Annotated in this window: 104 protein-coding genes, 1 tRNA gene and 1 riboswitch (2 of these 106 running past the window's edge); of the genes, 87 read left to right on the plus strand and 18 right to left on the minus strand. The window is 70.2% G+C overall.

Annotated features, from left to right (window positions below; translation table 11 throughout):
* The 4 genes from pyrG to HNR15_RS07070 form a co-directional block, all read left to right on the plus strand.
* Nucleotides 1–339, plus strand: the 3' end of a protein-coding gene (pyrG, locus tag HNR15_RS07055) for a CTP synthase (RefSeq protein ID WP_343048453.1). It extends 1347 nt beyond the left edge of the window; only the last 339 of its 1686 coding nucleotides appear in the window; its start codon lies off the left edge, out of view; its stop codon occupies nt 337–339.
* Nucleotides 336–968, plus strand: coding sequence for an NUDIX domain-containing protein (locus HNR15_RS07060; RefSeq protein WP_179480306.1), 633 nt, complete (start codon nt 336–338; stop codon nt 966–968). The genes pyrG and HNR15_RS07060 overlap by 4 nt, the downstream gene beginning before the upstream one ends.
* A gap of 62 nt (nt 969–1030) precedes the next feature.
* Entirely contained in the window at nt 1031–2134 is a 1104-nt protein-coding gene (locus HNR15_RS07065) for a pyridoxal phosphate-dependent aminotransferase (protein WP_179480308.1), read from the plus strand.
* Between the two features lie 83 nt (nt 2135–2217).
* Nucleotides 2218–2598, plus strand: coding sequence for a DUF1304 family protein (locus tag HNR15_RS07070; protein WP_179480310.1), 381 nt, complete (start codon nt 2218–2220; stop codon nt 2596–2598).
* 81 nt (nt 2599–2679) lie between these two features.
* Here the strand turns inward: HNR15_RS07070 and argG are convergent, their stop codons facing one another.
* Together argG and HNR15_RS07080 are read right to left on the minus strand one after the other, a co-directional pair.
* Nucleotides 2680–4092, minus strand: coding sequence for an argininosuccinate synthase (argG, locus tag HNR15_RS07075; protein ID WP_179480312.1), 1413 nt, complete (start codon nt 4090–4092; stop codon nt 2680–2682).
* Between the two features lie 42 nt (nt 4093–4134).
* Nucleotides 4135–5052, minus strand: coding sequence for a GNAT family N-acetyltransferase (locus HNR15_RS07080; RefSeq protein WP_179480314.1), 918 nt, complete (start codon nt 5050–5052; stop codon nt 4135–4137).
* Between the two features lie 58 nt (nt 5053–5110).
* Between HNR15_RS07080 and HNR15_RS07085 the strand changes: the two genes are divergently transcribed.
* On the plus strand, nt 5111–5476 hold the full coding sequence (locus HNR15_RS07085; protein WP_179480316.1) for a YchJ family protein: 366 nt from the start codon (nt 5111–5113) through the stop codon (nt 5474–5476).
* Nucleotides 5477–5643: 167 nt separating this feature from the next.
* On the plus strand, nt 5644–7470 hold the full coding sequence (aspS, locus tag HNR15_RS07090; RefSeq protein ID WP_179480318.1) for an aspartate--tRNA ligase: 1827 nt from the start codon (nt 5644–5646) through the stop codon (nt 7468–7470).
* 199 nt (nt 7471–7669) lie between these two features.
* Here aspS and HNR15_RS07095 read toward each other — a convergent pair whose 3' ends face one another.
* Nucleotides 7670–8500 carry a thioesterase family protein gene (locus tag HNR15_RS07095; protein ID WP_179480320.1) on the minus strand — a complete coding sequence of 277 codons (831 nt, stop codon included), beginning with the start codon at nt 8498–8500 and terminating at the stop codon, nt 7670–7672.
* Between the two features lie 76 nt (nt 8501–8576).
* Here HNR15_RS07095 and HNR15_RS07100 point away from each other — a divergent pair, with 76 nt between their 5' ends.
* The 33 genes from HNR15_RS07100 to HNR15_RS07260 all read left to right on the plus strand — a co-directional run bounded on the left by HNR15_RS07100 (nt 8577) and on the right by HNR15_RS07260 (nt 50701).
* Nucleotides 8577–9944, plus strand: coding sequence for a replication-associated recombination protein A (locus HNR15_RS07100; RefSeq protein WP_425484523.1), 1368 nt, complete (start codon nt 8577–8579; stop codon nt 9942–9944).
* Nucleotides 9945–10137: 193 nt separating this feature from the next.
* On the plus strand, nt 10138–10752 hold the full coding sequence (locus tag HNR15_RS07105) for a PH domain-containing protein (RefSeq protein WP_179480324.1): 615 nt from the start codon (nt 10138–10140) through the stop codon (nt 10750–10752).
* A 166-nt stretch (nt 10753–10918) separates the two neighbouring features.
* The gene (locus tag HNR15_RS07110; RefSeq protein ID WP_179480326.1) at nt 10919–11899 is read left to right on the plus strand and encodes an ABC transporter permease; all 981 of its coding nucleotides are present in this window, start codon (nt 10919–10921) and stop codon (nt 11897–11899) included.
* Entirely contained in the window at nt 11899–12834 is a 936-nt protein-coding gene (locus HNR15_RS07115; RefSeq protein WP_179480328.1) for an ABC transporter permease, read from the plus strand. Before HNR15_RS07110 ends, HNR15_RS07115 begins: the two co-directional genes overlap by 1 nt.
* A complete protein-coding gene (locus tag HNR15_RS07120) occupies nt 12827–14935 on the plus strand; it encodes a dipeptide ABC transporter ATP-binding protein (protein ID WP_179480330.1) in 2109 nt (702 codons plus the stop codon). The genes HNR15_RS07115 and HNR15_RS07120 overlap by 8 nt, the downstream gene beginning before the upstream one ends.
* Nucleotides 14932–16653 (plus strand): ABC transporter family substrate-binding protein, encoded by a 1722-nt coding sequence (locus tag HNR15_RS07125; RefSeq protein WP_179480332.1) that lies wholly within the window; start codon nt 14932–14934, stop codon nt 16651–16653. The genes HNR15_RS07120 and HNR15_RS07125 overlap by 4 nt, the downstream gene beginning before the upstream one ends.
* Nucleotides 16654–16902: 249 nt before the next feature.
* On the plus strand, nt 16903–17895 hold the full coding sequence (locus tag HNR15_RS07130; RefSeq protein WP_218883585.1) for an ABC transporter permease subunit: 993 nt from the start codon (nt 16903–16905) through the stop codon (nt 17893–17895).
* Nucleotides 17896–17966: 71 nt separating this feature from the next.
* Nucleotides 17967–19667, plus strand: coding sequence for an ABC transporter substrate-binding protein (locus HNR15_RS07135; RefSeq protein ID WP_179480334.1), 1701 nt, complete (start codon nt 17967–17969; stop codon nt 19665–19667).
* Nucleotides 19668–19765: 98 nt separating this feature from the next.
* Entirely contained in the window at nt 19766–20776 is a 1011-nt protein-coding gene (locus HNR15_RS07140; protein ID WP_179480336.1) for an ABC transporter permease, read from the plus strand.
* A gap of 13 nt (nt 20777–20789) precedes the next feature.
* Complete coding sequence (locus HNR15_RS07145) at nt 20790–21887, plus strand: ABC transporter ATP-binding protein (protein WP_179480339.1); 1098 nt, start codon at nt 20790–20792, stop codon at nt 21885–21887.
* Entirely contained in the window at nt 21884–23095 is a 1212-nt protein-coding gene (locus HNR15_RS07150; RefSeq protein WP_179480341.1) for an ABC transporter ATP-binding protein, read from the plus strand. The genes HNR15_RS07145 and HNR15_RS07150 overlap by 4 nt, the downstream gene beginning before the upstream one ends.
* A gap of 127 nt (nt 23096–23222) precedes the next feature.
* A complete protein-coding gene (gene alaS, locus HNR15_RS07155; protein WP_179480343.1) occupies nt 23223–25919 on the plus strand; it encodes an alanine--tRNA ligase in 2697 nt (898 codons plus the stop codon).
* A 28-nt stretch (nt 25920–25947) separates the two neighbouring features.
* Complete coding sequence (gene ruvX, locus HNR15_RS07160; RefSeq protein ID WP_179480345.1) at nt 25948–26463, plus strand: Holliday junction resolvase RuvX; 516 nt, start codon at nt 25948–25950, stop codon at nt 26461–26463.
* Nucleotides 26460–27770, plus strand: a complete 1311-nt coding sequence (gene mltG, locus HNR15_RS07165) for an endolytic transglycosylase MltG (RefSeq protein ID WP_179480347.1) — start codon at nt 26460–26462, stop codon at nt 27768–27770. Before ruvX ends, mltG begins: the two co-directional genes overlap by 4 nt.
* Nucleotides 27764–28606: a shikimate dehydrogenase gene (locus HNR15_RS07170; protein ID WP_343048454.1), complete on the plus strand. Its 843-nt coding sequence runs from the start codon at nt 27764–27766 to the stop codon at nt 28604–28606. Before mltG ends, HNR15_RS07170 begins: the two co-directional genes overlap by 7 nt.
* A 13-nt stretch (nt 28607–28619) precedes the next feature.
* Nucleotides 28620–29840, plus strand: coding sequence for a chorismate synthase (aroC, locus tag HNR15_RS07175; protein ID WP_179480349.1), 1221 nt, complete (start codon nt 28620–28622; stop codon nt 29838–29840).
* Nucleotides 29837–30355, plus strand: coding sequence for a shikimate kinase (locus HNR15_RS07180; RefSeq protein ID WP_179480351.1), 519 nt, complete (start codon nt 29837–29839; stop codon nt 30353–30355). The genes aroC and HNR15_RS07180 overlap by 4 nt, the downstream gene beginning before the upstream one ends.
* Entirely contained in the window at nt 30352–31428 is a 1077-nt protein-coding gene (gene aroB / locus HNR15_RS07185; RefSeq protein WP_179480353.1) for a 3-dehydroquinate synthase, read from the plus strand. The genes HNR15_RS07180 and aroB overlap by 4 nt, the downstream gene beginning before the upstream one ends.
* A 174-nt stretch (nt 31429–31602) precedes the next feature.
* Nucleotides 31603–32163 (plus strand): elongation factor P, encoded by a 561-nt coding sequence (efp, locus tag HNR15_RS07190; RefSeq protein WP_179480355.1) that lies wholly within the window; start codon nt 31603–31605, stop codon nt 32161–32163.
* 7 nt (nt 32164–32170) lie between these two features.
* Nucleotides 32171–32581, plus strand: a complete 411-nt coding sequence (nusB, locus tag HNR15_RS07195; RefSeq protein WP_179480357.1) for a transcription antitermination factor NusB — start codon at nt 32171–32173, stop codon at nt 32579–32581.
* A gap of 219 nt (nt 32582–32800) precedes the next feature.
* A complete protein-coding gene (locus HNR15_RS07200) occupies nt 32801–36001 on the plus strand; it encodes a glycoside hydrolase domain-containing protein (RefSeq protein WP_179480359.1) in 3201 nt (1066 codons plus the stop codon).
* 198 nt (nt 36002–36199) lie between these two features.
* On the plus strand, nt 36200–36799 hold the full coding sequence (gene pyrR / locus HNR15_RS07205) for a bifunctional pyr operon transcriptional regulator/uracil phosphoribosyltransferase PyrR (RefSeq protein ID WP_179480361.1): 600 nt from the start codon (nt 36200–36202) through the stop codon (nt 36797–36799).
* A complete protein-coding gene (locus HNR15_RS07210; protein WP_179480363.1) occupies nt 36796–37719 on the plus strand; it encodes an aspartate carbamoyltransferase catalytic subunit in 924 nt (307 codons plus the stop codon). Before pyrR ends, HNR15_RS07210 begins: the two co-directional genes overlap by 4 nt.
* Complete coding sequence (locus HNR15_RS07215) at nt 37716–39014, plus strand: dihydroorotase (RefSeq protein WP_343048455.1); 1299 nt, start codon at nt 37716–37718, stop codon at nt 39012–39014. Before HNR15_RS07210 ends, HNR15_RS07215 begins: the two co-directional genes overlap by 4 nt.
* Complete coding sequence (carA, locus tag HNR15_RS07220; protein WP_343048456.1) at nt 39011–40177, plus strand: glutamine-hydrolyzing carbamoyl-phosphate synthase small subunit; 1167 nt, start codon at nt 39011–39013, stop codon at nt 40175–40177. The genes HNR15_RS07215 and carA overlap by 4 nt, the downstream gene beginning before the upstream one ends.
* Nucleotides 40177–43479, plus strand: a complete 3303-nt coding sequence (gene carB, locus HNR15_RS07225; protein ID WP_179480367.1) for a carbamoyl-phosphate synthase large subunit — start codon at nt 40177–40179, stop codon at nt 43477–43479. Before carA ends, carB begins: the two co-directional genes overlap by 1 nt.
* Nucleotides 43476–44357, plus strand: coding sequence for an orotidine-5'-phosphate decarboxylase (pyrF, locus tag HNR15_RS07230; RefSeq protein WP_179480370.1), 882 nt, complete (start codon nt 43476–43478; stop codon nt 44355–44357). The genes carB and pyrF overlap by 4 nt, the downstream gene beginning before the upstream one ends.
* Before the next feature lie 237 nt (nt 44358–44594).
* Nucleotides 44595–44909, plus strand: a complete 315-nt coding sequence (mihF, locus tag HNR15_RS07235) for an integration host factor, actinobacterial type (protein ID WP_179480372.1) — start codon at nt 44595–44597, stop codon at nt 44907–44909.
* A gap of 3 nt (nt 44910–44912) precedes the next feature.
* Nucleotides 44913–45464 carry a guanylate kinase gene (gmk, locus tag HNR15_RS07240; protein ID WP_179480374.1) on the plus strand — a complete coding sequence of 184 codons (552 nt, stop codon included), beginning with the start codon at nt 44913–44915 and terminating at the stop codon, nt 45462–45464.
* A 101-nt stretch (nt 45465–45565) separates the two neighbouring features.
* Nucleotides 45566–45829 (plus strand): DNA-directed RNA polymerase subunit omega, encoded by a 264-nt coding sequence (gene rpoZ, locus HNR15_RS07245; RefSeq protein WP_179480376.1) that lies wholly within the window; start codon nt 45566–45568, stop codon nt 45827–45829.
* 26 nt (nt 45830–45855) lie between these two features.
* Nucleotides 45856–47085: a bifunctional phosphopantothenoylcysteine decarboxylase/phosphopantothenate--cysteine ligase CoaBC gene (gene coaBC, locus HNR15_RS07250; protein ID WP_179480378.1), complete on the plus strand. Its 1230-nt coding sequence runs from the start codon at nt 45856–45858 to the stop codon at nt 47083–47085.
* A 97-nt stretch (nt 47086–47182) separates the two neighbouring features.
* Entirely contained in the window at nt 47183–48403 is a 1221-nt protein-coding gene (gene metK, locus HNR15_RS07255; RefSeq protein WP_179480380.1) for a methionine adenosyltransferase, read from the plus strand.
* A gap of 177 nt (nt 48404–48580) precedes the next feature.
* On the plus strand, nt 48581–50701 hold the full coding sequence (locus HNR15_RS07260; protein WP_343048457.1) for a primosomal protein N': 2121 nt from the start codon (nt 48581–48583) through the stop codon (nt 50699–50701).
* A gap of 73 nt (nt 50702–50774) precedes the next feature.
* Here HNR15_RS07260 and HNR15_RS07265 read toward each other — a convergent pair whose 3' ends face one another.
* On the minus strand, nt 50775–51386 hold the full coding sequence (locus HNR15_RS07265; RefSeq protein ID WP_179480382.1) for a DJ-1/PfpI family protein: 612 nt from the start codon (nt 51384–51386) through the stop codon (nt 50775–50777).
* Between the two features lie 44 nt (nt 51387–51430).
* On the opposite strand from HNR15_RS07265, the gene HNR15_RS07270 reads away from it, so the two are divergent.
* From HNR15_RS07270 to HNR15_RS07330, 13 genes are all read left to right on the plus strand, one after another.
* On the plus strand, nt 51431–52135 hold the full coding sequence (locus HNR15_RS07270) for an HAD family hydrolase (protein ID WP_179480384.1): 705 nt from the start codon (nt 51431–51433) through the stop codon (nt 52133–52135).
* Between the two features lies 1 nt (nt 52136).
* A complete protein-coding gene (gene def / locus HNR15_RS07275) occupies nt 52137–52682 on the plus strand; it encodes a peptide deformylase (RefSeq protein WP_179480386.1) in 546 nt (181 codons plus the stop codon).
* Entirely contained in the window at nt 52679–53605 is a 927-nt protein-coding gene (gene fmt / locus HNR15_RS07280; RefSeq protein ID WP_179480388.1) for a methionyl-tRNA formyltransferase, read from the plus strand. The genes def and fmt overlap by 4 nt, the downstream gene beginning before the upstream one ends.
* The gene (locus HNR15_RS07285) at nt 53602–55113 is read left to right on the plus strand and encodes an RsmB/NOP family class I SAM-dependent RNA methyltransferase (protein ID WP_179480390.1); all 1512 of its coding nucleotides are present in this window, start codon (nt 53602–53604) and stop codon (nt 55111–55113) included. Before fmt ends, HNR15_RS07285 begins: the two co-directional genes overlap by 4 nt.
* Nucleotides 55114–55124: 11 nt before the next feature.
* On the plus strand, nt 55125–55778 hold the full coding sequence (gene rpe, locus HNR15_RS07290; protein WP_179480392.1) for a ribulose-phosphate 3-epimerase: 654 nt from the start codon (nt 55125–55127) through the stop codon (nt 55776–55778).
* A gap of 108 nt (nt 55779–55886) precedes the next feature.
* Nucleotides 55887–56023, plus strand: a riboswitch (FMN riboswitch).
* A gap of 140 nt (nt 56024–56163) precedes the next feature.
* Nucleotides 56164–57180, plus strand: a complete 1017-nt coding sequence (gene ribD, locus HNR15_RS07295; RefSeq protein WP_179480393.1) for a bifunctional diaminohydroxyphosphoribosylaminopyrimidine deaminase/5-amino-6-(5-phosphoribosylamino)uracil reductase RibD — start codon at nt 56164–56166, stop codon at nt 57178–57180.
* Entirely contained in the window at nt 57181–57804 is a 624-nt protein-coding gene (locus tag HNR15_RS07300) for a riboflavin synthase (RefSeq protein ID WP_179480395.1), read from the plus strand.
* Nucleotides 57801–58496, plus strand: coding sequence for a nicotinamide mononucleotide transporter family protein (locus tag HNR15_RS07305; RefSeq protein WP_179480396.1), 696 nt, complete (start codon nt 57801–57803; stop codon nt 58494–58496). The genes HNR15_RS07300 and HNR15_RS07305 overlap by 4 nt, the downstream gene beginning before the upstream one ends.
* 1 nt (nt 58497) lies before the next feature.
* On the plus strand, nt 58498–59745 hold the full coding sequence (gene ribA, locus HNR15_RS07310) for a GTP cyclohydrolase II (RefSeq protein ID WP_179480398.1): 1248 nt from the start codon (nt 58498–58500) through the stop codon (nt 59743–59745).
* Nucleotides 59742–60236: a 6,7-dimethyl-8-ribityllumazine synthase gene (gene ribH, locus HNR15_RS07315; RefSeq protein ID WP_179480400.1), complete on the plus strand. Its 495-nt coding sequence runs from the start codon at nt 59742–59744 to the stop codon at nt 60234–60236. Before ribA ends, ribH begins: the two co-directional genes overlap by 4 nt.
* A gap of 11 nt (nt 60237–60247) precedes the next feature.
* Nucleotides 60248–60511, plus strand: a complete 264-nt coding sequence (locus tag HNR15_RS07320; RefSeq protein ID WP_179480402.1) for a phosphoribosyl-ATP diphosphatase — start codon at nt 60248–60250, stop codon at nt 60509–60511.
* Between the two features lie 30 nt (nt 60512–60541).
* Complete coding sequence (gene hisG, locus HNR15_RS07325; RefSeq protein WP_179480404.1) at nt 60542–61387, plus strand: ATP phosphoribosyltransferase; 846 nt, start codon at nt 60542–60544, stop codon at nt 61385–61387.
* A 7-nt stretch (nt 61388–61394) separates the two neighbouring features.
* A complete protein-coding gene (locus HNR15_RS07330) occupies nt 61395–61850 on the plus strand; it encodes a PH domain-containing protein (protein ID WP_179480407.1) in 456 nt (151 codons plus the stop codon).
* Nucleotides 61851–61877: 27 nt separating this feature from the next.
* Here the strand turns inward: HNR15_RS07330 and HNR15_RS07335 are convergent, their stop codons facing one another.
* On the minus strand, nt 61878–62483 hold the full coding sequence (locus HNR15_RS07335; protein ID WP_246305899.1) for a nucleoside/nucleotide kinase family protein: 606 nt from the start codon (nt 62481–62483) through the stop codon (nt 61878–61880).
* A gap of 23 nt (nt 62484–62506) precedes the next feature.
* Here HNR15_RS07335 and hisF point away from each other — a divergent pair, with 23 nt between their 5' ends.
* Nucleotides 62507–63262, plus strand: coding sequence for an imidazole glycerol phosphate synthase subunit HisF (gene hisF / locus HNR15_RS07340; protein WP_179480408.1), 756 nt, complete (start codon nt 62507–62509; stop codon nt 63260–63262).
* A gap of 48 nt (nt 63263–63310) precedes the next feature.
* Here the strand turns inward: hisF and HNR15_RS07345 are convergent, their stop codons facing one another.
* Nucleotides 63311–63952, minus strand: coding sequence for a TIGR03085 family metal-binding protein (locus tag HNR15_RS07345; RefSeq protein ID WP_179480410.1), 642 nt, complete (start codon nt 63950–63952; stop codon nt 63311–63313).
* 18 nt (nt 63953–63970) lie between these two features.
* On the opposite strand from HNR15_RS07345, the gene HNR15_RS07350 reads away from it, so the two are divergent.
* Together HNR15_RS07350 and HNR15_RS07355 are read left to right on the plus strand one after the other, a co-directional pair.
* Nucleotides 63971–65860 carry an ABC transporter ATP-binding protein gene (locus tag HNR15_RS07350; RefSeq protein WP_179480412.1) on the plus strand — a complete coding sequence of 630 codons (1890 nt, stop codon included), beginning with the start codon at nt 63971–63973 and terminating at the stop codon, nt 65858–65860.
* Nucleotides 65857–67671, plus strand: a complete 1815-nt coding sequence (locus tag HNR15_RS07355) for an ABC transporter ATP-binding protein (protein ID WP_179480414.1) — start codon at nt 65857–65859, stop codon at nt 67669–67671. The genes HNR15_RS07350 and HNR15_RS07355 overlap by 4 nt, the downstream gene beginning before the upstream one ends.
* A gap of 82 nt (nt 67672–67753) precedes the next feature.
* Here the strand turns inward: HNR15_RS07355 and HNR15_RS07360 are convergent, their stop codons facing one another.
* A complete protein-coding gene (locus tag HNR15_RS07360) occupies nt 67754–68128 on the minus strand; it encodes a ClpX C4-type zinc finger protein (protein ID WP_179480416.1) in 375 nt (124 codons plus the stop codon).
* A 96-nt stretch (nt 68129–68224) separates the two neighbouring features.
* Between HNR15_RS07360 and HNR15_RS07365 the strand changes: the two genes are divergently transcribed.
* The 7 genes from HNR15_RS07365 to HNR15_RS07395 all read left to right on the plus strand — a co-directional run bounded on the left by HNR15_RS07365 (nt 68225) and on the right by HNR15_RS07395 (nt 77274).
* Nucleotides 68225–69607: a serine hydrolase domain-containing protein gene (locus tag HNR15_RS07365; protein WP_179480418.1), complete on the plus strand. Its 1383-nt coding sequence runs from the start codon at nt 68225–68227 to the stop codon at nt 69605–69607.
* 75 nt (nt 69608–69682) lie between these two features.
* A complete protein-coding gene (gene kdpF, locus HNR15_RS07370) occupies nt 69683–69781 on the plus strand; it encodes a K(+)-transporting ATPase subunit F (RefSeq protein ID WP_208051778.1) in 99 nt (32 codons plus the stop codon).
* Nucleotides 69781–71427, plus strand: coding sequence for a potassium-transporting ATPase subunit KdpA (gene kdpA / locus HNR15_RS07375; protein WP_179480420.1), 1647 nt, complete (start codon nt 69781–69783; stop codon nt 71425–71427). The genes kdpF and kdpA overlap by 1 nt, the downstream gene beginning before the upstream one ends.
* Nucleotides 71424–73451 carry a potassium-transporting ATPase subunit KdpB gene (kdpB, locus tag HNR15_RS07380; protein WP_179480422.1) on the plus strand — a complete coding sequence of 676 codons (2028 nt, stop codon included), beginning with the start codon at nt 71424–71426 and terminating at the stop codon, nt 73449–73451. The genes kdpA and kdpB overlap by 4 nt, the downstream gene beginning before the upstream one ends.
* Before the next feature lie 6 nt (nt 73452–73457).
* Complete coding sequence (kdpC, locus tag HNR15_RS07385; RefSeq protein WP_179480424.1) at nt 73458–74042, plus strand: potassium-transporting ATPase subunit KdpC; 585 nt, start codon at nt 73458–73460, stop codon at nt 74040–74042.
* A 65-nt stretch (nt 74043–74107) separates the two neighbouring features.
* Nucleotides 74108–76600, plus strand: coding sequence for an ATP-binding protein (locus HNR15_RS07390; RefSeq protein WP_179480426.1), 2493 nt, complete (start codon nt 74108–74110; stop codon nt 76598–76600).
* Nucleotides 76597–77274 carry a response regulator gene (locus HNR15_RS07395; RefSeq protein ID WP_179480429.1) on the plus strand — a complete coding sequence of 226 codons (678 nt, stop codon included), beginning with the start codon at nt 76597–76599 and terminating at the stop codon, nt 77272–77274. The genes HNR15_RS07390 and HNR15_RS07395 overlap by 4 nt, the downstream gene beginning before the upstream one ends.
* A gap of 12 nt (nt 77275–77286) precedes the next feature.
* Here HNR15_RS07395 and arr read toward each other — a convergent pair whose 3' ends face one another.
* Complete coding sequence (arr, locus tag HNR15_RS07400) at nt 77287–77712, minus strand: NAD(+)--rifampin ADP-ribosyltransferase (RefSeq protein WP_179480431.1); 426 nt, start codon at nt 77710–77712, stop codon at nt 77287–77289.
* 79 nt (nt 77713–77791) lie between these two features.
* Nucleotides 77792–78613: a family 16 glycosylhydrolase gene (locus tag HNR15_RS18600; protein ID WP_179480433.1), complete on the minus strand. Its 822-nt coding sequence runs from the start codon at nt 78611–78613 to the stop codon at nt 77792–77794.
* A 277-nt stretch (nt 78614–78890) separates the two neighbouring features.
* On the opposite strand from HNR15_RS18600, the gene hisI reads away from it, so the two are divergent.
* The 12 genes from hisI to HNR15_RS07460 all read left to right on the plus strand — a co-directional run bounded on the left by hisI (nt 78891) and on the right by HNR15_RS07460 (nt 93464).
* On the plus strand, nt 78891–79244 hold the full coding sequence (hisI, locus tag HNR15_RS07410; protein ID WP_179480435.1) for a phosphoribosyl-AMP cyclohydrolase: 354 nt from the start codon (nt 78891–78893) through the stop codon (nt 79242–79244).
* A gap of 5 nt (nt 79245–79249) precedes the next feature.
* Nucleotides 79250–80794, plus strand: coding sequence for an anthranilate synthase component I (locus HNR15_RS07415; protein ID WP_179483642.1), 1545 nt, complete (start codon nt 79250–79252; stop codon nt 80792–80794).
* A complete protein-coding gene (locus tag HNR15_RS07420; protein WP_179480437.1) occupies nt 80791–81372 on the plus strand; it encodes a Trp biosynthesis-associated membrane protein in 582 nt (193 codons plus the stop codon). The genes HNR15_RS07415 and HNR15_RS07420 overlap by 4 nt, the downstream gene beginning before the upstream one ends.
* Nucleotides 81373–81443: 71 nt before the next feature.
* Nucleotides 81444–81707: an HGxxPAAW family protein gene (locus tag HNR15_RS18195; RefSeq protein ID WP_246305900.1), complete on the plus strand. Its 264-nt coding sequence runs from the start codon at nt 81444–81446 to the stop codon at nt 81705–81707.
* A 5-nt stretch (nt 81708–81712) separates the two neighbouring features.
* Entirely contained in the window at nt 81713–82513 is an 801-nt protein-coding gene (trpC, locus tag HNR15_RS18200) for an indole-3-glycerol phosphate synthase TrpC (RefSeq protein ID WP_343048458.1), read from the plus strand.
* Entirely contained in the window at nt 82510–83793 is a 1284-nt protein-coding gene (gene trpB / locus HNR15_RS07430; protein ID WP_179480442.1) for a tryptophan synthase subunit beta, read from the plus strand. The genes trpC and trpB overlap by 4 nt, the downstream gene beginning before the upstream one ends.
* Complete coding sequence (trpA, locus tag HNR15_RS07435; protein WP_179480444.1) at nt 83790–84587, plus strand: tryptophan synthase subunit alpha; 798 nt, start codon at nt 83790–83792, stop codon at nt 84585–84587. The genes trpB and trpA overlap by 4 nt, the downstream gene beginning before the upstream one ends.
* Nucleotides 84584–85525, plus strand: a complete 942-nt coding sequence (gene lgt / locus HNR15_RS07440) for a prolipoprotein diacylglyceryl transferase (protein WP_179480446.1) — start codon at nt 84584–84586, stop codon at nt 85523–85525. The genes trpA and lgt overlap by 4 nt, the downstream gene beginning before the upstream one ends.
* Nucleotides 85526–85701: 176 nt before the next feature.
* Nucleotides 85702–90249 carry a glutamate synthase large subunit gene (gene gltB / locus HNR15_RS07445; protein WP_179480448.1) on the plus strand — a complete coding sequence of 1516 codons (4548 nt, stop codon included), beginning with the start codon at nt 85702–85704 and terminating at the stop codon, nt 90247–90249.
* On the plus strand, nt 90242–91699 hold the full coding sequence (locus tag HNR15_RS07450) for a glutamate synthase small subunit (RefSeq protein ID WP_179480450.1): 1458 nt from the start codon (nt 90242–90244) through the stop codon (nt 91697–91699). The genes gltB and HNR15_RS07450 overlap by 8 nt, the downstream gene beginning before the upstream one ends.
* A gap of 71 nt (nt 91700–91770) precedes the next feature.
* A complete protein-coding gene (gene pyk / locus HNR15_RS07455) occupies nt 91771–93243 on the plus strand; it encodes a pyruvate kinase (protein WP_179480452.1) in 1473 nt (490 codons plus the stop codon).
* A 135-nt stretch (nt 93244–93378) separates the two neighbouring features.
* Nucleotides 93379–93464: transfer RNA gene (locus HNR15_RS07460), tRNA-Leu, on the plus strand.
* A gap of 73 nt (nt 93465–93537) precedes the next feature.
* Here HNR15_RS07460 and HNR15_RS07465 read toward each other — a convergent pair.
* Both HNR15_RS07465 and HNR15_RS07470 read right to left on the minus strand, forming a co-directional pair.
* Entirely contained in the window at nt 93538–93831 is a 294-nt protein-coding gene (locus tag HNR15_RS07465; protein WP_179480455.1) for a hypothetical protein, read from the minus strand.
* Nucleotides 93832–93840: 9 nt separating this feature from the next.
* Nucleotides 93841–95499 carry a sodium:solute symporter family protein gene (locus HNR15_RS07470; protein WP_343048460.1) on the minus strand — a complete coding sequence of 553 codons (1659 nt, stop codon included), beginning with the start codon at nt 95497–95499 and terminating at the stop codon, nt 93841–93843.
* Nucleotides 95500–95878: 379 nt separating this feature from the next.
* Between HNR15_RS07470 and HNR15_RS07475 the strand changes: the two genes are divergently transcribed.
* The 3 genes from HNR15_RS07475 to galK are packed head-to-tail and all read left to right on the plus strand — an operon-like array spanning nt 95879 to nt 98908.
* Nucleotides 95879–96682 (plus strand): DeoR/GlpR family DNA-binding transcription regulator, encoded by an 804-nt coding sequence (locus HNR15_RS07475; RefSeq protein ID WP_179480457.1) that lies wholly within the window; start codon nt 95879–95881, stop codon nt 96680–96682.
* Nucleotides 96669–97769, plus strand: coding sequence for a galactose-1-phosphate uridylyltransferase (gene galT, locus HNR15_RS07480; protein WP_179480459.1), 1101 nt, complete (start codon nt 96669–96671; stop codon nt 97767–97769). Before HNR15_RS07475 ends, galT begins: the two co-directional genes overlap by 14 nt.
* Entirely contained in the window at nt 97766–98908 is a 1143-nt protein-coding gene (gene galK / locus HNR15_RS07485; protein ID WP_179480461.1) for a galactokinase, read from the plus strand. The genes galT and galK overlap by 4 nt, the downstream gene beginning before the upstream one ends.
* A gap of 12 nt (nt 98909–98920) precedes the next feature.
* Here galK and HNR15_RS07490 read toward each other — a convergent pair whose 3' ends face one another.
* Complete coding sequence (locus HNR15_RS07490) at nt 98921–99568, minus strand: cupin domain-containing protein (protein WP_179480463.1); 648 nt, start codon at nt 99566–99568, stop codon at nt 98921–98923.
* 116 nt (nt 99569–99684) lie between these two features.
* Here HNR15_RS07490 and HNR15_RS07495 point away from each other — a divergent pair, with 116 nt between their 5' ends.
* The 8 genes from HNR15_RS07495 (at nt 99685) to HNR15_RS07530 (ending at nt 107408) form a co-directional block, all read left to right on the plus strand.
* Nucleotides 99685–100392 carry a TetR/AcrR family transcriptional regulator gene (locus HNR15_RS07495; RefSeq protein ID WP_179480465.1) on the plus strand — a complete coding sequence of 236 codons (708 nt, stop codon included), beginning with the start codon at nt 99685–99687 and terminating at the stop codon, nt 100390–100392.
* Between the two features lie 19 nt (nt 100393–100411).
* A complete protein-coding gene (locus tag HNR15_RS07500) occupies nt 100412–101137 on the plus strand; it encodes an ANTAR domain-containing response regulator (RefSeq protein WP_179483644.1) in 726 nt (241 codons plus the stop codon).
* A gap of 130 nt (nt 101138–101267) precedes the next feature.
* Entirely contained in the window at nt 101268–102467 is a 1200-nt protein-coding gene (locus tag HNR15_RS07505; protein WP_343048461.1) for a branched-chain amino acid ABC transporter substrate-binding protein, read from the plus strand.
* 75 nt (nt 102468–102542) lie between these two features.
* A complete protein-coding gene (locus HNR15_RS07510; RefSeq protein ID WP_179480467.1) occupies nt 102543–103466 on the plus strand; it encodes a branched-chain amino acid ABC transporter permease in 924 nt (307 codons plus the stop codon).
* On the plus strand, nt 103463–105151 hold the full coding sequence (locus tag HNR15_RS07515) for a branched-chain amino acid ABC transporter permease (protein WP_179480469.1): 1689 nt from the start codon (nt 103463–103465) through the stop codon (nt 105149–105151). Before HNR15_RS07510 ends, HNR15_RS07515 begins: the two co-directional genes overlap by 4 nt.
* Nucleotides 105148–106002: an ABC transporter ATP-binding protein gene (locus tag HNR15_RS07520; protein WP_179480471.1), complete on the plus strand. Its 855-nt coding sequence runs from the start codon at nt 105148–105150 to the stop codon at nt 106000–106002. Before HNR15_RS07515 ends, HNR15_RS07520 begins: the two co-directional genes overlap by 4 nt.
* A gap of 5 nt (nt 106003–106007) precedes the next feature.
* Complete coding sequence (locus tag HNR15_RS07525) at nt 106008–106715, plus strand: ABC transporter ATP-binding protein (RefSeq protein WP_218884105.1); 708 nt, start codon at nt 106008–106010, stop codon at nt 106713–106715.
* Between the two features lie 114 nt (nt 106716–106829).
* Complete coding sequence (locus HNR15_RS07530; protein WP_179480475.1) at nt 106830–107408, plus strand: GNAT family N-acetyltransferase; 579 nt, start codon at nt 106830–106832, stop codon at nt 107406–107408.
* A gap of 116 nt (nt 107409–107524) precedes the next feature.
* Here HNR15_RS07530 and HNR15_RS07535 read toward each other — a convergent pair whose 3' ends face one another.
* Nucleotides 107525–108025, minus strand: a complete 501-nt coding sequence (locus HNR15_RS07535; RefSeq protein WP_218883589.1) for a PaaI family thioesterase — start codon at nt 108023–108025, stop codon at nt 107525–107527.
* Nucleotides 108026–108044: 19 nt separating this feature from the next.
* Between HNR15_RS07535 and polA the strand changes: the two genes are divergently transcribed.
* Complete coding sequence (gene polA / locus HNR15_RS07540; RefSeq protein ID WP_179480477.1) at nt 108045–110726, plus strand: DNA polymerase I; 2682 nt, start codon at nt 108045–108047, stop codon at nt 110724–110726.
* Nucleotides 110727–110867: 141 nt separating this feature from the next.
* On the opposite strand, the gene HNR15_RS07545 is transcribed toward polA, so the two are convergent.
* From HNR15_RS07545 to HNR15_RS07565, 5 genes are read right to left on the minus strand one after another with little or no spacing between them, the layout of a single operon-like run.
* On the minus strand, nt 110868–111614 hold the full coding sequence (locus HNR15_RS07545) for an AAA family ATPase (protein WP_179480479.1): 747 nt from the start codon (nt 111612–111614) through the stop codon (nt 110868–110870).
* Nucleotides 111615–111623: 9 nt separating this feature from the next.
* Nucleotides 111624–112169 carry a GNAT family N-acetyltransferase gene (locus HNR15_RS07550; RefSeq protein ID WP_179480481.1) on the minus strand — a complete coding sequence of 182 codons (546 nt, stop codon included), beginning with the start codon at nt 112167–112169 and terminating at the stop codon, nt 111624–111626.
* Between the two features lie 4 nt (nt 112170–112173).
* Nucleotides 112174–113040 (minus strand): metal ABC transporter permease, encoded by an 867-nt coding sequence (locus HNR15_RS07555; RefSeq protein WP_179480483.1) that lies wholly within the window; start codon nt 113038–113040, stop codon nt 112174–112176.
* The gene (locus tag HNR15_RS07560) at nt 113033–113848 is read right to left on the minus strand and encodes a metal ABC transporter ATP-binding protein (protein WP_343048462.1); all 816 of its coding nucleotides are present in this window, start codon (nt 113846–113848) and stop codon (nt 113033–113035) included. The genes HNR15_RS07555 and HNR15_RS07560 overlap by 8 nt, the downstream gene beginning before the upstream one ends.
* On the minus strand, nt 113845–114738 hold the full coding sequence (locus tag HNR15_RS07565; RefSeq protein ID WP_179480486.1) for a metal ABC transporter solute-binding protein, Zn/Mn family: 894 nt from the start codon (nt 114736–114738) through the stop codon (nt 113845–113847). Before HNR15_RS07565 ends, HNR15_RS07560 begins: the two co-directional genes overlap by 4 nt.
* 135 nt (nt 114739–114873) lie before the next feature.
* Between HNR15_RS07565 and HNR15_RS07570 the strand changes: the two genes are divergently transcribed.
* Nucleotides 114874–115343 carry the 5' end (the start) of a sigma 54-interacting transcriptional regulator gene (locus HNR15_RS07570; protein WP_179480488.1) on the plus strand. Its footprint extends 931 nt past the window's final position, so only the first 470 of its 1401 coding nucleotides appear in the window; the start codon lies at nt 114874–114876; its stop codon lies beyond the right edge, outside the window.

Here is a 115343-nt window from a genome sequence, read left to right on the forward strand (position 1 = left end):
GGTTCGGTGATCGCCGATGCCTACGGCACGACTCGCGTGTCCGAGCGACACCGCCACCGCTACGAGGTCAACAACGCCTACCGCGAGCAGCTCGCGGAGGCCGGCCTGGTCTTCAGCGGCACCTCACCGGACGGCACGCTGGTGGAGTTCGTCGAGCTGCCGCGCGACGTGCACCCGTACTACGTCTCGACGCAGGCGCACCCGGAGTTCCTGTCGCGTCCGCACCGCGCGCACCCGCTCTTCGCCGGGCTGATCGGCGCCGCGATCGACGAGCAGCGCGCCAGCCGGCTGGTCGACGTGCCCAGCACCCGACCCGCCGAGACCGCCGTCGCGCCGTGACGTTCGCTGACCGGTACGACCCCCGGCCGGTCGTCTCCTCCGAGCACCCCTTCCACGGGCACGTCTGGGACGTGCGCACCGACGTCGTCGATCTCGGCGACGCGGGTGAGGTGACGCGCGACTACATCGAGCACACCGGAGCCGTCGCGGTCGTCGCGCTGCGCGGCGAGCCGGGCGCCGAGGAGGTGGCGATGATCCAGCAGTACCGCCACCCGGTGCGCACCTATGACTGGGAGATCCCCGCCGGCCTGCTCGACCAGCCCGGTGAGGACCCCCGCGACGCGGCCGCCCGCGAGCTGCGTGAGGAGGCCGACCTCGATGCTCACCGGTGGGACGTGCTGATCGACCTGTTCACCTCACCGGGGGCGTTGTCGGAGAACATCCGCGTCTTCCTCGCGCGTGACGTGTTCGATGCCACCGCAGAGGGTTTCGAGCGCGAGGGCGAGGAAGCCGGTATGACGACGACCTGGGTCCGCCTCGACGACGCGGTCGACGCCGTGCTCGACGGGCGGATGCACAACGGCCCCGGCTCGGCCGCGGTCATGGCGGCGTACATCGCCCGGCAGCGGGACTGGTCCAGGTTGCGCGCCTCCGACGCGCCGTGGCCGTTCCACCCGGCCTACCGGTAGGCACTGGCGTCACCGTGAGCCGCACCCCGTCGTCCCGTAGCGCGGTCGCACCCTTTCAGGTGATGCAGCTGGTGCGCGCCGCGGCGGCTCGGCAGCGCAGCCACGGCGACGCGATCCTGCTGTGCGTGGGGCAGCCGTCGACGCCGGCGCCGCGAGCTGTGCTCGACGCGGTGCACGGCGCGATCGACACCCAGGTGCTCGGCTACACCGAATCCGACGGTATCCCCGCCCTGCGTGTGGCAATCGCCGAGCACTACCAGGCGGCGTACGGCGTGCCGGTCACTGCGCAGGATGTGCTGGCGACCAACGGATCCTCCGGCGGTTTCAGCACGCTGCTGCTGGCCGCGTTCGAGCCGGGCGCACGGATCGCGATGACCCGTCCCGGCTACCCGGCCTACCGCAACACGGTGCAGGCCCTCGGGTGCGTGCCGGTGGATCTGGTCTGCGGTCCGGAGACCAGGTTCCAGCCGACCGTCGAGCTGCTTGAGGAGCTTCCGCAGCGACCGGACGGGGTCATCATCGCGAGCCCGGCCAACCCCACCGGCACGATCATCGACGCCCGCGAGTTGGAGCGGATCGCGCACTGGTGCGAGGCGAACGACGTGCTGCTGATCTCCGACGAGATCTACCACGGCATCTCCTACGGCCGCGAGTGCGCCAGCGCGTGGGAGTTCTCCCGGGCCGGTGCGGTGATGGGGTCGATCAGCAAGTACCACTCGATGACCGGATGGCGGCTGGGCTGGGCGTTGCTGCCGCCGGAGCTGCGTACGTCGGTCGACCGGCTCCAGGGCAACCTGGCGATCTGCGCGCCGGCCGTGTCGCAGGTCGGGGCTGTGGCGGCGTTCTCCTCGGGCGCTCAAGCCGAACTGCGTTCGCACGTCGAGCGATACGCGCGTAACCGGGATGTCCTGCTGCGTCGGCTCCCAGAGCTCGGGATCACGTCGTTCGCTCCGCCGGACGGTGCGTTCTACGCGTACTGCGACATCGGTCACCTGACGACCGACTCCCTGACCTGGTGCCACGACGTCCTGGGGAAGACCGGGGTGGCGCTCGCGCCGGGGATCGACTTCGACCCGATCGACGGGCACCACTACATGCGGTTGTCGTTCTGCGGCGACACGGCCGACCTGAATGAGGCTCTCGATCGCCTCGCGGCGGTCTGCTGACCGCCTGCCCGCCTCGCTTGTCCGCACTTTCGTGCAGACGGTCGCACGGATCTGCGGACACCCGGCACCGCTAGATTGCCGGTGTGGTCTACCTCGCGTACGTGCTGCTCGGCCTGGCCGCGCTCGTGCACGTCTACATCTTCCGGCTCGAGTCGTTCGCCTGGACGGCGCCGCGCACTCGCGCCGCGTTCGGCACCAGCCCCGAGGAGGCGGAGGTCACGCGGGCCCTGGCCTACAACCAGGGGTTCTACAACCTGTTCCTCGCGGTGGTGCTCGCGGCGTCGATCGTGCTTCGGATCACGGGCCAGACCCAGGCGTCGGTGGCGCTGGCGATCGCGGGCGCCGGGTCGATGGTCGCCGCAGCGCTGGTCCTGGCGACCAGCGATCACTCCAAGCTGCGCGCCGCCGCCATCCAGGGTGCCGCGCCGGCACTGGGCCTGATCGCCCTGGCGCTCACCGCCTGAGCTTGGCGCCGGCCTCGCCGTCGGTGTCCGCATTTTCGTGTAGACGGGGTCACGAATCTGCGGACAACCGGGAGGCTGCCGTCAGTCGGTGCCGGCGTCGAACGCCGCACGGTCGAGCAGGTCGTCGTCGCCGTCCGCCGCCGGGTTCGCGGAGATCTGCGCCGCACCGCCGGGCTCCATCTCGCCGATGAGCTGGGTCTGCGCGCCGAGCTGACCCTGCGCCGCGTACAGCTCGAGCTTGGCGCGGGTGTCGGCGATGTCCAGGTTGCGCATCGTCAGCTGACCGATCCGGTCGACCGGGCCGAACGCCGCGTCCTGGGTGCGCTCCATCGAGAGCTTGTCCGGGTGGTAGGAGAACGCGGGGCCGTCGGTCGCGAGGATCGAGTAGTCCTCGCCGCGGCGCAGCCGGAGCGTCACCTCGCCGGTGACCGCGGAGGCGACCCACCGCAGCAGACCCTCGCGGATCATCAGGGCCTGCGGGTCGAACCAGCGCCCTTCGTAGAGCAGCCGACCGAGGCGGCGGCCCTCCTGGTGGTAGGACGCCAGGGTGTCCTCGTTGTGGATCGCGGCGACCAGGCGCTCATACGCGATGAAGAGCAGCGCCATCCCCGGCGCCTCGTAGATGCCGCGCGACTTGGCCTCGATGATCCGGTTCTCGATCTGGTCGGACATACCGAGGCCGTGGCGGCCGCCGATCGAGTTGGCCTCCAGCATCAGATCGACGGAGTCCTCGAATGCGTTGCCGTTGATGGCGATCGGGCGGCCGCGCTCGAAGGAGATGGTGATGTCCTCGGTCGGGATCGACACCGACTCATCCCAGAAGGGCACGCCCATGATCGGCTGCACGATCTCCAGGCTGGTGTCCAGGTGCTCCAGCGATTTCGCCTCGTGGGTGGCGCCGAGGATGTTCGCGTCGGTGGAGTAGGCCTTCTCCGCGCTGTCCCGGTAGGGCAGGTCGCGCGAGATCAGCCACTGCGACATCTCGTGCCGACCGCCGAGCTCGCCCACGAAATCGGCGTCGAGCCACGGCTTGTAGATGCGCAGCGCGGGGTTGGCGAGCAGGCCGTAGCGGTAGAACCGCTCGATGTCGTTGCCCTTGTACGTCGATCCGTCACCCCAGATGGACACGCCGTCGTCCTGCATGGCGCGCACCAGCAGGGTGCCGGTGACGGCGCGACCGAGCGGCGTGGTGTTGAAGTAGGTGCGTCCGCCGGAGCGGATGTGGAAGGCGCCGCACGCGATCGCGGCCAGGCCCTCCTCGACCAGCGGACGGCGGCAGTCCACGAGCCGGGCGAGCTCCGCGCCGTACTGGCCGGCACGACCGGGCACCGAGGCGATGTCGGACTCGTCGTACTGACCGAGGTCGGCCGTGTAGGTGCACGGCACCGCACCGCCCTCGCGCATCCAGGCGACGGCGCACGACGTGTCGAGACCACCGGAGAAGGCAATGCCGACGCGCTCGCCGACGGGCAGGGAGTTCAGAACCTTGGACACGCGCACAGGCTAACGGCGCGATGCCACCCTCCGCCGAGCGCGTCAGATGCCGGGCGGCACCGGCGACAGCTCGATGGCCCGGTTGACCCAGGTCGAGACGATCCGCATCCCCAGATGCTCGTAGACGGGGAGTGCGCCCGTGCGGCTGTCCGTCGCCAGAGTGGAGCGGGCCGCGCCCTGCTCCCGCAACGTCGCGAAGGTGTCGGCGAGCAGCGCACGTGCCAGCCCGCGCCGGCGGTGGGTCGCGCGGACGGCGAGGCGCTCGACGTTGCCGGTGCCCTCCTCGAGGATGGCGTACGCCGCGCCGACCACCGTCCCCTCGGCGTCGGCGATGACCCGCAGGTGCGACGGCTCGAACCCCGGCCGCTGCACGGTGCGCGCCAGGAAGTCCTCCCGCGAGGCCCTCGCGCGGTCCGACCACTCAAGGAAGGCGTCCTCCATCACCTGCCAGACGTCGTCGTAGTCGTCGGGGGCCGCCTCGCGGACGTGGAATCCGGCGGGGACCGATGCGGCGTCCAGCTGCGCCGAGGCGGGCAGTTCCAGATCCCACGCGGTCCAGCGCAGCCGGTACCCGTGCCGTTCCATGAACCGGTCGGCCGCGCTGCCTTGCGGCACCTGCATGCCCACCCGCACGGCGCCGTCCGCCCGCGCCCGCTCCTGGCACCACCGCGCGAGCGCCGTGCCGATGCCCTGCCCGTGCCGGCCGGGGTCGACGGCAACGTCGCAGTTGCCGGATCCCGTGTACGCGGCGTACCCGACGAGCCGCCGCTCCTCGAACACCCCGACGGTGCCGGTGGCGGGGTCGAAGCTCGGGCGCTGCCAGTCGGCGACCAGATCGGCGGTCGTGATCTCCGGGTAGCCCAGCGCGGCGGCCTTCTCCGCGCCGATCAGCGCGGCGACCTCGGGAGCGTCCGCGAGGCTGAGCGGGCGGGTCGTGAGACCGGCGGGCAGATCGTCCACGCCGCCCAGTTATGCCGCACCGGCCGTCGGGCTGTCCATCGGTTTCTATCCTGACGACATGTCCGACCCCTGCCCGTGCGGCTCCGGCCTGCCGTACGACGACTGCTGCGGCCCCCTGCTCACCACGACCCGGCTCCCCGGGACCGCGCTCGAGCTGATGCGCTCGCGCTACACCGCGTACTACTACGGCAACGCCGAACACCTCTGGCGCACCTGGCATCCCGCGTCGCGTCCGGCGGAGGTCACGCTCGACCGCGACCTGACGTGGACGGGTCTGCGAATCCTCGCCGTGGTCGACGGAGAGCCCGGGGACGACACCGGTGTCGTGGAGTTCGTCGCGTCGTACGACGGCGGGTCGTTGCGCGAGCGCAGCCTCTTCGAACGACGCGGCGGGCGGTGGCTCTACCGGGGCGAGCAGCCTTGATCGTCAGCGGATTCCTGGCGCCGACGCCAGGAATCCGCTGACAACCGTGGCGCGAGCGGCGGATACCGAGATGCCGTACGCCGCGGGCTTCCGTACGATGGCGGGCGGCCCGCTTCGCCGCGTGCGCCCGTCCGAACGATCCTCGAACCCCCCGCAAAGGAACCCCTGTGCTTCGCACCCAGGAGGCCGGCACGCTACGTGCCGAGCACGCCGACCAGATCGTCACGCTCGCCGGGTGGGTCGCCCGGCGTCGGGATCACGGCGGGGTCGCGTTCCTAGATCTGCGCGACGCCAGCGGCGTGGCCCAGGTCGTCGTCCGCGACGAGGTGCTGGAGGAGGGCGGCGCGCACGACCTGCGCAACGAGTACTGCGTGCAGGTGACCGGCCTGGTGCGGGTGCGTCCCGACGGCAACTTCAACACCGAGCTGCCGACCGGTGAGATCGAGGTCGTCGCCTCCGACATCGAGGTGCTGAGCGCCTCGGCCACCCTGCCGTTCCAGTTGGACGAGAGGGTGACCGTCGGTGAGGAGACCCGCCTGAAGTACCGCTACCTCGACCTGCGCCGCCCGGAAGCCGGTGGCGCGATCCGGTTGCGCAGCAGACTCACTCGTGCGGCACGGGGCGTCCTCGACGACCGCGACTTCGTCGAGATCGAGACCCCGACGCTCACCCGGTCGACCCCTGAGGGCGCGCGCGACTTCCTGGTGCCCGCACGGCTGTCCCCGGGCAGCTGGTACGCGCTGCCGCAGAGCCCGCAGCTGTTCAAGCAGCTGCTGATGGTGGCGGGGATGGAGCGGTACTACCAGATCGCCCGCTGCTACCGCGACGAGGACTTCCGGGCCGACCGGCAGCCGGAGTTCACCCAGCTCGACATCGAGATGAGCTTCGTCGAGCAGGCCGACATCATCGAGCTGGGGGAGTCGATCGCGAAGGCCGTCTGGGCCGTCGCCGGCGTCGACCTGCCCACGCCGTTCCCGCAGATGACCTATGGCGACGCGATGGACCGCTTCGGCTCCGACAAGCCCGACCTGCGCTTCGGGAACGAGCTCGTCGAGTGCACGCAGCTGTTCGCCGACACCGGCTTCCGGGTCTTCCAGGCGCCGTACGTCGGTGCCGTCGTCATGCCGGGCGGCGCCTCCCAGCCCCGCCGTCAGCTCGACGCCTGGCAGGACTGGGCCAAGCAGCGGGGAGCCCGCGGACTCGCGTACGTGCTGGTCCAGGAGGACGGCACGCTCAGTGGCCCGGTCGCCAAGAACCTGAGCGAGGCCGAGACGTCCGCGCTCCCGGCGCACGTCGGCGCGAAGCCCGGCGACTGCATCTTCTTCGCCGCCGGTCCGGGCAAGAGCGAACGCGCCCTGCTCGGCGCCGCCCGCCTGGAGATCGGCCGCCGCTGCGGGCTGATCGACGAGTCGGCCTGGTCCTTCCTGTGGGTACTCGACGCGCCGCTCTTCGAGCCCGCGTCCGACGCGGTCGCGTCCGGTGACGTGGCGGTCGGCTCCGGTGCCTGGACGGCGGTGCACCACGCGTTCACCAGCCCCAAGGAGGAGTTCCTCGACACCTTCGACACCGACCCCGGCGGTGCCCTCGCGTACGCCTACGACATGGTCTGCAACGGCAACGAGATCGGCGGCGGCTCGATCCGTATCCACCGCCGGGACATCCAGGAGCGCGTCTTCAAGGTGATGGGTCTGTCCGACGAGGACGCCCAGGAGAAGTTCGGCTTCCTGCTCGACGCGTTCGCGTTCGGCGCGCCGCCGCACGGCGGGATCGCGTTCGGCTGGGACCGCATCTGCGCGCTGCTCGCCGGGACCGACTCGATCCGCGAGGTCATCGCGTTCCCGAAGTCCGGTGGCGGCTTCGACCCGCTGACCGCGGCGCCCGCGCCGATCACGCCCGAACAGCGCAAGGAGGCCGGGGTCGACGCGAAACCGGCCGCGGTTGTGCGCGACGTGCCCGCGCAGGGTGCACCCGAGGTCAACCCCAAGCAGAGCTGACCCGCACAGCGCTCGACCGAACCGACCACCGGACGACCCGGTGGTCGGTTTGCGTTTGCGGCCAGGACTGCCGCCCTGGCCGACAACGCAAACCGTCACCCTCGACGCAAACGGTCACCCTCGACGCAAACGGTCACCCTCGACGCAAACCGTCACCCTCGACGCAACCGGCGCCGCTGACGGACGCGGGTCACCCGGCTCAGGTCGCGGGGAAGCGAGCCGCGCCGAGCTGGCGGGACTGGGCGACCAGAGCGCCCGTGCTGTCCCAGACGGTGCAGTCCTCGTTGAAGAGTCCGCCGGCCACGTGGTCGGTGTGGGTGCGCACCTGTAGCCATCCGGGAGCGGGCCGGGCGCGCACATAGCCGGTGAACTCGATGGTCGGCGCCCAGCCCTGGCTCCCGAGGTCGAAGACCACGGGAGGGAACGCGTCGAGCGCGAGCAGCAACGACAGCGCGTCCGGTTCCCGGTCGTCCTGCAGGCGCAGCCAGCCGCGCAGCTCGCCGTGACCGCTCGGCGCGCCGACCGCCCACCCGACCGTGGCCGGGTCCAGGCGCAGATCGAGGCGCTTCAGCAGACCCGACTGCGACAGGCTCGGCGGTGCGTCACCCGCACTCATGCATTCGGAGAGCGGCGCGGTCGGCGACGGGATGACGCTCTTTCGGGGCGTGTCGGTGTAGCGGTCCAGGTCGCCCAGGGTGAGCAGCGCGCGGAAGCGTTCGACGTCGACCCCGTCGACAGGTTGGGTCACGACGACCTCGGCGCTGCTCATCGAGCGACCCGTACGCAGGACGGTCGGGCGGGCGTGGATCTGCCCCGGTGAACTCGGTGACAGGAAGATCCCGCTGAAGCTCAGCGTGTCCGTGTGGCCTCCCGCCCGCTGTGAGGCGTCACCCGTGGCGCGGGCCGCCAGCGCCATCAGCAGGCCGCCGTTGACCGCCTCACCGATTCCCCACTCGTCGGTGAGGGCGCCGACGTAGGCGCCGTCGTCGCCGGGTCCGGTGGTCGTGATGGCCTCGTCGAACTCGCTCATCGGGCCATCATGTCGGGCAGGGCTCGCACCCCGGACTCGGGTCCGGGATGTCGTGGCCGGCGGATACGGTGACGGCGTGGCAGACCTGTTCTCCGACCCGGGACGCCCGCGGGGCACGGACCCCTCCGATGTGGCGGGGCTGCCGCCGCTCGCGGTGCGGATGCGCCCCCGGTCGCTTGACGAGGTACGAGGGCAGACGGACGTGCTGCGTCCGGGAAGCCCCCTGCGACGGCTGGTCGAGGGTGCCAGCGGGGCAGCGGGAGCGGTGTCGGCGATCCTGTGGGGACCGCCCGGCACCGGAAAGACCACGCTGGCACACCTGGTGGCCGATGCCGCTGAGCGCACCTTCGTGCAGCTCTCGGCGATCAACGCGGGCGTGAAGGACGTGCGCGCGGTCATGGACCAGGCCGCGCGCGAGCGTGACCTCTACGGCCGCCAGACCGTGCTCTTCCTCGATGAGATCCACCGGTTCAGCAAGGCGCAACAGGATGCGTTGCTGCCCGGCGTCGAGAACCGGCTCATCGTGCTCGTGGCCGCTACGACGGAGAACCCGTCGTTCAGCGTCATCGCACCGCTGCTGTCCCGGTCGGTGCTGGTGCGCCTGACCTCGCTGTCGGACGACGACATCGCCTCGCTCCTGCGCCACGCCGTCCAGGACGAGCGCGGCTTCTCGGGGGCGTTCACCCTCGAGGACGACGCCCGCGCGCATCTGGTCCGGATGGCCGGCGGAGACGCGCGCCGGTCGCTGACCGCGCTCGAGGCGGCCGCCGGCGTCGCGCAGGACCGGGCCTCGACACGGATCGAGTTGGCCGACGTCGAGCAGGCCATGGACCAGGCGGCCGTGCGCTACGACCGCGCCGGCGATCAGCACTACGACGTGGCGAGCGCCCTCATCAAGTCCATGCGCGGCAGCGACGTCGACGCCGCGCTGCACTACCTGGCGCGGATGCTCGAGGCGGGGGAGGACCCGCGCTTCATCGCCCGGCGCATCGTGATCGCCGCGAGCGAGGACGTCGGCATGGCGGACCCCACCGCGCTGCAGACCGCGGTGGCAGCGCTGCACGCCGTCGCGCAGATCGGCATGCCGGAAGCGCGGATCATCCTGGCGCAGGCCGTGGTCCACAACGCGATCGCGCCGAAGTCGAACGCGTCGTACAACGGCATCAACGCCGCCATCGCCGACGTACGCGGCGGATTCGGGGGAGCGGTGCCCGCGCACCTGCGGGGCAGCGGGTACGCCGGCGCGGCCGATCTTGGCCACGGCGCGGGGTACCGCTACAGCCACGACGAGCCGAACGGCGTGGGACCGCAGCAGTTCCTGCCCGACGATCTGTTGGGGAAGGCCGACTACTACCACCCGACGGGGCGTGGCTGGGAAACGAGTCTGGGGGCTCGCTGGGAGGCGCTGCGCGCGGTGATCCGAGGCGAGGACTCGGCACAGTAACGGTTTGGTCACCGTCACGTCTCGGCCGGAAGCGATCGGCTCGCCGTGTGGCATGTTTCATCCCAAGGCGGCCCACCACCCCGCAGGCGGCCTCGTGTTCTGCTCGACGCATCCCTGTCGTGACTGCTCAGGAGGATCTGGCTTCGTGTTCGCGGTCCGTCAACGTCCTGACCCGTCATTCCAGATGAGCGCAGTGGCGGATCCCGTGGTCGGTTCGGTCTCCCGCGGACAAACGTTCCGCAGCACCTCTGCCTGGGGCTACACCATCGTCGTCTGGGCGTTCTGTGCGCTGTGCGCGGTACTGGCGATCCTGCAGGAGCCGGCACCGACCGCCGTGCGGGTGGTCCTGTCCTGCGCGACGGCGGCGCTGCTCGCATGGGCGATCCTGCTGCGCCCCCACCTGCGGGTGGGCGAGACCAGCGTCGTGGTCTCCAACGTCTGGCGCACGCACGTCATCCCCTTCGCCGCGATCGCCTACGTGCGGACCCGGGGTCTGGTCGAGGTCGTCGTGCAGCAGGGGGATCGCGAACGGGTCTACCGGTCGTGGAACGCGCCCGGCAACACCTCCCGGGCGCCGCGCGCGAGCGACCCGCAGGCCCGCAATCACCTGCGCGGTATGGGTATCGCCGTGCAGGGTCACACCCACGCGCTCAAAGCCGGCAGCGGTGCGGCTGGGCGACTCATCGAGGAGCGGATCGATGCCGCGGCGCCCGGCGCGCCCGCTGGCGTCCGCTCCACCTGGAACGTCGCCGTCGTCGCCGCGGTGCTGACGGCGATCGTCGTGACGGCGGGCTCGTGGGCGCTGTGACGGTCATGCGCGACACGCGGACTCACCGCACCCGGAGACCCACATCGGACCTCCGCCTCGTACATAGTCGCCCTGTGGAACGTCGTCTCGTCAGAAGGAGCGCTCCCCCCGTGCATCCAGCTGTGCCCCCGTTCTGCCCCGACGGTGATCTCCCGGGGGCTCGCCCATGAGCCTCTTCCTGCTGCGTCGGTTCATCAACTACGTGATCCTCACGCTGGTGGCGACCACCTTCAGCTACATCCTGGCGAGCACCTTCGAGAACCCCGCGGCGCGCTACCTGGGCAAGAACCCCCGCCCGAGCAACGCGGCCATCGCGCACACCCTCGATCGCTATGGCACCAACCCGAACACCCCGGTGCTGGAGCGCACGTGGCACTGGTTCACCCAGCTGATCTTCCACGGCAACCTCGGCCAGGAGTACGACGGCACGAGCGTGCTGCACGACATGGTCGTGCGGTCCGGCGTCAGCCTGCAGCTCCTGCTCATCGGTTCCATCCTCGGAGCGGTGCTGGGCGTCGCGCTCGGCGTGTGGGGCGCCGTGCGCCAGTACAAGGCGAGCGACCAGACGGTGACCTATCTGTCGTATCTGATCCTGTCGATCCCGGTCTACGTGCTCGGTGTGCTGCTGATGATCGTCGCCACGGAGTTCAACGGCCTCATCGGCACCAATGCCATTGTCTTCACCGGGCAGTACACCCCGGGCACGTCCGGCTTCTGGTCGATCCTGCTGGACCGCCTGAGCCACCTGCTGCTGCCGACGATCGCGCTGATGCTCACGAGTGCCGCGTCGTACTCCCGCTATCAGCGCAACGCGATGCTCGACGTGCTGAGCGCCGACTACATCCGCACCGCCCGCTCCAAGGGCCGGCCACGCAACGCCGCGATGATCAGGCACGGCGTGCGGGTGGCGCTCATCCCGATGTCGACGTTCTTCGCCTACAGCTTCGGCCTGCTGGTCGCCGGGTCGATCTTCCTGGAGAAGATCTTCAGCTGGCACGGCATGGGCGAGTTGGCGTTGGACTCGGTCAACCAGAACGACATCAACGCCACGACGGGCTCGATCTTCTACGTGGCCATCCTGATCCTGATCAGCTCCACGCTGTCGCAGATCCTGTACGCCGCGCTCGACCCGAGAGTGAGAATCTGATGACCCTCACCAACCTGGAGATCCTGGAGGAGCCGGAGCCGTCGGCCGCACCTCTCAGCAGTTCGGCCAAGAGCGCGGGCAGCGCCAGTCGCGGGAAGCTCATCTGGCTACGGCTGCGCTCGACCTCCCGCTTCTGGATCGGCAGCACGATCGTGGTTCTGCTGATCCTGTGGGCGATCTTCGGCCCCATCTTCAGCCATCTCGGCGCCGGCGACACCGACCTGCTCAACACCGGTGTCGGGCCCAGCGGTTCGCACTGGTTCGGCACGGACGGGATCGGCCACGACCTCTACGTCGAGACGGCGCTCGGGTTGCGCATCTCGCTGGTCATCGGCCTGGTGGGCGGTCCGCTCGGCACGATCATCGCTGCGATCGTGGGGGCCTTCGCGGGCTACATCGGCGGCGTCTTCGACAAGGTCGTCTCGTGGTTCATCGACCTCATGCTGGTGCTTCCCTCGTTCTTCATCCTGCTGCTGATCAGCCCGGCGCTGAAGAAGCTCTCGTGGGTGGCCCTGGTCTTCTTCATCCCGGCGTTCGGCTGGATGATCATGGCGCAGGTGGTGCGGTCCTCGACCCGATCGCTGACCGACCGCGACTTCGTGAAGGCCGCGAGGTTCATGGGAGTGAAGACCGGCACGATCATCTTCCGGCACATCATCCCGAACGTCGCCTCGCTGCTGATCATCGACGCCACGCTCGGCGTCGTCTACGCCATCAGCTCCGAGACGGCGCTGTCCTACTTCGGTTACGGCATCCAGGCACCGCAGATCTCCCTCGGCACGCTCATCGCCGACGGCACGCCGGGTGCCACCACGCAGAGCTGGCTCTTCCTCTTCCCCACCATCGCCCTGGTCCTGCTCCTCTTCGCCGTCGGTCTCGTCGGCGACGCGTTGCGCGACGCCGTCGACCCGACCTCCGGAGTCACCCGTGACTGATGCCCCCCTGCTCGAGGTCGACAACCTGTCGGTCGAGTTCCAGCAACGCGGAGCACCCACCGTCAACGCGGTCCGCGGCATCTCCTACCACGTCAACCGAGGCGAGTTCCTCGGCATCGTGGGGGAGTCCGGGTCGGGCAAGTCGGTCTCCTCGATGGCCGTGATGGGCCTGCTGCCGAGCACAGCCCGGGTCACCGGCGACATCCGTTACCGCGGTGAGTCGTTGCTGGAGCGAGACGACAAGGCGCTGTCGCGGCTGCGCGGCAAAGAGATCGCGATGGTCTTCCAGGACCCGCTGTCCGCGCTGACCCCCGTCTACACGGTCGGCAACCAGATCACCGAGGCGTTGAAGCTGCACGACTCCGGGCTGTCGGACAAGGCCGCCGACGCGCGCGTCATCGAGCTTCTCAACACTGTCGGCATCCCGGCACCGGAACGGCGGGCCAAGGCGTTCCCGCACGAGTTCTCCGGCGGTATGCGTCAGCGGGTCATGATCGCGATGGCCATCGCGAACGACCCCGATCTGATCATCGCAGACGAGCCGACCACGGCCCTCGACGTCACGATCCAGGCGCAGATCCTCGAGGTGCTGCAGAAGGCCAAGGAGGTGACCGGCGCCGCAGTCGTGCTCATCACCCACGACCTGGGCGTGGTGGCCGGCAACGTCGACCGGGTCGCCGTGATGTACGCCGGTCGTCTCGTGGAGACCGGCACGGTCGAGCAGGTGCTCACCGCGCCGCGGATGCCCTACACGATGGGTCTGCTGCGCTCGGTGCCCAACATGCAGACCGCCGGCCGCTCCCGGCTGGTGCCGATGGAGGGACGCCCGCCGTCGCTCGCCGCCCTGCCGCCCGGTTGCCCCTTCGAGCCGCGCTGCCCGGCCTCTATCGACGCCTGCAGCACGGCCGAGCCGCCGCTGGTGCAGATCGGCGGTACGGGCCCGGCCGCCCGCCAGGTCGCCTGCGTGCGGGCCGATGAGTTCGAGCGGGGGACGCTCGGCATCGCCGACGTCTTCCCTCGCCCCGAGCCGGTTCCGCCGGAGGAGCAGGCACAGGTCAAGGGCACCAAGATCCTGCAGGTCACCGACCTGAAGCGGCACTTCCCGCTCACCAAGGGAGTGGTGTTCCGCAAGACCATCGGCTCGGTCAAGGCCGTCGACGGGATCACCTTCGACATCGAGGAGAAGCAGGTCCTCGGGCTCGTCGGCGAGTCCGGCTGCGGCAAGTCGACGACGATCCTGGAGATCCTCGAGTTGGCCCGTCCGCAGAGCGGCTCCATCGAGCTGAACGGCGTCGACGTGGCGAGTCTGAGCTCCTCCAACCGGCTGAAGCTGCGCGGCGACGTGCAGGTGGTCTTCCAGGATCCGATGGCGGCGATCGACCCCCGACTCAGCATCGAGGACATAGTCTCCGAGCCGCTGACCGTGCTGGGCGCATCGCGTTCGGAGCGATCGGCCAAGGTGCGCGAGCTGCTGGAGACCGTCGGCCTGGATCCGGCGATGTCGGGCCGCTACCCCCACCAGTTCTCCGGTGGCCAGCGTCAGCGGATCGGCATCGCCCGGGCTCTCGCGACGGACCCCAAGCTGCTCATCCTCGATGAACCGGTCTCCGCGCTGGACGTGTCGATCCAGGCCGGTGTCATCAACCTGCTGCAGGACCTGAAGGACAGCCGCGGGCTGTCCTACCTCTTCGTGGCGCACGACCTGGCCGTCGTACGCCAGATCGCCGACGTGGTGGCCGTGATGTACCTGGGGCGCATCGTGGAGCTGGGGGAGGCGGACAACGTGTTCAGCCACCCGCAGCACCCCTACACCCAGGCGCTGCTGTCGGCCGTGCCGATCCCCGACCCCAGGGTCGAGCGGACCCGTCAGCGGGTGCTGCTGGAGGGCGACCTGCCCAGCCCGACGCAGGAGATCACGGGCTGCAACTTCCACGGGCGCTGCCCGCTGTTCAAGATTTTGGACGCATCGCATCAAGAGCGCTGCGTCCAGACGGACCCGAGCCTGCGCTCGGTCCACAACTCTTCGGTCGCCTGCCACTTCGCGGAAGAGAATCCGCTGCGGGTCACCGGGGTCGATATCACCGAGAAGGAGAAATCATGAGGGCGAAGTTGACGGTTGCGACGGCTATGGGGGTGGGGCTGGCCCTCTCCCTGTCGGCGTGTGGTGGTAGCAGCGGCGGCGGCAAGTCGTCGTCGGCGTCGGGGTCGGGGTCCAAGAGCAGCAGCGCTTCGAACGGGGCGACGTCGAGCCTCCCGCCGTCGGCTTACACCAAGGCGGCGTACTCCTCGGTCAAGCAGGGCGGCACGCTGACCGGCGAGATCTCGCAGCTGCCGGCGAACTACAACAACTACCAGGCCAACGGTCTGCTGGGTGACACCCAGACGATCCAGAACCCGATCACCCCGGCCGGCGGCGGTTTCAACTTCAACCCCGACGGCTCTTACAAGATCAACCCCGACTACATCGAGTCGGCCAAGATCGTCACCTCCAGCCCGACCAAGATCGAGGTGAAACTCAACCCGAAGGGCGTGTGGTCCGACGGCAAGCCGATCACCTACATGGACGAGGTCAACAACTGGAAGGCCCTCAACAACACCAACAAGAAGTACGAGGCCGCCACGACCTCCGGGTGGGACCAGATCACCGCGGTCACCAAGGGGTCCAGCAACTACGACTACACGGTGACCTTCAAGACCGCGTACTCGGACTGGGTCGGCTACGTCTACCCGGCGCTGCCGTCGACCGTGACGGACACGCCCACGAACTTCAACACGACGTGGGCCACCAAGCAGTACCCGACCAACGGCCCGTTCGTGATCAGCAAGATCGACGCCAGCGCGCAGGTCATCACCGAGACCCCGAACCCGCGGTGGTGGGGTCGTAAGCCCAAGCTGGACAAGATCGTCTGGCGCGTCATCGACCAGAGCTCGATCGGCCAGTCGTTCGTCAACAAGGAACTGGACGTCGTCGACACCCAGGCGAACGCCGACGTGATCAAGCAGGCGTCCGGTCGCACCGACGCCACCCTGGAGAAGTCCGGTGGCCTCAACTGGACCCAGCTGACGATGAACGACAGCAAGCCGCCGTTCAACGACGTGAACGTCCGCAAGGCCGTCGCCTTCGGCATCGACCGCACCACGTTCGCCAAGGTTGTGCAGAAGGGCCTGACGGTCCCGCCGCAGACGCAGGGCAACGGCATCCTGATGCCCGGCCAGAAGGGGTACGTCGACAACTTCGGCAATGCCTACCCGTACTCGACCTCCAAGGCGGAGGCACTGCTGAAGCAGTCGGGCTACACCAAGGGCAGCGACGGCTACTACGCGAAGAACGGCCAGACCCTGGGGTTCGCGATCCTGGTGCCCTCGGGTACCCCGACGAACGCCCAGCGCGCCCAGCTGATCCAGACCTTCCTGAAGAAGATCGGCATCAAGGTCACGCTGAACACCGTCCCGACGGCGAAGTACTTCAGCGACTACATCCAGGTCGGCAACTACCAGGCGAGCAGCTTCACCTGGCAGGGCGGTCTGCTGCCGGTGTCCTCCAGCGAGCCGATCTACTACCCGGCCGACGGTGGTTCGAACTACTCCAAGATCACCGGCCCGAACCAGGGCAAGCTGTGGGCGAAGGCGCTGGGCGACCTGAACCCGACCTCGCGGCTGAAGGACATCGACGCCATCGACAAGGACCTCACGTCGTACGTCGCGATCATCCCGCTGGCCACGAGCCCGCTCATCTGGGGTGTGAAGAAGGGCATCGTGAACTACGGGCCCACCCAGTTCGAGACGATCGACTGGACCCAGGTCGGCTACTCCAGCTGATGCACTGACGGCGCTGCGGCGTCGTGACGGGGCCGGGATCCGCTGTCGGATCCCGGCCCCGTCGCGTATCGCGGTCGCCAAGACGCGCGCGACCAGGTCACGATTTGGTTGCACGTCGCCCGGGGTCCTCGATCCGGCACCGTTCCCGTGGCAGCCTTTCCCTGCAGCCCCGGGAAGCGCACTGCAATACGCGTGCGCCGAGGCAGCCAAACCGTAAAATCTCTCGTCTGGAGGCAGATTGCGTTGTCGGTGATCATCGAAAGTCCCGACGCAGCATCCGCACCGGGTGAAGGCGACAGTGCCAAGGAGATCGAGGGCAAGTCGCCCCGGCAATTGGCCTGGATGCACCTTCGGCGCGACAAGGTCACGCTCGGTGCCGGCGTGGTCGCCGCGCTGGGGATCCTCATCGCGATCGCAGCACCGATCCTCGTCAAGCTGGGAGCGATCGACAACGCGAACGACACGCATCCGAATCTGCTGACCGACAGCGGACAGACCCAGGGTGCGTTCAGCGGCGCCTCGTGGTCCCACCCCTTGGGTGTCACTCCGCAGAACGGTTCGGACCTGCTCGACCGGCTGCTGCTCGGTACGACCTACTCCCTGGTCATCGCCGTGGGCGCCACCGTCATCACGCTCCTGCTCGGCACCATCGTCGGCATCATCTCCGGCTACATCGGCGGCAAGACCGACTACTGGCTGGGCCGCCTGATCGACCTGGTGCTGTGCTTCCCGCAGACGCTGATGCTGTTGGCGCTCGCCCCGACGTTCGTGGACCTGCTGAGCAACCGGTTCGGCGTCCCCGCGGGCGCCACCGCGCACGCCACCTTCGCCATCCTGGTCCTCGGACTCTTCGGCTGGCCGCTGTTCGCCCGCGTGGTCCGCGGACAGGTGCTCTCGCTGCGCCAGCGGGAGTTCATCGAGGCCGCCACGAGCCTGGGCGCGACGCGGCGCCGGATCTACATCAAGGAGCTGCTGCCCAACCTGTGGGCGCCGTTCCTGGTCTACGGCTCGCTCTACATCCCGCAGTACATCTCCGCCGAGGCCGCACTGGCATACCTGGGAGTGAGCATCCAGCCGCCCACCCCCACGCTCGGCAACATCCTCAACGCCGCGATCGGCTACATCCAGACCGACTCGACCTTCTTCCTCGAGCCGGCCGTCGTGATCGTGGTCCTGGTGCTGGCGTTCAACCTGCTGGGCGATGGTCTGCGCGACGCGTTCGACCCCCGATCCGACCGCTGACGCGGCGACTGAACCTAACTGAATGCATCACCTGCAATTCCAATTCCGCATCTCAATCTGAAGGAACATTCATGCTCCGAGCGAACAAATCACTCACGCTGGTCGGTGTCAGCGTGGTGGGCGCTGCTCTTGCCCTCTCCGCCTGCGGCGGTGGCGGCAGCACCAAGAACGGCGGCACCAGCACCAAGAAGGGCGGCACGCTGACCTACCAGTACGCGGGCAGCCCGGTCACCTCGTGGGATCCGCAGAACAGCTACATCGGTGTCGACCTGACCAACGAGTCGCGCCTGTTCTCCCGGAGCCTGGTGCAGTTGTCCACCACCAACACCGCCGCGGCGGCCGCGAAGCCGGTCCCGGACCTCGCGACCAACACGGGCACGAGTTCCAACGGGGCCAAGACCTGGAAGTTCACCCTCAAGTCGGGCGTGAAGTGGCAGGACGGCAGCGCCGTCACCTGTGACGACGTCAAGTACGGCGCCGAGCGCAGCTTCGCGCCGGCTGCCGCGGGTGGCCCGACGTACGCCAAGACCTACCTCGGTCTGTCCAAGTACGCGGGTCCCGGCACGGCCGGTCAGTCCGACTTCGACAAGCAGGTGACCTGCTCGGGCAACACCATCACCTACAACTTCAAGCTGGCGTGGCCGGACTTCCCGCTGGCGATCGCGTCGCTGCGTGAGTTCGACCCGTACAAGAAGTCGCAGGACAAGGGCACCAAGAGCAACTACACCGTCTTCTCCGACGGCCCGTACAAGCTGCAGGGCTCGTGGGTCACCGGTACCGGCGGCACGTTCGTGCGCAACCCGGAGTACTCGGCCTCGACCGACGGCGTCCGCAAGGCGCTGCCGGACAAGATCATCTTCAAGGACAACACCAACCAGGTCACCACGATCAGCAGCCTGATCCAGGACAACCCTGCTGACCAGGCAGCCGTCACGTACATCAACGTGCCGTCGGCCAGCTTCTCGCAGACCACCGGTGCCAACGTCAAGGACCGCGTCGACAACGTGGGCACGACGTACATCGACTACCTGCAGCCGAACATGAAGCGGATGACCAACCCGAAGGTGCGTCAGGCGCTGGCCATGGCCACCGACCAGAACGCGTACATCAAGGCCCTCGGCGGGTCGGCGTACGGAACGGCGGCGTACTCGCTGCTGAACCCGACCGTCACCGGTTACCAGCTGAACAGCACCTTCAAGTCGGAGATCACCGGTAACGCGGCCGCCGCCAAGAAGATCCTGCAGTCGGCCGGCGTCCCGATGCCCTACCCGATCAAGTACACCTACTCCAACAACACCGCGAACGCCACGTCGCAGGCACAGGCCCTCGCGGCCACCTGGGACCAGGCAGGCTTCAAGGTCACGTTGAACGCGGTGTCGGCGCACTACTACCCGACCATCCGGACGCCCAGTGACAACTCGGACGTCTACTGGGCCAGCTGGAGCCAGGACTGGGCGGCAGCGTCCACGATCCTCCCGCCGCTGTTCGATGCGCGCATCAACCTGTCGTCCTCGAGCAAGAGCTCGGACTACGGCAGCTACAGCAGCAACACGGTGAACAGCCTGTTCGACAAGGCCGCTCAGCAGACCAGCCAGTCGGCTGCGGCGTCCGTCTACAACGAGGCGGACACCCAGTTGGCCAAGGACCTGGCCTACATCCCCCTGGCACAGCGCAAGTTCGTGCTGGTGTACGGCTCGAAGGTCACCAACTTCCAGGCCGGTCCCGTCACGGCCTCCTACCCCGACCTCGGAGTCATCGGCGTCAAGCAGTAGATCTGAACTGACGGTGGCCGGCCGGGCACATCTCGTGCCCGGCCGGCCACTGGTCGCCATTGACACGGTTCGAGGCCTTCGTCGTATCCAGGAGCCACATGTTCACCTATATCGTCCGCCGCCTGATCGGCGGCGTCGTCATGCTCATCGTCGTCAGCTTCGTGACGTTCCTGCTCTTCTTCTCCTCGGGTACGAACCCAGCGCAGTACACGTGCGGCAAGACGTGTACGCCGGCCATCGTGGAGCAGAACTCCAAGGTGCTCGGATACAACGAGCCGGTCATCGAACAGTGGGGCCGCTTCGTCCAGGGCATCGCCGTCGGCCGTGACTACCCGGTCGACAAGTCGATGATCAAGGACCCGAACACGATCGTGCACTGCAGCGCGCCGTGCCTCGGCTACTCACCGCAGCTGGCTCAGACGGTGACCCAGACGCTGAAGCCGCGGATCGGGGTGTCGGCGTCCCTGGCGCTGGCGGCGTTCGTGATGTGGATGATCCTGGGCGTCGGCTTCGGGCTGGTCGCGGCGGTGCGCCGCGGTGGACTGCTCGACAAGACACTCGTCGGTGTGGCGTTGATGGCGTACGCCATGCCGACCGTCGTGACGGCGCTGGTCCTCTACCAGTTCCTGGTCATCAAGTGGCAGGTTTTCCCGACGCCGGAGTATGTGGGGATCACCGACAATCCAGCGAGTTGGTTCGTGGGACTGCTCTTACCCGGTCTCACCCTCGCGCTGTTCTACGCGGGTGCCTACGTGCGACTCACACGGGCATTCATCCTCGAGACCCTGGGGCAGGACTTCCTGCGGACCGCCAAGGCCAAGGGGGTCGCTCCGCGTCGCATCCTCTTCAAACACACGCTGCGAGCCGCGCTCACCCCGATCGTCACCCAGGCGGGTCTGGACTTCGGCGCGGTCCTCGGTGGCGCGATCATCACCGAGAACGTGTTCGGTTACCCCGGTCTGGGGCAGATCGCGGCGCAGTCGGCGGTCACGTTCGACCTGCCCACCACCGTCGGCGTCGTGCTGATCCTCGCGACGTTCGTCATCATCGCCAACCTGGTGGTCGATGTGCTGTACGGATTCATCGACCCCCGTGTGAAACTGGTCTGAGGAAGGCGAACGCATGAGCAACCCAGTGACTGTAGACAAGCCCCGGCACGACGGCGCCGCCGGCGGCCCGTTGTTGAGCGTCAAAGACCTGAAGGTGCACTTCAACACCGACGACGGCGTGGTGAAGGCCGTCGACGGCGTCAGCTTCGACCTCGCGGCCGGGCAGACGCTCGGTATCGTCGGCGAGTCCGGCTCCGGGAAGTCCGTGAGCAGCAGCGCGATCATGGGCCTGCAGCGCGGGACCTCCGCGCGTGTCTCCGGGTCGGTCGTCTTCGACGGTCGTGACCTGATGGAGGTGAGCGACGAGGAGTACCGCGAACTGCGCGGGCAGGACATCGCGATGATCTTCCAGGATCCGCTGTCGGCTCTGCACCCGTACTACACCGTGGGCGCCCAGATCGCCGAGGGCTACCGGGTGCACCACCCGGATGCCAACAAGAAGGAGGCGCGCGAGCGCACTCTGGAGATGCTGGGCAAGGTGGGGATCCCGAGCCCTGCGCGGCGCATCGATCAGTATCCGCACGAGTTCTCCGGCGGTATGCGCCAGCGCGCCATGGTCGCCATGGCCCTGATCAACGACCCCAAGCTGCTGATCGCGGATGAGCCGACCACCGCACTCGACGTGACGGTGCAGGCACAGATCCTCGACCTGATGGTGAGCCTGCAGGACGAGTTCCGGTCGGCCATCATCATCATCACCCACGACCTGGGCGTCGTCGCCGACATCGCCGACGACATCCTGGTGATGTATGCCGGGCGCCCGGTCGAGAAGGGCACCGTGCTCGACACGTTCGCGCGGCCCAAGCACCCCTACACCTGGGGACTGCTCGCCTCGATGCCGCGACTGGACCAGGCACGCGCGGAGAAGCTGGATCCGATCCCGGGCAACCCGCCCTCGCTGATCAATCTGCCGACCGGGTGTGCGTTCAACCCGCGGTGTGCGCACCGGGACCGGGTGCCCGGTGACAAGTGCCGCACGGTGGAGCCGGAGCTGTTCCAGATCGGGACCCAGCAGGCGCGTTGCTTCCTGACCGATCAGGACCGGGCCGAGATCGCCGCCTCCCACGACGCGAGCACCCACGCGACCGAACAACCGCAGGAGAGTGCATGAGCGAGCAGACACAGGGTGCGCACCGGGCCGGTGGCACCGCGGTCAGCGACCGTGAGGAGCTGCTGGTCGTCAAGGGCCTGCAGAAGTACTTCCCGCAGAAGAAGGCCGGGCTGATCCGGCGTCCCGATGCCCCGGTCAAGGCGGTCGACGGTCTGGACATCACCGTCCGCCGCGGCGAGACCGTCGGCCTGGTGGGGGAGTCCGGGTGCGGCAAGTCCACGGCCGGCCGCACCATGCTGAAGCTGTTGGAGCCCACCGGCGGCACCATCAGCTTCGAAGGCGAGGACATCACCGACGCCAAGGGCACCCGGCTGCGCAAGCTGCGTCGCGAGATGCAGATGGTCTTCCAGGACCCCTACGGGTCGCTGAACCCGCGGCACACGATCGGCAGCATCATCGCGTCGCCGTTCGAGATCCAGGCGGTCAAGCCCGAAGGGGGCGTGAAGAAGGCCGTTCAGGAGCTGATGTCCCGGGTGGGCCTGAACCCCGAGCACTACAACCGCTACCCGCACGAGTTCTCCGGCGGTCAGCGCCAGCGGATCGGCGTCGCGCGTGCGATCGCGCTGCGCCCGCAGCTGATCGTGTGCGACGAGCCGGTGTCGGCGTTGGACGTGTCGATCCAGGCGCAGGTCGTCAACCTGCTGGAGGAGATCCAGGACGAGCTGCAGCTGTCCTACATCTTCGTGGCCCACGACCTCTCGGTGGTGCGCCACATCTCCGACCGGGTCGTCGTGATGTATCTGGGCAAGGTCATGGAGGTCGCCGACCGCGACACCCTGTACGAGGCCCCGCAGCATCCGTACACCCAGGCGCTGCTGTCCGCCGTGCCGGTGCCGGACCCCGCGCAGTCGCGGGACCGCGAGCGGATCCTGCTCACCGGAGACCTCCCCAGCCCGCAGCATCCGCCGTCGGGGTGTGTCTTCCGCACCCGGTGCTGGAAGGCGCAGGACGTGTGCGCCACCGAGGAACCGGTGCTGGAGCAGGCCGACGACGGGCGCGATCACCAGCTCGCGTGCTTCTTCCCCTCGATCACCACCGACCGCCCCACCGACAGCACCGCGCCGTCGATGGGTCGGCGCGCGCGCGGCGGCCGCAGCAACACGGCCGACACCGCCGACACGGCCGACACCGCCGTCAACGACGGCGACGCCAGCTTCGTGGCACCGAGCAGCGGCGACTCCGGCTCCGAGGGACCGACTCGCGTCTGACCCGTTCGATCGCCGCCTGCCCGCACAAACCCGTGCGGGCAGGCGGCGTCGTCGGTTGTAGGGTCGGGCGCGCCGTACTTCACGGGTGGCCCTGCTCGTCGTCGCCGCCCACCGACCAGGAAGCGTCATGGAAACCGCCGAGATCCGTCGCCGTTGGCTCGCCTACTTCGAGGCGCGCGGGCACACCGTCGTACCCAGCGCCTCGCTGATCTACGACGATCCGAACCTGCTGTTCGTCAACGCGGGCATGGTGCCGTTCAAGCCGTACTTCCTCGGCGAGCAGCAGCCCACCTGGGACCGTGCCACCAGCGTGCAGAAGTGCGTGCGCACCGGTGACATCGAGGAGGTCGGGAAGACCTCCCGGCACGGCACGTTCTTCCAGATGAACGGCAACTTCTCCTTCGGCGACTACTTCAAAGAGGGCGCGATCGACTTCGCCTGGGGTCTGCTGACCACCAGCCAGGCGGACGGCGGTTACGGCCTGGACCCGGAGCTGCTGTGGCCGACCGTCTTCCGTGACGACGACGAGGCGTACGCGCTGTGGCGGGACCGGATCGGCGTGCCCGAGGCGCGCATCGTGCGCCGCGACGAGGAGGACAACTACTGGAGCATGGGCGTGCCCGGCCCGGGCGGTCCCAGCTCGGAGATCTTCTACGACCGCGGTGCCCGGTACGGCGCCGCCGGCGGCCCGGCGGTCGACGAGGACCGCTTCATGGAGATCTGGAACCTGGTCTTCATGCAGGACGAGCTGTCGGCGTTCCGCACCAAGTCCGACTTCGACATACGGGGACCGCTGCCGCGGCGCAACATCGACACCGGGATGGGCCTGGAGCGGATGGCCTCCGTGCTCCAGGGCAAGGACAACCTCTACGAGATCGACGAGGTCTATCCGGTCCTGGCCAAGGCCGCGGAGATGACCGGCCGCACGTACGGCGCGAAGTCCGGTCATGCCGCGACCAGCTCGCACCCCGACGACGTGCACCTGCGCGTGGTCGCGGACCACATCCGCTCGTCGCTGATGCTGATCGGCGACGGGGTGACCCCCGGCAACGAGGGGCGCGGCTACGTGCTGCGACGGATGCTGCGCCGCGCGGTGCGCGCGATGCGACTGCTCGGCTACCGCGACCACGCGCTGCCCCAGCTGCTGCCGGTCAGCAAGGACCGGATGAAGGCGAGCTACCCCGAGCTGGAGACCGACTTCGCGCGGATCAGCCAGATCGCGTATGCCGAGGAGGACGCCTTCCGGCGCACCCTCGACGCCGGGACCACGATCCTGGACACCGCCGTGACGAAGGCGAAGAAGCAGCCGTCCCCGCAGCTGTCGGGGGACGCGGCGTTCCAGCTGCACGACACCTACGGCTTCCCGATCGACCTCACTATGGAGATGGCCGCCGAGCAGGGCGTGCAGGTCGACGAGGCGGGCTTCCGCTTCCTCATGCAGGAGCAGCGCGACCGCGCCAAGGCGGATGCCAAGGCCAAGAAGTCCGGGCACGCCGACGTCGGCGTCTGGACCGAGCTGCTGTCGCTGGGTCGCACGGACTGGCAGGCGTACGAGCACCTTTCGGTCGAGGCATCGGTCGTCGGGCTCGTGCGCGACGGTGAGCGCCAGCAGGAGCTCGAGCCGGGCGCGACCGGGCAGGTCGTGCTGGACCGCACGAGCTTCTACGCCGAGTCCGGTGGCCAGATCGCGGACTCCGGCGACATCGTCACCGACCAGGGCGTGCTGAAGGTGCTCGACGTGCAGCGCCCGGTCAAGGGACTGGTCGTGCACACCGTGCAGGTCCAGGACGGGCCCGTGCGGGTCGGTGAGCAGGTGCAGGCGAAGGTCGACCCCGGCTGGCGGGTCGCGGCCTGTCAGGCGCACTCGGGCACCCACGTGATCCACGCCGCGCTGCGCCAGGTGCTCGGCCCGTCGGCGCTGCAGTCCGGCTCCTACAACAAGCCGGGCTACCTACGGCTCGACTTCGCGTGGGGCTCCGCGCTGTCGCCGGAGACCCGCTCGGAGATCGAGGAGGTCGCGAATCTGGCCGTGCGCAAGGACCTTCCGGTGTCCGCACAGTTCATGACGCTGCCTGAGGCGCGTGAGTGGGGCGCCCTGGCGCTGTTCGGTGAGACCTACGACGAGCAGGTGCGCGTCGTGCAGATCGGTGGCCCGTGGTCGCGGGAGTTGTGCGGTGGCACCCACGTCGCGCACTCATCCCAGGTGGGCGCGCTGACCCTGACCGGTGAGTCATCGGTCGGCTCCGGCGTACGCCGTGTCGAGGCCTTCGTGGGCATGGACGCGCTGCACTACCTGGCCGGCGAGCGGGCGATGGTGGCGGAGCTGTCCGGGCTGGTGAAGGTGCAGCCGGCCGAGCTGCCCGCGCGTATCTCCGAGTTGCTCACCCGGGTCAAGGACGCGGAGCGGGAGATCGCCAAACTGCGCCAGCAGCAGGTGCTGGCCGGCGCAGGCGACCTGGTCGCGGGCGCCAAGGACGTCTTCGGTGTGCGGTACGTCGGCCACGATGCCGGTGCGGCGAGCGCCGACGAGGTACGCGCCCTGGTGCTGCAGCTGCGCGACCAGCTCGGTGACGCGACGCCGGCGGTCGTGGCGGTCACCGGTGTCAGCAAGGATCGGCCCGTCGTGGTCGTGGCGACCAACGCGCAGGCCCGCGAGTGGGGCGTGCGCGCCGGCGATCTCGTGAAGGTCGCGGCCGGCGTCCTGGGCGGCGGTGGCGGCGGCAAGCCCGACCTCGCCCAGGGCGGTGGCAGCGATGCCGGCAAGACCGGGGACGCGCTGACCCGGGTCGAGCACACGGTGGGCGAGACGGTCACGGCCCGGTGACCCCGATCGATCCTGCCGCGAGGCGGCGATGAGGCCGGGCGCCCGCCTCGGCGTCGACGTCGGATCGGTGCGCATCGGTGTCGCGACCAGCGATCCGGACGCGTCGGTCGCCACCCCGCTGCGTACGGTCCGCCGCGACCCCGCAGGCGTCGCCGACACCGCCGAGGTCGCGCACGAAGCCGGAGAACGCGGCGTCCTCGAGATCGTCGTCGGGCTGCCGCTCTCGATGGACGGGGTGGAGCGGGCTGCCGCGCAGACGGCCCGGTCCTGGGCCGTCGCCCTGGCGAAACAGGTGCCGGGAGTGGTCGTGCGGCTGGTCGACGAGCGCTTGAGCACGGTGGACGCACAGCGCGCCCTGCACGCCGCCGGGCGTACGGCCCGCACCAGTCGGGAGATCATCGACCAGCAGGCAGCTGTGCTGATCCTGCAAGCCGCGCTTGACTCCGAGCGTGTTTCCGGACACGCTCCGGGAGAAATCGTCGGCGGCCGCAAACCGCGTACTCGGCAGAGCCGCCGACGCCCCTCGGAAGGAAGGCCCGGATGAACGACTCCCATCTCGGGGATTCGATCTTCGGCTCATCCGGGCGCGGCGCCCGGCAGGGTGGTCGGGACGCGACCGGCCCGCTGTCCGATGCGGACCCGGACGCCACCGGGCCGGTGCCACCCGCGGTGGCAGCGCCGGCCGTGAGCAGGCGTGAAGCGCGTGAGCGCGACCTGCAGCGGCAGGCCCCAGCTCCCCGGCCACGCGAGGCACGGCCCCGCAGACGGCCGGACGACGACGGCCGTCGGCCCGCGGTGCGTGGATGCCTGGCGCTGATCGTCGGCGCGCTCGTGATCGGTGCTGCTCTCATCTTCGCCATCTCGACGCTCGGCTCCTCGTTCCTGCCCAAGTTCGGCGGGGGCGGCGCGCTCGCCGGTGGCGGCGGGGACTACGTGGGCGCGGGCACGGGGAGCGTGACCATCACCGTCGCGCCGGGCGACTCCGGGACGGCGATCGGCGAGACCCTGCAGAAGGCGGGGGTCGTGAAATCGGCCAGCTCCTTCACCGCGCTCGCCGCCAACAACTCCAAGTTCGCGGCGCTGCAGCCGGGCACCTACCGGCTGCGCAGGCACATGAGCTCCGCCGACGCGCTCGACGTACTGCTGGATCCGAAGGCGAAGGTGTCCGGGGGAGTCACCATCCCCGAGGGCCTGTGGGCCACCGAGATCTACAGCCGTCTGTCCCAGGCGACCAAGGTGCCGCTCGCGGACTACACGAAGGTGCCGGTCGCGTCTCTCGGCCTGCCGGCAGCCGCTCGGGGCCGGGTCGAGGGATACCTCTTCCCCTCGACGTACGACTTCCCGAAGGGCGCGAGCGCCCAGACCCAGCTGCAGGCCATGGTGACCCGCTTCAAGCAGGAGGTGGCGAGTCTCGGGATCCCGCAGAGCCGCCTCGCGAAGGTCACCATCGTGGCCTCGCTGGTGGAGGCGGAGGCCAGTCGTGCACAGGACGGCCCGAAGGTCGCGCGCGTGGTCGACAACCGCATCGCACGCGGGATGCCGTTGCAGTTGGATTCCACGGTGAACTACCTGCTGCACCGCCGCGGCAAGGTGACCACCAGCAACGGCGAACGCGACTCGTCGAGCCCGTACAACACCTACCGCTCCGCCGGACTGCCTCCCGGGCCGATCGACAACCCCGGACTGGCGTCCCTGCGTGCGGCGTACCGACCCGCGGCGGGTCCCTGGCTGTACTTCGTGACCGTCAACCTGGCCACGGGCGAGACGGTCTTCGCCTCCGACAGCACCGGGCACGCGGCCGCGGTACGACGTTTCCAGGCCTGGTGCACCGCGCATCCGGGCAAGTGCTGAACGGTCCACGGGCGGCGGTCCTCGGCCGGCCGGTGGCGCATTCGCTGTCGCCGATCCTGCACCGGGCGGCGTACGACGCGCTCGGCCTGTCCGACTGGACCTTCGACCTGTTCGACGTGGGCGCGCAGGAGCTGCCGGGCTTCCTCGCCTCGCTCGACGAGCGGTGGCGCGGACTGGCTCTCACGATGCCGTTGAAGGAGGCCGCGCTGGCGCTGGCCGATGTCGCGTCGCCGACCGCGCTGCATACCGGGGCGGCGAACACCCTGATCCGGCAAGACGATTCATGGCACGCGGACAACACCGACGTGTTGGGGATCCGCGCGGCGCTGCTCGACGCGGGTGTCGCCCCCGGCGCCGGGCGGGCCCTCGTCCTCGGGTCCGGCGCCACCGCTCGGTCGGCCCTGGCTGCCCTGGCGGGGCTCGATCTGCACGACGTCGTCCTCGCGGTGCGCGGCGAGGCCCGCCCCGAGACGCTGCGGCAGGCCCGTGAGGCGGGGATGACGATCAGGGTGGCGCCGCTCGACGATGCGGCCCATCTGCTCACCCAGGTGCCGGTCGCGGTGAGCACCCTGCCGCCCGGCGGCGCCGACGCGGTCGCGGCCACGCTGGGGGAGCGGCAGCTCACCGGGGACGGGGTCCTGCTCGACGTGGTCTACGCCGGGTGGCCGACGCCGCTGGGGACTGCGGCGCGGCGCGCGGGACTCAGCGTCGTGCCCGGCATCGAGATGCTGATCCACCAGGCTGCCGCCCAGGTGCGGTCCATGACGGGCCGGGACGCGCCGCTCGCCGCGATGCAGGCGGCTGGACGGGCGGCGCAGCGCACCCAGGGGGCGTGACAAACTCGGGCGCATGTTGCGTTGGTTGACCGCCGGTGAGTCCCACGGCCCGTCCCTCACCGCGGTGATCGAGGGTCTGCCCGCCGGGATCCCGGTCAGCCGGGAGGATCTGGTCGTCGCCCTGGCCCGCCGCCGGCTCGGATACGGCCGCGGTGCCCGGATGAAGTTCGAGCAGGACGAGGTGCAGTTCACCGGCGGCGTGCGACACGGCCGCACGATGGGCTCGCCGGTCGCGATCACCATCGCCAACACCGAGTGGCCCAAGTGGGAGACGGTGATGAGTCCGGAGCCTGTGGACGTCGACGACCTCCGGGCCGCCGACGACATGGGCGCCCCGAAGGAACTGGCCCGGAACAAGGCACTGACCCGGCCCCGGCCCGGCCACGCCGACCTGGTCGGGATGCAGAAGTACGGCTTCGACGAGGCCCGCCCGGTGCTGGAGCGCGCGTCCGCGCGCGAGACGGCTGCGCGGGTTGCCCTCGGTGAGGTCGCCGCCCGGTTCCTGCAGGCGGCGTACGGCATCCGGCTGGTCTCGCACACGGTCGCCATAGGCGGTGCCGAGGTCGCCGACGACGTCCCGCTGCCGGATCCGGACGACGTCGACTCGCTCGACGCCGACCCGGTGCGCACCCTGGACCCGGCCGGATCCGCGGCGATGGTCGCTGCGATCGACGCCGCCAGGCAGGCCGGGGACACGCTCGGCGGAGTGGTCGAGGTCATCGCCTACGACGTCCCGCCCGGCCTCGGTTCCCACGTGCACTGGGACCGGCGGTTGGACTCCCGGCTCGCCGGCGCGCTGATGGGCATCCAGGCCATCAAGGGCGTCGAGGTGGGCGACGGGTTCCGGACCGCGACCCGGCCCGGCTCGCAGGCCCACGACGAGATCGTGCGCCAGGACGGCGTCGTACGCCGCACGTCCGGGCGGGCCGGCGGCACCGAGGGCGGCATGTCCACCGGTGAGGTGCTGCGGGTGCGCGCCGCCATGAAGCCGATCTCGACAGTGCCGCGGGCGCTGCGCACGATCGACACCGCGACCGGCAAGCCCGCCACCGCGATCCACCAGCGCTCGGACGTCTGCGCGGTGCCGGCGGCGGGTGTCGTCGCCGAGGCGATGGTCGCGCTCGTGCTGGCGCAGTCGTGCCTGGAGAAGTTCGGCGGCGACAGCGTCGTGGAGACCGCGCGCAACCACCTGAGCTACCTGGAGTCCATCCCGGCCGAGATGCGGACCTGGTGAGCGTCGTCGCGGTCCTGATCGGACCCCCCGGTGCGGGCAAGACCACCGTCGGTCGGCGGGTCGCCGCCCGGTTGCAGGTGCCGTTCGTCGACACCGACCATCTGGTCGAGCAGGAGGCCGGCGCGAGCATCTCCGACATCTTCGTGGAGCAGGGCGAGCAGGCGTTCCGCGCCCTCGAGGCGGCCGCGGTCGCACGCGGCCTGCAGGGCGAGGGCGTGCTCGCACTCGGCGGGGGAGCGGCGATGCACCCGGGCACCGCGGAGCTGCTGCGCGGTGCGCCGGTCGTCTTCCTGGACGTGACGATCAAGGACGCGGCGGGCCGGGTCGGCTTCGACGGTTCGCGGCCTCTGCTGGCCGTCAACCCACGCGCCACCTGGACCCGGATGATGGACGCCCGACGCCCGACGTACGAAGCCCTCGCCACGTGGCGGGTCGACACCGGCGGCCGCAAGATCGCGGAGGTCGTCGCTCAGGTGTCCGAGTTGATCGACCCCGGCTCGACGGAGCGGGCATGACGATCGACCGGATCCCGGTCGGCAGCGCGTACGACGTACTGGTCGGTCGTGGGGTCCTCGCGCAGCTGCCGGCGGTCGTGCCGGACGACGCCACCAGGGTCCTGCTCGTCCACCCGCCGACGCTGGCCCACCGCGCGGACGAGCTGGCCGCTGCGTTGCGCGCGGGCGACCGGTCGGTCCTGGTTGCGCAGCTGCCGGATGCCGAGGCCGCGAAGACCGCCGATGTCGCCGCGCGTCTGTGGTCCCGGCTGGGCGAGGCGGGCTTCACCCGCACCGACGTCGTCGTGGGGTTCGGCGGGGGAGCCACCACCGACCTGGCCGGGTTCGTGGCCGCGACCTGGCTGCGCGGCATCCGGGTCGTGCAGGTGCCGACGACGCTGCTCGGGATGGTCGACGCCGCGGTCGGCGGCAAGACCGGCATCAACACCCCCGAGGGGAAGAACCTCGTGGGTGCCTTCCACGAACCGGTCGCGGTGCTGTGCGACCTGGACCTGCTGGCCACGTTGCCGCGGGCCGACCTGGTCGCGGGGCTCGCCGAGGTCGTCAAGTGCGGTTTCATCGCCGATCCGCGCATCCTGGAGCTCGTCACGGCGGACCCGGCGGCTGCGAGCGATCCGGACGGTGAGGTGCTGCCCGAGCTGGTGCGCCGGGCCGTCGCGGTGAAGGCGCGGGTGGTCGCCGCGGACCTCAAGGAGTCCTCGCTGCGCGAGATCCTCAACTACGGCCATACCTTCGCGCACGCCATCGAGCAGGTCGAGCACTACACCTGGCGCCACGGTGACGCCGTCGCCGTGGGAATGGTCTACGTCGCCGAGCTGGCTCATCGGGCAGGGCTGCTCGCCGCGCATCTGGTGGCCGAGCACCGCCGGGTGCTGACCTCGCTCGGCCTGCCGACGACCTACCGGGGCGGCCGTTGGGAGGACCTGCTCGCCGCGATGCGACGCGACAAGAAGACCCGCGGCGACCTGCTGCGGTTCGTCGTGCTGACCGACGTCGCGGCGGTGACCCGGCTGGAAGGACCCGCGGAGTCGGACCTTCGCGCGGCATACGACGCGGTCAGCGCCACCGACTGATTCGGGGCAGGGCGTCCCGGCCGGTAGACTGGACTCGACGATCCGGCGGCCGAATCAGCACCCACCCCGACGCAGACACGCGGCATGTGCGCCTGTCTGCGTCGATCCGTGAGTGCGTGGCTCCAGGATCGATCCCCGAGACCTGCACCTGAACTACCGAAGGAAGTCCTACCCGTGGCGAGCACGAACGAACTGAAGAACGGTCTGGTCCTCTCCATCGACCGCCAGCTGTGGTCGGTGGTGGAGTTCCAGCACGTCAAGCCCGGCAAGGGGCCGGCCTTCGTGCGCACCAAGCTCAAGAACGTCCTGTCCGGCAAGGTCGTGGACCGCACGTTCAACGCCGGCGTGAAGGTCGAGACGGCCACCGTGGACCGCAGCGACATGCAGTACCTCTACAAGGACGGGTCCGACTACGTCTTCATGGACGTCAAGACCTACGACCAGGTGACCATCCCGGGCGCGACCGTCGGGACCGCCGCGAACTTCCTGCTCGAGAACAACGAGGCGATCGTGGCCACCCACGACGGCACGGTGCTCTACGTCGAACTGCCGACCTCCGTGGTCCTGGAGATCACCCACACCGAGCCCGGCCTGCAGGGCGACCGCTCCACGGGCGGCACCAAGCCCGCCACGCTGGAGACCGGCGCGGAGATCTCCGTCCCGCTCTTCCTGGAGACCGGCGTCAAGGTCAAGGTCGACACCCGCGACGGGTCGTACCTCGGCCGCGTGAGCTGAGGCGACGGTGGGCGCTCGCACCAAGGCTCGCAAGCGCGCGCTCGACCTGCTCTTCGAGGCCGAGCAGCGCGGTGTCAACGCCGTGACGCTGCTCGACGAGCGGGTCGCGGAACCCGTCACACCGGCCCCTTTGCCGGACTACACCGCCGACCTGGTCCGCGGCGTGGTGGCGCACTGGTCGGTCATCAACGAGACCATCCAGACCTACACCGACTGGCCGATGGACCGGATGCCGGCGGTCGACCGGGCCCTGCTGCGGCTCGCGGTCTGGGAGCTCGCGTTCAACGACGACGTACCGGAGAAGGTGGCGATCGCCGAGGCGACCCACCTGGCGAGTGAGCTGTCCACCGACGCCTCGCCGCAGTTCATGAGCGGCCTGCTCACCCAGGTCGCGCAGGTCAAGCACACCCTGGCCTGAGTCGACCCTCTCGGCCCCGACCGGGTGGAGTCGCGGCGCGCTTCATACGGCGCGCGGCGACCCTCGTCGTCCGCCGTCGTCTCCGTCATCTCTGGTGTGACCGATCCCGGGAAGATCGGCGTGGCGGCTTGCATTTCGCCAGGCTCGTAACCGCCACACTGAACGTTGCCTGTGGCACGGTATGGAGGCCCACCAGCCTCACCTGTCACAGGAGTCCCAGTGAAGATCCGTCGTGGATCGTCCGCCGCCTATCGCGCGGCCCTGATCGGCACCGTCACGGCGGCCGCGACGATGGGTCTCGCGGTCGGACCGGCCGGCGCCGATCCCGCACCGGCGCCGTCGCCAGTCCCTCCCGTCACCAGTGCCGCCGCTCCGGTGTCCGCCACCGCGGGCGCCACGGGGACCCGGGTCGTGTCGTACGGCGGGGTGTCCGTGCGGGTGCCGGCCGCCTGGCGGGTCGTAGACCTGGACAAGACCCCCGGTGCCTGCGTGCGACTGGACGTCCCGACGGTCTACACCGGCGCGGCGGCGGCACAGCAGGACTGCCCCGCCCACCTGGTGGGCCGGGCGGACACCCTCTGGCTCGCGCCGTCGGCCACCGCCGCGGGCACGCCGAGCGGCCGGGTGGGCACCATGGCCGCGCGCGTGATGACCGACGCCACCGCGCACGAGCAGTTGGCCGCGGTCGCCGGACGCAAGGTCGTCATCCAGGCGACCTGGGGCACCTCCCGGACGGACGTCGACGCGGCCCTCGCGAGCGTCACGGGCACCACCGGGTCGGTCCCTGCGGCAGCCTTGGCGCGCGCCGCGACGAGCCCGGGCGCATCGGCCGCGCAGCCGGCTGCCACCGCCGGCCCGCAGGCGAGCACCAGCGCCGTGGCCGCATCGACCTCGGCGTTCACCGGGTTCGGGCTGGACACCTGCTCCGCTCCCTCGACCAGTGCCCTCAGCGCGTGGAAGAGCTCGCCGTACCGCGCCGTCGGCGTCTACATCGGCGGCGCGAACCGCGCGTGCGGCGACGGCAACCTGTCCGCGTCCTACGTGTCGGCGGTCAGCAGCGCGGGATGGGGTCTGATCCCGATCTACGTCGGGCTGCAGGCGCCGTGCGTCCAGGCCGGCGGCCTGTCCACCATCTCTCCCTCCAGTGCCGCCAGCCAGGGCACCGCGGCTGCCGCCGACGCCGTCGCGAAAGCCCGGTCGTTCGGTATCGGCACCGGCCGGCCCCTCTACTTCGACATGGAGAACTACGGTCTCGGCAGCTCGTGCCGCAACGCGGCGCTGACGTTCCTCTCCGCGTGGACCACCGCCGTCCACCGGTCCGGCTACCTGTCCGGCGTGTACGGGGGCCCGCCGTCGGTGATGAGCGACATGTCCTCCGCCGGCAGCAGCTTCGTCGCGCCCGACCACGTCTGGTTCGCGTACTGGAACGGCCTGGCGAACACCAGTGCCCAGTCGTCGTACTCCCGCTTCTCCGACGCCGAATGGGCGAACCACCAGCGGCTGCACCAGTACGCCGGGAACGTCACCGAGTCCTGGGGCGGTGTGCGGATCAACATCGACGCGAACTGGATCGACGCGCCCCTCGCCGGTAACGCGACGCCCGTCTCGTACGGCAGCAACACCACCGGGCCCGTCGGAGCCGGGTTCTCCTTGACCGGACCGATGTCGTCCTGGCACACGATGACCGGCCAAGGGCTGGGTGGCCACGCGCTCTACACCGGCAGCAGCGGCACCTCCACGGAGGTCAACGGCGCCACATGGTCGAGGTACCTGGGGGCGGGCACCTACAGCGCGATGGCATACGTGCCGTCCAGCAACAGCAGCGGGCGGGCGCGCTACTCCATCACCGGCGGCGGCGTGTCGACCAGTTCGGTGCTCGACCAGTCCAGCGCCAAGGGGTACCGCTCGGTCGGCACCTTCACGCTGCACTCGGCCGCCACGGTGGCGGTGCACGTCGGCGACAACGGCGGCAGTGCAGCGCACACGCCGTTCGCGGTCGACGCCATGTGGTTCAAGGCGCTCTCGTCGACGCCCCCGCCGCCGCCCGCACCGGCAGTACCCGGTCCTTCGTCGCGGCTGTCCTCCACGGTCGGCAGCGGCTCCTCGACGGTCGACTGGGCGGCCCCGACCACCGGCGGCACGGTCGGCAGCTACACCGTCACGGCGTCCCCCGGCGGGCGGTCGGTCAGCGTGGGCGCCGGCGCGCGCAAGGCCACGCTGACCGGGCTCAGCAACGGCACGACCTACCGCTTCACCGTCGTTGCCAAGAACGCCGGCGGCTCGGGGCCGGGCGTCACCACGGGCACCGTCGTGCCGACCGCATCGACCCGTCTGACCGCCGTCGGTCCTGTGCGGCTGGTCGACACCCGCTTCGGCACCCGTTTCAACGCCGTCCACACGCCGCTCGCGCCCGGGGCATCACTGAAGATCTGGGTCAGCGGTCTGGTCGGATCGCCCGTGCCGTCCTCTGCGACCGGCGCCCAGTTGCACCTGAGCGTCTCCACGTCCAGGCCGGGCTGGCTCACCACCCCCGGAGGGGCCGTGGTGTTCGGCGGATCGCAGGTCACATCCTCCTCGCGGCTCTTCCCGCTGACCGGCCGTTCGGTGACGGTCACCAACCACGGCCCGGCCGCGGTGCACCTGATGATCGACGTCGAGGGCTACGCGTCGACCGGCGGCAGCCGGTGGACGGCGACGACGCACACCCGGATCGTCGACACCCGCGTCGGCACCCGGTCCAACAGCCGGCGTACCGCGATCGGGGCCGGCGCCACGGTCACCTTCAAGGTGGCCGGTGCGTCCGGTTCACCGGTCCCCACCGGGTCCGCGAGCGCGCTGCTGAACGTCACCGCGACCTCGGCAGGCTCCGCGGGCTACCTCACGGTGAGCAGCACCAGCACCTCGGTGCTGGCTTTCGGTGCGGGGCGCAGCGTCGCGAGCACGACGCTGGTCCGGCTCGGCTCGTCGGGCACGATCACCGTGACCAACCGCTCGGCGCACAGCCTGCACGTCATCGTCGATGTGCAGGGGTACGGCGGTGCGTCCGGTGGCCAGTGGACCCAGGTGCCGCCGACGCGGATCCTGTCCGGTGTCACTGCCACGGCGGCGTTCTCCCGCGCGGTGCAGATCCCCGCCCGCGGGTCGGTGACGGTGCAGGTGCGCGACACCTACGGCACGCCGGTGCCCGGCACGGCGACCGGTGTCGAGGTCGTGCTCGACGCCGAGTCTGCTCAGGCCTCGGGGTATCTGACGAACGGCACGGTCTCCAGCGCGAGCTCGCTGCTGGGCTTCACCGCGGGTGGAGCGGGCACCAACACCGCACTGCTGCCGATCAGCGGCAGGGGCACGGTGACGATCACCAACGTGTCGGGCGGGACCGTCCGGCTCACGCTCGACGTCACGGCGTACACCGGTCCCTGACCCTTGCGCAGCGCGGCGCACGGCGCGGTTGTCAGCGTTTCTCTGGTGGATACGCCAGAGAAACGCTGACAATCGCCGGCCGAGCGAGTCCGAACGCGTGGACGCCGTCGGCGGGCGGGCGCTCCCTCCGCTACCATCGGGGCCGACAGACATCCTTTAACGATCCGTCCTGCGAGGCGGCGAAGGAGGTCATGACGCTTGTCGACGCGTCCAGACCGTAAGGCTCCCGGTGCATCCACCGGTCGAGTAGTCCTCTCCGAGAACGAGATCCGTCGCGCCCTGCGCCGTGTGGCGCACGAGTTGCTCGAACGCAACAAGGGCGCCGATGACCTGGTGCTCCTCGGGATCCCGCGCCGCGGTGCCACCCTGGCCGCGCGTCTGGCCGAGGCGATCGCCGAGGTGGAGGGCGTGCACGTGCCCACCGGCGCGCTCGACGTCACGATGTACCGCGACGACCTGCGCCTGCAGCCCATCCGCACCGCCGCACCCACCCAGATCCCGCCCGCCGGCATCGACGACGCCGTCGTCGTGCTCGTGGACGACGTGCTCTTCCACGGGCGGACCGTGCGTGCTGCGCTCGACGCGATCGGCGACCTCGGCCGCCCGCGCGCCGTACGCCTCGCCGTGCTGATCGACCGGGGACACCGCGACCTGCCGATCCGCGCGGACCACGTCGGCAAGAACCTCCCCACCGCACTGCGCGAACGCGTGCACGTCTCCCTGGTGGAGGACGACGGGATCGACGAGGTGCGCATCGTCGACGCGCCCGCCGCCGACACCTCGGAGGTGACGTCGTGAGGCACCTGCTGTCTGCTGCCGACCTGGACCGGGACCAGGCACTGACCATCCTGGAGACCGCTACCCAGATGCACGACGTGCAGCACCGCGAGGTCAAGAAGCTGCCCGCCCTGCGCGGCCGCACGGTCGTCAACCTCTTCTTCGAGGACTCCACCCGCACCCGGTCGTCGTTCGAGATCGCCGGGAAGTGGCTGTCGGCGGACGTCATCAACATCTCCGCCAAGGGCTCCTCGGTGAGCAAGGGGGAGTCGCTGCGCGACACCGTCACCACGGTCGCGGCCATGGGCGTCGACGGGCTGGTGATCCGTCACCACGCGAGCGGTGCGCCTGCGCAGGTCGCCGACTGGGTGGACGCCATCGTCGTCAATGCCGGTGACGGCACCCACGAACACCCCACCCAGGCCCTGCTGGACGCGTACTCCATCAGTCGCCGCATCGGCGACCTCGCCGGCAAGCACGTGGTGATCGCCGGGGATCTGACGCACTCCCGTGTGGTGCGCAGCAACCTGCTGCTGCTCAAGACCCTCGGCGCGCAGGTGACGCTGGTGGCCCCGCCGACGCTGATGCCCAGTGGGATCGGCGCCTGGAGCGAGGCGGCGGGCTTCGCCACGACGTACGACTTCGACGCGGTGCTGCCGGACGCCGACGCGGTGATGATGCTGCGGGTGCAGAAGGAGCGGATGACCGGCGGGTACTTCCCGACGCCGCGCGAGTACACCGTCGGCTACGGCCTCACCCGGGAGCGGCTGAAGCTGCTCCCGCCGAACGCCGTGATCGCCCACCCCGGTCCGATGAACCGGGGGCTGGAGATCACCGCCGACGCCGCCGACGAGGCCCGCTCGCTCATCCTCGACCAGGTCTCGGCCGGCGTCGCGGTGCGGATGAGCGTGCTCTACCACCTCCTGGGAGGAGCACAGTGACTGATTCGTATCTGATCGTGGGCGCGGACGTCGTCGGCGAGGGCCGCGCCGACCTCCTGCTGCAGGACGGCGTCGTCCGCCGCGTGGAGACCGGCTCCGATGCCCCCCGCGACGCCCGGCGTATCGACGCCGACGGCCTCGTGGCGCTGCCCGGCCTCGTCGACCTGCACACCCACCTGCGCGAACCGGGCCGCGAGGACGCCGAGACGATCGCCACGGGGTCCGCGGCCGCGGCCGCGGGTGGCTTCACGGCCGTGCTCGCGATGGCCAACACCGACCCGGTCACCGACACGGCCGAGGCCGCGGAACGGGTGCGCGAGCTGGGCCGGCAGGCCGGGCTGGTCGACGTGCACCCCGTGGGCGCCGTCACCAAGGCCCTCGCCGGGGAGCAGCTCGCCGAGCTAGGGCTGATGGCCCGGTCCCGCGCCCGCGTGCGGGTCTTCTCCGACGACGGCAAGTGCGTGCAGGACGCGCGGCTCATGCGCCGGGCGTTGGAGTACGTCAAGGCGTTCGGCGGCGTGGTCTCCCAGCACGCCCAGGATCCGCGCCTGGCGGGCTCCGACGCGTGCGCCCACGAGGGCGAACTGTCCGGGCGGCTCGGCCTCCCGGGCTGGCCAGGGGTCGCGGAGGAGGTCATCGTCGCCCGCGACGTGATGCTCGCGCGGCACACCGGCAGCCGGGTGCACATCGCGCACGTCTCAACGGCCGGCTCGGTGGAGGTGCTGCGCTGGGCCAAGGCGCAGGGCATCGCGGTCACCGCCGAGGTGACCCCGCACCACCTGATGCTGCCGGTCGAGAAGGTCGCGACGTACGACCCGACCTTCAAGGTCAACCCGCCGCTGCGACCCGCCGAGGACATCGCCGCGCTGCGGGAAGCGCTGGCGGACGGCACCATCGACGCGGTCGCCACCGACCACGCACCGCACGCCCGGCACGACAAGGAGCACGCGTTCGCCGAGGCGGCGTTCGGGATGCTCGGCCTGGAGCAGGCGCTGCAGGTCGTGCACACGGTGATGGTGCGCGCCGGCTCGATGGACTGGTCGCAGGTGACGGCCGCGATGTCGACGACGCCGGCTCGGATCGCCGGGCTCGACGATCAGGGCGGTGGCCTCGCCGACGGGGCTCCGGCCAACCTGGTGCTCTTCGACCCGGCTGCCCGCGTCACGGTCGACCGGGACGCCTCGCGGTCGCTCTCGTCCAACAACCCATGGCACGGCGTCGCGCTCGACGGCGCGGTGCACGCCACTTTCCTACGAGGTCGGGCGACGCTGCTCGACGGCGAGGTGCACGCGTGAATCAGCAGACAGCACAGGATCTCTTCGCACTGGACAGGTCGCCCGCGACCCTGGTTTTGGAGGACGGCACGACGTTCACCGGCCAGGCCTACGGCGCGAGCGGCGTCACCTTCGGCGAGGCCGTCTTCTCCACCGGTATGACCGGCTACCAGGAGACGCTCACCGACCCCAGCTACCACCGGCAGGTGGTCGTGATGACCGCGCCGCACGTCGGGAACACGGGCGTCAACGACGAGGACGGGGAGTCGCGACGGATCTGGGTGTCGGGATACGTCGTGCGCGACCCCGCGCTGCGACCGTCCAACTGGCGCTCGGTGCGCACCCTGGAGGACGACCTGCGCGACCAGGGCGTGGTCGGCATCTGCGGGATCGACACCCGCGCGCTCACCCGCCACCTGCGCGAGCGAGGGGCGATGCGCGTCGGCATCTTCTCCGGCGACGCCCTTACTACCGGCGATCTGGTCGCCCGGGTGCAGGACGCGCCCCGGATGGACGGAGCCGAGCTGGCATCCGAGGTCACGACGCCGACCGCGTACGTGGTGCCGGCGGTGGGGGAGAAGCGCTTCACCGTCGCCGCGATCGACCTCGGCATCAAGGCCGCCACGCCTGCGAGTCTCGCGGCTCGCGGCGTCGAGGTGCACGTGCTGCCGGCGGACACGACGTACGCGCAGATCGAGGCGCTCGCCCCCGACGGGGTGTTCTTCTCCAACGGACCGGGCGACCCGGCGACCGCGCCCCAGGTGACGCTGCTGCGCGAGGTGCTGCTCGCGCGGATCCCGTTCTTCGGCATCTGCTTCGGCAACCAGCTGCTCGGCCGGGCGCTCGGCTTCGGCACCTACAAGCTGAAGTACGGCCACCGCGGCATCAACCAGCCGGTGCTCGACCGGAGCACCAGCAAGGTCGAGATCACCGCGCACAACCATGGATTCGCCGTCGACGCGCCACTGGACGGTGACGTGCTGGCGCCCGAGGGTGCGCCGTACGGGCGGGTGCGGGTCTCGCACGTCTGCCTCAACGACGACGTCGTGGAGGGGCTGGAGTGCCTCGACCTGCCGGCGTTCTCGGTGCAGTACCACCCCGAGTCCGCGGCCGGCCCGCACGACGCGGCGTACCTCTTCGACCGGTTCACCGACCTGATGGCCAGCAACAAGGAGAACAAGTAATGCCCAGGCGGGACGACATCAAGAGCGTGCTGGTCATCGGCTCCGGGCCGATCGTGATCGGCCAGGCGTGCGAGTTCGACTACTCCGGCACCCAGGCGTGCCGGGTGCTGCGCGAGGAGGGCCTGCGGGTCATCCTCGTCAACTCCAACCCGGCCACGATCATGACCGACCCCGAGTTCGCCGACGCGACGTACGTCGAGCCGATCAATCCGGCGGTCGTGGAGTCGATCATCGCGGCCGAGCGCCCGGACGCGGTGCTCGCGACCCTGGGCGGCCAGACCGCGCTCAACACCGCGATCGCGCTGCACGAGGCGGGGGTGCTGGAGAAGTACAACTGCCCGCTGATCGGTGCCAATGTCGAGGCCATCGAGCTGGGGGAGGACCGCGAGCGCTTCAAGGGCGTGGTCGCCCGCTGCGGCGCGGAGTCGGCGAAGTCGATCATCGCCCGCACAATGGACGAATGCCTCGCTGCCGCAGAGCAGCTCGGCTACCCGATGGTGGTGCGACCGTCGTTCACCATGGGTGGCCTCGGCTCCGGGTTCGCGTACGACGAGAAGGGGCTGCGCCGGATCGCCGGCGCCGGCCTGCAGGCCAGCCCGACCACCGAGGTGCTCCTGGAGGAGTCGATCCTCGGCTGGAAGGAGTACGAGCTGGAGGTCATGCGCGACCACGCCGACAACGTGGTGGTCGTCTGCTCCATCGAGAACCTCGACCCGATGGGCGTGCACACCGGCGACTCGATCACCGTCGCGCCCGCGCTCACCCTGACCGACCGGGAGTACCAGCGGCTGCGCGACATCGGCATCGCGGTCATCCGCGAGGTCGGCGTCGACACCGGTGGCTGCAACATCCAGTTCGCGGTGAACCCCGAGGACGGGCGGATCATCGTCATCGAGATGAACCCGCGGGTGTCGCGATCGAGCGCGCTCGCCAGCAAGGCCACCGGTTTCCCGATCGCCAAGATCGCCGCCAAGATGGCCATCGGCTACACCCTCGACGAGGTCCCCAACGACATCACCGAGCAGACGCCCGCCAGCTTCGAGCCGTCGCTGGACTACGTCGTGGTCAAGGTGCCGCGCTTCGCGTTCGAGAAGTTCCCGGCCGCCGACCCGACCCTCACCACCACGATGAAGTCGGTCGGCGAGGCCATGTCTATCGGACGCAATTTTACCGAGGCGCTGCAGAAGGCGCTGCGCTCGATGGAGCGCTCCGGCTCCTCCTTCCACTGGAACCCCGACGACGAGCCGTCCAAGGAGATGGGGCGTGCCCTGCTGGACCAGGCGCGTACGCCGACCGACGGGCGGATCGTGCTGGTGCAGCAGGCACTTCGGTCCGGACTGTCCGTCGAGGAGGTGCACGACGCCACCAAGATCGACCCGTGGTTCCTGGACCAGATCGAGCTGATCAACACCGTCGCGCGGCGCGTGCGCACCGCGCCGGAGCTGACCCCCGCGCAGCTGCGCCTCGCCAAGCGGCACGGCTTCTCCGACGCCCAGCTGGCGCAGCTGAGCGGCACGCCGGAGGCCGTCGTACGCGGGGTGCGGCACGCCCTCGGGGTGCGCCCGGTCTACAAGACGGTCGACACCTGCGCCGCGGAGTTCGCCGCCAGCACGCCGTACTACTACTCCAGCTACGACCAGGAGAGCGAGGTGTCGCCGCGCGAGCGGCCCGCCGTGCTGATCCTCGGCTCGGGCCCCAACCGGATCGGGCAGGGCGTGGAGTTCGACTACTCCTGCGTGCACGCGTCGTTCGCCCTGCGCGACGCCGGCTTCGACACGGTGATGGTCAACTGCAACCCCGAGACCGTCTCCACCGACTACGACACGTCCAGCCGGCTCTACTTCGAGCCGCTCACGCTGGAGGACGTGCTCGAGGTCGTGCACGCCGAACGCGCCGCCGGCCCCGTCGCGGGCGTCATCGTGCAGCTCGGCGGGCAGACCCCGCTGGGCCTTGCCAAGGCGCTCAAGGAGGCCGGCGTGCCCATCGTCGGCACCTCGCCCGAGGCCATCGACCTGGCCGAGGACCGCGGCGCGTTCGGCCGGGTGCTGGCCGAGGCGAAGCTGCCCGCGCCGAAGCACGGCATCGCCTACAGCGCCGACGAGGCCCTGGCCGTCGCGCAGGAGATCGGCTACCCCGTGCTGGTGCGGCCGTCGTACGTGCTCGGCGGGCGCGGCATGGAGATCGTCTACGACGACGACACGCTGGCCCAGTACGTCACCCGCGCCACGGACGCCTCCCCGGAGCACCCGGTCTTGGTCGACCGCTTCCTCGACGACGCCATCGAGATCGACGTGGACGCGCTCTACGACGGGCACGAGATGTACCTCGGCGGGATCATGGAGCACATCGAGGAGGCCGGGATCCACTCCGGCGACTCCGCGTGCGCGCTGCCGCCGGTGACGCTCGGCGCGCAGGAGGTCGCGCGGGTGCGCGAGTACACCCTGAAGCTCGCGCGGGGCATCGGCGTGCGCGGTCTGATGAACGTGCAGTTCGCCCTCGCGCAGGACATCCTCTACGTGCTCGAGGCCAACCCCCGCGCCAGCCGCACGGTGCCGTTCGTGGCCAAGGCGACCGGCGTACCGATGGCCAAGGCCGCGGCGCGGGTGATGCTGGGGGCGAGCGTCCAGCAGCTGCGCGACGAGGGGATCCTGCCGCCGCGCGGCGACGGGAGCACCCTGCCGTCCTCGGCGCCGACCGCGGTGAAGGAGGCGGTGCTGCCGTTCAAGCGCTTCCTGACCACCGACGGCGAGGTCGTCGACAGCCTGCTCGGGCCGGAGATGCGCTCGACCGGCGAGGTGATGGGCATCGACGACGACTTCGGCTCGGCGTTCGCCAAGAGCCAGCTGGGCTCGGTGACCGGACTGCCGCGCGAGGGGCTGATCTTCGTCTCGATCGCCAACCGCGACAAGCGCGCGATGATCTTCCCGCTCAAGCGGCTCGCGGACCTGGGCTTCGACCTGCTCGCGACCGAGGGCACGGCGGACGTGCTGCGCCGCAACGGCGTCCACGCCCAGGTCGTGCGCAAGCACAGCGAGGGTCGCGGACCGCAGGGCGAGCCGACCGTGGTCGACCGCATCCTGGCCGGAGACGTGGCGATGGTGGTCAACACCCCGTCCGGGCAGGGCGCGCGCGTCGACGGCTACGCCATCCGGGCGGCCACCACGAGCATGGACCGGCCGATCATCACCACGGTGCAGCAGCTGGCGGCCGCGGTGCAGGGCATCGAGGCGCAGCTGGCCGGGCCGATGAAGGTCAAGCCGCTGCAGGCGCACGCCCGGGACCTGAACCTCTACGCACGATGACCTCGGGGAGTTCCGGGAGCTCGGCGGACGGTGCCGGGGAGCGGACGCCGTTCGGGGTCCGGTTGCGCGCCGCGATGGACGCGCACGGTCCGCTCTGCGCCGGGATCGACCCGCACCGCGCGCTGGTCGAGGCGTGGGGACTGCCCTACACCCTGGCGGGGGTCGAGCGGTTCGCGATGACCTGCGCCGAGGCGTTCGGCGGGCAGGTGGCGGCGGTCAAGCCGCAGTCGGCGTTCTTCGAGGTCTTCGGGTCCGGGGGAGTGGCGCTGCTGGAGCGGGTGGTCGCGGCGCTGCGGGACGCGGGCACCCTGACCGTGCTCGACGTCAAGCGCGGCGACATCGGCAGCACGATGGCGGCGTACGCCGACGCGTTCCTGCGCGAGTCCCCGCACGCACCCGACGCGATCACGCTCAGCCCGTACCTGGGGTACGAGTCGCTGCGCCCGGCGATCGACCTGGCCCACGCGACCGGCCGCGGTGTCTTCGTGCTGGCGCTGACCTCCAATCCCGAGGGTGCGAGCGTGCAGCACGCGACGCTCGACGGGGTGAGCGTGGCGCGCAGCGTCGTCTCCGGCGCTGCCGTCGACAATGCACCGGCGCGCGGTCGGGGCGAGCTCGGCAGCGTCGGGCTCGTCGTCGGGGCGACCGTCGGCGACGCCGTACGACGCCTGGACCTGGACCTCGTCGGTGCCGCCACGCCGGTCCTCGCGCCCGGCGTGGGCGCCCAGGGGGCCGGGCCGGCGCAGCTGCGGGACGTGTTCGGGGCGGCGCTTCCGCAGGTGCTGGCCGCGAGCAGCAGGGAGGTGCTGGGCGCGGGACCGGACGTGCGCACCTTGCGGGACGCCGCCCGGCGTACCGCGGACGCTCTGCGGGTCTGACCGGCCCGGCACCCCGGAAGATGGCACCGACGGGAGCAGTCAGCGCGCCGTCACGGGTCTCCTTGACTGATTTCCACGCCCGTTCCTTGCGTCAGTGCCGCTGTCGCGCAGCATGATTGGGGACCCGGATTGCCCAACGTCCCTGTCGGTGGATAGGTTCGCCGGAACGGCTGTCGCGGATTCGCGGGTGGCCATCGACGATGCAGACTGACTTCAGACCAACTCAGGAGTAACCCGGTGGCCCTCCCCGAACTGACGCCCGAGCAACGAGCCCAGGCGTTGGAGAAGGCGGCGGCAGCCCGTCGGGAGCGGGCGGAGGTCAAGAACCGCCTCAAGTACGCGCAGGGGTCGTTGCGCGACGTGATCGAGAGCGGGAAACACTCCGAGGTCATCGGCAAGATGAAGGTCTCGGCGCTGCTGGAGTCGATGCCCGGGGTGGGCCGGGTGCGCGCCGCGCAGATCATGCAGGAGATCGGCATCTCCGAGAGTCGGCGGGTGCGGGGCCTCGGGACAAACCAGATCACCGCCCTGCTGGAGCGGTTCGAGGCCTGAGGGATGCCTGCACTCTTCGTGCTGGCCGGACCCACCGCGGTCGGGAAGGGCACGGTCTCGGCGTACATCCGCGAGCACTACCCCCAGGTGTGGCTCTCGGTGTCGGTGACGACCCGCCGCCCCCGCCCCGGTGAGGTCGAGGGCCGCCACTACCACTTCGTCTCCCAGGAGCGCTTCGACGAGCTCGCGGCGCAGGGGGAGTTCCTCGAGTACGCCGTCGTGCACGGTCGGGCGAGCTACGGCACCCCGCGGGCCCCGATGCAGGCCGCGATCGAGGCGGGGCTGCTGCCGCTGCTGGAGATCGACCTGCAGGGCGCGCGGCAGGTGCGCGAACAACTGCCCGAGGCGCACTTCGTCTTCCTGGCGCCGCCGTCGTGGGACGAACTGGTCCGTCGGCTCGTCGGGCGCGGCACCGAGACCCCGGAGGAACGTGAGCGCCGGCTCGCCACGGCCCGCCTCGAACTGGCCGCCGCGGACGAGTTCGACACCGTCATCGTCAACGACGACGTACGGCGGGCCGCCGGCGAACTCGTACACTTGATGCAGCAGCACTAGACTGCTGCAGTTGCGCGACCGTCGCGCCCAGCACTGGATGCCGGGCGCAACGCCGGTCGCCACCATGAACGCACTTGCACCGCAACGGAAAGAGACTCTTCGTGTCCGGCACCCACGCCACCCCCGAGGGCATCACCGACCCGCCCATCGACGACCTGCTGCGCGTCGCCGACTCCAAGTACGCCCTGGTGATCTACGGCGCGAAGCGCGCCCGCCAGATCAACGCCTACTACTCCCAGCTGTCCGAGGGACTGCTGGAGTACGCCGGCCCGCTCGTCGACAGCCAGGTCAACGACAAGCCCCTCTCGATCGCGCTCCGCGAGATCAACCAGGGTCTGCTCGACATCGAGAAGGTCGAAGCCTAGGTCTCACGACCCCTTCCGGTCGCATCATGCGGATCGTCCTCGGCGTCAGCGGTGGTATCGCCGCCTACAAGGCATGCTCACTGCTGCGATCGTTCTCCGAGGACGGCCATGACGTGACCGTCGTGCCCACGGCCGCAGCACTGCGGTTCGTGGGCGCACCCACCTGGGCGGCCCTGTCGGGCAAGCCCGTGAGCGACGACGTCTGGTCGCAGGTGCACGAGGTGCCCCACGTGCGGCTGGGCCAGCAGGCCGACCTCGTCGTGGTGGCGCCGGCGACGGCCGACCTCCTCGCGAAGGCCGCCCACGGCATCGCCGACGACCTGCTCACCAACACCCTGCTGACAGCACACTGTCCGGTCGTCCTGGCCCCGGCCATGCACACCGAGATGTGGCAGCACCCCGCCACCGTCGCCAACGTCGCGACGCTGCGCGAGCGCGGCGTGCACGTCATCGAACCCGCCAGCGGGCGTCTCACCGGCGCCGACAGCGGCCCGGGCCGGCTGCCCGAACCCGCCGACATCGCCGCGTACTGCGCGCCGTTCCTCACCGGCGATCCTGACGATGCGCGCGACCGTGACCTCGCCGGTCTGCACGTGCTCGTCACCGCCGGCGGCACCCGCGAACCACTGGACCCGGTGCGCTACCTCGGCAACCGGTCGTCCGGCAAGCAGGGATACGCGCTGGCGGCGGTGGCAGCGCAGCGCGGCGCGCAGGTCACCCTCGTCTCCACGGTCAGCACGCCCGCGCCGCCCGGATGCGCGCTGGTGCGTGTCGAGACCGCCCTGCAGTTGCGCGACGCCGTGCTGGCCGCGGACGCCGACGTCGTCGTGATGGCCGCGGCCGTGGCGGACTTCCGCCCCGAGCACGCCGCCACCGCCAAGATCAAGAAGACCTTCGACCCGGCCGCGCCGGACGCGGTGCCCGTCGTCCGCCTGGTGCGCAACCCGGACATCCTCGCCGAGCTGCTGACCCGGCGCGGCGAGGGCACGACGCCGGTGCTGGTCGGGTTCGCGGCCGAGACCGGCGACGAGCAGGGCAGCGTGCTCGACCACGCCCGATCCAAGCTGGCCCGCAAACCGGTCGATCTGCTGGTCGCCAACGAGGTGGGCGACGGTGTGACCTTCGGTCAGGACGACACCACGGTGCACCTGCTGAGCGGCGACGGCTCCAGCTCGCACGACATCGGCCCGGCGGACAAGACGACCGTCGCGCACGCCGTGTGGGACGCCGTACGCGCCATCGCACCCACCGTCTAGACTCGGCCGTCGGCCGCTCGGTGCCCCGGATGACGGGTGCCGCGCGATCACGCGGCACACGCCGCACGAGGGCCGCGACCCATAGGAGAAGCCTGCAGTGGTACGACTCTTCACGTCCGAATCGGTCACCGAGGGACACCCCGACAAGATCTGCGACCAGATCAGCGACTCGATCCTTGACGCCATGCTGAAAGAGGACTCGCGATCCCGGGTCGCGGTGGAGACCATGGTCACCACCGGCCTGGTGCACGTGGCCGGTGAGGTCACCACCAACAGCTACGTCCCGATCGCGCAGATCGTCCGCGACACGATCGTGAACGTCGGCTACGACTCCTCGCTCAAGGGCTTCGACGGGCACTCCTGCGGAGTGTCCATCTCGATCGGCGCGCAGAGCTCCGACATCGCCCAGGGCGTCGACACCGCGCACGAGCACCGCGCCGAGGGCGGCACCGAGGCCCTGGACAGCCAGGGCGCAGGCGATCAGGGCCTGATGTTCGGGTACGCGTGCGACGACACCGCCGAGCTGATGCCGCTGCCGATCTTCCTGGCGCACCGCCTGTCCGAGCGCCTCACCCGGGTCCGCAAGGACGGCACGCTGCCCTACCTGCGCCCGGACGGCAAGACCCAGGTGACCATCTCCTACGAGGGTGACCGGGCCGTCGGCCTGGACACCGTCGTGCTCTCCACGCAGCACGCCGACGACATCTCGCTGGACGGGATGCTGGCGCCGGACATCGACGAGCACGTCATCCGGCCGGTGCTGGAGGACCTCGCCGCGGCGGGCAACACCCTCGACACCTCGTCGTACCGCAAGCTGATCAACCCGACCGGGCAGTTCATCATCGGCGGCCCGATGGGCGACGCCGGCCTGACCGGCCGCAAGATCATCGTCGACACCTACGGCGGCATGGCCCGCCACGGCGGCGGCGCGTTCTCCGGCAAGGACCCCTCGAAGGTCGACCGGTCCGCGGCGTACGCGATGCGCTGGGTGGCCAAGAACGTCGTGGCCGCCGGGCTCGCGACCCGGTGCGAGGTGCAGGTCGCCTACGCGATCGGCAAGGCGCAGCCGGTCGGTCTCTACGTCGAGACCTTCGGCACCGAGACCGCGCCCCTGGACGACATCCAGAAGGCCATCACGGACGTCTTCGACCTGCGGCCCGCCGCGATCGTGGAGGAGCTGGACCTGCTCCGCCCGATCTACCAGCCGACCGCCGCCTACGGCCACTTCGGTCGCACCGAGGCGCCCGGCATCCGGGACGCGTTCACCTGGGAGCGCACCGACCGCATCGAGCACCTGCAGAAGGCCGTCCGCGGGTAATACCCCACGAAGTTTCTCCCCCGCTTCGCTCCTCCGAATACTTCGCGAGGACCCCGAGGCGGGGCGCACCAAGCTTGTCCCACAGGTGGGGTCGTGGCGCGCTCTACGGAGCGCGCTACGACCCCATCTGTCGTACGCGCGGACGTGGTGTCCGTCCTGCCCCGTATAACTGAGCGCGTGGACGACGAGAGAGGTGCAGCGCAGGCGCCGAGCGAGCATCAGCTGGCGTTGCTGCACGCCGCCGCCGCGACCCGCCGTACGACCGCACGCGCGACCTCTTACGACGGTCCCGAACTCCCGGTCGCTCAGGTGGCCGTCGACGTGGGGCTGCCCCACCTGGACCGGCCGTTCGAGTACGCCGTGCCCGTCGACCTCGACGACACCGCCCTGCCCGGCGCCCGGGTCAAGGTGCGGTTCGCGGGCAAGGACGTCTCCGGCTTCGTGCTGGCCCGCGTCCGGGAGGCCGAGCACGTCGGGAAGCTGACGGACATCCGGCGCGTCGTGTCGCCCGAGGCGGCGCTCACCCCGGCGATCGCCCGGCTGTGCCGCGAGGTGGCCGACCGGTACGCCGGGACGTTCAGCGACGTCGTGCGCCTCGCCGTGCCCGCCCGCCACGCGGCCGCGGAGAAGGCGTTGGACGCCAAGGTGGAGGGTGCCGACGCCCCCTCACCCGACAACGGCGGGGAGGAACACGCCGCATCCGCCGCGCCCGATCCGACGAGCCCCGGGACGGGTGCCTGGGGGCGGTACCCCGCCGGCCCGGCGTTCCTGCACCGGCTGGGCAGCGGCGGCGCGCCGGCCGCCGCCTGGCTCGCAGCGCCCACCACCGATCCCGTGCTCGACTGGCCGACCGCGATGGCGCAGGCGGCCCGCGCGACGCTCGACGGGGGTCGCGGAGCGGTGCTGGTGGTGCCCGACCACCGCGACGTCGACCGGCTCGACGAGGCCCTGACCGAGCAGCTCGGACCCGGCCGGCACGTGCGGCTCACAGCGAGCCAGGGCCCGCAGGCGCGCTACACCGCCTTCCTGAAGCTGCTGCGCAGACACGTGCGCTGCGTCGTCGGGACCCGGGCCGCGGCGTTCGCGCCGGTGGCCGATCTGGGTCTGGTGGCGTGGTGGGACGACGGCGACGACCTGCTGGGCGAGCCGCGGGCGCCGTACCCGCACGTGCGCGAGGTGCTGCGGCTGCGCGCCGACCACGAGGGCGCCGGCCTGCTGAGCGGCGGTTTCGCCCGGTCGGTCGCGATCCAGCAGTGGGTGCAGCAGGGCGCACTGCAATCGGTCGACCTTCCGGTGCGCCGCGCGGCGGTGCCACGGGTGATCGTGGCCGGCGACGAGCGCGACGTCGAACGCTCCGGCGCCGCGGCGCGGGCTCACCTGCCGTCAGCGGCGTGGCGCGCCGCGCACGAGGCGCTGCAGCACGGGCCGGTGCTGGTGCAGGTGCCCCGCCGGGGCTACCTGCCGTCGTTGCGCTGCGACACCTGCCGCGACCCCGCTCGCTGCGCGGTCTGTCACGGCCCGCTGGCGTTGACGGGGTCGGGGCAGACCCCGGTGTGCCGGTGGTGCGGCGTCCCGGCGACCCCGTTCGACTGCCCCAACTGTCACTCGCACCGGCTGCGGGCGGGTGTCGTGGGCGCGCGCCGTACGGCCGAGGAGCTGGGGCGGGCGTTCCCGGGCGTGCCGGTCGTGCGCTCGGGCGCCGGTGAGGTGGTGGCCCATGTGTCGTCCTCGCCCGCGTTGGTGATCGCCACCCCGGGTGCCGAACCCGTTGCGGCGCAGGGCTACCGGGCGACGCTGCTGTTGGACGCGTGGGCGCTGGTCGACCGGCCGGTGTTGTCCGCCGGCGAGGAGACGCTGCGGCGATGGTGCGCGGCCGCCGCCCTGACCCGGTCGCACGACGACGACGGCGTGGTCGTCGTGTGCGGGGTGCGCGACGACGAACCGCTGCCCGTGGTGCAGGCGCTCGTGCGATGGGCGCCCGGGTGGCTCGCGGAGCGGGAGCTGGCCGAGCGGGAGGCGCTCGCGCTGCCGCCGGCCGTGTGGATGGCCGGTCTCACCGGCGATGCTCCGGCGGTCGCGTCGACGGACCGCGGCGTCGGCGACGGGTTCGAGCGGATCGGTCCGCTGGCACACCCGGAGCGCGACGGCACCGTTCAGGAGCGGCTGCTGTTGCGTACGTCGCTCGAGGACGGTCCGCGGGCGGCAGCCGCGCTGCACGCGGCGCGCGCCGGTCGCAGCGCCCGTAAGGAGCCGGGTAGCGTCACCGTCCGCGTCGACCCGGCGGGCGACCTGCTCTGACCCCACCCGTCGAGGGGTGGCGACCGAGGCCCACCCCTCGATGGTTGCGCTACCCCCGACGGAGAGGGACGGGTCAGACCGGGGGCTGCGGGTCGTACTGGATGCCGCGCCGCACCTGGCGCGCGCGCTCCTCACCGGCGAGCCGGCGTACGAGGTGCAGCGCCATGTCGATCCCGGCGGACACCCCGGATGCGGTGATCATGTCGCCGGAGTCGACGAAGCGGTCGTCCCTGCGGATCTCGATGCTCGGATCCAGTTCGTGCAACCGCTCCAGCGCTCCCCAGTACGTCGTGGCCGGTCGCCCCGCGAGCAGGCCCGCAGCGGCGTACACCAGCGAGCCGGTGCAGACGCTCGTGAGCAGCGGGACCGACTCGCGCTGATCGCGCACCCAGTGCAACTGCGCCTCGTCGACCAGCTGCGGCCTGGTGCCCTCGCCGCCGGGGTAGACCAGCACCTCCCATGACGGCGCGTCGGCGTAGGACAGCGGCGCGACCAGGGTGAGGCCCTTGGCGCACCGCACCGGGCCACCCTCGCGCGAGAAGCAGGAGACGTCGTACCCGTCGTCCGGGTACTCCCTGGTCCAGAACGACAGCACCTCCCACGGGCCGACGGCGTCGAGTTCCTCCACCCCGTCGAAGAGCAGGATGCCGATCTGCTTGCGCGCGGGCACGGTCTCGGTGGTCATGCCCCGATCGTGCCAGCGCGGGTCGCCGTTAGGCTCCCTTCACCATGAGTTCGAGCCTTCCGGAGTCCGGCGGATCCACCCTGCCCTCGCCCACGACGGTCGATCGCGACCCTCTCGCACCCGCGCCCGTGCTGGCCGTGGTCTTCGACCTCGGCAACGTGCTGATCGAGTGGGACGCGTACGCCGCCATCAGCACCGCCGTCGGCGACGAGCGGGCTCGGGCCTTCCTCGCCGACGAGACGTTCGACTTCCACGCCTGGAACATGCAGCAGGACGCCGGTCGCGCCTGGGAGGACGCCGAGGCCGACGCGATCGCCCGGCACCCGCACTACCGCGAGGAGATCCTGGCCTACCGCGAGCATTTCGAGGCCTCCCTGGTGGGCCCGATCGAGGGGACGGTCGCCATCCTGCGCGAGCTGCACGCCGCGGGGACACCCCTCTTCGCGCTGACCAACTGGTCGCACGAACTCTTCCCGGTGGCGCTCGCGCGCTTCGACTTCCTGCAGCTCTTCGAGGACATCGTGATCTCCGGCGAGGAGGGGATCGCCAAACCCGATCCGGAGATCTTCGAGGTGCTGGCCGAGCGGGTGGAGCACATCGGCGACCTGGAGGAGACGATCTTCATTGACGACCGACTCGACAACGTCCAGGCGGCCGTGCTCGCCGGGATGGACGCGGTGCAGTTCACCAGCCCGTCCGATCTGCGCGCGGACCTGCTCTTCCGCGGGCTTTCGGTGAAGGCGATCTGAGATGTCCGTCACCCCCATCCGCCTCTTCGGCGATCCGGTGCTGCGGACGCCGGCCGCACCCGTCACCGTCTTCGACCGTGAGCTGCAGACCCTCGTCGCCGACCTGACCGACACGATGATGAACGCGCCCGGCGCCGGTCTGGCGGCCCCGCAGATCGGCGTGGGATTGCGCGTCTTCACCTACTACGTCGACGGGCAGCTGGGGCATGTGATCAACCCCGAGCTCACCCTCTCCCCGGAGCTGCAGTGCGGACCCGAAGGGTGCCTGTCGATCCCCGACCTGCGCTTCGACACGACCCGGTCGTTGCGGGCCGTCGCCCGCGGCTTCGACATGCACGGCGAACCGGTGACCATCGAGGGCAGCGACATGCTCGCCCGCTGCTTCCAGCACGAGACCGATCATCTCGACGGCATCCTCTTCGTCGACCGGCTCGACCCGACCGCTCGTCGTCGCGCGCTCAAGGCCATCCGGGACGCAGAGTGGGCCGGGCTGCCCGGACCGATCATCCGCGACAGCCCGCATGCGACGTACGGACGTGCGCTGTGAGGGTCGTCTTCGCCGGCACGCCGCAGGTCGCCGTCCCGTCCCTGCGGGCGTTGCTCGACTCCGCGCACGACGTGGTCGGCGTCATCACCCGCCCCGACGCGCCCGCGGGGCGCGGGCGTTCGGTACGTCGTTCGCCGGTGGGTGTGCTCGCCGACGAGGTGGGCGTGCCGGTGCTCACGCCGCAGCGACCGCGTGATCCCGACTTCCTCGCGCAGTTGGCCGAACTCGCGCCCGACGTGTGCCCCGTGGTCGCGTACGGCGCGCTGGTGCCGCGGGTCGCGCTCGACGTGCCGCGCCTCGGCTGGATCAACCTGCACTTCTCGCTGCTGCCTGCCTGGCGCGGTGCGGCACCCGTGCAGCACGCGGTCATCCACGGCGACGAGGTCACCGGTGCCACCACCTTCCTGCTGGAGGAGGGCATGGACACCGGCCCGATCCTCGGCACGATGACCGAGACCGTGCGGCCGCGGGACACCAGCGGCGACCTCCTCGAGCGGCTGGCGACGGCGGGCGCCGGGCTCCTGGTGGCCACGCTGGACACGCTGGCCCAGGGTGATCTCACGCCGATGCCGCAGCCCTCCGAAGGCGTCTCGCTCGCACCCAAGATCTCGGTCGAGGATGCCCGGATCCGGTGGCACGAGCCGGCGTTCGCCGTCGACCGCAGAGTCCGCGGAGTCACGCCGGCACCCGGTGCGTGGACCACGTTCCGGGAGGAGCGGCTCAAGGTGGGGCCGGTGAGCCTCCTCGACGAAGAGGTGCGCGACGCTCCCGGCGCGATCCGGGTGGGCAAGGCGGGTGTCGACGTCCAGACCGGCGCCGGAGCCGTGCGCCTCGGCACGGTGCAGCCCCAGGGCAGGAAGGCGATGCCGGCGGCAGACTGGGCACGCGGCTCCCGGATCGGCGAGGACGAGGTGCTCGGATGAGTGACGACGGCGGCGGCTACCGCGACGCGAAGGGGCGTCAGCGTCCCGCGGCGCGACGTCGCTCGAACGACGGTCGCTCGGCTCAGCGACCCACCGATCGGCGGCGTTCGGGTGACCCCGCCCGGCGCGTCGCCTGGCAGGTGACCCGCAACGTCGCGGACGGCGCGTACGCCAACCTCGACCTGCAGAAGCTGCTGCGCGAGGCCGGCCTGCACGGCCGGGACGCCGGTTTCGCGACCGAGCTGACCTACGGCGCGATCCGGATGCGCGGGCTTTACGACCCGATCATCGAGCGCTGCGCCGGCCGTCCGGTCGCGCAGATCGACGCACCGGTGCTCGACACGCTGCGGCTCGGTGCACACCAGCTGCTCGGCATGCGCGTGCCCGCGCATGCCGCGGCGTCCGAGACGGTGGCGCTGGCGCGCGAGGTCAATGGAGCGGGCGCCGCCGGCTTCGTCAACGCCGTACTACGCCGCGTCAGTGAACGCACCCGCGAGGAGTGGGTCGCCGAGGTCATCGCCGGCCGGGAACCGTTGGAGCGCCTGTCGATCGAACACTCCCACCCGATGTGGGTCGTTCGCGCGATGCGTGCCGCTCTGCTCGAGCGTGGCACGGCCACCTCCGACGACGTGGACGAGCAGCTGCTCGCGCTGCTGCAGGCCGACAACGCGCCACCCCTGGTGTCGCTGGTGGCAAGGCCCGGTCTGGCAACCGTGGAGGAGCTGGTCGCCGCGGGCGCTCACGCCTCCCAGCTGTCCCGGGTGGGCGCGGTGCTCGACGGAGGCGATCCGGCGCAGATCGACGCCGTACGCCGGATGCGTGCGGCCGTGCAGGACGAGGGCTCCCAGCTGCTCACCCTCGCGCTGGCCGAACCGGGTCTGGTCGAGGGGCGCGAACACCAGGAGTGGCTCGACCTGTGCGCCGGGCCGGGCGGCAAGACCGCACTGCTGGCGAACCTCGCGGCCGAACAGGGCGCTGTCGTCTTCGCCAACGAGGTCAGCGAGCACCGGACCACGTTGGTGCGCAAGTCACTACGCGCCACCCTCGAAGCAGGGATCGAGGTGATGATCGGCACCGGTGACGGGCGCGACCTGGGCGTCGAGGAGCCCGACACCTACGAGCGCGTGCTCGCCGACGTGCCCTGCACCGGTCTGGGCGCGCTGCGCCGCCGCCCGGAGGCGCGCTGGCGGCGTACGCCGTCCGACGTCACCCCGTTGGTGACGCTGCAGCGGCAGCTGCTGCTGTCGGCTCTCGCCACCACCCGGCCGGGCGGCGTCGTCGGCTACTCCACCTGCAGCCCGCACCTGGCCGAGACCTCTCAGCTGGTGGCATCGGTGGTGGAGCAGACGGGGGCCACTCTGCAGGACGCTCGCCCGCTCTTCCGCGACACCGCGGGCGCGCCGATCGAGCACCTGGGCAACGGTCCCGACGTGCAGCTGTGGCCTCACCTGCACGGCACCGACGCCATGTACTTCGCGCTGCTGCGTAAGCCGGAAACCCAGGACTGAGAGGACATTTCGTGCAGATCGCGCCGAGCATCCTGTCCGCCGACTTCGCCAACCTGCAGGCGGAGCTGCAGCGGATCTCCCATGCCGACTGGGCCCACGTCGACGTGATGGACGGGCATTTCGTGCCCAACCTGACGCTGGGCGCGCCGGTGGTGGAGGCGCTGGCCAAGGTCAGCCCGATCCCGCTGGACTGCCACCTGATGATCGATGACCCCGACCGTTGGGCCACGGACTACGCCGAGGCCGGCGCCGGCAGCGTCACCTTCCACATCGAGGCCGCGCACGACCCGGTGCGGCTCGCCCGCGCGATCCGCGCGGCCGGTGCGCGGGCGAGTGTGGCCATCAAGCCGGGCACGGAGTTCGCGCCGTACGAGGAACTGCTCGACGAGGTCGACATGGTGCTGGTGATGACCGTCGAGCCGGGGTTCGGCGGCCAGTCCTTCATGGCCGACCAGATGCCGAAGGTGGCGCAGGTGCGCGAGGCCGTCCGACGTCGCGGCGGCGAGATCTGGGTGCAGGTCGACGGGGGAGTCTCGACCGAGACCATCGAGCAGTGCGCCCGGGCCGGTGCCGACGTCTTCGTCGCGGGATCGGCCGTGTACGGCGCGGACGACGCGGCGGCGGCGATAGACCGCCTGCGCGAACTCGCCCAGAACTGCTGCTGATCGGCCGGCACCCGCGGTTGTCAGCGTCTTTCTGGTGCCGACGTCGGAGATCCGCTGACAACCGGTCCGCGGCGAGCGGCATGGTGACGCTGCGGTAACATCGCTGCAGAACGTGCTCCGGGGTCGGTGTAATTCCGAACCGGCGGTGACAGTCCGCGACCCGGTCCAGCTTCGATCAGTGGGCCGGTTGACCTGGTGGAATTCCGGGACCGACGGTGAAAGTCCGGATGGTAGGCAGCACGTGACCCGCTTCGGCGGGTCCGCGACACGCGTGTCGCGACGGAGCGCACCCTTTCGGGGGCTGCGTCCCGTCGCGGACCGCTATGTCGCCCATCGCCCTGGAGCCCGTGCCCGACCGGCCGGCCGACAGGAGTTGTGAAGCGCGATGGACACCCGATCCCGCGACGAGACCTTTCTGCTGCGCGCCCTCGAACTGGCGCAGCGCGGTCCGGCCGTCGACGCCAATCCTCGGGTGGGATGTGTTGTCGTCGCAGGCGATTCGGTCGTCGGGGAGGGATGGCACGACGGCGCCGGCACTGCGCACGCCGAGGTCATGGCCCTCGGCGCCGCAGGCGATCGGGCACGGGGAGCCACGGCGTACGCCACCCTCGAACCCTGTGCTCACGTCAGCCGCACCGGCCCGTGTGCCGAGGCGCTCGTCGAAGCCGGCGTACGCCGGGTCGTCTACGCCCAGTCCGACCCCAATCCCGCCGCCCGGGGTGGCGCCGCCGTGCTGCGCGACGCGGATGTCGAGGTGTCGGGCGGGCTCCTTGCAGCGGAGGCTGCCGCGCTCAACGCCCACTGGACCTTCGCCGTCGAGCACGAACGCCCCTACGTCACCTGGAAGTTCGCCGCCACCCTCGACGGGCGCAGTGCCGCGGCCGACGGCAGCAGCCGGTGGATCACCGGCGCGCAGGCCCGCGCCGACGTGCACCGACTGCGGGCCGGGGCGGGCGCTCTCGTGGTCGGCACCGGCACCGTCCTGGCCGACGACCCCGCACTGACGGTGCGTACGCCGGACGCGCCCCGCCGCCCGCCGACACGGGTGGTCGTGGGGGAGCGGGAGATCCCCGCCACCGCAATGGTGCTGGACGACGCCGCCCCCACGGTGCAACTGCACAGCCACGACCCGCACCTCGTGCTGAAACAGCTGCACGCGCAGGAGATTCGGCACGTGTGGCTCGAGGGCGGCCCCACCCTGGCGGCGGCCTTCCTACGGGCCGGGCTGGTCGACGAGGTCGTCGCCTACCTGGCGCCCGCGCTGCTCGGCGACGGCCCGACGGCGGTCGCCGGACTCGGCATCGGGTCCATCGACGGGATCCGCCGCTTTCAGCTGACCGAGGTCACCCGGCTCGGCGACGACCTGCGGCTACTGCTGCACCCGACGACGAAGGAAGCCTGAATGTTCACCGGCATCGTGGAGGAGCTCGGCTCGCTGGGATCGATCGAGCACGGCAGCGATTCGGCCGTCCTGCGCATCAACGGCGCGACCGTCGTGTCCGATGCGCGGCACGGCGCGTCCATCGCGGTCAACGGCGTGTGCCTGACCGTCGTCGACCACGACGAGCACGGGTTCACCGTCGACGTGATGGCCGAGACGCTGCGTCGCTCGAGCCTCGCCGGGATCGCGCCCGGCGACCCCGTCAACCTCGAGCGCGTGATGCCCGCCGACGGTCGCTTCGGCGGGCACATCGTGCAGGGCCACGTCGACGGCACCGCGCGCGTACTGGGTCGCGAGCCGGGGGACCGGTGGACCGTCGTACGGATCGAACTACCGCATCAGCTCTCGGCGTACGTCGTGGAGAAGGGGTCGATCACCGTCGACGGCGTATCCCTCACCGTGGCGTCCGTCGACGAGGACAGCTTCACCGTCTCGCTCATCCCCACGACCCTGGCGCTGACCACGCTGGGCCATCGCGCGGTCGGCGAGCCGGTCAATCTCGAGGTCGACATCCTCGCCAAGTACACCGAGCGCCTGCTCGCCGGACGCCTCGGCGCCCGGTCCGCCACCGAGGAGGACGCATGAGTTTCTTCCAGAACCTGTACGACGCGCACCTGACCATCTCCGGTCACGTGATCACCTGGCGCGAGATCGTCGGCAACCTCTTCGGCCTCGCGTCCGCGCTCGGCGGCATGCGCCGCAAGGTGTGGGCCTGGCCGATCGGCATCGTCGGCAACGCGCTGCTCTTCACGGTCTTCTTCGCGGTGGGCTTCACCGGTCACGGCGGCCAGGTGCTCTTCGGGCAGGCCGGGCGGCAGGTGTTCTTCATCCTCACCTCGGTCTACGGCTGGTGGGCATGGCGCCAGACCAAGCGCACCCGCAGGCAGGACGCGCCGGCGGTCGACCCGCGCTGGGCCACGGCCGGCGAACGGGCGGCGTACGTCGGGGTGTGGCTCGTCGGGCTGGTCGTCTGCTGGTGGCTCTTCAAGCTCATCGGCGCCGGGTTCCCCGCCCCTTGGTACTACTACTGGTGCGACGCCTGGATCTTCATCGGCTCGATGATGGCCACCTTCGCGATGGCCCGCGGCTGGAACGACTTCTGGCTGATGTGGCTGGCCGTCGACCTCGTCGGCGTGCCGGAGCTGATCAAGTTCCAGTACTACCCGTCGGCCGTGCTGTACGCGGTCTACGCGGCGTTCGTGATCTGGGGCTTCTTCGTCTGGCTCAACGTATCCCGACGGGACGCGCTGGTCCTCGAGCCGACCGGGAGCGTGTGACATGCGGCTCGCGACGATCGACGCCGCGCTGGCCGAACTGGCGCTGGGCAGACCGGTGCTGGTGGCGGACGACGCCGACCGGGAGAACGAGGTCGACCTGGTGATGTCCGCGGCGGTCGCCGAGGAGTCCTGGATGGGTTGGGCCGTGCGGCACGGCTCGGGCGTCGTCTGCGCGCCGCTGCCGGGCGAGGTCGCCGACCTGCTGGCGCTGCCGCCGATGGTGCGCGACAACCAGGACCCGAAGGGCACCGCCTACACCGTCTCGGTGGACGCGGCTCGCGGGGTGAGCACCGGCATCAGCGCTGCCGATCGCACCGCCACGGTCCGCGCGCTGGCCGACCCAGCCGCGACGGCGAGCGACCTGACCCGGCCCGGGCACGTCTTCCCGCTGCGCGCCCGCCCTGGCGGCGTGCTGGAGCGGCCAGGCCACACCGAGGCGGCCGTCGACCTGTGCCGTCTGGCCGGCCTGCCCCCGGTGGGGGTCATCGTCGAGTTGGTGCACGACGACGGCTCGATGATGCGGCTCGACGCTGCACTCGACCTGGCCGAGCGCGAGAGCCTGCTGACGATCACCATCGCCGACCTGGTCGCGTGGCGCCGCCGACAGGACCGGGTGCGTGCGGTGGCCCGCACGACGCTCCCCACCCCGCACGGCACCTTCGCCGTCACGGCGTACGTCGACCGGCTCACCGGCGCCGAGCACCTGGCCCTTACCAGCCCCGCCGGGCCCGGCGACGGACTCGTGCGGGTGCACTCCGAGTGCCTCACCGGCGACGTCTTCGGATCCCGACGGTGCGACTGCGGTCCGCAGCTCGAGGCGGCGATGGAGCGCATCGGGCGTGACGGCGGCACCGTCGTCTACCTGCGCGGACACGAGGGCCGCGGGGTCGGGCTCGCCGACAAGCTGCGCGCGTACGAGCTGCAGGACGGTGGATACGACACCGTCGATGCTCAGACCCGGCTCGGTCTGCCCGTGGACGCGCGGGAGTACGACGCCGCGTCGGCGATCCTGCACGACCTGGGGAGCACCGGCGTCCGACTGCTCACCAACAACCCACGGAAGGCCGAAGCGTTGCAGGAGTTGGGGGTCGACGTCATCGAGATGGTGCCGCTGCATGTGGGGCAGACGACGGAGAACGAGCGCTACCTGCGCACCAAGCGCGAGCGGCTCGGCCACACGCCGCCGCTGGAGTCGGTGTCCCCCGTGCATCCCACCGACCTGACGACCGGTCACGGGGTGTCGGCATGAGCGGGCACGGAGCCCCGACCGTCACGACCGACGCCACCGGCCTGCGGGTCGCGGTGGTCGCCGCGTCCTGGCACGAGCGGGTGATGAGCGGGCTGGTCGACGGCGCGCGGCGCGGACTGTCCGACGCCGGGGTGGCGGACGACGACGTCGAGCTCGTGCGGGTGCCCGGCAGCTTCGAGCTGACCGTCGCCTGCGCGCGTCTCGCACCGTCGTACGACGCCCTCGTGGCGCTGGGGGTCGTCATCCGCGGCGGCACACCGCACTTCGACTACGTGTGCCAGTCCGCGACCCTGGGGCTGACCCAGGTCAGCGTGCAGACCGGGGTGCCCGTGGGCTTCGGCCTGCTCACGTGCGACGACGAGCAGCAGGCGCTGGCGCGGGCCGGGCTGCCCGGGTCGAGCGAGGACAAGGGCCACGAGGCGGCGACGGCGGCCGTGGCGACCGCAATCACGCTGCGGACGCTGGCCCGGTCGACCTCCATCGCACCGTAACCTGGCTCCTCGTGAAGACGTTCGAGCAGTTGTGGTCCGAGCTGGCCGAGAAGGCGCGCGAGCGACCGGCCGGATCCGGCACCGTCGCGGAACTCGACACCGGTGTGCACGGCATCGGCAAGAAGATCGTCGAGGAGGCCGCCGAGGTGTGGATGGCCGCCGAGCACGAGGGCGTGGAGCGGACGGCCGAGGAGATCAGTCAGCTGCTCTACCACCTGCAGGTGCTGATGCTGGCGCGCGGGCTCACGCTCGAGGACGTCTACTCCTACCTGTGATCCTCTGACCGGCACCGACGAAGGACGACCATGCTGAGAGTGGCGATGCCCAACAAGGGCGCGCTCGCCGAACCCGCCGCCGAGATGCTGCGCGAGGCCGGTTACCGCGGGCGCCGCGACGCCAAGGAGTTGGTGATCCTCGACGCCGACAACGACGTCGAGCTGTTCTTCCTGCGCCCGCGCGACATCGCGGTGTACGTCGGGCAGGGCACCCTCGACGTCGGCCTCACCGGACGCGATCTGCTGCTGGACTCCGGCAGCCCGGCCACCGAGTGCCTGCCCCTCGGGTTCGGTGCGTCGACCTTCCACTACGCCGGGTTGGCCGGCGGCGTCGCCGACGTCTCCCAGCTCGAGGGTCGCCGGGTCGCGACCAGCTTCCCGGGTCTGGTGCGCGCCGACCTGAAGAAGCACGGGGTGCACGCGGAGGTCGTACGCCTCGACGGTGCGGTCGAGACCGCCGTGACCCTGGGAGTCGCGGACGTGATCGCCGACGTCGTCGAGACCGGCACGACGCTGCGCAACGCAGGGCTCGAGGTCTTCGGCGAGCCGATCCTGCAGAGCGAGGCCGTGCTGGTGCAGCGCACCGACGCCGACTCCAATCCGCTGCTGGCAGTGCTGATCCGGCGTCTGCAAGGCGTGCTGACCGCTCAGCGTTACGTCATGGTCGACTACGACATCCGACGCGAGCTGGTCGAGCAGGCGTTCGCGGTCACGCCCGGGCTGGAGAGCCCGACCGTGTCGCCGCTGCACGACGAGCAGTTCGTCGCCGTGCGCGCGATGGTGCCGCGCCGCTCCACCAACGCGGTGATGGACGAGCTCTACGAGATCGGTGCTCGCGCCATCCTCGTCACCGAGATCGCGGCCTGCCGATTATGAGCATCCGATGACCACCACCTCCGAGCCGTACGCCGTCTTCCGTCCGCGGCGCTCCCGCGTGGTGGCCACGGCGGCAGCGGTCGCGTGCGTGATCGCCTTCGCGATCGTGGGGCTGACGGTCCCGCGCGGCGGGGTGACCGGTTGGGCCGGCATCGACTCGGTGATGCTGACGCTCTTCGGGGTGCTCATCGCCGCGTTCCTGATGCGGTACGCGCTCGTGCGTGCCGTGCCGACCGAGCGCGGCCTGCAGGTGCGCAATCTGCTCTCGACGCGCACCATCGAGTGGGTGCAGGTGGTCAACGTCCAGTTCGGCGGTGGCCAGCCCTGGCTCGTGCTGGAACTCGACGACACCGAGCACCTGGCGGTGATGGCGGTGCAGCGATCCGACGGGCCGCACGCGCAGGCCGAAGCCGGTCGGATGGCGGCCCTGGTGCAGGTGCACTCGACCGTCCAGGACCACTGACCCGGCGATCCCTCGCCGATCCGGAGCTCAGCCGGTCTCGATGGTGAGGTGGGCGTGCTCCGGTGTCCCATCCGCGTCGAAGAGCGACGTCTCCTGGGCGGCCCACCGCTCCCAGTGACCGGCGAAGCCCCCACCGTCGCGATCCTCGCCGCGCCGCCGTCGCAGGTCGGTCGGTGCCTGTACCCACACCCGCACATCGGCGTACGCGCGCGCCGCACCGATGCTGGACCCCACACCCTCGACCACGACGTACCGCTGGGGCGGCACCACGAGGGTCTCGGCGTAGGCGCCCGCGACCCAGTCATAACGCCGGTACGACGCCCGGTCACGTCGCGCGAGCGGCGCCAGCACCTGCTCCACCAAGAGCGGGACCGCCCGGGCCAACCCATCCCACCCGGGGTAGATGTCGTCCATGTGCACCACCGGCGCGTCGTCGAGCAGCGGCGCCACGAGCGCCGCGAGGCTGGACTTGCCGGCGCCCCCTCGCCCGTCGATCGCGACGACCACCGGTCGAGGGGCCGCTTCGAGCTCCACCAGTTCGGCAATCGAACGCGCCCACGCCGCAACTGCGTTCGCGTCGCCGGCGCGCGCGTCGTTGGCTCCCCACACGAAACTCTGCGCACCGACGTCCATGACCCCACCGTAGGCTGGCGCGCGTGACTTCAGCGGTGCGCGTGATCCCGTGCCTCGACGTCGACGCCGGGCGCGTCGTGAAGGGCGTCAACTTCGTCGACCTGCGCGACGCCGGCGATCCCGTCGAGTTGGCCCACGGCTACGAGGGCCAGGGCGCCGACGAGCTCACCTTCCTCGACGTCACGGCCAGCTCCGCCGCGCGCGACACGACCTACGAGGTGGTCGGCCGCACCGCCGAGCAGGTCTTCATCCCGCTGACCGTCGGCGGGGGAGTGCGCACCGTCGCCGACGTCGACCGTCTCCTGCGCAGCGGCGCCGACAAGGTCGGCATCAACACCGGCGCGATCGCCCGGCCGGAGGTCATCGCCGAGATCGCCGACCGCTTCGGTGCGCAGGTGCTGGTGCTCTCGGCCGACGTACGCCGCGCCGCCGACGGCCACTTCGAGATCACCACCCACGGCGGTCGCACATCTGCAGGGTTGGAGGCCGTCGAATGGTGCGTGCGCGCCGCCGCGCTCGGTGCCGGGGAGATCCTGCTCAACTCGATGGACGCCGACGGCACCAAGGACGGCTTCGACCTGGAGCTGATCCGCGCCGTACGCCGGGAGGTGTCGGTGCCGCTCGTCGCCAGCGGCGGAGCGGGTGCGCCGGAGCACTTCGTGCAGGCGGTCGACGCGGGAGCCGACGCCGTCCTCGCCGCGTCCGTCTTCCACTTCGGCGAGCTCACGATCGGCCAGGTCAAGGACGCCCTGCGGGCAGCAGGCCACCCCGTCCGCTGAGACATCGTGTCGTCGCGCGCCCAATAGAGCGCGCAACGACTCTCATCGCTATACCCCGCGCTTGGATTCCCGGTACGCCGCCACGTCGAGGTCAGCTCCGTCGAACGTCACCTCCGCGACCCCGTCACGACCGAACACCGACAGGAAGATCTCCCCGGGCCGACCCGTGAGCACCACACTGCCGTGCTCGTCCTTCGGCTTGCGGATCGAACGCCGCCCCACCCCCGGCGCATCGGCCACGACTCCCACCCGTACGTCGCGCATCGCGAGCCGGGCGACCTGCGGCAGGTTGTCCCACAGCGCCTGGGACAGCTGTGGCGAGAGCTCGCGCCGCTGCCACGACTCCCCGCCGCGCAGCACGTCCTCGTGGTGCACGAAGAACTCGCCCAGGTTGCTGAGCATGTCGATCTTGGCGATCCGTGCGGGATGCCACACCGGCGGACCCTGCCGGATCTGCTCGACCAGGCCGGGGAAGTCCTTCGCGGCCAGCTCGCGCTGGATCCGTTCGGTGCGGTCGGCGAGCGCCGGCAGCACCGCACCGAGCGCGGCGTCCGGTCGGCGTTCGCGCAGGATCAGGTGGGCGGCGAGGTCACGGGCGCGCCAATCCCCGTCCAGCGTCGGCGCATCGGGGCCGACCTCGATGAAGGTCCGGCAGATGGCGGCACGTTCCTGCTGAGCGATGTTCGGCATGCCTCCATACTGGTGCATATGCCCTCGCCCGATGCACCCTCGACCGCGAGGGCGTTCGGACCGGCACTGCGCATCATCGGAGTCGGCTTCCGGCGCGAACCACGGGCGCTCGCCGTCGCGGTGCTCGGCAGCTTCGTCTACGGCGTGATGACGGTCTTCACCGCCCGCGTCATCGGCCACCTGGTCGGCGCGGTCGTCAGCCCCGCCGTCAAGGCCCACCACGTCACCGGTTCTCAGGTGTGGACGATCGTCTGGGAGCTCGGGATCGTGGTGCTGCTCAACGCGATCGGCGTCGTCTGCCGACGGGTCGGGGCCGGCACGGCCTACTACAACCTGATCGCGCACTACCGACGACGGGTCACCCGGCAGTACCTGCGCCTCCCGCTCGCGTGGCACCACCGACACCCTTCGGGTCAGTTGCTGTCCAACGCGAACGCCGACGTCGAGGCGACCTGGTCCATCTTCCAACCGCTTCCGCTGGCCCTCGGGGTCGTGGTGATGCTGGTGGTCGGGGTGGTGGAGATGCTCCGCATCGATGTGTGGCTGGCTCTGATCGGGGTGCTGGTCTTCCCGACGCTCTTCGCGGTGAACGCCGTCTTCCGTTCCAAGATGTCGCCGCGGGCCACCCGCGCGCAGCAGCTGCGCGGCGAGGTCAGCGAGGTCGCCCACGAGAGCATCGAGGCGGCGCTCGTCGTCAAGGCCATGGGCCGCGAGGAGCAGGAGACCGAGCGTTTCGCCGAACGCACCTACGAGCTGCGCGGGGCCGCCATCGAGGTCGGCCGGGTGATGGGAATCTTCGAGCCGGTCATCGACGCGATCCCGACCTTCGGCACGTTGGCGGTGCTGGCCGTCGGCACGGCGCGCGTGCGATCCGGCGACCTCAGCGCCGCCGACGTGGTCCAGGTCGCCTACCTCTTCTCGCTGCTCGCGTTCCCGGTCAGGTCGTTCGGGTGGGTGCTCGCAGGCCTCCCGGTCACGCTGGTGGGCTGGACCCGGATCGACAACGTGCTGTCCGCGCGGGGGTCCATGACGTACGGCGACCGCGTCCTGCCCGCCGACGGGTCCGGCGCACTCAGCATGCGGGCGGTCGACTTCTCCTACGAGGCGGGCGGCACGGCCGACCTGTCGAGCAAGGACAGCGCGTCGGTCGGCGGTGAACAGGTGCTGCACGGCGTCGATCTGGACCTCGCGGGCGGTTCGCTCACCGCGCTCGTCGGGCCCACCGGGTCGGGCAAGTCGACGCTCACCAATGTCGCCCTGCGGCTGGTCGACCCGGACTCCGGCGACGTACTGGTCGACGACGTCCGGTTGGCCGACGTACGCCGGCACGGCATCCCCGCGGCCGCCACCCTGGTCTCCCAGGAGACGTTCCTCTTCGACGACACCGTGCGGGGCAACATCACCCTCGGCGGACCGTACGACGACGCCGAGGTCGACCGCGCGCTGCGGATCGCACAGGCGACCGGGTTCGTCGCAGGGCTGCCGCAAGGTCTCGACACCCGCGTCGGCGAGCGTGGGGCGACGTTGTCCGGCGGTCAACGTCAGCGGATCGCCCTGGCACGGGCGGTGATCCGCTCGCCGCACCTGCTGGTCCTCGACGATGCGACGTCCGCGGTCGACCCGACGGTCGAGGTCGCGATCCTCGACGGTCTGCGCGAGGAGGCGCAGCGCCGGGGCAGCCGCAGCACCACGCTGGTCGTCGCCTACCGGCTGTCCACCATCTCGCTCGCCGACACGGTGGTCTACGTCGAGCGCGGGCGGGTCGTCGACACCGGCACGCACGCCGAGCTGATGGCCCGGTGCGCGCCGTACGCACGCATCGTGAGCGCGTACGCCGACGACGCGCAGGATCGGGCGGACGCCAAGGCCGCTTCCGGCAAGGACACGCAGGCGGTGGACGCGCGATGAGCACCGTCACGAAGGAGCGCCCCGACACCCGCACCCGCAGCCTGGGCGACACCGAGAGCATGGGCACGTGGGCCATCCTGCGGCGCGGGCTCGCCCTGTCGCCCGAGCTCGGCCGGGGCTTCTCGATCACCCTGGCGCTGGCGCTGGTCGCGACGCTCGGTCAGGTGCTCGTCCCCATCGCGGTGCAGCAGACCACCGACAAGGGGATCCTCGCCGCCGGCGGCCCGGACGTCGGCCTGGTGCTGCGCCTGGTGCTCGTGGTGGCCGGGGCCGTCGTCCTCACCAGCGTGGCGTCGTACGCGGTCAATCTGCGCCTCTTCCGCTCCTCGGAGAGCGGGTTGGCGACGTTGCGGATCAAGGGTTTCCGTCAGATCCACGACCTGTCGATGCTCACCCAGAACGCCGAGCGGCGCGGGTCGCTCGTCTCCCGGGTGACGAGCGACGTGGACCAGATCTCCAAGTTCGTGCAGTCCAGCGGGTTGACCTTGATCATCTCCGGCGCCCAGATCCTGATCGCCACCGCGCTGATGCTCTTCTACAGCCCGGAACTGACCGGGGTCGTCTGGATCTGCTTCGTGCCGCTCTTCCTGCTGCTGCGCAAGTTCCAGGCGAGGATCGGGCGTGCCTACCTCGCGGTGCGCGAGCGCGTCGGCGACATGCTCGGCGCGATCTCGGAGTCGGTGGTGGGTGCCACGACGATCCGCGCGTACGGCGTCGAGGACCGCACCGCCGAGCGGATCGACGTCGCCGTCGAGGCGCATCGCCGGGCCGCCATCACCGCGCAGATCCGCACGGTCAGCGCGTTCGTCTCCGGCCAGGTCGTCGCGGGTGCCACCACCATCGCGGCGCTCGGGGTCGGCACGATCCTCGCCGCCCACGGCCGGCTCACGATCGGTGAGCTCGTGGCGTTCCTCTTCCTGGTCAACCTCTTCACCCAGCCGGTGCAGACGGCCACCGAGAACCTCAACGAATTGCAGAACGCCGTGGCGGGGTGGCGCCGGGTCATCGGGCTGATCGACACACCCGCCGACGTCCCCGACCCCGGCGAGGGCGGGGTCGACCTGCCGCGGGGTCCGGTGCGCGTGCAGTTGCAGGACGTCGGTTTCGCCTACCCCGGCGGCCCGACCGTGCTGCACGACATCGACCTCGACATCACGCCGGGATCGCGCGTGGCGATCGTCGGCGAGACCGGATCCGGCAAGACCACGATCGGCAAGCTGCTCACCCGGCTGATGGACCCGGTGTCGGGAGCGGTGCTGCTGAACGGGGTCGACGTACGCCGGATCCGTTTCTCCTCGTTGCGGCCCCGCGTCGTGCTGGTGCCGCAGGAAGGCTTCCTCTTCGACGCCTCGCTGCTGGAGAACGTGCGGTTCGCGCGCCCGGGCGTGACGCAGGAGGAGGTGCTGCTGGCCTTCGCGACCCTCGGTCTCGGCGACTGGCTCGACGGGCTGCCGAGCGGACTCGCCACAGCGGTCGGGCAGCGCGGGGAGTCGTTGTCAGCGGGGGAGCGGCAGCTGGTCGCGCTGGTGCGCGCCTACCTCACCGAGCCCGATCTGCTGCTGCTCGACGAGGCCACCTCGGCGGTCGACCCGGCGACCGAGGTGCGCATCCAGCGCGCGCTGGAGCGCCTGGCGAGCGGTCGTACGTCGATCGCCATCGCCCACCGGCTGTCCACCGCCGAGGCAGCCGACGAGGTCGTGGTCGTCGACCGCGGGCGCATCGTGCAGCGCGGACCGCACGACGAACTGGTGGCCCAGACGGGGAGCGTCTACGCGCGGATGCACGCCTCCTGGTCGGCCCAGTCCGGCTGACGACCCAGGTCGATCGCGGCGAGCAGGGTCGTTGCGCGCTGTATAGGGCGCGCGACGACACCGATCAACCCTGTGCGACGACTCACTCCTCGCCGGAGAAGCGACCCCACGCCGATTGGCGCGTCATCCCCAGCGCCGTACCGATGCGCGACCAGGTGACACCACGGTCCCGCAGCCGCGTCACCCACGTCCCCAGCCCGGTCTCGACCTGGTCGGCGACGCCGGCGATCTTCGGGAGGAGATCGAGCATCTGCTCATCGCTCATGCTCTGCCAGTAGGGGAGTTCGGGCAGTTCGGCCGGGGCGTGGTCGGGAGCGGACCCGGCGAGGATCTCGTTGCACAGCTGCACGCATTCGTTGCAGATGTAGATGCCCGGCCCGGCGATGATCTGGGCGATGTCCTTCTCGTCCTTGGCGCAGAACGAGCACCGCACCGTCGTGGTCTGCAGCGTCGGCATGTCGGTCTCCCGTCCTAGCGTCAGGCTGTTCCTGACAACACGTGTCAGGCTACACCTGACAGGGATCGGCGCAATCTCTTTGGGTACGGTCGCCCGATGGACCACGTCGGCAGCCAGCTGCTCCCACAGACCGCCCGCGACCTGCACCGCAAGGCGGCCACCAGACAGTCCGAGGGGCGCGTGCCCGGACTGCTCGCCGCCGTCGGTCGTGCCGGCGAGGTGTGGTGGAGCGACGGCATCGGGACTGCCGACCTGGAGCGGCCCGGCACTCCGCCGGACGCCGACACCCAGTACCCCGTCGCGTCCAACACCAAGACCTTCGTCGCCGTGATGGTCATGCAGCTGCGCGACGAGGGGCGCCTCAGCCTCGACGACACGGTCGAGCGGCACCTGCCCGAGGCGACCCACCCCGGCGTCACCATCCGCCAACTCCTGTCGCACACCACCGGAATGGCCCGTGAACCGGTGGGCGACGTCTGGGAGGAGCTGCGCTTCCCCGGGCGTGACGAACTCGTGTCGGGCTGGAATGAGGCCGAACGGGTCGGCCGTCCCCACGACCGCTGGCACTACAGCAATCTCGGCTTCGCGATCCTGGGCGAGATCATCGCCCGTCTCGACCGACGCGAGTGGCACGAGAGCCTGCGGGCCCGGCTGCTCGAGCCCCTGGAGCTGCGGCGTACGACGCTCACCCGCGTCGCGCCGGCGGCCGGGCAGTACTTCGTGCCGCCCTTCCACGACGTACCCCTGCGGGAGCCGGTGATGGATCTGGCCGCGACGGGTTCGGCCGGTGCGCTGTGGAGCACGGCCGGCGACCTGATCGCGTGGCACGGATTCCTCGCCGACCCGAGCAGCGAGATCCTCGATCCGGACACCCTGGAGGAGATGGTCCAGCCGCAGGTCGTCGCCGACACGACCGGCTGGACCTCGGCATGGGGCCTCGGCCTGATGCTCGCGCGACGCGACGGGAAGACCTGGGCGGGGCACACCGGCGGGTTCCCGGGCGCGATCACCGGCGTCTTCACCGAGCGCGAGAGCGCGACGACCGGCCTGGTGCTGATGAACGCCACCGCCACTCCTGACCCGGCGGCGATCGCGCTCGACCTCGGCGCCCACCTCCTCGAGCACGAGCCCGTCGACATCACACCGTGGGAGCCCGGCACCGCGCTGCCGCAGGAGCTGCTGCCCTTGATCGGCCGCTGGTACTCCGAGGGACGCGCGTTCGTCTTCAGCATCGTGGACGGCCACCTCGAGGCGAAGGTCGAGGGGCAGCCCGCGCACCTGCCGCCGTCCGTCTTCGAGAAGGAGAGCAGCGGCAGTGGCAAGGACGCGGACGCCTTCCGCACGATCTCCGGCCGCGAGCGCGGCGAGCGCCTCACGATCGACCGGCATTCGGACGGCAGCATCCGCCAACTTCACTGGGCCACCTACCCGTTCACCCGCGAGCCGGTCACCTTCGACGGGTTGCCCCCGCGCCGCTGAGCCGGGCGCCGTCAAGATCGCATCAAGAGCCGTGAAGACGGCGTCAACGGGCAGGGGGGCGTTCACGGGCCGTTCTTGACTGTCCGTATGGCTGAATATGTGGGCGCCGGAGTGCTGGCCCTGGCGTTGCTGGGCTACCTCATCTACGCGCTGATCCGACCGGACAAGTTCTGATGGGCGACACCTCCGCGGGGTTGCTCACGCTGCTGACGCTGGTCGTGGTCCTCGCTCTCGTGCACGTGCCACTGGGCGACTACATCGCCCACACGTTCACCAGTGAGCGTGACCTGCGCGTCGAGCGGGCGATCTACCGCGTGTGCGGGGTCTCACCGCGCTCGCAGCAGCGGTGGACGACGTACGCCGTGTCGCTGATCGCGTTCTCGGTGGCGAGCTTCGTGCTCCTCTTCGCCCTGTGCGTCCTGCAACCGCATCTGCCGCTGGCGCGTGGCGCGTCGATGGACCTGAGCACGTCGTTCAACACGGCGATCTCCTTCGTGACGAACACGAACTGGCAGAGCTACGCCGGTGAGGCCGGCGCCTCACCCGTGGTGCAGGCCCTCGGGCTGACGGTCCAGAACTTCGTCTCCGCCGCTGTCGGGCTCGCCGTAGTCGTCGCGCTGATCCGCGGCCTGACCCGCTCGGAGTCCGGCACCGTCGGGAACTTCTGGGTCGACCTGGTCCGTGGGGTCGTCCGGATCCTGTTGCCGCTCGCGGTGATCGGCGCGATCGTCCTCCTCGCCGGAGGGGTCATCCAGGATCTCGCGGCGCCCCACGTGGTCCAGACCCTGGGCGGCGGTCGGCAGACCGTGCAGTCCGGCCTGGTCGCGAGCCAGGAGGCGATCAAGCAGGTCGGCACCAACGGCGGCGGCTACTTCAATGCCAACTCCGCGCACCCGTTCGAGAACCCGAACCCCTTCACCAACCTGGTGCAGATCTTCCTGATGCTGGTCATCCCGTTCTCCCTGCCACGGGTCTACGGCCGGCTGGTGGGGGATCGCCGGCAGGGATACGCCGTGCTCGGGTTCATGGGCGTGCTGTGGGCCGCGGGCATCGCCGTCATCACCCTGGCCGAGCGCGCGTCCGCCACCAACGCTCTCGGCGCGATGGAGGGCAAGGAGGTCCGCTTCGGCGTGTGGGGCTCGACGATCTTCGCCGGCTCGACGACCAGCACCTCCACCGGTGCGGTCAATTCGCTGCACGAGAGCTACAGCCCCATCGGCGGAGGTGGCGCGCTCACCAACATGGCGCTCGGCGAGATCTCGCCCGGCGGCGTCGGATCCGGCCTGTACGGCGCCCTGATCGTCGCGATCCTCGCGGTGTTCATCGCCGGCCTGATGGTCGGGCGCACCCCCGAGCTGCTCGGGAAGGCGATCGGTCGAAAGGAGATCACCTACGCCGCCCTCTACACCGTGGTCACCCCAGCACTGGTGCTCCTGGGCACGGGCGCCGCGCTCGCACTTCGCACCGCGCGCTCCGGTCTCCTGGCCAGCGGCCCGCACGGGCTCACCGAGATGCTCTACGCCTACACCTCGACGGCCAACAACAACGGCTCCGCCTTCGCGGGTCTGACTGCCGACCAGCCCTACCTCAACACCACGCTCGGCCTCGTGATGGCACTGGGCAGGTTCCTGCCCATCGTCCTCGTCCTGGCCCTCGCGGGATCCCTTGCAGCGCAACGCCGGCGGCCGGCCACCGACGGCACCATGCCGACGCACACCCCCCTCTTCACCGGACTGATGGTCGGCGTCGCCCTGCTGGTGACCGGTCTGACCTTCCTGCCGGCACTCGCTCTCGGTCCCCTCGCGGAGGCACTCTCATGACCACCCAGACCACCAGCCTGCTGCACACCGCGGGCAGTTCCATGCCGGACGCGGTCCGCAAGTTCCATCCCGCCCACCTCTACCGCTCACCCGTGATGTTCGTGGTGGGGGTCGGGTCGGTGCTCACGACGCTGCTCGCGATCGTGCACCCGTCCGTCTTCAGCTGGGGCATCACGGTGTGGCTGTGGGCGACGATCCTCTTCGCCAACCTGGCCGAGGCCATCGCCGAAGGGCGCGGCAAGGCGCAGGCGGACTCGCTGCGCAAGACCCGCACGAGTACGACGGCGCGCCGACTGGGTGCCGACCGCACCACCGAGGAGGAGGTGTCCGCCGCGGACCTGCGCCAGGACGACCTCGTCGTGGTGGAGGCAGGTGGCGTGATCCCCGGCGACGGGGACGTGGTCGAGGGCATCGCCACCGTCGACGAGTCGGCGATCACCGGCGAGTCGGCGCCCGTCGTCCGTGAGGCCGGCGGTGACCGGTGCGCGGTCACCGGCGGCACCACGGTGCTCTCGGACCGGATCGTCGTGCGGATCACGTCCAAGCCCGGTGAGACCTTCATCGACCGGATGATCGCGCTGGTCGAAGGCGCCGAACGCAAGAAGACGCCGAACGAGATCGCGCTCGGCATCCTGCTGGTGGTCCTCACGATCATCTTCCTGCTGGCCGTCGCGACCATCCCGCCGCTGGCGGCGTTCACCGGGAAGCCGCCGACACTGGTCACGTTGGTCGCGTTGCTCGTCTGCCTGATCCCGACGACCATCGGCGCGCTGCTGTCGGCGATCGGCATCGCCGGCATGGACCGGCTGGTGCAGCGCAACGTGCTGGCCATGTCCGGCCGCGCCGTCGAGGCCGCGGGCGACATCTCGACCCTGCTGCTGGACAAGACCGGCACCATCACCCTGGGCAACCGGCAGGCGACGGACATCCGGGCCATGAAGGGCGCAGACACCGCGCAGGTACAGCGGTGGGCGCAACTGTCCTCGCTCGCCGACGAGACGCCGGAGGGCCGCTCGGTCGTCACCTGGACCGCGGAGGCGCTCGGCTCCACACAGGAGTCGCCGGCCGACGCGACGGTGGTGCCGTTCACCGCACAGACCCGGATGAGCGGCTTGGACCTCGCCGACGGCACCTCGCTGCGCAAGGGCGCCGCGGGTTCGGTCTGCCGCTGGGTCGAGGGGTCGGGTGGCGACGGCGTGTCCGAGGCGATGCGGGTGGCGGACGAGATCAGCGAACTCGGCGGCACCCCGCTGGTCATCGCGGTCCGACATGGCGATGCGCCGGCCTCCGCCGTCGGGGTGATCCACCTCAAGGACGTCATCAAGCCCGGCATGGTGCAGCGCTTCGAGGAGCTGCGCCGGATGGGCATCCGCACCGTCATGATCACCGGCGACAACCCGTTGACCGCCAAGGCGATCGCCGAGGAGGCCGGGGTCGACGACTTCCTGGCGGAGGCCACGCCCGAGGACAAGATGCGCCTGATGAAGAAGGAGCAGCAGGGGGGCCGCCTGGTCGCGATGGCCGGCGACGGTACGAACGATGCTCCCGCACTGGCCCAGGCCGACGTCGGCGTCGCGATGAACACCGGCACCTCCGCCGCCAAGGAGGCCGGCAACATGGTCGACCTCGACTCCGACCCGACCAAGTTGATCGAGATCGTCGGGATCGGCAAGCAGCTGCTCATCACCCGCGGCGCGCTCACGACGTTCTCCATCGCCAACGACCTGGCGAAGTACTTCGCGATCATCCCGGCGATGTTCGTGGGCCTCTACCCGGGGCTGCACACGCTCAACGTGATGCACCTGCACTCGCCGAACTCGGCGATGCTCTCGGCGGTGATCTTCAACGCCCTGATCATCGTGGCGCTGATCCCGTTGTCGCTGCGGGGTGTTCGCTACCGACCGTTGCGCGCCGACCAGCTGTTGGCCCGCAACCTCCTGATCTACGGCGTCGGCGGCGTCATCGCGCCGTTCGTCGGGATCAAGCTCATCGACCTGCTCGTCCAGCTCCTACCCGGAATGTGATCCACGATGGCCTCCTCCTCCCTGTCCTGGCGCCGACAGACCGTCGCCGCCGTCCGCCTCCTGCTGGTGCTCACGCTCCTGCTCGGCGTGGGATACCCCGCCGTGGTGTGGGCGGTCGGGCGGGTCGGTCTGCACGACCAGGCGACCGGCTCCCTCGTCCATCACGACGGACGGGTCGTCGGCTCCTCACTGCTCGGGCAGAACTTCTCCGGCGCGACCTGGTTCCACGGCCGGGCGTCCGCATCGTCGTACGCCGGGAACACCAGCGGCGGCACGAACCTGCCGGAGTCCGACCCGCAGCTGTGGAAGGCGGCGGCGGCGATGCGCAGGGCCGCCGGGAGTATCGGTGACCGGCTGCCGCCGGACGCGCTGACCACCAGTGCCAGCGGGCTGGACCCGGACATCTCCCCGGCGTACGCCGAACTGCAGGCTCCGCAGATCGCAGCGGCCCGGCAGCTGCCGGTCGCGCAGGTCCGCCGCCTGGTCGCGCAGCACACCACCGGCCGGACGCTCGGATACCTGGGCGAGCCGCGGGTCGACGTCCTGGAGCTCAACCTCGCGCTGCAGGATCTGTCCGCGGGGGCGCGCTGAGCGGCCCGAACGGTCCGGGTGATCTGCAGAGTCATAGACGGCGCACGGTAGGAGAGGATGGCGGCATGTCCAGGGGTCGACTGCGCATCTATCTCGGTGCGGCGCCCGGAGTGGGCAAGACGGTGCGGATGCTGCAGGAGGGTCGCCGTCGACGCGACCGCGGCACCGACGTGGTGGTGGGTCTGGTCGAGACCCACGACCGCGCGTACACGGCCGAACAGATCGGCGACCTGCCTCTGGTGCCGCGATGCAGCGTGCAGCACCGCGGGACGCACCTGGACGAGCTGGACGTGGACGCGGTCCTCGCCCGGCGCCCGGAGGTCGTCCTCGTCGACGAACTGGCGCACACCAACGCCGCCGGCTCCCGCCATGAACGGCGGTGGGAGGACATCGAGGAGCTGCTGAGTCACGGCATCGACGTGATCTCCACGGTGAACGTGCAGCACCTGGAGTCCCTCAACGACGTGGTCCGGGAGATCACCGGGGTCCGACAACGCGAGACGGTCCCCGACGCCGTGGTCCGCAGCGCCGACCAGATCGAGCTGGTCGACATGGCGCCCGAGGCACTGCGCCGCCGCCTGGCCCACGGCAATGTGTACGGCGCCGACAAGGTCGACGCCGCGCTGTCGAACTACTTCCGGCCGGGCAATCTGTCCGCACTGCGCGAGCTGGCTCTGCTCTGGGTCGCCGACCGGGTCGACGAGGCCCTGCTGCGGTACCGCAGCGAGCACGACATCCGGCCCACCTGGGCCGCCCGCGAACGCGTGGTCGTCGCCCTCACCGGCGGTCCCGAGCAGGACACCCTGCTGCGGCGGGGAGCGCGCCTGGCCGATCGCGGTGCCGGGGGCGAGCTGATCGCCGTACAGGTGCTCACCGAGTCCGGCCTGCGGGAGACCTCGCCGGACTCCACGGCCGCGGCGAGCGCGCTCACCGAGAAGCTCGGCGGACGCTTCCACACCGTCACCGGTGACGACGTGGGCGAGGCGATCCTGGAGTTCGCGCGCGGGGTCAACGCCTCGCAGATCGTCGTCGGGGCGAGCCGTCGGTCGCATTGGCAGCAGCTCTTCGGCCGCGGTGTCGGGGAGACCGTGGTGGCGGGTTCCGGCGAGATCGACGTGCTGATGGTCACCCACCCCCTCACCCGCAGCGGCCGGTCCGCCGGGATCTCGATGCCCGGGCTGGGGCGGCGTCGCACGATGCTGGGGTTCCTGCTGGCGACGGTCGGGGTGGCGTTGCTGACCCTTGTGCTGGACGTGACCCGGCAGTACCACTCCCTGCCGTTGGAGATGCTGCTCTACCTGGCGCTCACGGTGCTGGTCGCGATCGTGGGCGGCCTGCTGCCCGCCGTGACGGCGGCGGTGCTCGCGAGCCTGGCGCTCAACTGGTACTTCACCCAGCCCACCGGCACCTTCACGATCGGCCGCCCGGAGAACGTCGCGGCGCTCGTGCTGTTCGTGCTGGTCGCCGCGGCCGTCGCGACCGTCGTCCACCTGACGGCACGGCGCAGCGTGCAGGCCTCCGCCGCCGGCCGCGACGCCCAGCTGATGGCGGCGCTCGCGCACTCCCTGCTGGACGCGCAGGAGCAACTGCCCGCGCTGCTGGAGCAGGCCCGGGACACCTTCGCCGTCCCGGGCGCCGCCCTCGTCAGGACGGCGGACCGGGGCAGCGGCCGTGAGTCCCAGGTGGTGGTGGCCTCCAGCGGCGTCATCGACGTGTCCGACGAGACCCGCCTCACCTGCGCGGACGTGGGCGACGATCACCGCCTGGTGCTCGCCACCCGGACCGTCGATGCCCGTGAACGACGCCTCGTCGAGGCCTTCGCCGATCACGCCGAGGCGATCCTGCACCGCGAGGAACTCGCCGCCAAGGCCGACGACGCGGCGGTGCTCGCCAAGGACAACGACTACCGGACGGCGCTGCTGGCCGCCGTCTCCCACGATCTGCGGACTCCGCTCTCGGCGATCAAGGCCGGGGTCTCCGGCCTGCGCAGCACCGACATCGAGCTGTCGCGCTCGGACCAGGTGGAGCTGCTGGAGACGGTGGAGGAGTCCACCGACCGCCTCGACGCGCTCATCGAGAACCTGCTGGACATGTCGCGCATCCAGTCCGGCAGTCTCACCGTGCGCCGGGACGAGACCCTGGCGGCGGATCTGATCGAGGGCGCGCTGCACTCGGTCACCGATCGGGCGCAGGTGAAGGTGCGCCAGCCCGACCCGCACCTGACGTGCGCGGTCGACCCCGGCCTGGCCGAGCGCGTCCTCGCCAATCTGATCGAGAACGCGATCCGCCACACGCCGAACGGCACGCCCGTCGCTGTGGATGCAGAGGACGTGGCCGGGCACGTGGAGTTCCGGGTGGTGGATCGCGGTCCCGGCGTCCCACCGGCACGACGTGAGACGATCTTCGCGCCGTTCCAGCGGTACGGCGACGCCCCGCGCGGCGGCGGTATCGGCCTCGGCCTCGCGGTGGCCAAGGGCCTCTCGGAGGCGATGGGCGCGACCCTGACCGCGGACGACACCCCCGGCGGCGGGCTCACCATGACGGTGCGGCTGTCGTGACCCGCATCCTGGTCGTCGACGACGAACCGTCCCTGGTCCGCACCCTCAGCATCAACCTGCGCGCCCGCGGGTACGACGTGGAGCACGCGTTCGACGGGCGCACGGCGCTGCAGAGCGTCGTCGACTCCGTCCCGGACCTGATCGTGCTCGACCTCGGCCTGCCCGACATCGACGGCGTCGAGGTCATCCGCCGGGTCCGCGCCGCGAGTGAGGTGCCGATCATCGTGCTGTCGGCGCGGCACGACTCCGACGACAAGGTCGAGGCCCTCGACGAAGGAGCCGACGACTACGTCACCAAGCCGTTCGGGATGGACGAGCTGCTCGCCCGGGTGCGCTCCAGCGTCCGCCGCGCCGCCAGCGACGCGGCGCACGCGGCCACGGTGCGCACCCCCGACTTCACCCTCGACTTCGTGGAACGACGCGCCACCCGCGGCGGCTCCGTCGTTCGTCTGACACCCACCGAATGGCAACTGCTGGAACGCCTCGCCGCCACACCGGGCCGCCTGGTGCCTCAGGCGGATCTGCTGCGCGCCGTGTGGGGACCGGGGTACGAGCGCGAGGCGCACTATCTGCGGGTCTACGCCGCCGGCATCCGCCGCAAGCTCGAACCCGCACCCGGGCACCCCCGCTACCTGCTCACCGAGCCGGGGCAGGGCTACCGCCTGCGGGTCTGACCGACGCCCTGCTCAGTCGTCGATGACCGCGAGGCCGCGACGCTGCAGGTCGGCGAGCCCGTCACGCCGGGCCTGCAGCTGTGCGGGGGAGTGCCCCACCCAGCCCACGAGCTCGTCCACGACACGCACCGCCTCGCGGGTGCGGTAGGAGCGGGTCGGATTGCCCGGGTATTTCCGGTCCGTCACGTTGGGGTCGTCCTCCAGCGCGCCCACCGGTTCGACCAGGTAGATCCGGCCGCGACCCTGCCCCGCCGCGAGTTCGGCGCCCCACGTCGCCGCATCGAGGGTCGCCGTCACGTAGACGTGGTTGGCCGTCCTGCCGGCCTCGAAGTTCGACGCGTGCCCCGGCACGAGCAGATCGCCCGGCACGAGATCGGCCTTCGTCCCGTGCAGCAACGATCCGGACGCATGGACCTCGAACGGTCGTGGTTCCATCATCGATCTCTCCCCCTTGATCCGACCCAGCACCGTACCGCCGCCGATGCGCCACCGAGGCCTCCGACGCCCTCGCATCGGCTCAGCTGTTGTAGGCCCATTCCTTGACGTAGGCCAGCTGGATCGTCGCGGTGGAATTCGCGACGAGCGGAGGATTTCCCCACATCCGTTGCAGTTGGACCAGCCAGCGCATCGGGATGGTCGGGTAGGGGAATCCCGAGCCCACGGTGGTGAAGACCTGGGTGCCGTCGATGTAGAACGCCATACCGCCGGGCCACCAGTCGTTCTGGTAGGTGTGCCAGTTGCTCAGTTGCTGTCCGCCGGCGGCTCGCCAGCCGATGGAGCCGTCGTGGTAGGCGTAGTGGTAGTTCCCGTTGTCGACGGTGCCGGGCAGCATCGCACCCTCGTGGTCGAACTCGAACTGTCCACTGTCGTCGGAGGGCCACTGCAACGCCGCGAATCCGAACCCCGAAGCGCCGGTCGCCCGCATCCGATAGACCACCCGTCCGTAGGTGCGGGCTCCGAGCGGGTCGTCGGTCGCCACCGGTTCCACATTGCCGCCCCAGACGACCCCGTTGACGGCCTTGCCCGTGATGCTCAGGACCCCGCCGGACACGCTGAGCGCCGTCTCGGGGTGGTAGAAACCCGCGGCCGGCGACCCCCACCCCGTGGGGTAGGTCGTCAGACGGCCGCGGTAGGGGTTCGCGGCCGGCAGTTGGCCCGCGTCCGAGGTGGGGACCCACAGGTTCCCGGACGGCACGTCGCCCCGGTTGAAGAAGAGGTTGGCGACCTGCTTCTGGTAATGGTTCACCGGGCTCACCGGCGTCGTGGCCCGGCTCTGCGGGATGATCGCCATCGGGAGGACCACGGCGGCCAGCGCCCACGCGGCGCGTATCCGTCTCACAGTCCGTCCCCCCGTCCTCCGTCAGCGATGGCGCGTTCAGTCCGACGAGGACACTGCTGTCGCCATCGACCGGCTCGTAGCGGTAAGTAAATATCGGCGAGAGGGCTCGTGCACCGATTCCGCGGAAATCGGTGGCCCCTGAAGCTGTGCCGATGGCGTCTAGTGGACTACGATCCACCGCCTTGCCGCGCCAGGTCGTCGGGCGGCGCTCGCTGCGGCCGGGTCGGGAGGGGCTGCCGATTCGGTAGGCACCGGGACCCGGCGGCACAATGGCTGCGTGTCCGACACACCCACCCTGCCCGCCGAACTCCTGCGATCCCTGCGTCGCGACGCCGCCGGACTGGTCGCCGCGATCGTCCAGCAGCACGACACCGGCGAGGTGCTGATGCTCGGCTGGATGGACGACGAGGCGCTGCGCCGCACGCTGCACGAGGGTCGGGTGACGTTCTGGTCGCGCAGCCGCCAGGAGTACTGGCGCAAGGGCGACACCTCCGGTCACGTGCAGCACCTGCGGTCGGCGTCCCTCGACTGCGACGGTGACGCCCTGCTGCTGCAGGTGGAACAGGTCGGCGCCGCCTGTCACACGGGCGAGCACAGCTGCTTCCACCGGCCGGTGGGGGAGTTCGCGTGAACGCGGTGACCGCGACCGATCTGCACGCCGACCTGACGTTCGGGCGGGACTGGCCCTCAGCGGATCTCTTCGCCGAGCTGGCCCGGGACCGGCGGGTGATCCCCGTCGTACGCCGCCTGCTCGCGGACGCCGAGACTCCGCTCGGGGTCTACCGCAAGCTGGCCAAGGACCGACCCGGCACCTTCCTGCTGGAGTCCGCCGAGCACGGGGGAGTGTGGTCGCGCTACTCCATCGTCGGAGCCGCGAGCCGCGCCACCCTCAGCGAACGCGACGGGCAGGCGCACTGGATCGGTGAGCCGCCGGTCGGGGTGCCCACCGACGGTGCGCCCACCCAGGCGCTCGCCGACACGCTCGACGCCCTGCGCACACCGCGCATCCCGGGTCTGCCACCGCTCACCGGCGGCATGGTCGGGGCGGTCACCTACGACGCCGTGCGCCGCTTCGAGAAGCTGCCGGACGCCGGTCGCGACGACCTGGGTCTGCCGGAGATCAGCATGATGCTGGCCTCGGACCTGGCGGTGCTGGACCACTCCGACGGCTCGATCCTGCTGGTCGCGAACGCCATCAACTACGACCGGCGCCCCGAAGGCGTCGAGCGCTCCTACTACGACGCGCTGGCGCGCCTGGAACGGATGCAGTCGGAGCTGGCGGCGCCCGCCCGCAGCACCGTGTCGGCGCCGGATCCGCGCGAGGACGAGCCCGTCAGCACCCATTCGCGTGAGCAGTACCACGACATGGTCGAGGAGGCCAAGGAGGCGATCCGCTCCGGGGAGGCCTTCCAGATCGTGGTGTCCCAACGCTTCTCGGTGCCGTGCGCAGCCGACGCGCTCGACGTCTACCGAGCACTGCGGGTGAGCAACCCCAGTCCGTACATGTACCTGCTGCGGATCCCCCTGGACGACGGATCGACCTACGACATCGTCGGCTCCAGCCCTGAAGCTCTGGTCAAGGTCGAGGGTGAGCGGGTCACGACGCACCCGATCGCGGGCTCGCGTCCGCGCGGGAAGACCCCCGAGGACGATCAGCGGCTCGCGTCCGAACTCGCCGCGGATCCCAAGGAACGCGCGGAGCACCTGATGCTCGTGGACCTGTCACGCAACGACCTGCAGCGGGTCTGTGCACCCGGCAGCGTCGAGACGGTGGAGTTCATGCAGACCCGCTACTACAGCCACATCATGCATCTGGAGTCCACGGTCGTCGGCCGGCTGCGGGAGGGTGTCAGCGCGTACGACGTGCTGGTCGCGACGTTCCCCGCGGGTACCCTGTCCGGCGCGCCGAAACCGCGCGCGATGGCCCTGATCGACCGCTACGAAGGGGTGCGCCGCGGCGTCTACGGCGGTGTCGTCGGCTATCTGGACTTCGCCGGCGACCTCGATCTCGCGATCGCGATCCGCACCGCCGTCATCAAGGACGGCCGGGCCCATGTGCAGGCCGGCGCCGGCATCGTCGCCGACTCGGTGCCCGAGAGTGAGTACCAGGAGACCTGGAGCAAGGCCCGCGCCGCGCTGCGAGCGGTCGCCACCGCGCAGGGAATGAGCGACATCTCATGACGAGCAAGCGGTCGGTCTTCCTCGTCGGTCTGGTGGCGGCGCTACTCCTGTTGTTGGCCGGGAGCCGCACCTGGGTGACCGGGAGTGTCGCCGACGCGGTGCTGCAACGAGCCGACGTGCAGGTCGGTGGATCCAGCGCCGCCCCGGTCGTGACGGCCGGCGCGCTGGTGGGTGCCGCCGCGGTCATCGCGTTGCTGACCGTCGGGCGGCTGCCGCGCTCGGTCGCCGCCGTGCTGGCCGCGCTGGCCGGGGTGCTCGCGCTCTACGGCGCGCTGCACGTGATCACCGACCCGGATGGCACGATCCGTGACCACGCCGCGGGGTCCACCGGTCGCACGGGCGATGCCGTCGCGCACGGCGCGCTCACCTTCTGGCCGTGGGTCGGTGTGCTGGGCGCCGTCCTTCTGATCCTCACCGGCGTCCTCGGGTTCGTGGGCGGCCGGCGATGGAGCGGACTGTCCAGCAGGTACGACGCCCCGGCGGCGCGCAAGCGCACCGTGTCGGCGTGGGACCGGCTCAGCCAGGGCGAGGACCCGACGGCGGACGACCCGCGGGGCGACGCGCGCGGACCGGCCTGACAGAATGAAGCGCCCGTCAGGGGCACCCCGCGCAGTCAGCGGGACGACGTCGTACACGGAGGGCACCGCGGATGGCCGAAGAACACGAGAACCACGGACACAGCATCGCTGCGTGGACCCTGGTCGGCCTGATGATGCTGGGCTCGGTCTTCATCGCCTTCGGGGTCGCCTTCGGGCGGCACTCGCTGGACATCGTCGGGGTCGTCATCTGCGTGGTCGGAGTGGCCGCGGGCAAGATCCTGGCCAAGGCCGGCTTCGGGGCTCCCGCGCTGCAGGCGCCCGGCAAGCAGGAGCACCACGAGGTGTCCACCCAGGCACAGACCGGAGTGCACTGACCGGCGTGGGCACTGTTCTCGACGACATCGTCGCCGGCGTCCGCGAAGACCTCGAGGAACGCCGCCGGCTGCTGCCCCTCACCCAACTCGCACAGGACGCCGCCCAGGCAGTGCCTGCTCTGGACGCACTCGCCCGCTTCACCGCCCCCGGGCCGGTGAAGCTGATCGCCGAGGTCAAGCGTCGCAGCCCGAGCAAGGGCGAGCTGGCCGACATCGCCGACCCGGCCGGGCTGGCCGCCGACTACGAGGCCGGTGGTGCCACGGCCATCTCGGTCCTGACCGAGCGACGTCGCTTCGGCGGGTCGCTGCGCGATCTGGACGCCGTCCGCGAACGGGTGCGGATCCCGGTCCTGCGCAAGGACTTCATGGTCGACCCCTACCAGGTCACAGAGGCGCGCGCGCACGGCGCCGACCTGATCCTGCTCATCGTCGCGGCCCTCGACGACCATCTGCTGCGCGACCTCCACCAGCAGGCCACCGCACTCGGCATGGCGGCCCTGGTCGAGGTGCACGACGAGGCCGAGCTGGAGCGCGCGGTCGCGCTCGGCGCGCAGCTGATCGGCGTCAACGCCCGCAACCTGAAGACCCTCGAGGTCGACCCCGCGGCATTCGGGCGCCTTGCGCCGTTCGTACCCGATGACAGAGTGAAGGTCGCCGAGTCCAGTATCGGCGGACCGGCCGACGTCACGGCGGTGGTCCGCGACGGCGCGTCCGCAGTGCTGGTGGGCGAGGCGCTGGTCACCGGCGGCTCCCCGCGCGAGGCGGCGGCGGCACTCATCGACGCAGGACGGGCGGCGACGGTATGACGACGGCTGTGCATTCTGCGGGGCTCGGCCGGTTCGGCGAGTTCGGGGGCCGCTACGTGCCCGAGGCCCTGGTCGCCGCACTGGAGGAGCTCGACGAGTTCCGCACCAAGGCCATGGTCGACCCGGCGTTCATCGGTGAGCTCACCCAGTTGCACCGCACCTACACCGGACGGCCGAGCATCCTCACGGCGGTCCCGCGCTTCGCCGAGCACTGCGGCGGGGCCCAGGTCGTGCTGAAGCGCGAGGATCTCAACCACACCGGCTCGCACAAGATCAACAACGTGCTGGGGCAGGCGCTGCTCACCCGCCGGATGGGCAAGACGCGGGTCATCGCCGAGACCGGAGCGGGCCAGCACGGTGTCGCGACCGCGACGGCGGCCGCGCTGCTCGGCCTGGAGTGCGTCGTCTACATGGGCAAGGTCGACACCGAGCGCCAGGCGCTGAATGTCGCCCGGATGCGGCTGCTCGGCGCGACGGTCGTGCCGGTCGAGCACGGCTCGCAGACACTGAAGGACGCGGTCAACGAGGCGTTCCGCGACTGGGTCGCCAACGTCGACCACACCCACTACGTGCTCGGCACCGTCACCGGGCCCTACCCCTTTCCGGAGATGGTGCGCGACTTCCACCGCATCATCGGGGTGGAGGCCAGGGCCCAGATGCTCGACGAGTACGGCCGGCTGCCGGACGCGATCTGCGCGTGCGTGGGCGGCGGATCGAACGCGATGGGGATCTTCCACCGGTTCATCGACGACGCCGGCGTACGCCTCGTGGGTCTCGAGGGCGGCGGGGAGGGAGTCCACTCCGGTCGGCACGCGTCGCGCTTCAGCGGTCAGGCCGAGCCCGGAGTCCTGCATGGCGCCTACACCTACGTGCTGCAGGACGAGGACGGCCAGACCGTCGAATCCCATTCGGTGTCAGCCGGACTCGACTACCCCAGCGTCGGCCCCGAGCACGCGTTCCTGCGCGACAGCGGTCGCGCGGAGTACTACCCGGTGACCGACGACGAGGCCATGGAGGCGTTCCGCCTGCTGTGCCGGACCGAAGGAATCATCCCGGCGATCGAGAGCGCGCACGCGCTGGCCGGCGCCATGAAGATCGGCCGTGAGCTCGGTCCGTCCGGGATGGTGCTGGTCAACCTGTCGGGGCGTGGCGACAAGGACGTGCACACGGCGGCGAGCTGGTTCGGTCTGCTGGACGACGAGGCGACGACCCCTCCGGGCGACGCGCCGCGGCCCGCGGACGACGAGGCCGCGACCGGTGGCGGGGAGAGCCAGACGTGACCGGGGTGAGCGAGGTCCTGGCCCGCACCAAGAAGGAGGGCCGCGCGGCGCTGATCGGCTACCTGCCCACCGGATTCCCCACCGTCGAGCAGTCCATCGAGGCGATGGTCGCGATGGCGCAGTCCGGCGCGGACATCGTCGAGGTCGGCCTGCCCTACACCGACCCGCTGATGGACGGTCCGGTCATCCAGACCGCTGCGACGAAGGCGCTGGAGAACGGCGTACGCGTCGCCGACGTCTTCGATGCTGCTGCGGCGATCACGCAGGCCGGAAGCGCGGCCGTGGTGATGACCTACTGGAACCCCGTGCTGCGCTTCGGCGTCGACACGTTCGCGGCGAAGCTGCGCGAGAGCGGCGCGAGCGGTCTGATCACCCCCGACCTCGTCCCCGACGAGGCCGGCGAGTGGATCACCGCCAGCGACGACCACGACCTGGACCGGATCTTCCTGGTCGCCCCGAGTTCGACCCCGCAGCGGTTGGCCAGCACCACGGCGGCCACCCGCGGCTTCGTCTACGCCGCGTCGCTGATGGGCGTCACCGGAGCTCGCGACAGTGTGGGCGACCAGGCGCAGGTGCTCGTCGAGCGCACCCGTGAGGTGACCGACCTTCCCGTCTGCGTCGGCCTCGGCGTGTCGACGCCCGAGCAGGCGCACCAGGTCGCCCGGTTCGCCGACGGTGTCATCGTCGGGTCGGCCCTGGTGCGGTGTCTGCTCGAGGCCGACTCCTTCGCCGCCGGCCTGGACGAGCTGCGCTCGCTCACCGGCCGTCTCGCGGACGGCGTGCGCCGGACATGACCTCGTACCTGCCCAGCCCGACCCAGGGAGTCCTCTGGATCGGGCCGCTCCCGTTGCGCGCGTACGCGCTGTGCATCCTCGTGGGGATCTTCGTCGCCGTCTGGATCGCCGGCCGTCGCCTGATACCGCGCGGCGGCACCCCCGACGACGTCTACACCGTCGCCTGGTGGGCCGTGCCGTTCGGCATCGTCGGCGGCCGGATCTACCACCTGATCACCTCGCCGCAGGCCTACTTCGGCGAGGGCGGCCACCCGCTCAACGCGTTCGCCATCTGGCACGGCGGCCTCGGTATCTGGGGCGCCGTCGCCCTCGGCGCGCTCGGGGGCTGGATCGGATCCCGCAAGGCGGGCATCAGCTTCCTGGACTTCGCCGACGCGGCGGTGCCCGGCGTGCTGGTCGCGCAGGCGGTCGGGCGCTGGGGCAACTGGTTCAACAACGAGCTGTACGGCGGCCGGACCGACCTGCCCTGGAAGCTGCAGATCCACGAGTGGGACGAGTCGCGCGGCCACGCGGTCTTCCAGGACGGTCACGCGGTCGTGCTCGGCTACTACCAGCCGACCTTCCTCTACGAGGCCATCTGGTGCCTGCTCATCGCGGCGGTCATCCTCGTGCTCGATCGACGCCTGCTCCTCGGGCGCGGCCGGGTCCTCGGGCTCTACGTGATGCTCTACCCGGTCGGCCGCATCGTCTTCGAGCTGATGCGCACCGACCCCGCCAACCACATCCTGGGCCTGCGCGTGAACGTGTGGGTCTGCATCCTGGTCTTCCTCGGCGGACTGGCACTCTTCCTGTGGACCGGCCGGCATCATCCGGACGGTGTGCGCGAAGGCCTGGCCGAGCGGCAGGAGGACGCCGGGACGACCGGCGACGGGCCGTCCGACGGCACTGCCACGGCCGAAAGCGTCTCGACAGATGAGACGGATACGTCCACCTTGTGAACACCGGAGGGGCCCGGATACGCTGAGCGCCCCGCAGGCCAACGTCGTCCCGCAGGTCACTGGATCACCAGTGCAGAGCCGGCGCCGAGGGCGCGGTCTCTTCAAGGATGTGCGCGACGCGTGAGCGCATGCGCCCCCTCGCCGGGGCGCACGACGACGACAGGACGGTGGGTGCGATGAGCGTTCGCGACAACTCCGGCTTCACCTCGGTGCCGAAGGCCCAGGGGCTCTACGACCCCCGTTTCGAGCGGGATGCGTGCGGTGTGGCCATGGTCGCCACGATGCGCGGCTGGGCCGGGCACGACATCGTCGAGCACGCGCTGACCGCGCTGCGCAACCTCGAGCACCGCGGAGCCACCGGCGCGGACCCGAGCGTCGGCGACGGCGTCGGCGTCCTCACACAGATCCCCGACGAGCTGCTGCGCGGGGTGTGCGACTTCGAGCTGCCCCCCGCCGGCCGGTACGCCGTCGGGATCGCCTTCATGCCCGTCGACCCCGATGCCCAGTGGCACATCGGCGAGCGTTTCGCGCAGATCGCCGGCGAGGAGGGTCTGCGGGTCGTCGGCTGGCGCGACGTGCCGGTCAACCCCGACGGTGTCGGGCAGGCAGCGCTCGACGTGATGCCGGTCTTCCGCCAGGCCTTCGTGGCCGACGCCGACGGTGAGGCTGCGGGGATCGAGCTGGACCGGATGGCGTTCTGTCTGCGCAAGCGCATCGAGCACGAGACCGACGTGTACTTCCCGTCGCTGTCGGCGCGGACCATCGTCTACAAGGGCATGCTCACCACCGGTCAGCTGGAGCCGTTCTTCCCGGACCTGTCCGACGAGCGCTTCACCTCCCAGCTGGCCCTGGTGCACCAGCGCTTCTCCACCAACACCTTCCCGTCGTGGAAGCTGGCCCATCCCTACCGGATGATCGCGCACAACGGCGAGATCAACACCGTGCGCGGCAACCAGAACTGGATGCGCGCCCGCGAGTCCACCCTGGCCAGCGAGGTCTTCGGCGGCGACCTGTCGCGCACGTTCCCGGTCTGCACTCCGGGCAACTCCGACTCCGCGTCGTTCGACGAGGTCCTGGAGATGCTGCACCTGGCGGGTCGCAGCCTGCCCGCCTCGGTGCTGATGATGATCCCCGAGGCGTGGGAGAACCACGCGACGATGGACCCCGCCCGCCGCGCGTACTACGAGTACAACTCCACGATCATGGAGCCCTGGGACGGGCCGGCCTGCGTGACCTTCACCGACGGCACCCTGATCGGCGCGGTCCTCGATCGCAACGGACTGCGTCCCGGCCGCTACTCGGTCACCGACGACGGACTGGTCGTGCTCGCCTCCGAGGCCGGCGTACTCGACCTCGACCCCACCCGCATCGTGCGCAAGGGACGGCTGCGTCCGGGTCGGATGTTCCTGCTCGACACCGCCGAGGGCCGGATCGTGAGCGACGAGGAGGTCAAGCAGGAGCTGGCCGCCGAGCACCCGTACAGCGAGTGGCTGACCGCCGGGATCATCAAGCTCGCGGACCTCTCGGAGCGCGAGCATGTCTGGCACACTCCGGCATCGGTCGAACGCCGCCAGCAGACGTTCGGCTACACCCAGGAGGAGCTGCGGGTGCTCCTGGCGCCCATGGCCCGCACCGGCGGCGAAGCGCTCGGCTCGATGGGCACCGACACCCCGATCGCGGTGCTGTCGCAGCGCCCGCGGCTCATCTTCGACTACTTCAGCCAGCTCTTCGCCCAGGTCACCAACCCGCCGCTGGACTCCATCCGCGAGGAGCTGGTCACCTCCCTCGGCACCCTGATGGGTCCGGAGAGCAACGCTCTGGAGATCGGGCCGGCGCACGCCCGCCAGGTCGAGCTGCCCTTCCCGGTCATCGACAACGACGAGCTGTCCAAGCTCGTGCACATCAACGCCGAGGGCAACTTCCCGGGCTACGGCACCTACGTCATCCGCGGCACCTACAACGTCGAGGGCGGCGCGACCGCGCTGCGCGCGCGGCTGCAGGGCATCTTCGCCGAGGTGAGCCAGGCCATCGCCGACGGCTACCGCTTCGTGGTGCTGTCGGACCGGGACAGCAACTCCGAGTTCGCGCCCATCCCGTCGCTGCTGCTGACCGCCGCCGTGCACCACCACCTGGTGCGCGAGAAGACCCGCACCCAGGTCGGGCTGCTGGTCGAGGCGGGCGACGTGCGCGAGGTGCACCACGTCGCGCTGCTCGTCGGGTACGGCGCGGCCGCGGTCAACCCCTACCTCGCCATGGAGTCCGTCGAGGACATGGTCCGGCGCGGCGAGCTGCCCGAGATCAGCGCCGACCAGGCCACCCGCAACCTGATCAAGGCACTCGGCAAGGGCCTGCTCAAGGTGATGTCGAAGATGGGCATCTCCACGGTCGCGTCCTACCGGGGCGCGCAGGTCTTCGAGGCGGTCGGACTGTCCGACGAGCTCATCAAGGACTACTTCACCGACACCTTCTCCCGTCTCGGCGGGGTCGGGCTGGACGTCATCGCCAAGGAGGTCGCCGCCCGGCACGCCACGGCGTACCCCAAGAGCGGCCAGCGTCCGCCGCACCGCACCATCGAGACCGGCGGGGAGTACCAGTGGCGGCGCGACGGCGAGCCGCACCTCTTCGACCCCGAGACCGTCTTCCGGCTGCAGCACTCGACCCGGTCGCGGCGCTACGACATCTTCAAGCAGTACACCGCACGCGTCGACGAGCAGTCCGCGCGACTCATGACGCTGCGCGGGCTCTTCCGCTTCGACTCCGGCCGCGAGCCCATCCCGCTGGACGAGGTCGAGCCGGTCAGCGAGATCGTGAAGCGCTTCTCCACCGGCGCGATGAGCTACGGCTCGATCAGCAAGGAGGCGCACGAGACCCTGGCGGTCGCGATGAACCGGATCGGCGCGCGCTCCAACACCGGTGAGGGCGGTGAGGACCTGGACCGGTTGCTCGACCCCGAACGCCGTTCGTCGATCAAGCAGGTCGCGTCGGGCCGGTTCGGCGTCACCTCGGTCTACCTGACCCAGGCCGACGACATCCAGATCAAGATGGCGCAGGGTGCCAAGCCCGGTGAGGGCGGCCAGCTGCCCGGCCCGAAGGTCTACCCGTGGATCGCCGGCACCCGGCACTCCACCCCGGGCGTCGGGCTGATCTCGCCCCCGCCGCACCACGACATCTACTCGATCGAGGACCTGGCGCAGCTGATCCACGACCTGAAGAACGCCAACCCCCAGGCGCGGATCCACGTCAAGCTGGTCTCCGAGGTCGGTGTCGGCACCGTGGCCGCCGGCGTCAGCAAGGCGCACGCGGACGTCGTCCTCATCTCCGGTCACGACGGCGGCACGGGTGCCGCGCCGATGACGTCCCTCAAGCACGCGGGCGGACCCTGGGAGATCGGCCTGGCCGAGACGCAGCAGACGCTGCTTCTCAACAATCTGCGCGACCGCATCGTGGTGCAGACCGACGGCCAGCTGAAGACCGGCCGCGACGTGGTCGTGGCCGCCCTGCTCGGCGCCGAGGAGTTCGGCTTCGCGAGTGCGCCGCTGGTGGTGAGCGGCTGCATCATGATGCGCGTCTGCCACCTGGACACCTGCCCGGTGGGCGTCGCCACGCAGAACCCGGAGCTGCGGGCGCGGTTCAGCGGCAAGCCGGAGTTCGTCGAGACCTTCTTCGAGTACATCGCCGAGGAGGTCCGCGAGCTGCTCGCCGAGCTCGGCTTCGCCACCATCGACGAGGCCGTCGGCCAGGTCGGCGCGTTGGACACCCGCGAGGCCGTCGACCACTGGAAGGCGCAGGGGCTGGACCTGTCGCCGGTGCTGGCCGACGTCGACGTGCCCGAGGGCTCGCCCCGTCATCACACGGTGGCGCAGGAGCACGGACTGGCCAAGGCGCTGGACCAGCAGCTGATCGTGCTGTCCGCCGACGCGCTGCAGGACAAGGCCCCGGTGCGCATCGAGCTGCCCGTCAGCAACGTCAACCGCACGGTCGGCACGATGCTCGGGCACGAGGTCACCAAGCGCTACCCCGAGGGGCTGGCCGACGGCACCATCGACATCTCCCTCACCGGCACGGCGGGGCAGTCGCTCGGCGCGTTCCTGCCCCCGGGCATCACGCTGCGGGTCTTCGGCGAGGGCAACGACTACGTCGCCAAGGGCCTGTCCGGCGGACGGGTCGTCGTCCGCCCGACGCGCGACGCGTCGTTCGTGCCGGAGCTGAACGCGATCGCTGGCAACGTGATCGCGTACGGCGCGACGAGCGGCGAGGTCTTCCTGCGCGGTCAGGTCGGCGAGCGGTTCTGCGTGCGCAACTCCGGCGCGACCGCGGTCGTCGAGGGCGTGGGCGACCACGGGTGCGAGTACATGACAGGCGGCACCGTCCTGGTGCTCGGTCCGACCGGTCGCAACTTCGGCGCCGGGATGTCCGGCGGCGTGGCGTTCGTGCTCGACCTGGACGAGCAGATGGTCAACACGGAACTCGTCGACGTCCTACCCATCCGCGAGGACGACCTGGAGCGGGTGCACACCCTGCTGCGCGACCACCACGAATGGACCGAATCGCAGGTGGCCGCCAAGCTGCTCGCGAACTGGCCCGAGGCCGCCGAGCGCCTCAGCCTCGTACTGCCGCGCGACTACCAGCGGGTGCTGGACGTGCGGGCCAAGGCCGACGAAGAGGGGCTGGACCCCGACGGCGGCCAGGTCTGGGAACGAATCATGGAGGTGAACCGTGGCTGACCCACGAGGGTTCCTGAAGGTCCGCGACCGGGCTCTGCCGAAGCGCCGGCCCGTCTCGGTACGGATCAAGGACTGGAAAGAGGTCTACGAGGAGCAGCAGCTCGCAGAGCTGCAGCAGCAGGCGGGCCGTTGCATGGACTGCGGAATCCCGTTCTGCCACAACGGGTGTCCTCTCGGCAACCTGATCCCCGAATGGAACGATCTTGCCTGGAAGGGCGATTGGCCCGACGCGATCGAGCGGCTGCACGCCACGAACAACTTCCCGGAGTTCACCGGCCGGCTGTGCCCTGCACCGTGCGAGACGGCGTGCGTGCTCGGGATCAGCGAGCCCGCTGTCACCATCAAGCAGGTCGAGCTGACCACCATCGAGCAGGCCTTCGAGGCCGGCGCGGTCGAGCCGCAACTGCCCACCCGTCTGACCGGCAAGACCGTGGCCGTCATCGGCTCCGGCCCCTCGGGGCTGGCCGCCGCCCAGCAGCTGACCCGGGCCGGTCACACGGTCGCCGTGTACGAACGCGACGACAAGCCCGGCGGTCTGATGCGCTACGGCATCCCCGAGTTCAAGATGGAGAAGGCGGTCCTGGACCGTCGCCTCGAGCAGATGATGGCCGAGGGCACCCGGTTCCGCTGCTCGACCGACGTCGGGGGAGAGCTCACCGGATCGGCGCTGCGCCAGCGGTACGACGCGGTCGTGCTCGCGATCGGCGCCACGGTCCGGCGCGGCCTGCCGGCCCCGGGCCACGAGCTGAACGGTGTGGTGCAGGCGATGGACTTCCTGCCGGGCGCCAACCGGGCGGCGCTCGGTGAGCAGGTCGAGGACCAGATCACCGCCAAGGACAAGCACGTGGTCGTGATCGGCGGCGGCGACACCGGGGCCGACTGCATCGGCACCTCCCACCGCCAGGGCGCCGCGTCCGTGACGTCGCTGGAGATCATGCCCAAGCCCGGTGAGGAGCGTGCCGAGGCCAACCCGTGGCCGACGTACCCGATGCTCTACCGCGTGGCGAGCGCGCACGAGGAGGGCGGCGAGCGGGTCTACGCGATCAGCACCAAGGAGTTCCTGGACGACGGCAACGGCAACGTGAAGGCACTGCGGCTGGTCGAGGTCGAGCGCAAGGGCAGCGGCTTCGAGGAGGTCGAGGGCTCCGAGCGGGAGATCCCGGCCGACCTGGTGCTGCTCGCCATGGGCTTCCTCGGCCCGCAGAGCGAGGGACTTATCGAGCAGCTCGGGGTCGAGTTGGACGAGCGCACGAACGTGCGACGCGACGCCGACTTCATGTCGAGCGTGCCGGGCGTCTTCGTCGCCGGCGACGCCGGTCGCGGCCAGTCCCTGATCGTCTGGGCGATCGCCGAGGGGCGGGCCGCCGCACGTGGTGTGGACGCGTTCCTCAGCGGCGCGTCGGACCTCCCGGCGCCGATCGCTCCGACCGATCGGCCGCTCACCGTCTGATCGGCGAAGTTACCTGGTAGTACGGCGTATCAGGTGCGTGAAAGACCGTGCGCCGTCGATAGGCTCGACGCATGCGTCACGCCAAGATCGTCTGCACGCTCGGTCCTGCCACCTCCTCCGCGGAACGCTGTCGCGAACTGGTCGAGGCGGGCATGGACGTCGCCCGCCTCAACCTGTCGCACGGCGCCTACGAGGACCACGAGGAGGTCTACAACAACCTGCGCCGCGCCAGTGAACAGAGCGGCCGCCCATTGGCCATCCTCTGCGACCTGCAAGGCCCCAAGATCCGCACCGGCCGCTTCTCGGCCGGCCCGATCGTGCTGACCAAGGGCGATCGGTTCACCATCACCAGCGACGACGTCGACGGCACCCAGGAGCGGGTGTCCACGACGTACAAGGGACTGCCCGGCGACGTGCAGCCCGGCGACTCCCTGCTCATCGACGACGGCAAGGTCTCGCTGCGAGCCCTGCAGGTCACCGCGACCGACGTGCTCACCGAGGTCGTCGAAGGCGGCACGGTCTCCAACAACAAGGGCATCAACCTGCCCGGGGTCGCGGTGAGCGTCCCCGCGCTGTCCGCCAAGGACGAGGCCGACCTGCGGTGGGCACTGCGGCTGGGCGCCGACCTGATCGCGCTCTCTTTCGTGCGCGAGGCGGCCGACATCGACCGCGCCCACGAGATCATGGACGAGGTCGGACGCCGGGTGCCGGTCGTGGCGAAGATCGAGAAGCCCCAGGCCGTCGACAACCTGGCCGAGATCGTGGAGGTCTTCGACGCGATCATGGTGGCGCGCGGCGACCTGGGTGTGGAGCTTCCTCTCGAGGAGGTGCCGATCGTGCAGAAGCACGCGGTCGAGCTCGCCCGGCGCGCGGCCAAGCCGGTCATCGTCGCCACCCAGGTGCTGGAGTCGATGATCGAGAACTCCCGGCCGACCCGCGCCGAGGCCAGCGACTGCGCGAACGCGGTGCTGGACGGCGCCGACGCGATCATGCTGTCGGGGGAGACCAGCGTCGGCGCGTGGCCCATCGAGTCCGTCCGCACCATGGCCCGGATCATCGCGAGCACCGAGGACCACGGGCTGGAGCGCATCGCGCCGCTCGGCACCCGCCCGCACACCAAGGGCGGCGCGGTCACACGGGCCGCCGCCGACATCGGCGAACTGCTCGGGGTGAAGTACCTCATCCCGTTCACCACCAGCGGCGATTCCGCGCTGCGGCTGGCCCGGTTGCGCAGCCCCCGCCCGATGCTGGCCTTCACCTGCGACCCGGTCGTGCGCAACCGGCTCGCGCTGGTCTGGGGGGTGCACCCCTACCTGATGCCCGAGGTCAAGCACACCGACCAGATGGCCATGCAGGTCGATGAGATCCTTCTGGCCAACGGCGCCTGCGTCGAGGGCGACCTCGTGGTCATCATCGCCGGATCGCCTCCCGGCATCCCCGGCTCCACCAATGCGCTGCGGGTCCACCAGATGGGCGACGCCAAGAACAAGGTGGCGGCTGCGTACGACGAGCCGGCCACGTCGTACGACGGCCCGATGATCTAGCCGCGACCAGTGCGCCGCCGACCCTGACGCAGTTCGGCCCGAGGGTCACAGGTCGACCTGTGGCCCTCGGGCCGACGTGTGCCACCGTCGCGACCGTGTACGCCGCCCCGTATGCTGACGCGCGCACGAACCACCGCCGGGGTGGTGGAATGGCAGACACGGAGCACTCAAAATGCTCTGCTCGAAAGGGCGTGCGGGTTCGAATCCCGCTCCCGGCACCAGCCTCGCACCGTGAGAACGACGAACGGGGGATCCACCAGGACCCCCCGTTCGTCGTACGTCGAGCCAGGAGAGCTAGAACTCCTTCGGTGCCGTGCTCTTGTCGGCTGATTCGTCCTCGACCGGCACGATGATCGGTCGCAGCCCGGCCCACAGAGCCATCAGGACCGCTACCAGGATCATCGCGAGCCCGGACCACAGGTTGAGGTTGACCCCGCCCGTCTTGTGACTGTCGGAGTCGGTGTAGTTGAAGGCGCCCATGATCGTGAGGACCACGCCGTAGATCGCGAAGAGCGCGGCGATGATGTTGCGGACGTCGAAGAGACCGGCCGCGCGCCGATGGGCGGGCGCTGTTGTCGTCTGAGCCATGAGACGTCCTTAGTGGAAGATGACGTTGAGGATGATGACGAGGACCAGGGACAAACCGGCCAGCTTGGTGGGGGAGAGCCACCAGTGGGCGACCTCGCCTTCGGCGAAGTCGGCCTTGGGGGTCATCGAGTAGACCAGTCCCCGAAGCTCCGACTCCGGCTTGGGACTCGTGTACATCGTGACCACGATGCTCACGATCACGTCGACGACGAATGCCGCACCTGCACTGACGAAGCTGGCGCCCTGGCCGGTGAGGTTCAGCGCGCCGATGGACAAGTTGCCGAGCGCGTCCTTGGACAGGATCGCCACTACGAGAGCGCCGAGCGTTCCCGACACCAGACCGGTCCAGCCGGCCGTGGGGGTCATCCGCTTCCAGAACATGCCGACGATGAAGGTCGCGAAGAGCGGTGCGTTGAAGAACCCGAAGAGGGTCTGCAGGTAGTTCATGACGTTCGGGTACTGGCTGGCGAACGCCGACGTCCCTACGGCGACCAGCGTGCCGAGGACCGTCGCGATCCGCCCGAACGCCAGGTAGTAGTCGTCGCTGCGGTCCTTCTGGATGTAGGTCTGCCAGATGTCGTAGCTCATCACCGTGTTGAACGCCGACAGGTTGGCGGCCATACCGGCCATGAATGCCGCGAGCAGACCGGCGATGGCGACGCCGAGCAGTCCGTTCGGCAACAGGTCGCGCATCAGGAAGAGCAGCGCGTTGTTGTAGTCCGGCTTCTTCTCGCCGGCGAACGCGCCGAGACCGGCGGCCGCCATGCCCGGGATGATCACGATGAAGGGGATGAACATCTTCGGGAAGGAGCCGATGACCGGCGCCCGCTTGGCGGAGTTCATGTCCTTGCTGACCATCGCGCGCTGGACCTCGACGAAGTTGGTCGTCCAGTAGCCGAACGACAGCACGAAGCCCAGACCGAAGACGATGCCGAGGATGGAGAGGAACGAGCTGCTGAAGCCCGTGAGCCCGTTGCCCGGCCACGAGTGGGTCTGGTCGTGGGTGAGCTTGCTGGTGAGGCCGTTCCACCCACCGATCTTCTTCATCGCGATGATGGTGAGCGGCAGCAGCGCCGCCACGATGACGAAGAACTGCAGCACCTCGTTGTAGATCGCCGCTGATAGACCACCGAGGGTGATGTAGCTGAGGACGATGAGCGCAGCGATCACCGTGGACAGCCAGATGTTCCAGCCGAACAGGGTGTTGACGATGGTCGCCAGCAGGTAGAGGTTGATGCCCGCGATCAGCAACTGGGCCACGGCGAAACTGATCGAGTTGACCAGGTGGGCCGCGGAACCGAAGCGCCGGTACATGAACTCCGGGACACTGCGCACCCCGGAGCCGTAGTAGAAGGGCATCATCACCACGGCGAGGAAGAGCATCGCGGGGACGGCGCCGATCCAGTAGTAGTGGAAGGTCGGCAGCCCGATCTGCGCGCCGTTGGCCGACATGCCCATGATCTCGGTCGCGCCGAGGTTGGCCGAGACGAACGCGAGCCCGGTGATCCATGCCGGTAGCGACCGGCCGGACAGGAAGAAGTCGACGCTGCTGGAGACCTGACTGCGGGCAATCAGGCCGATGCCGAGCACGAAGACGAAATAGGTCGCGATGAGGATGTAGTCGATCGGCCCGGCATCCAGCCGCAGGCCGCCGGACACGGCGTTCACCGGAGTACCCCGATGGCTGTGCTCGACTCGTCCGAGCTCCACGTGCTCGCGTGAATCGGCGGCATCGTGCCGACGGGTCGGCGGCCGCCCGTGTGCAACGTCATGGTGATGTCCTCCGTAGTGCCCGCGGACGACGTGCTCGCTCGAGGGCAGCACGCGCGGACCGCGGGTCGTCGATGTGATCGTTGACACTCTGGCGTGGATGTTCGATCATTGTCAACCAGCTTCGCCCATCAACCGCGCAGGTTCACACATATCTCGCCCATGCACGCCACGGTGTACGAGTGCGATGTGCGTTACTGTTCGATCAGTGCTTCTCGCGAGGGTTCTTCAGGGCTCTCGACGAGCCCTCGCGTCCGTCACACCTAGGGGAGTGCCCGTGCTAGCTCGCGAACGCCAGGAGCGCATCCTGTCGCGAGTCCGGGCCGACGGCAGCGCGCGGGTCGCTCAGCTGACGGCCCAGTTCGGGGTGTCGGAGATGACCATCCGACGCGATCTGGACCAGTTGGACTCCGAAGGCCTGGTCGACAAGGTGCACGGCGGCGCGACGATGCCGCGGCAGGCGGTCACCGACGAACCGGGATTCAGCCGCAAGTCGCAGTTGAAGATGGCGGAGAAGAAGGCCATCGCCCGCGAGGCGGCGGCACTGATCCGCCCGGGCTGGGCCGTCGGTTTCGGCGGCGGTACGACGGCCTGGCAGGTCGCGCAGGAACTCGGCGCCGGCGCGGTCACGGGGTTGACCATCGTGACCAACTCGATCCAGGTGGCGACGGCGATCGACCCCGAGGGCGCCGGTCCCAACGTCATCCTCACCGGCGGGCTGCGCACGCCGTCCGACGCGCTCGTCGGGCCGGTGGCGCTCAACACCATGCGCAGCCTGCACCTGGACGCACTCGTCCTGGGCGCCCACGGTTTCGACCCCGGACGCGGACTCACCACCCCCAACCTGATGGAGTCGGAGATCAACCGCGCGATGATCGACGGCGCCAATCGCCTGATCGTCGTGGCGGATTCGAGCAAATGGGGAGTGGGAGGACTCGCGACGTTCGCCAGATTCGACGAGATCGACATCCTGGTGACCGACACCGGTCTCCCGCGCGACGCGCGAACCGCTCTGGAGGGCGCCATCGGCGCCATCCACCTCGTCGATGTGCAAGGAGGCACCGCCGATGAAGGTCACTAAGGCGTCGCTGGCGGACGGCCGCGACATCATCTACTACGACGAGGAGGACGACGCCGCGCGGCGGCTCGTCGACACCCGGGATCTGAGCGGAGCGCCCACCCTGCACTCCGAGGTGCGGTACGACCCGCTGCTCAAGGAGTGGGTCGCCATCGCCTCGCACCGTCAGAGTCGCACCTACCAGCCGCCGACCAGCGACTGCCCGCTCGATCCGAGCACGCCGGAGCGGGCGACGGAGATCCCGTCGTACGACTACGACGTGGTCGTGTTCCAGAACCGGTTCCCGTCGTTTGCCCAGGGGGTGCCGCCCGTGCTGGACCGCGTCGACGACGAGCCGCTCCTCGTGCAGAAGCCGGGCGAGGGCCGTTGCGAGGTGGTGTGTTTCAGCTCCGACCACAACGCGTCGCTCGGTGACGTGTCGCCACGTCGGATGCGCACGATCGTCGACGCGTGGGCCGACCGCACCGCGGCGCTGAACGCGCTGGAGGAGGTCTCCCACGTCTTCCCGTTCGAGAACCGCGGCTCCGAGATCGGCGTCACGCTGAGCCACCCGCACGGGCAGATCTACGGCTATCCGTTCGTGCCGCCGTGGACCGCGCGGATGCTCGCCTCGGCGGCGGAGCACCACGACCAGCACGGCACCAACCTCTTCGAGGACCTGCTGCACGCCGAGCAGCGCAGCGGCACCCGGGTGGTGACGGCCAGCGAGCACTGGACGGCGTTCGTGCCCGCTACCGCGCGCTGGCCCATGGAGGTGCACCTCTACCCCAACCGGCGGGTGCGCGAGTTGCCCGAGCTGGACGACGCGCAGCGGGACGACTTCGCGCACGTGTACCTCGACGTGCTGCACCGCCTCGACGGGCTCTACGACCTGCAGATGCCGTACGTATCGGGCTGGAACCAGGCGCCTGCCGGGGGCGACACGCTCGGGGCGGAGCATGCGTACCTGCATCTGCGGTTGCTCTCCAACCGCCGCGGTCCCACGAAGCTGAAGTACACCGCGGGATCCGAGAGCGGGATGGGGGTCTTCATCAACGACGTCGCGCCGGAGATGCAGGCCGCGTCGCTGCGCGAAGTCGCCGTCCGATGAGCGACGACGCCTTCGAGGCGGCGTACGGACGCCCGGCCGAGCTTGCGTGGCACGCGCCCGGCCGGGTCAACATCATCGGCGAACACACCGACTACAACGACGGATTCGCTCTCCCCGCCGCGTTACCGCTCGGAGTGACGGCACAGGTCGCGGCGCGCGACGACGGCGTCATCCGGGCCTCGTCGGTGCAGGATGACGACGCGGTGACCGTCCCGATCGTGGACCTCGCCCCGGGCAGCGTGCAGGGCTGGGCCGGGTACGTCGTCGGGGTGATCTGGGCGTTCCGCGAGGCCGGCCACCACATGCCGGGCCTGGACATCGTCGTCGACGGATCGGTGCCGATCGGATCGGGGCTGTCGTCGTCCGCGGCGCTGGAGTGCGCGGTCGCCGGGGCGGTCGACGACCTGTTCGGTCTCGGTTCGACACCTGCCGACCTGATCACCGTGGCGCGGCGGGCCGAGAACGACTACGTCGGCGTCCCCACCGGCGCACTCGACCAGTCCGCGTCGGTGTTGTGCCGGGAAGCCGAGGCTCTCTTCATCGACTTCAGGTCGATGGACACGCGCCGGGTGCCGCTGGACCTGGACGGCGCCGGACTGCGGTTGCTGGTCATCGACACCCAGGCCCGCCACCAGCTCGCGGACGGCGAGTACGCCAAACGGCGCGCCGAATGCGCCCGTGCCGCGGAGCTTTTGGGGGTGCCCATGCTGCGCGACATCGACGACGACGGGCTCGCCGGGGCACTCGAGCGGCTCACGGACCCGGTGCTGCGGCGCCGCGCCCGGCACATCGTGACCGAGAACGCCAGGACCTTGCAGACGGTGCGGGTGCTGGAGGGGCAGGGCGACCCTCGGGCGATCGGTGCCCTCCTGCTCGCCTCCCACGTCTCCCTGCGCGACGACTTCGAGGTGTCCTGTCGCGAGCTCGACCTCGCCGTGTCGACGGCGATGGACACGGGCGCGCACGGAGCGCGGATGACCGGCGGCGGCTTCGGCGGCAGCGCCATCGCACTCGTCGACGACACCGACACCGACGCTGTCACCGACGCCGTTCAGGGCGCGTTCGCCGAGGCTGAACTCACGGCACCGGTGATCTTCGCGATGCAGCCGGCCCGCGGCGCGCACCGTTGCGACGAGTGAGCCTCTGCCGCTCTAGTCCCATCCCTCGGCGTCCTCGAGCGTGATGAATCCGTCCTGATCGGTGTCGTACCGACCGAACTGGGCCTTGATGAGCAGCGGCGCCTCGGCATACGAGAGGCGACCGTCGCCGTCGTCGTCGAAGTCCTCCAGGACCTTCTTGAAGTTCGCGATCATCGTGTCGCGTTCGGCGCTGCTCTGGTCCTTGATGTGCGCGAACGGGTCGTGCAGCTCGACCGGTGAGGCGCCGGGCGTGTTGGAGGAGAAGAACGTCACCAGCTTGTTGCGGCCCTGGCCGAGCGTGGTGACGTTGTGCGTCGTGTGCGGCGGCACCCGCACGATCGCCGGCGCCTTCATGTAATGGATGTCGTCGCCCGAGACGAACGCGGCCTCACCCTCGGCGAGGACGAAGACCTCCTCGGTCGGGTGCTGGTGCAGCGGGGGACCGAAGCCGGGTCCGGTCTCGGTGACCTGGACCGTCGAGTTGTCCCATCCGTAGTGCTCGCCCTCCAGTTCGACGAAGTAGTCGCCGCTGCGCACATTCCAGAAGTTGAAGAGGGACTGGTTCTGCAGCACCCAGGGCAGCCCGAGCTGGAACACGTCGCCCGGTGTCACTTCGACCTGCCTGCGCGGTGTCGATCCGCCGTCGGTGGACTGCGTCATCTCACGTCTCCCGTATCCTCGGATTCTTATACGATCAGTGATCGCCGGAGACTACGACGGTAGCCACCGGCATCAGGCAGAGCAAGGGCTCGCGCCGACGAATGAAGGGTGCAGCGATGACGGAACGACGTCGCCGGGTCCGCCCGCGGTCAGAGAAGGTGACGCTGAGCGTCGCCGCGTTCACCGACGTGGCCGTCGGTCTGCTCCAGCGAGAGGGCGCGGGCGCGATCACGCTGCGGCGGGTGGCCGCCGAGCTGCAGACCGGACCGGCGTCGGTCTACGGGCACGTGAGCACGATGCAGGAACTGCACGAGCTCGTCCTCGATCGCATGCTGGGCACCGTCGACCTTCGCGCCGACCTCGCCGACGAGCCGCGCAGCCGCGTCGAGGGGATCCTCGACTCGTACGCCACGATGCTGCTCGACCATCGAGGGCTGGCCGACCTCGCCTCCGGGTTCATCCCCCACGGGGAGAACGCGCTCGCGCTGGCCGAGGCCGTGATCGGCTCTCTGCTGCGGCTGGGTCTGAGCCCGGGCCGCGCGGCGTGGGGCTACGACCTGCTGATGCTGCGCATGACGGCGGCGGCGGCCGAACAGGATCGCTGGCGGGATCTCGACGGCACGAAGACAGACGCGGCGGCCGCCTTCCGCGACGCCGATCCACTCCGGTATCCGAACATCTCTCGCGTGCGGGGCCATCTGTTCTCCGGCGGGCGGGCGCGTTCGGCGTGGGCAGTGGAGGCGATCCTCGCGGGTATCGCCGACGCGCCCGATCCGGCGGAGCGGATGTCACGCGGTGGTGCTCCAGAGTTTTCGGGCCCGTAACACGCCGTGACTAGGCTCGATCGGCGTGAGCGACGAAGCGAACGACGGTCCAGTGCAGCGCTATCCGGCCTCGGGCGACCCGGCGGAGTCGGGCGACCCGGGAGACCCGGGAGACCCGCGCGGGTCGGGATCCGCTCGCGGTGTCGCCCAGGCGGCCCTGCGGGTGCTGGTCGCCGAGGACGAGGCGCTGATCCGGATGGACCTCGCCGAGATGCTGGCGGAGGCGGGGTACGACGTCGTCGCCCAGGTGCGTGACGGCCGGTCCGCGATCGAGCAGGCCCGCACCCTGCGCCCGGACCTGGTGGTGATGGACGTCAAGATGCCCGGTCTGGACGGCATCAGCGCCGCCGAGACGATCGGGCAGGAGGGCATCGCGCCGGTCGTCATGCTGACGGCCTTCTCCGACAAGGACCTGGTCGACCGAGCGGGCGACGCGGGGGTGATGGGCTACGTCCTCAAACCGTTCACGATCGACGATCTGCGGCCGGCCCTCGCGATCGCCTGGACCCGGTGGTCCGAGCGGCGCGCGCTCACCGCGGAGGTGGCCGACCTGTCCGACCGGCTGGAGACGCGCAAACGACTGGACAAGGCCAAGGGCGTCCTGATGAAACAGCTGTCCCTGGACGAGCCCGCGGCGTTCCGCTGGATCCAGAAGGCCGCGATGGACCGCCGCCTCGGCATGCGGGAGGTGGCCGACGCCGTCATCGCGGGGGCACAGCCGTCGCCCGGTCGTACCGCAGAGTAGATAGTCCACCAAAGGTCACAAACCGGAATCGAACCGGCGCGGAATCCGTTTCGGGGCCCTCGTGCTCCGTACCCTTCGACCATCTTGCTGCGCTCGCAGCGTCCGATCGTGAAAATCAGGAGGCAGTCTCGTGCGTTCGACCTTGATCAAGGTGGGTGTACCCGTCGTCGTTGGCGCCCTCGCACTGTCCGCATGCGGAAGCCGCAGCGGCGGCGGGAGCAGCAGCGGCAGCGGTGGCGGCGGGAGCAGCAAGGTCGCCACCATCGGCGTCACCGCCCCCTTCTCCGGTGACCTGTCGGCAGTGGGTCTCGGCATCGAGAACTCGGTCAAGCTGGCCGTGCAGCAGGCGAACGCGAAGAAGACCATCCCCGGCTGGACCCTCAAGGCCGAGGCCGTGGACGACCAGGGTAAGCCGGAGGTCGGCACCAACGCCGCCACTAAGCTCGCGGGTGACAGCACCGTCGTTGGCGTCGTCGGCAACCTCAACTCCAGCGTCTCCACCAGCACCCAGCCGGTCTTCGCGAAGGCCAACATCGTGCAGGTGTCCCCGGCCAACACCGGTGTCGCGCTGACCAACGTCAACGGCAAGCGCCCCTATGACACCTACTTCCGCACCTGCACCACGGACGCCATCCAGGGCCCGTTCGCCGCGAAGTACCTGATCAGCCAGGGCATCAAGAAGGTCGCCACGATCAACGACCAGAAGACCTACGGTGCCGGTCTGACCGCGGCATTCGAGAAGGAGTTCAAGAAGGAGGGCGGCACCATCACCGCCTCCCAGACGATCACCGACGCGCAGACGAACTACTCCTCGGTGATCAGCCAGATCAAGCCGGGCGCCCCGCAGGCCCTCTACTACGGTGGCGAGTACCCGCAGGCCGGCCCGCTGTCCAAGCAGCTGGCGCAGGGCGGTCTGTCCATCCCGGTCATGGGCGGTGACGGCATCTACGACCCGAAGTACATCGCCCTCGGCGGTCGCGCCAACGACCTGGCGACCTCGGTGGGTGCGCCGACCGACAGCACGGCCGCCGGCAAGTCCTTCCTCGCGCAGTACAAGGCTGCCGGGTTCTCCAACGAGGCCGGTGGCTACGGCGCGTACGCGTTCGATGCCGCCAACGCCATCATCGAGGCGCTCAAGACCTCGCTGAAGGACGCCAAGACCGCGCAGGACGCTCGCGCAGCCACCGTGAAGGCCATGGCGAACGTCAGCTTCACCGGTGTCACCGGCAAGGTGGCGTTCGACTCCTTCGGCGACACCACCAACAAGGTGCTGACCGTCTACAAGGTCACCGGCGGGGCGTGGGTCGCGGCCAAGACCGACACGTTCTGATCTGACTCAGCGCGCGGGGGCGGGAACTCATCGGAGTTCTCGCCCCCGCGTTGCCCTGACTCTCCTGGGAGCCTGATGACTCTGTTCATCCAGCAGTTGCTCAACGGCCTGACCGTCGGGTCGCTGTACGCCTTGATCGCCGTCGGCTACACCGTCGTGTACGGCATCGTCCAACTGATCAACTTCGCCCACGGCGAGGTCTTCATGATCGGCGCCTTCGGGTCGCTCGCGACCTGGCAGGTCGTGTGCCGGTCCAACACCGGCCTGTGGGTGCTGCCGATCATGATCGTCGGCGGGGCCGTGTGCTCCGTGGTCGTCGCCCTCCTGATGGAGCGCTTCGCCTACCGGCCGCTGCGCAACGCACCGCGGCTCGCACCGCTGATCACCGCCATCGGGATCTCGATCGCCCTGCAGCGCGCCATCCAGCTCTGGTACCCCGGCGCCACCAGCAACGTGTCCTACCCCAGCATCGACGGGGTGACCGGAAGCTCCCTCACCATCGGCAGCGTCGTCATCCAGCGCACCACGCTCTTCACGCTGTGCGTCCTGATCGTCAGTGCGGCGGCTCTCTACATCTTCATCAGCCGCACCCGCACCGGGAAGGCCATGGTCGCGGTCTCGCAGGACCCGGACACGGCCCGCCTGATGGGGATCAACGTCGACCGCATCATCGCGGCGGCGTTCGCCATGGGTGCCATCCTGGCCGCGCTGGCCGGCGTCGCCCAGGGCCTGCGCGACAGCAACGTGTCGTCCACGATGGGGTTCCTCGCGGGGCTGAAGGCCTTCACCGCGGCGGTCCTCGGCGGCATCGGCAACATCCAGGGTGCCGTCGCCGGTGGTCTGGTCCTCGGCCTCATCGAGGCCATGGCCACCCAGTACATCCCCGGCCAGTTCGGCGGGAACGCCTGGAGTGACGTGTACGCATTCATCGTCCTGATCCTGGTGCTGGTCTTCCGGCCGCAGGGTCTCTTCGGAGCCCGGGTGGTGGACCGCGCATGAACATCCCCAAGATCACGATCGAACCCCGACCGAACGTCGGCAAGGCTCTGCTCGCGGGCGGTTCGGTCCTGCTGATCGTCTCCGCACTGCTGGCCTGGAGCTACGACTCGACGATTCTCGGCGACCTGTCGATCACTGGTAATCCCGCGCCGCTGCAGGAGCTCGCCATCGTGATGGGCGTCGTCGGCCTCATCGAGGCCGCCCTCGTGCACCGCCGGCTGTCCTCGCTGTCCTGGTGGGACACCACCTACAGCGCCAAGGCCCTCGCGGTCGGCGCGCTGGTCTACATCGTGCTCATCGACTACAACATCGCCTTCCAGTCCGGGGGAGTCATCAACCTGGACCCCGGCGCCTGGCTGGCACTGGTCGCCACCGTCGCGATGGTCGCGGGAGCGCTGCTGCTCGCGCCGGTCAAGGTGACCAACCAGCTGAAGGTGCACGGCGCCAACTGGTTGGAGATCGTGGTGATCGCGGCGACCCTCGCGGGTCTGCTGTTGATGGTCGCCTTCATCCTGCACGGCGACGACGGCGGCTCCGTGCTGGCTGCGCTCGCCGCAGGGGGCACCTTCGGCACGCTGCTCTTCCGTGGTGGATTCTTCACCTGGCTGTCGGTCGCGGCCGCCCGTCACCGCCCGGTGATCATGCTGGGCGCGCTGGTGGTGGCGCTGCTCTTCCCGCTCACCCAGAACGGCACCGACGCCAACATGTCGATCGCCGTCGACATCGCGATCTTCCTGTGCGCGGCGCTCGGGCTCAACATCGTCGTCGGCCTGGCGGGTCTGCTCGACCTCGGGTACATCGCCTTCCTGGGCACCGGCGCGTACGTCGGCGCGATGATGTCGAGCGCGGCGAGCGCCACGATCGGGTGGCACCCGCCGTTCCTCGTGGTCGCCCTGCTCGGCGCTCTGACCTCCGCCGTGCTCGGCCTGATCATCGGATCGCCCACCCTGCGGTTGTCGGGCGACTACCTGGCGATCGTGACGCTGGCGTTCGGCGAGATCTTCCACACCGCCGTCAACAACATGGACGGCACCAACGGCCCGGACCTCACCCACGGCCCGAACGGCATCGCGGGAATCCCCGATCTCAACCTGTTCGGGTTCAACTTCGGGTCCTCGCACAGACTCGGGTCGTTCACCATCTCGAACTACTCCAATTACTACATCCTGCTGGTGTTCGTGGCGGCGTTGATCATCACGATCTTCTCCCGCCTCAACAACAGCCGGATCGGGCGCGGCTGGATCGCCATCCGTGAGGACGAGCGGGCCGCCGAGGCGATGGGCGTCAACATCTTCGGACTGAAGATCCTGGCCTTCGCCGGTGGCGCGTTCCTCGCCGGGCTGGCGGGCACGGTGCAGGCGCACGCCACCCCGTCCGTCGTACCCGACAACTACACCTTCCAGGAGTCCTCGTTCCTGCTCGCGGCGGTCGTGCTGGGCGGCATGGGCACGGTGGTGGGTGTGGCGCTCGGCGCGACGGTGCTCAAGCTGCTACCGGAGAAGCTGCGTTTCATCGAGGACTACCGGCTGCTGATCTTCGGTCTGGCTCTGGTGCTGATGATGCGTTTCCGTCCGGAGGGCTTGATCGCGAGCCGCCGGCGTCAGTTGGAGTTCCATGACGAGGACGAGGACCTGGCGACCGTCGTTCAGAAGGAACACGTGGACGAGCAGAAGGCGAACGCATGAGCACCGTGACACGGCGGCCCCGGGACACCGAGTTCTCGTCCGGCAAGGGCGACGTCCTGCTCGAGGCCTCTGACGTCCTCATGCAGTTCGGAGGTCTGACGGCCGTCAAGGACGTCAACATGACGGTCCACGAGGGCGAGATCGTCGGTCTGATCGGCCCGAACGGCGCCGGGAAGACGACTTTCTTCAACTGCCTCACCGGTCTCTACAAGCCCACCTCTGGGGCGGTGCGGCTCAGCGGTGAGCAGATCCCGCCGAAGCCGCGCAAGGTCGTGCGGGCCGGGATGGCGCGCACCTTCCAGAACATCCGGCTCTTCGGCAACATGACCGCGCTGGAGAACGTCATGGTCGGCACCTACTGCCGCACCACGTCGGGGGTGCTCACCACGATCCTGCGGGGGCCGAAGTTCCACCGCGAGGAGCGGGAGACCCGGGTCAAGGCGCAGGAGCTGCTGGACTTCGTCGGGCTCGGTCACACGACGGAGCTGCTGGCCCGCAACCTGCCGTACGGCGACCAGCGCCGGTTGGAGGTCGCGCGCGCTCTGGCCACCGACCCCAAGGTGGTGCTGCTCGACGAGCCGACGGCGGGCATGAACCCGCAGGAGACCCAGCAGGCCTCGGATCTGATCTTCCGGATCCGCGACACCGGACGCGCGGTCGTGGTGATCGAGCACGACATGCGGTTCATCTTCAACCTCTGCGACCGGGTGCTGTGCCTGGTGCGCGGCGAGGTGCTGGTCGAGGGCACGCCGGAACAGGTGCAGTCCGACCCGCGGGTCATCGAGGCCTACATCGGCACCGGCGAAGACGACGATTTCGACGACGACGATCTGCAGGAGGACCCGGCGTGACCGCGATGCTCGAGGTCAAGGACCTGTCGGTGGCCTACGGCAAGATCACCGCCGTGAAGGGCATCAACTTCACGGTGGAGGAGGGCCAGGTCGTCACCCTGATCGGTACCAACGGTGCCGGTAAGACCACCACGCTGCGAACCATCTCGGGGTTGTTGCGCCCCTCGAAGGGTGAGATCTCCTTCCTGGGCAAGCGCATCGACAAAGCGCCGGCGCACTCCATCGTCACGATGGGCCTCGCGCACTCGCCGGAGGGTCGACGCATCTTCCCCCGGCAGTCGGTGGAGGAGAACCTCATGCTGGGCGCGTTCGCGCGTCGCGACCGCGCTGACATCCAGGCGGATCTGAAGGAGGCCTACGACCTCTTCCCGATCCTGGCCGAACGTCGCAAGCAGCCGGCCGGTACGTTCTCCGGTGGTGAGCAGCAGATGCTGGCCATGGGCCGGGCGATGATGAGCAGGCCGAAGCTGCTGATGCTGGACGAGCCGTCGATGGGGCTCTCGCCGATCATGATGAAGAAGATCATGACCACGGTGCGCACTCTGCAGAAGCGCGGCACGACGATCCTGTTGGTCGAGCAGAACGCCCGTGCGGCACTGAAACTCGCATCGCACGGCTACGTGCTCGAGGTCGGCAAGATCGTGCTCGACGGTCCCGGGTCGGAGTTGCTCGTCAGCGACGACGTGAAGAAGGCGTACCTGGGAGAGGACTGAAAGGGGGCGGGGTTGATACGGATCCGGTGGATCCGTCCAACCTCTGTTCAAGGGTGAAGGGGATGGCACTAAGGTCAGTACGTTCCGTCCCCCGTCGCGCGAGGTGTCGCCCGAATGGCTCGTCCCACCGTCCAGGTGACCATCGCTTCCCCGAGTGATCAGGACCGCTTGATACCCCTGTGGGTGCAGCTGCGATCCGAGACCGGGCAGACCAAGGAGTGGGCTGAGCGCGCCGCTCAGGACGGTCGGATGGAGGCAGCCCTGTCGCGCGACGACGTACGCGTCTTTCTGGCCACCAGCGACGATCGCGACACCGGCTTCGCCGTCGTGATCCGCAGCCCGCTGTCCGGTCTCGGTGACGAGCAGGCCGTGTGGATCGATCAGATGTGGGTCGCCCCCGAACACCGCGGCACCGGCGTGGCGAAGGCGCTGCTCACGCGGGTCTCGGCGTACGGCGAGGAGCAGGGCAGCACCCAGGTGGTGTGCTGCGTGCCCACCCACGAGCGCGGCGTCAACCGCTACTTCGCCAAACTCGGGTTCGCCTCCACGGTCACGTTGCGCGTCACCTCGACCGCGTCGCTGCGGCGGAAGCTGACCGGCGTGGCCGAGTCCAAGGGTGCGGCGACGTTGCGGGCGCGGCGTTCGCTGCGGGCGCGTGCGCGCGACGACGTGAAGGTTGCCTCCGGCCTCTGACGGACCGCGCAGCGGAGCGGGGAGGAAGGGGCCGGGAGAGAACGGCCTCTGACGCCCCTCGATTGTCAGCGGATTCGTGACGCGGGTGCCCGAGAACCGCTGACAACCTGGGAGATTCAGGCGCCCGGGGGAGCGGATCGCACCATGCAGGTGATCCGCGCGGTGCACACCCGGCGCCCGTCGTCGTCGAGGATCGCCACGTCGTACGACGCGAGCGTGCGCCCCAGCGAGAGGGCGGTCGCCGTCGCGGTGACGTGACCGGACCGGGCCGCGCGGTGGTGGGTGGCGTTGATGTCGAGCCCGACCGCAATGCCCTTCTCGCCGGCGTGCAGCGCCGCTCCGATCGAGCCGACCGTCTCCGCGAGCACCACGCTCGCGCCGCCGTGCAGCAGGCCGTAGGGCTGGGTGTTGCCCTCCACGGGCATCCGTGCGACCACCCGCTCCGGCGACACCTCGAGGAACTCGATGCCCATCCGCTCGCTGAGCGAGCCGGCGCTCATCTCGTTGAACCGGTCGAGCAGGTCCGCTCTGTCCTGGGCGGGCGTGGCATCGGGCTGTGGCTGACTGGGCTTGCCGGGCTGGCTGGGTTCCGCGTCGTGCGTGGGGGTGTCGGTCATGGGGCTTAGGCTGCCACGCGTGAAACGGCTGCTGTTGTTGGACGGGCATTCCCTTGCGTACCGAGCGTTCTTCGCGCTCCCGGTGGAGAACTTCTCGACCACGACGGGGCAACCGACGAACGCCGTCTACGGCTTCACCTCGATGCTCATCAACGTGCTGCGCGACGAGGAGCCGACCCACGTGGGCGTCGCGTTCGACGTCTCCCGGCAGACGTTCCGCAGCGAGGAGTACGCCGGTTACAAGGCCAACCGTTCGGCGTCCCCCGACGAGTTCAAGGGCCAGGTCTCCCTGGTCCGCGAGGTGCTCGACGCGCTGAAGATCGCCTACGTCGAGCTCCCCGGTTACGAGGCCGACGACATCATCGCCACCCTCACCGCGCAGGCCAACGCGGCGGAGTTCGACGAGGTGCTGATCTGCTCCGGTGACCGTGACGCGATCCAGCTCATCAACGATCGCGTCACGCTGCTCTACCCGCGCAAGGGCGTCTCCGACCTCGCACGGATGACTCCGGCAGCCGTGCAGGAGAAGTACGGCGTGCCACCGGGTCGTTACAGCGACCTGGCCGCCATGGTCGGTGAGACCTCCGACAACCTGCCCGGTGTCCCCGGGGTCGGCCCCAAGACCGCCGCGAAGTGGATCAACCAGTTCGGCGACCTGACGGGCGTCGTGGACCACGTCGGGGAGATCAAGGGCAAGGCCGGGGAGGCACTGCGCGAACACCTCGACGGGGTGCTGCGCAACCGCCGCCTCAACCAGCTGCTCGGCGATCTGGAGCTGCCGCTCGACGTCGACGCGCTGGAGCGACAGGGATGGGACCGCGAGCAGGTGCACACCGTCTTCGACGGGCTGGAGTTCCGGGTGCTGCGCGACCGGTTGTTCGCGACCCTCGACGCCGTCGAGGACGAGGCCAACCCCGACGCCAACGTCGAGGTCGACGGCGTCACGTTGGACAGCTCGGAGGTGTCCGGGTGGTTGGCGGAGGCCGCCGGCGTCGGCGTGCGCAGCGGTCTGCAGGTCGTCGGACAGTGGGCGCGCGGCACCGGTGACGTGCAGGGAGTGGCGATCGCCCCGGCGGGTCGCGACGACGCGGCGTACATCGATCTTGAGACGCTGGCGCCCGACGGGGAGGCAGCGCTGGCAGCCTGGCTGGCCGACGACGAGCGCCCCAAGGCTCTGCACGACGCGAAGGGACCGCTGCAGGCCCTCATGGCACGCGGGATGCCGGTGCGCGGCGTGGTGAGCGACACCGCATTGGCGGCCTACCTCGTGCGGCCGGACCAGCGCTCCTACGACCTGACCGACCTGGTGCTGCGCCACCTCAAACGCGAACTCGTCGGCACCCCCGACAACGCCGCCCAGGGCGTGCTCGACCTGGGGGTGGGCGACCAACGGTCCGACGAGGCGATGGCCCAGGCCCGTGCCGTGCTCGACCTGTCGGTGTCCCTCGACACCGAGTTGGAGGCCATCGGCGAGACCGCGCTGCTGCGCGACGTCGAGCTGCCCCTGGTGGGCGTGCTCGCGACCATGGAGCGGGCGGGTATCGGCGTCGACGTCGACGCGATGCAGGTGCTCGAGGCCGACTACGGCGACGGGGTCTCCTCCGCCGCGGCCGACGCGTACGAGGCCATCGGCGGTGAGCAGATCAACCTCGGCTCGCCGAAGCAGCTGCAGGTGGTGCTCTTCGAGACGCTGGGGATGCCCAAGACCAAGCGCACCAAGACCGGCTACACGACCGACGCCGACGCACTGAGCGACCTCTACGCGCGCACCGAGCACCCGTTCCTGGAGGCGCTGCTGCGCCACCGGGACAGCTCGCGGCTGCGGGTGACGGTGGAGGGGCTGCTCAAGTCCGTCGCCGACGACGGGCGCATCCACACGACGTACCAGCAGACCATCGCCGCGACCGGGCGGCTCTCCTCGACCGATCCCAACCTGCAGAACATCCCGATCCGCACCGAGGCGGGCCGGCGCATCCGCGAGGTCTTCGTGGTCGGATCGGGTTACGAGACACTGATGTCCGCGGACTACAGCCAGATCGAGATGCGCATCATGGCGCACCTGTCCGGCGACGAAGGCCTCATCGAGGCGTTCCGCACCGGTGAGGACCTGCACCGGTTCGTGGGGTCGCGGGTCTTCCACGTCGAGCCCGCCGACGTCACCGGTGAGATGCGCTCCAAGGTGAAGGCGATGTCGTACGGCCTGGCCTACGGGCTGTCGGCGTTCGGGCTGTCCAAGCAGCTGACCATCAGCACCGAGGAGGCCAAGGCGCTGATGGACGAGTACTTCGCCCGGTTCGGTGGGGTGCGCGACTACCTGCGCGAGGTGGTGGCAGCCGCGAGTCTGACCGGTTACACCGAGACCATGCTGGGCCGCCGCCGTTACCTGCCCGACCTGACCTCGACCAACCGGCAGCGCCGCGACATGGCCGAGCGGATGGCGCTCAATGCACCCATCCAGGGATCGGCGGCCGACATCATCAAGCTGGCCATGCTGCGCGTCGACGCCGCACTGCGCACCGCCGACGCGCAGTCGCGGATGCTGCTGCAGGTGCACGACGAACTGGTGCTGGAGATCGCGCCGGGGGAGCGGGCCGACGTCGAGGCGCTCGTACGCCGCGAGATGGGCGCCGCGATCGACCTGGATGTGCCGCTCGACGTCAGTGTGGGTGTCGGCTCGTCCTGGCACGACGCCGCCCACTGACCGGGACTGGACCGTCGCGCCGAGCCGCTAGGTGCGGCGGGGATCGCTGCCTCGTACGACCATGTGCGCAGTGTGCGTCGGTGGCCAGGGCTGCAGCACTGGCCACCGACGCACATCGCCCACCCTGTCCCCAGGAAGCGGTCAGCGCAGGTGGCGCAGGTACCGCTCGGGCAGCTCGCAGAAGCCGCGGTAGTGCAGCACCAGATCCAGGTCGTCCCACGCACGCTCGTGGAAGCCGTCGGCGTCCAACTCGAGCACCGTGGCGCCGGGCAGGCTCGCGATGATCGGTGAGTGGGTGGCGATCAGCACCTGGACGCCGGAGTGCTCCAACATGCCCATCAGCTCGCTGACCAGTCGCAGCTGCGCCGTGAAGGAGAGCCCCGCCTCGGGCTCGTCGAGCACGTAGAACCCGTCGCCGGTGAACCGCGTGGTGTCGAAGAGGGTCTGGAACGCCTCGCCGTGGCTGAGCTGGTGGAACTCCGGGTCCCGGGTGTAGTTCTCCTCCCGGGTGCCGTCCAGGAACGTGAACAACCCGTGCATCGTCTCGGCGCGTACGAAGTAGCCCCACCGCGACCCGCCGGGCGATCGGGTGAGAGACAGCCAATCCCACAGCGGCGATTCGCTGACCCAGGTCGAGTGGGTGGCGCCGGTCGAACCACCCTCACCGTTCATCCCGTACGCCATCGCGATGGCCTCGACGAGGGTGGATTTCCCGGTGCCGTTCTCTCCGACCAGCACGGTCGCTGGGGACAGGTCGAGCCCCTCGGCGAGCAGCTGGCGAACCGGGCCGAGCGAGGTCACCCAGTGCGAGTAGTCGACCGACGCGTGCTCGCTCGGGGCGACGCGGCGCAGGGGCACCGGAGTCCTCTCCAGCCACCCCTTCGCCATGTCGGCAGACTAGGTCGCCGGGGTGACAGCGGGTGCGGACTTCGCCATCAGGATGACCGGGGGTTCGGTGTCGGGCAGCCAGTCCGGACGGGCGTGGCCGATCTCGCTCCACCCACGGTGCCGGTAGACGGCGAGCGGACGCTCGTTGGCGGTCACGACGTCGAGCACAGCGGTCCGGCCGCGGGCGAAGATCCAGTCCTCCGCCGCGTCCATCAGGGCACCGCCGATACGCCGACCGCGCACCGTGAGGTCGACGAACAGGACTGAGAGACAGGCCAGTTCGTCGATGGGTCGACCGGCGCCGGCCGCCCACGCCTCGCCCAGCTCACCCGGCAGCACCGCGGTCACCGAGACGTGACCGACCACCCGGCCCTCGTCCTCCGCCACCAGGGCGACCAGCTCGTCGGGCCGGACGATGAACTCGCGCACGGGGAACGGCAACGGCCACCGCAACGGGTAGCGCGACGTCGGCTGCTGCGCTGCCAGCACCTGCTCGAGGACGACGAGGTCCTCCTCGCGGCGGGGTCGGACGCGGATCTCAGGCGTGGTGCTCATCGGGTCATGCTGCAACGGCGCGGGTCGACCAGCCACGGCGGGTCCGGACGGCGCCCACGGCACGGCATACGAGGTAGATCGCGAAGGAGAGCGTGGTCACGTACGGGCTGATCGGTCGCCCGGGGGAGAGGGACAGCAGGATCCCGCCCTCCATGGACAGCACCGCGAAGGCCACCGACAGCACGCTGACCAGCGCCGGTCGCGCGGTCAGACACGTGGCGGCGGCCGTGGGGGTGATGAGCAGCGCCATCACCAGGAGGGCGCCGACCAGCTGCACGCACATGGCGCAGACGAGGCCGAGCACCACCATGAAGATCAGGGAGAGCTCGCGCACCCGTACGCCGCGTGCCTGAGCCACCACCGGATCGACGGCTGCGAAGAACATCGGGCGCCACAGCGGGATCAGCACGACGGCGACCACCACCGTCAGCAGCGCCAGCGATCCCAGCTGAGCGTTGTCGACCGAGACGATCTGGCCGAGCAGCAGGCCGAACTTGTTGCTGCTGCGACCGTCGTAGAGCGACAGGAAGAGCACCCCGAGTCCGAGCCCGAAGGGCAGCACGATGCCGATGAGCGAGTTGCTCTGCCGTGCGCGGATACCCATGAGTGCCAACACGATCGCGCCGATCACGGACCCGGCGACCGCACCGAGGGTGATGCTCACCCCGGCGAGCAGCGCGGCGGCGGCGCCGGCGAAGGACAGCTCCGCGGTGCCGTGTACGGCGAATGCCAGGTCACGCGCCTGGATCATCGGTCCGATGACGCCGGCGATGACGCCGAGCAGCGCTCCCGCGACGAGCGACGACGTGACCAGGGGCAGCAGCGACCAGAACTGGTCGAAGGAGATCAGTTTGGCGAGCGCGTCAGCCATGCTCGTGCGCCTCCTCGTGGTGGTGGTCGTGCCCGGGCGTTGCCGAGTCGTCCCCGCCCAGCACGACGATCCGCCCGTGGTGGTGCAGCACGTCGACGGGTGCGCCGTAGAGCTCGCTCAGCACCTCCGCGCGCATGACCTCCTCCGCGGTGCCGACCCGTGCCTTGCCGCCGGCGAGGTAGGCGACATGGTCGACGAGCGGCAGGATCGGGTTGATCTCATGGGTCACGAAGAGCACCGCGGTGCCCTCGAGGCGGCGTACCCGGTCGATGGCCTGCGCGACCTCGCGCTGGTGGTGCAGGTCGAGGTTGAGCAGCGGTTCGTCGCACAGCAGCAGCCGTGGCCGGGTGACGAGGGCCTGCGCGATCCGGAGGCGCTGGCGCTCCCCGCCGGAGAGCATCGACAGTGGCGCGTCGGCGTACGCCGTGGCTCCGACGGTCTGCATGGCGCGCTGCACCGCGTCCTTCTTGGCGCGCGAGCCGAGGCTGATGCCGATCCGGTGGCCGTCCCAGCCGAAGCCCACCAGGTCACGTCCGCGGATCGCGGTGTCCGGCGCGAGCGCGCCGTGCTGGGGGATGTACCCGATCAGGGGCGAACCGCGGTGCACCGGTTCCCCACAGACCAGCGCCCGGCCGTGACGCAGCGGCTGCTCGCCGAGCAGCACCCGCAACAGGGACGACTTTCCTGCGCCGTTGGGCCCGAGGACACCGACGAACTCGCCGGCCTGCACCTGAAGGTCCAGCCCGCTCCACAGCACGCGACTGCCGTAGGCCAGCTCCGCGTCGTGCAGGGAGACCACGGGGGTCACGAGAGTGCCCGTTGCAGTGTGGTGATGCAGCTGAGTACCCAGTTCAGGTAGTCGTGTTCGCCGGCCGGGAAGGTCTCGTAGACCTGCACGACCGGAACGCCGACCTTGTCCGCGGCGTTCTGCAGGACCGCCGACGTCGCGTCGGAGGTCTGCGCGTTCAGGGTCACCAGCTGCACCCGTTTCGTCGAGATGGCGGTGGTCGCGGCACGCAGTGCGACTGCCGACACCGAATCCGCCTCGGACTGCTCACGATAGGTGGCCGGGGTGCCGTCGGCGATGCCCGCGGTGGACAGCAGGTAGCCCACGACCGGCTCGGTCATCAGCGCGGACAGGTGCGGGTGGGCGACGCCGATCGACCGGGCCCGGGTGGTCAGCGCGCCGATCTTCGTGGCGAAGGAGCGGGCGTTGGCGCGGAAGTACGCCGCGTGCGCCGGGTCCGCCTTGGCCAGGTCGGCCGCCAGGACGTCGGCCACCTTGATCGAGGTGGGCAATGACCAGAAGACGTGCTCGTTGAACGACGGGTCGTGTCCGTGGTCGAGTCCGGAGACCGTGACCGCGTCGACTGCCGTCGTACCCGAGTCGCCGGTGACCAGCTTCTGCGCCCAGTCGTCGTACCCCCCGCCGTTGTAGACCGCCACGGCCGACTTCCGCACCGCCAGCTTGTCGCGCGCGGTCGACTCGTAGTCGTGGGGGTCCTGCGACGGGCTCGTGATGGCCGAGGTCACCTGCGCGCGCTCGCCGCCGACGTAACGGGCCACCGAGCCCCAGACGTCGGTGGAGGTCCAGACCTGCACCTTCCCGTCGGAGGCCTTGCTCCCGCCGCCGGATCCACACCCCGCGAGGACGAGGACCGCGACCGCGGCGGCGAGGGCGGCGACGGGACGCTTCATCTGCTCTCCTGAGGTGGGAAGTGGGAATGATTCTCGATGGTGATCATAACCACTGAATGAGAATCATTACCAACAAGGCTCCGCCCTCGTCGACGGTCGCGGACAGCCCCCAGGCGCGTGACGTAGCGTGAAGTGGTGAGTGCATCCACCACGGCCCCAGTCATTTCCACCGTCGGCGAACTGCGCGCGAGCGGCCACGAACAGGTCGGCGTACGCGAAGAGATCCGGCGCAACCTCCTGAGCGCCCTGGCCGAGGGGCGCGACCCCTGGCCCGGCATCCAGGGATTCGCCGACACCGTCATCCCGCAACTCGAACGCGCGCTGCTGGCCGGGCACGACATCGTGCTGCTCGGCGAGCGCGGACAGGGCAAGACCCGTGTGCTGCGCACCCTGCAGGGACTGCTCGACGAGTGGACCCCGGTCATCGCCGGATCGGAGCTCGGCGAGCATCCGTACGACCCCATCACCCCCGCCTCGATCCGGCGCGCGAGCGAGTTGGGCGATCAGCTGCCCGTCAGCTGGCGACACCGTGACCAGCGGTACGCCGAGAAGCTCGCGACCCCGGACACCTCGGTCGGCGACCTGGTGGGCGACATCGATCCGAT

Source organism: Allobranchiibius huperziae (assembly GCF_013410455.1).
Lineage (GTDB): Bacteria > Actinomycetota > Actinomycetes > Actinomycetales > Dermatophilaceae > Allobranchiibius > Allobranchiibius huperziae.

Bases quoted from the DNA above. Each gene is read 5' to 3' on its own strand.
- HNR15_RS07065 (WP_179480308.1), top strand. From the start codon at position 1,031: ATGCAGCTGGTGCGCGCCGCGGCGGCTCGGCAGCGCAGCCACGGCGAC.
- HNR15_RS07085 (WP_179480316.1), top strand. From the start codon at position 5,111: ATGTCCGACCCCTGCCCGTGCGGCTCCGGCCTGCCGTACGACGACTGC.
- HNR15_RS07095 (WP_179480320.1), bottom strand. From the start codon at position 8,500: ATGAGCGAGTTCGACGAGGCCATCACGACCACCGGACCCGGCGACGAC.
- HNR15_RS07110 (WP_179480326.1), top strand. From the start codon at position 10,919: ATGAGCCTCTTCCTGCTGCGTCGGTTCATCAACTACGTGATCCTCACG.
- HNR15_RS07115 (WP_179480328.1), top strand. From the start codon at position 11,899: ATGACCCTCACCAACCTGGAGATCCTGGAGGAGCCGGAGCCGTCGGCC.
- HNR15_RS07125 (WP_179480332.1), top strand. From the start codon at position 14,932: ATGAGGGCGAAGTTGACGGTTGCGACGGCTATGGGGGTGGGGCTGGCC.
- HNR15_RS07135 (WP_179480334.1), top strand. From the start codon at position 17,967: ATGCTCCGAGCGAACAAATCACTCACGCTGGTCGGTGTCAGCGTGGTG.
- HNR15_RS07140 (WP_179480336.1), top strand. From the start codon at position 19,766: ATGTTCACCTATATCGTCCGCCGCCTGATCGGCGGCGTCGTCATGCTC.
- HNR15_RS07145 (WP_179480339.1), top strand. From the start codon at position 20,790: ATGAGCAACCCAGTGACTGTAGACAAGCCCCGGCACGACGGCGCCGCC.
- HNR15_RS07150 (WP_179480341.1), top strand. From the start codon at position 21,884: ATGAGCGAGCAGACACAGGGTGCGCACCGGGCCGGTGGCACCGCGGTC.
- alaS (WP_179480343.1), top strand. From the start codon at position 23,223: ATGGAAACCGCCGAGATCCGTCGCCGTTGGCTCGCCTACTTCGAGGCG.
- ruvX (WP_179480345.1), top strand. From the start codon at position 25,948: ATGAGGCCGGGCGCCCGCCTCGGCGTCGACGTCGGATCGGTGCGCATC.
- mltG (WP_179480347.1), top strand. From the start codon at position 26,460: ATGAACGACTCCCATCTCGGGGATTCGATCTTCGGCTCATCCGGGCGC.
- aroC (WP_179480349.1), top strand. From the start codon at position 28,620: ATGTTGCGTTGGTTGACCGCCGGTGAGTCCCACGGCCCGTCCCTCACC.
- aroB (WP_179480353.1), top strand. From the start codon at position 30,352: ATGACGATCGACCGGATCCCGGTCGGCAGCGCGTACGACGTACTGGTC.
- carB (WP_179480367.1), top strand. From the start codon at position 40,177: ATGCCCAGGCGGGACGACATCAAGAGCGTGCTGGTCATCGGCTCCGGG.
- pyrF (WP_179480370.1), top strand. From the start codon at position 43,476: ATGACCTCGGGGAGTTCCGGGAGCTCGGCGGACGGTGCCGGGGAGCGG.
- gmk (WP_179480374.1), top strand. From the start codon at position 44,913: ATGCCTGCACTCTTCGTGCTGGCCGGACCCACCGCGGTCGGGAAGGGC.
- coaBC (WP_179480378.1), top strand. From the start codon at position 45,856: ATGCGGATCGTCCTCGGCGTCAGCGGTGGTATCGCCGCCTACAAGGCA.
- HNR15_RS07265 (WP_179480382.1), bottom strand. From the start codon at position 51,386: ATGACCACCGAGACCGTGCCCGCGCGCAAGCAGATCGGCATCCTGCTC.
- HNR15_RS07270 (WP_179480384.1), top strand. From the start codon at position 51,431: ATGAGTTCGAGCCTTCCGGAGTCCGGCGGATCCACCCTGCCCTCGCCC.
- def (WP_179480386.1), top strand. From the start codon at position 52,137: ATGTCCGTCACCCCCATCCGCCTCTTCGGCGATCCGGTGCTGCGGACG.
- HNR15_RS07285 (WP_179480390.1), top strand. From the start codon at position 53,602: ATGAGTGACGACGGCGGCGGCTACCGCGACGCGAAGGGGCGTCAGCGT.
- ribD (WP_179480393.1), top strand. From the start codon at position 56,164: ATGGACACCCGATCCCGCGACGAGACCTTTCTGCTGCGCGCCCTCGAA.
- HNR15_RS07300 (WP_179480395.1), top strand. From the start codon at position 57,181: ATGTTCACCGGCATCGTGGAGGAGCTCGGCTCGCTGGGATCGATCGAG.
- HNR15_RS07305 (WP_179480396.1), top strand. From the start codon at position 57,801: ATGAGTTTCTTCCAGAACCTGTACGACGCGCACCTGACCATCTCCGGT.
- ribA (WP_179480398.1), top strand. From the start codon at position 58,498: ATGCGGCTCGCGACGATCGACGCCGCGCTGGCCGAACTGGCGCTGGGC.
- ribH (WP_179480400.1), top strand. From the start codon at position 59,742: ATGAGCGGGCACGGAGCCCCGACCGTCACGACCGACGCCACCGGCCTG.
- hisG (WP_179480404.1), top strand. From the start codon at position 60,542: ATGCTGAGAGTGGCGATGCCCAACAAGGGCGCGCTCGCCGAACCCGCC.
- HNR15_RS07330 (WP_179480407.1), top strand. From the start codon at position 61,395: ATGACCACCACCTCCGAGCCGTACGCCGTCTTCCGTCCGCGGCGCTCC.
- HNR15_RS07335 (WP_246305899.1), bottom strand. From the start codon at position 62,483: ATGGACGTCGGTGCGCAGAGTTTCGTGTGGGGAGCCAACGACGCGCGC.
- HNR15_RS07345 (WP_179480410.1), bottom strand. From the start codon at position 63,952: ATGCCGAACATCGCTCAGCAGGAACGTGCCGCCATCTGCCGGACCTTC.
- HNR15_RS07350 (WP_179480412.1), top strand. From the start codon at position 63,971: ATGCCCTCGCCCGATGCACCCTCGACCGCGAGGGCGTTCGGACCGGCA.
- HNR15_RS07355 (WP_179480414.1), top strand. From the start codon at position 65,857: ATGAGCACCGTCACGAAGGAGCGCCCCGACACCCGCACCCGCAGCCTG.
- HNR15_RS07360 (WP_179480416.1), bottom strand. From the start codon at position 68,128: ATGCCGACGCTGCAGACCACGACGGTGCGGTGCTCGTTCTGCGCCAAG.
- HNR15_RS07365 (WP_179480418.1), top strand. From the start codon at position 68,225: ATGGACCACGTCGGCAGCCAGCTGCTCCCACAGACCGCCCGCGACCTG.
- kdpA (WP_179480420.1), top strand. From the start codon at position 69,781: ATGGGCGACACCTCCGCGGGGTTGCTCACGCTGCTGACGCTGGTCGTG.
- kdpB (WP_179480422.1), top strand. From the start codon at position 71,424: ATGACCACCCAGACCACCAGCCTGCTGCACACCGCGGGCAGTTCCATG.
- kdpC (WP_179480424.1), top strand. From the start codon at position 73,458: ATGGCCTCCTCCTCCCTGTCCTGGCGCCGACAGACCGTCGCCGCCGTC.
- HNR15_RS07390 (WP_179480426.1), top strand. From the start codon at position 74,108: ATGTCCAGGGGTCGACTGCGCATCTATCTCGGTGCGGCGCCCGGAGTG.
- arr (WP_179480431.1), bottom strand. From the start codon at position 77,712: ATGATGGAACCACGACCGTTCGAGGTCCATGCGTCCGGATCGTTGCTG.
- HNR15_RS07420 (WP_179480437.1), top strand. From the start codon at position 80,791: ATGACGAGCAAGCGGTCGGTCTTCCTCGTCGGTCTGGTGGCGGCGCTA.
- HNR15_RS18195 (WP_246305900.1), top strand. From the start codon at position 81,444: ATGGCCGAAGAACACGAGAACCACGGACACAGCATCGCTGCGTGGACC.
- trpB (WP_179480442.1), top strand. From the start codon at position 82,510: ATGACGACGGCTGTGCATTCTGCGGGGCTCGGCCGGTTCGGCGAGTTC.
- lgt (WP_179480446.1), top strand. From the start codon at position 84,584: ATGACCTCGTACCTGCCCAGCCCGACCCAGGGAGTCCTCTGGATCGGG.
- gltB (WP_179480448.1), top strand. From the start codon at position 85,702: ATGAGCGTTCGCGACAACTCCGGCTTCACCTCGGTGCCGAAGGCCCAG.
- pyk (WP_179480452.1), top strand. From the start codon at position 91,771: ATGCGTCACGCCAAGATCGTCTGCACGCTCGGTCCTGCCACCTCCTCC.
- HNR15_RS07465 (WP_179480455.1), bottom strand. From the start codon at position 93,831: ATGGCTCAGACGACAACAGCGCCCGCCCATCGGCGCGCGGCCGGTCTC.
- galT (WP_179480459.1), top strand. From the start codon at position 96,669: ATGAAGGTCACTAAGGCGTCGCTGGCGGACGGCCGCGACATCATCTAC.
- galK (WP_179480461.1), top strand. From the start codon at position 97,766: ATGAGCGACGACGCCTTCGAGGCGGCGTACGGACGCCCGGCCGAGCTT.
- HNR15_RS07490 (WP_179480463.1), bottom strand. From the start codon at position 99,568: ATGACGCAGTCCACCGACGGCGGATCGACACCGCGCAGGCAGGTCGAA.
- HNR15_RS07495 (WP_179480465.1), top strand. From the start codon at position 99,685: ATGACGGAACGACGTCGCCGGGTCCGCCCGCGGTCAGAGAAGGTGACG.
- HNR15_RS07510 (WP_179480467.1), top strand. From the start codon at position 102,543: ATGACTCTGTTCATCCAGCAGTTGCTCAACGGCCTGACCGTCGGGTCG.
- HNR15_RS07515 (WP_179480469.1), top strand. From the start codon at position 103,463: ATGAACATCCCCAAGATCACGATCGAACCCCGACCGAACGTCGGCAAG.
- HNR15_RS07520 (WP_179480471.1), top strand. From the start codon at position 105,148: ATGAGCACCGTGACACGGCGGCCCCGGGACACCGAGTTCTCGTCCGGC.
- HNR15_RS07525 (WP_218884105.1), top strand. From the start codon at position 106,008: ATGCTCGAGGTCAAGGACCTGTCGGTGGCCTACGGCAAGATCACCGCC.
- HNR15_RS07530 (WP_179480475.1), top strand. From the start codon at position 106,830: ATGGCTCGTCCCACCGTCCAGGTGACCATCGCTTCCCCGAGTGATCAG.
- HNR15_RS07535 (WP_218883589.1), bottom strand. From the start codon at position 108,025: ATGACCGACACCCCCACGCACGACGCGGAACCCAGCCAGCCCGGCAAG.
- HNR15_RS07545 (WP_179480479.1), bottom strand. From the start codon at position 111,614: ATGGCGAAGGGGTGGCTGGAGAGGACTCCGGTGCCCCTGCGCCGCGTC.
- HNR15_RS07550 (WP_179480481.1), bottom strand. From the start codon at position 112,169: ATGAGCACCACGCCTGAGATCCGCGTCCGACCCCGCCGCGAGGAGGAC.
- HNR15_RS07555 (WP_179480483.1), bottom strand. From the start codon at position 113,040: ATGGCTGACGCGCTCGCCAAACTGATCTCCTTCGACCAGTTCTGGTCG.
- HNR15_RS07565 (WP_179480486.1), bottom strand. From the start codon at position 114,738: ATGAAGCGTCCCGTCGCCGCCCTCGCCGCCGCGGTCGCGGTCCTCGTC.